We start from the raw sequence: 115,343 nt of genomic DNA on the forward strand, positions 1-115,343 counted from the left end.
GATGTAACTATCGTCCCAGTCGGCAGTATCACGACTGGTTAAAAATGCTGCAAATTCGCTGAAGCCATAAATCTTAATGGTCGATAATAGTTTTTTCGGCGATTTGTTTATCTCTTTCTCAATTTTCTCGATTTTTTTGCTGATTTGTGGAGATAAATGGGATTTATTTTTGTTACATAGTTCAACTGCTGAGGCGGCATAGCCATTTATTTTTTTGATAGCCGATAGCGCGCTAGTTATCTCTTTCTTTGTTTTTTCTAACGATTCAAGTTTATTATTTTCGCCTGTCAGTATGGCTTGAATAGCACCGTTAAGATGGTCTTGTCTCTCTTTCAACACGATATTTTCTGGAGAAATATGGGAAATATTGTCAATCTTTGCTGCTTGGCTTGATAAGTTAATGATGTCACAGTCTGTTAAATTTTGTGCCTGCTCTGCCAATGATTGGATAGCCAGTTTTAACTGGACAGGGGTTTCTACTGTCTCGCCAGCGTAGGTTGTTACCCATTCACCAATAGTGACCAAATCGGCACCAACGGCTTCCTCTTTTGTGCCTTTGGTATGGGTCTTGCCTGACGTGGAATAGCACAGATCAACCCCCGCCAGTAATATTCGGCTAGCACCCAGCTGTAACGCTAACTCAATGGCAGAGTTGGTGACGGTTGTTTGTTTGAGTTCGACGTTATCTTCCTCTTTCCAAGGATACCGATCACCGAGATAGATGAAATTTTCCGTCCACTGTGCCGAGATGTATGGTGTGGTGTGATATGCCGATGCCAATAAAAATTTATCTTGGTACTGCATCATATCTTTACTGACGTCAAAACTGACTTGCTGCGGGTCAACCGTGACGACAATTTCAGGAGAAATACCACAGGCGATGAGTTTGCCCGCTACTCTTGAAATCGTAATAATTATTAGCTTATCTCTATTATTTTTTATCCAATCTAAGCAGGTGTCGAGAGACGGGCCTCCCGCTGCGATCAGTATGGTGGCATCTTTGGCTTTTTGACGAAGCACTTTCGCAGGGATGTAATTTTCAGCAAGATTGAAAATCTGGTTTTTTATGAAAATCTTTTGATTATATTGTACCTGCTCGGCAATTTTTTTAGTGCTAACCAGTTTTTGAATTTTTAATTTTAAGTCTAAGTATTCTGGAATATGGTTGAGTTGTACTGCCTTTGACTCGTGAATAATAAAGTTGCCTTTACCAATACAGACACTGATGTTTGCTTGGTTTAAGAGTTCTGGCAATTTATCAAAGGTTGTGGTGTAAAAATAATTTTTATCTTTTGCAGGGATGTCGATATTAAGTAGGTGAGTGATATCTTCTAATTCAACAATGATGATGTGGCAGCCTTGCGGTTTCTCTAAGTTGAGCAGATAGTCAGCAAGCAATCCTGAATCTGAACCGATTACGATATGGAGTACATCCTTCATCTTAAAGAACTTTTTATAGGATTGGTCATATAGCGAAGTGGAGTTGATTTTTTCAAACGTGTTCAGGTTTATTGCTGGAAAGTAGACTTCGCCAAATTGACTTACCGTAAAAGTTTGCAGTACGTCGGATGAGATTGATTGCATAATGGGTCCTTGGGTAACGCGCAATGATTTTTTGATGCAAAAGCTAGGCCGCCAACTGATGGTTTTTGCGTGATTTTTACTCAATCACTCTCTTTGGAGGCTGTGCAAAGCAGGCTATCACATCAGCACGCAGTGGGTGAAACCGCGAGGTGAAGATAGTAATGCGATCTCCATGGTAAGTGAGTGTACCGTAATATGCTTGCAGGACGGGGTTAAATCTTGCTGGATCTTGGCATTAGGTGATGTTAGTGACGCGAATGATTACCAAAGCGCGTTGTTTTAAGCTAAAAGCGGCAGATCGCCTCGACAGCATGTTGGTTACTCATTCACGGAGCTATTCGCAATATCTTGATATAAATAGATTATACTTATCCCGATAATCTGTATTATACGCTATGCATAGCGCCTGATATCTGGGTGTCTGAAAATGAAAAGGAATTGATAATAAATGTTTAATAATCAAACAATTCTCATCACCGGTGGAACAGGTTCCTTCGGGCAGATGTACACCAAGACACTGTTAGAACGCTATCGTCCTGCTCGTTTAATTATCTATTCCCGAGACGAATTAAAACAATATGAGATGAGTCAAAAATTTAACGCCAGTTGTATGCGTTATTTTATTGGTGATGTGCGGGATCGCGAGCGTTTGATGCAGGCGATGAATGGCGTGGATTATGTCATTCATGCGGCGGCAATCAAGCAAGTGCCAGCGGCGGAATACAACCCAATGGAGTGTATTAAAACCAACATCCACGGTGCTGAAAACGTCATAGCCGCTGCCATTGCACATAACGTTAAAAAGGTGATCGCCCTTTCTACCGATAAAGCAGCTAACCCCATTAATCTATACGGCGCCACTAAGTTAGCCTCAGACAAATTGTTTGTTGCGGCTAATAATATTGTTGGTAGTGGCCGTACCCGCTTTGCTGCGGTGCGTTACGGTAACGTTATTGGCTCTCGCGGGTCGGTGGTGCCGTTTTTCAAACAGCTGTTAGCTGATGGAGCTGACTCGCTGCCAATCACCCATCAAGATATGACGCGCTTTTGGATTACTTTGCAGCAGGGCGTGGATTTTGTACTGAAGAACTTCGCTCGCATGCAGGGCGGTGAGATATTTGTACCGAAAATTCCATCGGTGCGGATCACCGATTTAGCCGCGGCATACGGACCGAATAAGCAACAACATATTGTAGGGATCCGCCCTGGGGAAAAATTGCACGAAATTATGTGTCCCGCGGATGACTCGCATCACACGCTCGAATTTGACGACCATTACGTCATTACTCCTAGCATTAAATTTTTCGGTCGCGAAAACGATTTTTGCCATAACTCGCTTAATGAAATTGGCACCTTGGTTAAACAAGGGTTTGAATATAATTCAGGCAGTAATCCCCACTTTTTAACCGTCGATGAGATTTTGGCGATGGAAGCGGAAGCATGATCCCTTATGGTAAGCAAGATATCAGTGCCGCTGATATTGCCGCTGTCGTTGAAGTATTGCAGTCTGATTTTCTGACCCAAGGCCCCAAAGTCCCAGCTTTTGAACAACTTATTTGCGAATATACGGGGGCGCATCACGCTGTTGCAGTCACTAATGCCACCGCAGCGCTACATATTGCGTGTTTAGCGTTAGGCGTTGGTGCGGGCGACTCTGTATGGACATCTCCCATCACGTTTTTAGCATCGGCTAACTGTGCGCTTTACTGTGGTGCTACCGTAGATTTTGTCGACGTTGAACCGCTCACCGGTAATATGAGCGTTCACTCATTGGCTGATAAACTGGCTGCGGCTGAACGAGCTGGTAAGCTCCCAAAAGTGATTATTCCGGTGCATCTCGCCGGACATAGCTGCGATATGCAGCAAATTGCCCAACTTGCCAGAAGCTATGGCGTAAAAATCATTGAAGATGCGTCGCATGGTATTGGCGGCAGTTACCATGAATGGAAACTTGGCAGTTGTCACTATTCTGATATTACCGTCTTCAGTTTTCACCCCGTTAAAATTATCACTACTGCCGAAGGTGGTATAGCAACAACAAACGATGCCGCGTTGGCAGAGAAAATGCGCTTGTTCAGATCTCATGGTGTGGTGAGAGATAAAAATGGACTGACTCGTCCAGATGAGGGCGATTGGTATTATGAGCAACAACTGTTAGGTTTCAATTATCGTATGACCGAGCTGCAAGCAGCTCTTGGTTGTTCACAAATGCAACGTTTAGATGAATTTGTTAGCTGTCGAAATCAGCTTGCAGAAAAATACCAAGCACAGTTGCTTAACCTGCCATTGACACTTGTTGAGCCTGCCGCAGGCAACTATAGCGCGCGACATCTATTTATTGTCCGTTTGCCCTTAGGATTACGTAAAACAGTATTTGATAAAATGCGTCAGTTTGATATTCAGGTCCATGTGCATTACTTTCCGATACACCTACAACCTTTTTATCAAGAACTAGGCTTTAAAATAGGTGATTATCCAGCCGCAGAGCAGTTTTATGAGGAGATTTTGACATTGCCGCTATTCCCCTCGTTAACTGATGATGATATCTGCTATATCTCTAGTTCACTTCGCAGCTTATTGTGACTTGATCGCTGTTAACCAATAGAAAAACTCTATTTTATTAGCCTTATAGTATTCATTTGCTTGTTTTATATGAAATTTTCATTGCGTTGCCTAACTTTATCCAGTTTATTTAACTTCAATGCTAATGCGTTGTAGTTCGTCAATGAATGGCTAATGATATATTTGCATCATAGCGATTCTATTCCAGCAGTTGCTTGACTTGGGCGCAAAAACGTTCAACACCATCAATCTTCTCGGAGAATTGCTTGGCGTTAACAAGTACTTGTTGTCGTGCTTCGTTATCCGTAAATAGTTGCTGTAGCGCCGGGACAATATCAACGGATTGTTTGCAGATAAAACAGCATTGCAGTTGCTGTAAACTCGCCAGTTCCTCTTCGCTAACTAGATGTTTAGGCGGAAGTAATAGCGTTACTGACTGGGCCGCTATCGCTTCAAAAAGTGACAAGCCGTAAGCACTAATAACGGTTGCTGATTGCGCTATCAACTGCGGTAAATCTGCTGGGTTTTGCCGTATTTGCCAATCGCTATTTTCGGGGAGCCGTGGTGAGTCAGCATAGGGACCTTGTACCCAAATACGCTTTATATCACTCGGAATATTGGCATCAATAACGTCCATTAGCCAATCACCATAACGCAACGCGTCACTACCACCAGTTAGCACTAAGAGTTGCTTCTGTTTAGCGGCAGTTTGTGGGGTGAAAAGGTAATTCTCTTTGCCGACGCTAACCTTTGGATGAGTGTGGTTGCTGAAAAACGACGGAATGAACAGCAGATCGATATAAGGGAGCAGAAAACTACATTTATCTAGCGCGATAAGCTTTTGCTGTTGTTGCTGGGCGCGACGACAGAAATCAATTAATAACGGCTGTGGAATAAAATCAGGATGTAAATCAATGATCCATAAATCCGTTTTTAGCTCTGTTACGGCGGTTAAGGCCGCTGTAACGTCATTGTGCCATACCGCTTGATTAGATCTTAACCAAGGGAGTTCTCTGGATTCACCAATGATATGCAGCTGCACGCCAATAGAAAGCTGCTCCATCAAGGCATTTGCTAGAAGAACACTTCGACGTAAATGACCAATGCCAATCGATGTACTGACTTGGCACAATACGACTGCTTTGCGATATTTCACATCGGGCAATTTCTGATGGACATGGAGATTAATTTGCCGCAGTTGCTGATCGTTGAGTAGTTGCTGTTGTACCCAGCCAAGACTGACAATGGTTGTTGTGTCGTGATGTTGATACCAGCGTCGGTAAACTTCGCTCATAAACTGATAATCTGCTTCGGTATCTACAGATATGCGTTGCTTAATCTGACTGAAATCAGCGCAATCATCAATTTCTAGCGCATCGAGTACTGGCGTTATCTTATTACCGTAACCTACGTGTTCACGCGCCATTTCAGTGGTGCTTACAGCTAATAATTTTTGCCAACCATGGCGACTATATACGGCAATTCCCTCATGCAAGCTTTGGCAGTCCGCTTTCAGGCGAATGGTATCTTTATTGGGGCTGTTACGCAGTTGCATTAACGCATGGTCAATAAATGCAGGTTCAATCAGCGGGCAGTCGCCGCAAATGTAGACAATATAATCAGGGTTATATTGCTGGACCACTGCATCAATACGGCCCATAAGATCATCAACATTCCCCTCATAGGGCAGCACACAGATGGCGTTGTTATGGGCCCAATCGACTAACGGCTGGTTGAATGCATCAGCGGTGGTTGCCAGTACCAGAGTATTTAGCTGCTGACATTGTTGTAGTCGCTGAAAAATATGCTGGATCATCGGTTTTCCAGCCAGAGATAAGAGGTGTTTACCCGGCAAACGGCTGGAATTTAGGCGAGCCCCAACAACGGCTAACACTCTCATAGTGAATCCTCTGTAAGAGTGCAGGGGGTTATATGAAATCTGAAGTTTGGTAGATAACCATCGGCTTTTAATGTTTCGTCAGCTTCAGCCAATGAAAACCATAAGCGATTGAGGTAGCTGTCATTAATGCTTTTGCTAGCAAGCATTGGCAGTGCCGCACATTCGGCCGGATCCCAGCGTAATGCCACCCCTGCATCTCCAACACCTATGCGAACTTCCCCTGTGGTGGCACCAAGTGCGCAGTTGGCCGACACGATGGATGATACTGGCGTTCCGTGATCAAAATCTGAGTTACAATCGAAGTGTTCGGCAGTCGTTCCCCCCAAATGTGTATCGTACCAGCAGCGGTTTTGAGTGTTCAGCAGGGTGATAAACCCAAGCCTAATAGAGGCTTCAGGCCGTAAGTGCTGATCAAACAAAAAACCGCAGGTGAGTGATTCACCATCGATTCGAAAATATTTGGTCATGTTGCCAATTTTTAAGGGGATAACGGTACTAATGATTAGCGCCGAACCATCTTGCCAAAGTTGGTACGCCACTTGTGTCAAATCGGTGATGCGATCTCTGTGCGTAAAGCGCTCAATGACGACATGATCAGTGTAGAAGTCTGCACCATAGCTAATATGGTCAAAGAAACCGTGCGATAACGTCCCGACAACTGGCACAAATTGCTGTGTAGCGAACGCTAGTGATTGAATAGCTAACCCTCTATTGGCGTTAAGCGTCAATGCTACTGATGCGGTTTTGATGAATAATCGCCGTCGCTCCGCATCATAACTAATCTGCCAATCAGAACATTGGCCGTTATACGTTTGCCATTGTGGCGAGGGCATTTCGTCTGCTGTGAGTGCCAGTTGTTGGTAGCGCGTGCTTGTCAAATGAGTGCGCAGATCGCTGGCCCACAGTCGGCATAAGGCGCGCCAATCATCATCAGTAGCGATCGCTTTTGCTCGTAATTCAGCGAAAGTTTTATAACAGAGGGTGTTAAGTAAAATGTCGTTTCTTCCACTTAATCCCCAGCGGGTAATATTGTATTTAGCTTGCTTTTTTACGGAGACCGGATGAGCGGCAGTCGCCAGTTTCAAAGGCTGACCTTGTTGCCACAAGACTAAGGTTTTACTCGGCAGTAACCATTGATGTCCATGGTTTGCCGCTTGTTGAAACAGTGCGGCAATCCGCTGCCACTCGCCTGCAATTTTCTCGGCTTCGGAACTATAACGTCCCGGCCGGTAATCAAATACCTCAGCATCACTGCCATAGACCGGAAATACTTCAATACCAGCGCGAGAGATTTTTTGTAGATAGTCGAGATAGTCTTGCAACACCAACTCGCCGTGAGCGTATCGTTGAAATTTTTGGAAGCCTATCGCATGGTTCCAAATCACCTTAATCTGGCGGCCTGAGGCTGTTGCCAGCGTCGCTGGGCGATTGAGTTCACTATGTTCCCAATTGTTATTGTGCGAAAAGGGGTTATCCCACTCGACAACCACCGCATCAAATCCTTCATCCAAATAGATATCGAGCAGACTCTCAGATACGGCTTGTTCATTGATGTAGGCAATCGAAGGCTGCATGCCAGTAAGTGCTTTATAGCCTTGCTGGCCTAAACGTAGATTTTGCTGGTTAACTTCAGCGGGCACCAAAGGGCCGATGATCTGACAGTCACCACTGGCAATCAACTCACAATCGCCATGTTGAATCCGTTCAGTAAATTCGCTCAGCCAAAGAGGATCAACCTTAGCTATCGCTTCCAAGGTATACACCGTCGCTTCAATTCCAATGGGGTAACCGGATTTTGCTAATGTTAATAACGGCCAGTAGCAAGCTTTGACGACTGCAGCATGGTCTTGCTCATCGATAGATGAAAACGCCAGATTGAGATGAAAGATGCTATAGAGTTTCATAAGTTAGACTTCGTAACTGATGTTCAACTGCGCCAATGCATTATTCGCAATCGCAATTGCATCTGCTTTAGTGTCAGCGCAGCTAATCACAAACCCCGCGCGCTGTGTATGATTTGCTAACGGCGCGATGTAATCTCCCGGCTGTATGAACAGCGATAGCATCTCAACACCTGCTAATGCTTGTGCTTGCTCTTGGTTTTCAATTGTATGAATTCGGCCCGGAGCGAGATCTAAATAACGAATTGCCACCCCCTTGTGATGTTTGGGAGTAACTTCTTGCACTGATAAATGTTCGCCGAGAGCGAGCTTTATGGCTTTTTCGATAAAGTTAACGCCGGTCGCTAGCGGAATTTGTGTGGTTGAGAAATACCCGCCAGACAATCGCCCTGCAATTTCTATGACCTTGGCTTGACCACCAGAAAATACCATATCGCCTTTAGCTACACCGCTATCAATGCCTAAAGCTTTAGCCGCTTGTTCCGCTACGTCGATGACTTTTTGTTTCACTTCAGCGGATTGGGCCGTCGGGCTGTCGCCACCATTTTCAATCATGAACGGTTTGGTTTTTTCGAGCCATTCGTAGTTTCTGTCGGCGAAACCAAGCGTGTAATAATGGCCGTTATCGGCGAGCGTTTCGGTACTGAATTGCGGACCAGGCAGGTATTCCTCCATCATTACTCGTCCTGTTGGTGATTCTTGCGCGGCAAGCTCCCAAGCAGATTCTAACGACGCTAAGTGATCGATGTACTGCACCCCGCGTGCACCACGGCTATCAACTGGCTTGATGACTAAGGGGAGGCCGATGTTTTCCGCGCATTGGTAGACATCTGCTTTCGCGGGTACAGCACAATACGCAGGGATCGGAATGTTTTGTGCCTTTAGTTGGTCTTTCATTGCCAGTTTGTCAGCCACCCAATGAGCAGACTCAAGCGTTAAACCGGGGAGGTGCAAGGCGTTGGCGACAATGGCAACGCTCATCGGCACGTCGGCACACATGGCGATGACGCCATCAATAGTGACGCCGGACGCTTTCAAGGTGATGGCTTGGTCAGCGATAGCCTTGCCATCATAGGTGCTGGCGACAATGCGGTGATCGGCCCACGCAAATCCCGGAGCTTGCGGATTGCCGTCGGCAATAATCAACCCTAAGCCCATATTCTTGGCGATTTTGATGCCTTCACATGCTTCAACGCCTGCGCCGATGATCAATATATTTTTCATCTAATGAGCCTTTGTATCGTCGACATGGTGCAGTCGCAATGTGTACACTTTTTTATCTCTAAGCCATTGCAATGCATCAAATATTTCTTTCTCTGAAGCATAAGAAGAAATTAATACCACATCTCCCGGTTGCCATTGAATTGAGTCCGGAGAAACACACTCCCAATCCCCTTGCTTTAACCCCCACTTTAGCTCTGAGGTATCAGTTAAGCCTGTTATTTTGACGTGCTGTAAAAGATTGGTATTTGCAACCAACTGGCAAGTATGAATTCCAGCACCCCAAAGATAAACACGTTTAGCTTGCTGTAATTCCAGCAGTACTACATCGAGCTTTTGTTGCCAATATTCAACTTCTTGTTGGCGATATATTTGGACTTTTTGAGCGTTTTTCTCATATTGATTAACAAACTGCTCGGTATGATACTGTGGTTTTGTACTGGCTAATACTCCGATGATGGGAGATAAATTACTGTTATAATGCTCGATAACTGAAACTGGATAATAGCCAGTATCCAATAGACTTTTTAGGAGATTTTCGCGGGTGTAATAATTTATATGTTCAAATGCGAAAAAGCCCGGGCATAAACTTTTAGGCGGGGCGAGTAATGGTACCTCAACATAGATAAATCCCTCCGATAACGGATTCTGAATATGCCGGCATTTGTTCAATATGGTTTGAGGCTCATAGAGGTGTTCTAGCACGTGAGTCAGAATTATTAATTCAAAAGTCTCTGTCGTTTTAAAATTTTCAGCACTGTCATTAATACATTCTACGTTATAAAGCCTTTTCGCTAGACTAACAGAAGCTTCTCCCGGTTCAACACCTAGAACACGCGTTACGCCCGCATGCTGAAACCTAGAAAGCGTATAGCCATCTGAGCTACCAATTTGTAACGCAGAAGAAGGTAGGGTACCAATCCCTCGTTTTATGAACTGAATTTGTTCATCCAAATCTCTAATTTTTGCCTCAGAAGGTTTTTCATGACGACCTGGATTGGTATAAACCGCCATCGAACTATAGAAATGCATCATTTCGTCAAACGTTACCGTAGGGCTCTGACAAACGGAGCCACATGTCGGGCATATTGAAAATCCTATAGTTGTTGGATTTAAACCAGGTAAGACCCAATTAGCTTGGTACAGTAGTTCTGTTTTGTTACCGCATAAGAAACAGTTTCTAATCATTATGTTCCCTTAACTTAGCCTAAATACATGCCACCGTTAGCATTGAGCGTTTGGCCGCTGAGATAACCGCAGTTATTCCCAGCCAGAAATAACGCTAAATCAGCAATATCATTACCTGTTCCTAAACGTTGCATGGGGATTGAGGCAACTTTGCGTTGGCCAGCCTCTGAATTAAGTTCTCTCGCGGTCATCTCTGTTTCTACAAGACCAATGGCAATGGTGTTACAGCAAATACCGTCTTTAGAGTAAATTTTAGCAATGGATTTACTCAGGTTGATGAGTCCCGCTTTAGCCGCCGCATAGTGTACTTGGTTAAAACCGCCCCATTGACCACCGACCGAGCTGATATTAATAATCCGCCCCCAACCTTGTTGCTGCATATGACCTATGCAGCCTTGAGTCAGCAAAAACGGCCCACGCAAATTGGTGTCCATCATCGTGGAGAAATCTTCTGCGCTAATTTGATCAAATGGCTTTTCCTGAGCGATGGCACCGTTATTAATGAGTATGTCTGGGCGTTGACCAAAGTGATGTTCAATGTTTGTTAGACACTCATCGATACTTTGTGGATTAGCTTGATCGAGCGCGAAACATGCAATCTCGCCACTTGTCAGTTGTTGCTGGAGTTCAAGCGCTTGCTGTCGGTTGTGGCAGTAGCTGAAGGCAACTTTAAAGCCCGCATTGGCAAACGCTGCCACTAACGCCGCACCAATGCCGCGGTTGCCTCCAGTTATCAGTACCAATTTAGTCATCACTTAGTTCCCGTGCTTGCCCCTGCATATCATAAAAAGGCCACATCTTATTAATGGCTTGGCCGCCCAGTAACATAGGAAGGACATCGTGACGCTCGTCTAATTCAAGATGCAATAACATCGGCCCGTTATGGTTAGCAAACTGCTGGGATATGTCGTCAAAATCGTCACCATTGCCACAATGCAATGCGTCGATACCGTAGCCTTTGGCGATAGTGACAAAATCCGGCGATTGCTTGTGTCCGCACGCCGTATCAGTATCCCAATTCATTAATTGAAATTGCGACACCAGTGCTAAACGATGGTTGTCCACTACGACAATCTTAATGTTCAAGTTCAGCTCGCGGATCATTGCTAGCTCTTGAATGTTCATCTGAAATGAACCATCCCCAACAAAACACAACACGCAACTATCCGGAGCGTGAATGGCCGCGCCAATGGCTGTTGGCAAGTCAAACCCCATGGCTCCGTGACCTGCTGATGTAAATAAACGGCGGTTAGGCAGTGCAAAACGGAAGTGACGGGCCACCCAGTGTTGATGAGCACCTACGCCTGTCGTTACGATAGTGTTTGCTGGAAATAAGTCACTGAGCCGCTCTACAACGGTGTTAGGGCGCAACCCATAAGCGTGGGGGTAGGGCCAAGGATATTGTTCACGCCAAGCTTCAATCTGTTGGTACCAAGAATCTAAATGGTTTTCCGATACCATTGGCGGTTGGGTTTGCCATAACGCTAAAAAGTTATCTAAATCACATAGCAAGACGGCATCATGACGAATTTTGCTGCAACTAAGCTCTCCTTCGTCAAAATCCACCCGGAAGATTTTAGCGTGAGGGCCAAATGTCTCCCTTAATGTACCGGTTTGACGAATATCGAGGCGACTACCGAGCACCAAGATAAGATCGGCATCAGCAATGGCATTGCCGCTAATCTGACTCCCTGTGTGCCCATGGTATCCAAGCGTGCCACTATCTGCGGAGTCAGCAACGCCGACACCGAGCAAGCTGTGGCTGATAGGTGCTCGCCATTGTTGACGAATACGAGCAAGTTGCTGCGAACGTGACGCCGTCGCCATGCCATTACCACATATGATCAGCGGTTTGGTGGCATGCTTTATCGCGGTGTTTAACTCATCCAAAAATTGATAACACGCATCGCTATCAGGTGATTGGACCGCTGCTTTGATGGGAGAAATTACTTGAGAGTAGGCGGACCTTTGTACGCTCATCGGTAGGTCAATTGACACTGGGCCTGGACGCCCCTCAACGGCTATGGCCCAAGCTTTTGGTAATGCGTCGACTAACTCTTCAACGGTATGTGGTTGAAATTGTGCTTTCGTTATTGACGCCATCAATGCCGGTGTATCAACTTCTTGAAAGCCATATTGGCGAACCGGTTTATCACCGCGTAAATCGCCTACGCCTACTTGTCCGGTAAATACCAGCATCGGCACGCTGTCATAATAGGCATCACAGACGGGAGTCAGCACATTAGTCACTCCGGGGCCAGAAGTGACAGCGACTAAACCGGGTAACCCACTGATTTTGGCTTGAGCAAACGCTGCATAACCCGCCCCTTGCTCATTTTTGGACGTATACACTTTAACCCCAAAGCGCCCACATGCATCTAACAGCGGAGCAATGGTGCCGCCCGGAAAATTATGCAAGCTGGTATGTCCCTGTTGAGCCAAGAATGCGATGACCGCATCCGCTGCAACGTTGATAGTAGGCTGTGTCATTGAGGTTACTCTCCAAAACTACTTCTAATTAATTTCATCGGTCTCAAGCCGTCGCTTGGATCGGCGCGCCAGTCGCGATCATCGGCTTCGCTAGGCACAAATTGTTTATTACCCGAGCCGTCGATGATGCTGCTACGTTTGGCCGCGGCAATAAGTGGTGCCATTTGTTGTGGCAACCAGCAGTGTCCAGCAGCATATTCTGCGCCGGTTTTATCTAAGTCGATATGAAATTCAATGCAATCCGCTTGCCAGTGATGTACCGCTCGGTTGATGACGGCGCTTGATACCGAATGATCGGACCAACCCACCTTAACGTTGTAACGTTCGCGGAACGTTCCCAGTACTGCCAAATTGCACTCGTTCTCTGGTGTTGGGTAGGCTGACACACAATGCAGTAGCGTAATATCGTTACATCCTGCATTTTTCAGTACCACCACGGCGTGGTCTATTTCATCGATTGTTGCCATGCCGGTAGAAATGACCACCGGCAGCCCAGTGGCAGCACAGGCAATCAGCAATTCATCCCACAACAATTCATATGATGCGATTTTAAAAAAATCGACGTAGGGCCTGAGTTCTTCTACGGCTTGTAGATAGAACGGTGTGCAGGAAAATTGGATTTGGTGCTGTTCGCAAGCTTGTTTCAGCTCTGGGAGAAAAGAAACTGGTAGTTCCCACGCCTTGCGTTTGCGGTGTGTTTCGCTGCGGTTGAGGATTTCTGGCGCAAACAGTTCGTCGATTTTAAATAGCTGAAACTTAACAGAATCACAGCCAATCTCGGCCGCTGCTTTAATAAATTCAACACAGCGTGCGAGATCACGATGATGGTTGCTGGAGACTTCTGCGATGAAATGGGTCTGACTCATTATGCTGACGCCTTAAATTTTGTTTACTTGTTTGTTATCGGCCGTGCCACTCAATTCCTGATAGTGGGTTGAGGTTTATGTCGTCGGCATCAATAAAGGCAGGATTTCATATTCTAGGGTATCGGCTAAGCCGAACCAGTTTCTCTGCTCTTGCGCGTTGAGTAACTGTGGCATGATTGCCATTAGTTGCGGAGCAATTTTAGGCTGTTGTAATGCCAGTGCTAGTTGGTCGATACATTTGGCAAACAACACCGACGCCGCGGCTTCTTGGCCTAAACGAAACGTGGTGGCGGTGTCAATAAATAACTCGTTAATCTCTGTCATCACAGTTCTCTGAACGGTGCACCATGGATCTTCGCTCCGGCACGGCTAGATTGGTAAAATTTTATCCCATCATGACGGGCAATGTAGGATTCTAGATTGAGTAAGTAAGCGCGTAAGTTCAGGGTGGTAGGTACTTTTTGCCCGGCGCCATTGATGAGCCAGTGTCCCGTGTTTTTAGCGGTCTTTTGGACATTGTTCGCCCACGTTTTTGTGTCTTTGTCATTTGACGCTGCGGCAAAATCCTGCCAAAAGGCGTGTGATTTATTGTCAACATAACAGAAGTCGGCACCGCATAAGGTTATCTCTGTCGCCCCCAACTCTACCGCTAAAGCCACCGCTGGATGTATGACACTGCCATTGGTGTATAACCGCGTCTTATCTGGATATATTTGAGCTAATTCATCATAAAAAGCGCTGCTGCCGAGAGCATTAAAGCGCTCTCCAATCCATTGGCGGATGATCGCTGGTTTGAGTCGCGGTAGATACGCTAAACAGATATCGTGGCTTTGCTGTACGGGGATATGGTATTCCGAGATCGCCCCATCAATAGACACCACAATATCTGGCTTGATCTTATGGTGAAGCAATCCCTTTAATGCGGTATCAACGGCAATAATTAACGGCCGTTCAATACATTGGCTGATTGCGGCTAATTTGTCATATTGCTGCTCAAGCGACGGGCCAGCAGCAATCACAATGGCTGTTTCACAAGTAAATTTTTGCTTGAGCTGGCTAACATCTGGGTCTTGCTGCATAAACGACTGGTTCTCAGCAAAACGTTGGCGTATCTCGGGAGCATCGCTACTGTGCTTGCTGTTGGCATAGTCCTTGTTGAGTTGATACATCAACAAATCACGCAATCTGGCGTTTTCATCAGCGGCCAACTCTAAATCGGCGGCAATCACCATATAAGGTTGGTATAACGCCTTTTGCGATGGCTGTAACTCAAGCATCACGCCGGGATGATTTAACCACGGCGTGTGATCAACATAGCTGAGCACTAATGCAAATATCGCCGGATTAAGAATGCAGATTTTCAGTTGCGTCAGGCGGCCTTCATCGAGTGCGACAAACGGTACATCGCCCATGCCAAAACCGTACAGTGTGGCCGACTTTGCTTGCGCTGGCAGCGTGCTCAAAAACAGCTGCGTTTCAGCCATGCGGTTGTGGCGGCTACTGAGCTGAATGCCATTCACGCTGATCGTTTGGTTGGCCCCAGTCACTAACACGGCATCAAGCTGGTCGATATCTTGCTGCAGCAAAATGGCCGCCGCCGATGGCCAGCGCGACTGAATAATGGCGAGGTTTGCTTGAAAAATATCTGTCATTCTTTGCGCCAGTCATCTTAAAACTGTTTGTAATATAACATCTTTTGCGCCGATATCTCGTCTGTTGTGCCATCTAGTTTAGATTGCGGGCGACGAGTCTGATTTTCCCCCAATTTATCGCGTTAGCTGTGGTGGTTGGGCGGTATCGAACGCATTTGCATGTCAGCCAACGCTATGTCACTCAACGAGAATTTTATATTGGGCTAAAGATCACATTATGCTGCGTCACATTTTTGACGCATGCCACTTGAGTTGGTTAATAATTGCCCGTATCTTTATCGGCTTTTGTAGCTTTATTAAGTGGCCCGCCGTTAGGTGCAGGCCTCACAATATGATCTGAAAGAGCGAGCTGTCATGCGTTTGAATCAACCTGTCACTCAAAGGGAGAGAGTGCTATCAGATAAGGACATCTTGCTAACCACTACCGATTTACACGGCAATCTCAAGTACGCCAACAAGGCGTTTTGTGACGTGAGTGAATTCTCTGAAACAGAGATTGCTGGTCAACCGCACAACATTGTGCGCCATCCCGATATGCCGCCCGTGGCATTCCGCATGTTGTGGCAACGCGTTAAAGCTGGACAACCATGGATGGGCATTGTCAAAAACCGCAGCAAAAATGGCGACCATTATTGGGTTAACGCCTACGTTACACCAGTGATGGAAAATGGCGAGGTACACGAATATCAGTCTGTACGCCATAGCGCCACGCGCGAACAGATTGAAAGCGCCAGCAACATTTACCAACAAGTGAATCAAGGCAAACAACCCGCAGAGATGCGTCAACCGTTACTCGGTTTTGGGCAGCCGTTGCAAGGGCTGGGGCTGATTAGCGTGTTGCTGACCATGGCTGCGGCTTTTTATTCCCCTTGGTTGGGCTTAGCGGTTGCCGCCGTCTGGTTGATGGCAAGCCAGCGGCTATTAACACCGTTTTATCAGCTAGTGCAGGGCACCCGTGACATTGTTAACGACCCATTGGCCCGTGCCGTCTACACTGGCCGTCAAGATGAACTAGGCCAACTGCGGTTAACCCTCAATTATCTCTCTGCCGAAACCGGCGGTGTGATCGGCCGCATGGCTGACTCCGGTAGCGCCATTAGCCACCAGAGTGGTGAACTACTCAGTGCGCTGCGTAACAACGCCGCTCGCGCTGAAAATCAACGGGCGCAGACTGGACAGGCGGGCGTGGCGATGTCGGAAATGACCGCCAGCTTCAACGAAGTGAATGGCAACTTACAGCGCGCCTTGCTTGAAATGCAATCCAGCATGCAAGCCACGCAGTTGGGCCATACCAGCTTGCACAAGGTGAAAACTGCCATTGACGCCTTGGATAAACGCATGGCCGAATTCTCCGATGTGGTCGATCACTTGCAGCAAGACAGCCAATCGATCAGCGAAGTATTAGAAGTGATCCGCAATATTGCCGACCAAACCAACTTGTTAGCACTTAACGCCGCCATTGAAGCGGCAAGGGCAGGGGAAGCGGGCCGAGGTTTTGCCGTGGTCGCCGATGAAGTGCGCAGTTTGTCGAGCCGCACCAGCGAATCCACGGTACGCATCGAACAGATTATTGAGAAGTTCCAGCGCACTACGCTGGCGGCAAGCCAAAACATGCAGGCCAGTGAAGCCGATGCAAAACATTCGCTTGCGCTAGCGGAAGAAGCCAACCAAGTGTTTGAATCATTGAAACACTCAACCCAGCGTTTGGGCGAAATGACCGAGGCCAACGCCGCAGCAGTGCAGCAACAGTTGATTGTGGCAGAAGAGATCAATCGCACTATTATCAGCGTCAGTGATTTGGCGACACAAAGCTCCGAGCAAACTCAGTTGGCAGAACAACGCAGTGAGCAAGTAAGCCGCTTGGCGGTGAAAAGCAATGTGCTGTCTGAGCAATTCTGGATCCAGAGCATTGTGCGCAAAATCTAACGCACTCAACCAGCATAAAAAGCGGCGAATATTTGCCGCTTTTTGCTTGCTGCACGCTCATGCTTAATCGTGAATTTTCACCTGAAGGCAGCCGCGCACAAACTGCGGATCGAAATGTTTAATCGCGCTGCCCACATAGCCCTGATCTAAGCCACTAATTTGCGCCATTTCGTTGTCGCTCAGGGTGAAATCCCAAATATCAAAGTTTTCATCAATGCGCTGTTGCTTGGTCGATTTAGGGATAACAGTCACCCCGCGTTGCACATTCCAACGCAGCATCACCTGCGCAATCGATTTGTTATGCGCCTGCGCGATGCCTTGCAGCATGGCATCATCAAATGGCTGATAACGGCCACCACCCAGCGGCGCCCATGCTTCTGGATGCACCTTGTAGTGCCGCATGGTTTCCAGTGCTTGTGGTTGCGCAAAATACGGGTGCAGCTCAACTTGGTTAACCATAGGTTTAATACGGACCGTTTCGCAGAAATTGGTCAGCACGTGTGCATAAAAGTTAGATACGCCAATCGCTTTCAGTGTGCCCGCTTCATAGGCGTCTTCCAGCGCACGCCACGCGCTAAAGTAGTCTTTCATTGCTTGGTGCAGCAGGTACAAATCGAAATAGGCTAAGCCGGATTTTTTCAATGACGCATCAATAGCGGCTTTGGCCGTATCGTAACTCGCCATATCTTGCACCCACAGTTTAGAGGTAATAAACAGCTCTTCACGGCTGCACAAACCTGCGGCAATCGCCTCACGCACCGCTTCGCCCACCGCATCTTCGTTACCATACACCGCTGCGGTATCGATCAGCCGATATCCAGTACGAATCGCGGCCAAAACGGCTTGTTTACACTGTTCTTTGTCCGTGACTTGAAAGACACCAAAACCAGCCATCGGCATTTTCACTTGATTACTGAGCACTGCATATTCCATGTGGAATACCTCCGCGAATAGATTGAAAAGTTAGTTTCCGTCGCAGCTAGCAGCGCGATCCTAAATTGGCGTCTAGGCGATAGCTGACGGTTAAGGCGAACTTGCAAGATGGTGTGCGTTGCTGTGAATCCCCTGCAACCATTGAACCTCAAGCTTACTAGACCAATAGGCTAACGTAATCGCGCGCCAACATTAATGCGGCGTAATTCAATGCATTCATGAATTCAACTCATAAAACGGTTCACCAAGGCCGAGACAAGTTGATTGCCAGTGGTAGATGTTGGTTGTTTGGCTGGGGCATGCGCAGCTAATACGCCAGTTCAGTATCTCATGCTGTGCCACTTGCTAATGAAGCAATGGAAATCCTCCCGCGCCGCAGTGGGAATGCTGACGCAGGGTAGAAGTATGTCTTTCACCCTTTGCTCACCAAGGTCGGCCACGTTACCGAACGCTCAGGCGAAAGAAGCTCTTGGCATCGCATTACCGAAAAGGCGGGCTTGCGCGGTGAGGGCAGAGGTGAGAGTGTCACTATTCACGACTTGCGCCGTACCATCGCCAGTTGGAGCGTGATGCGCGGTGGCAACATTCAGACGACTAGTAAGCTGCTTGGGCATAGCGATATCAGTATTGCAGCCAGCACCTATGCACATTTAGATATTGAGCAGGTCTGGCATGAGTTAGGCATCACTACTGCGCAGCTATTGGGGGTTATCCTAGGGTTGAAGTGCAAATGTTAGTAAAAGAAACTAAATCACTATCATTAAAGGAGTAGCTCAATTGGTGTCAGTGAATTTTATTTAAAACGTCGACTAAATCTTATTCACTTGTAATGATTCATCTGCTTCTAAAAGCAATTCAATATGGCTGTTTTTAGCTAAACTAATGAACATAGCAAAAGTATCTTCCCTATGCCGTAATTGTTCATCCTCATTTACATAAACTGGGTGTGAATTTCCTGAAAGACAAGAGGAGTTATCATTGAGTACTACTAACTACTAATAATAATCTAGGTTTTTTGCCTTTTGCTCTGTAAATTTACTCGATAATTAGCCAATGATCGCCAATATCAACGCGGTTTTTCCGAGTTTTTTGATTCGCTTGTGCAGCTGGGAGTTAACTTAAGTCTTGAAATTTTATTCATGCAATCATCCCGTTCATAGTGAAAAAGGCTAGCGGGAGATGGATTGGTATAAACAAACATTTGGAATGTATACTCATTGCTAATCGTCTGCCTTTCGAGATGCTGCTTAACGGCCTATCTTAGAGCAAGCGTTTATCGTAGTAAAAATAACTAACCTATTTAGAATGGATTTTTTAAATATTACAAATATTTAATGTTTAATATCATATGGTTAGCATGTGTGGTTGTTAGTTGGTAGGCGCATCAAATCTCTGAGTGACAGAAAAAAGAACGATATAGCTCTCTGAATTATATAGTTAGATTAGTCGTTGTAAGTAGTTATTTTTTGTTATTTAAATCAATTGGTTGTGTGCTATTTTGAGTTTTTTGATGATAAAGTTATGAGATGAAGAACAGAACTCAACGACATTTGAACGCTAGTTATATACAATACCGTGCAAATCTCCTCAGGGGTTAATTTAGGTTGATATAATGTTGGAAATTGAAGTAAAAGCATCATTTATTAATTACTTAAGAAAAAGGAATAATCGGTTTTCTGATGGAGTAATAGTTAATGAGTTTGTCTACGATAATTTCAATCGAAGAGCTGATTTACTTTATATTAAAGGCAATAGATTGTTTGCTTATGAGATTAAAAGTGAGGCTGATAGTCTGAGTCGGCTACCTGGGCAAATCGATAACTATTTAGGGCATTTTGATAAAGTAATTATGGTCGTAGCCACTAAGCATGTTGGCGCTGTTTTAGACATGACACCCTCGGTTGTTGAAGTTATTGAGATAAAGCCAGAAGGGAATTTTAAGATAATAAGACGTGGTAAAATTAGTAAAAATATTGAATCAAGAAAGTTGCTAAATCTACTAAAAGTTAAAGAGATTAGACAAGTTGCAAAAAAAATTGGAGTGTCAACTCATCAAAATACAAAGAAAACCTTGATAGATGAATTATCTTGTTTCAAAAGTAATAAGTTGAAGGGATATATTATACAAAGTATTTCACAAAGATTCACTTACTCTAGCTCCGCATTTAATTTGATTTGTGGTGGGCGAGATGTTGTTAAGGATGATCTAAATATTTTATCAAACAATAAAAAGGAAAATAAAGTTGATAATATTTTTTTAGATAAAAAAAATAATTGTGAAGATAAAAAAATGCTAGAAATGCAAAGATATTCAAAACATCCAATCTTTGGTAAAGTACCATCTATAGTGTTAGATATATTAAAAGAAAGAGATGATCAGTAATTAGTCTACCCAATCATCATCTGTATCTATGTCTTTAATTTCATCAGTATAATGAAGTTGTTGAAAAAGATGTATGTTTATTCTCGTCGCAGTAGCTTTCTGTGCATCCGTGATTCCAAAACCATCACCTAGAGCTGTTTTTTCAATTTGCTGTGTACCCCAAACCAAGAGATCTTTATCCCAATATTCTTTCTTTAATAATTTTTTTGCTAAGAGAGTATATAAATTATGTTTTTCTTCTTTTGTTGCTGTTTCGACATCATCGAAATCTTTTCTTATATGTCTCCATTCTTCTTTCCTAGGATAGTCTATTCTAGGTGGAGGCAACCTCGAGGCTCCAGATGCTTTTTTTAATGATACAGACGCATAATCAGAATATATAAAATCTATATCTATTGTGTAGTTATTGATTTTATTAAATATTATCCTTTCATAAATAGAGCTTTCACCCTCAGACATTCCTGTAAAACTACTAGGGAATGATGTTCCAGAAATAGAAAAATGGCAATTTTTTTTGGTTGAACACTTCTTAGTTAATTCATCAATGTAATTTGATAAATTGCCTGAGTTGTTAATATGCTTTAAACTTACTTGTTCTAAATCGAATATAATGAATAGTTCGTTTTTTAAATTATCACAGATCGTTTTTAGGATTGTGTTTATAACTGAAGGTGTAAAGCTATTGATTTTTATTCTTACCGCTATTTTTTTATCTGTTTTGCTAAAGTGGTCACATTGAAGAGCTAATTCTGAAAGTTCATCTAGTTGTAATGATGGTACAATGTTTGTGTTATTTAATGAGTATTCAACCCAATTTTCATATCCATTATTACAATCAGAAATCGCTATTAATTCGTTATACACTTCTCTAGGGTATTCGCCATTTACCAATAGTTTTTTAATTATTTTACTATTTCTTAGGAATTCATAATCTATATCTGCGATCCAAAGTCTGTCCTTAAATGATTTTGATATAGTTTTTATCGAGTTTTCTAGTTTGTTAGCGCCGAGCCAACCTTTTAGTGGGAAATACGGTAGTAGTAAGTCTTTATCTTTTTCAGAAAGCTCAGATATCGCCCTTATTTCAGAAGGTGATACTGATAGAATAGGTATATAGTATGGTTTTATTGCACTCAATTAATTCTTCTCCTTCGCTATTAAAGCTTCCCTAGTCTTATTTTTATTGCGGTTGTTGATACTTCAAATTCTTTCGACAATGCCTCATATAATTCTTCATTCTTTAAATCTCGGAATTCTTCTATTTTTGATTTTATTAAATCCCATGGCATTAATATCTCTGCTGCAAACTTATTCGCCTCAGCCTCTAGTCGATCAGATAATTTTGAACGATATAATGCGTCATCTACAATACCATCACCAATCATTTCTTTATGTAAAATAAAGTGACCAATTTCATGTGCAATTGTAAATCTTTGTCTTTCTTTAACATCATGCCTATTTACCTTAATAATATAAGTATTGTCCTCTTTTTTTATTTCTCCAGATATACCTGTCGGTAAAGTTGATATTTTTACCTTTACTCCAAGTTTTGATGCAATACTTCCAACTTTAACTGGGAGGATATTATGAAATTGTCTTATCAACATTCTAGCATTTTCAATATGTTCTTTCGACATGTTTATGTTAGACATTTTATTCCTCATTACCAGTTGAATATTCGATTCCGCGATAAGTGACTTTTGCTACAGCTTCTTCAATTATGTCATTAAATGAACCGTCTTCAATGAGTGAGATTAGTTCTTTTTTTGTGAGTTCTGGTAGTAGCTCTGGAATTGTTTTTTCTGTTTTAGCCTCAGCTATATTTTTTGTTTCATCTACAATTTTCTTATATCCATAGAACGAAAATATTGCAACAAAAACGCCTAATATAGTAACTATAGCGGCGACACAGGCAAGTAATATCCCAATCCACTCAACCCATGAAGGAGTATCGTGCCTGTTTCTTAGGTTCGATAGTTCATTTTGTAAAGTTAACTCGCTGTTTTTATATCTTTTTAATTCTTCCTGATAAACCTCATTGTTATCATGGAGTTTTTTTAACTCTTGGTTTTCTTTGAGAAGATAATCATTGTTTGATTTTAGCTCTATTAGCTTTTCTAAAATCACTTCTTCACTTATATTTATATGCTGAACTTCTTCTTTTTTACTACTTAGGGTTGTTGATATATTGGAATTTTGACTTATGAATTTTGTATCCAGTGCATATGAATTCACTGGATGAATAAAAGAAAATAATGTTATCGTTACGACTACCATTGAATGATTGATATAGTTTTTGTATTCCATTTTTATCTCAGGCATTCTTTATAACCTAGAGATTTTATGTGAAATACAGCCTCTTGTATATTACTTCTTGTACACTTCTTGACAGAACGCAAGTAAGAGCGGTCGGTGCTAACTGACCGCGATAGCGTCCATTCATGGGCGCGGGTGATAGCCAACGTTCCACTGCATACCTCAAAACTCACGCCGCGTTTGTTTATTCTGTCGTTTGATTCTATTTAGCACGCCATTGCCGTAGCGGTTGGTTTTGCATGACCAGCGTGCGCTAAGCATCTTACGTTAGGGGCTTTTGCATTAGGGGATGTCGCTAGCGGGCCTGAGGCGTAGTGGGCATGACTTGCTAGGGTAGGGCGGCACCGTGGGTGCTTGGAGAGATAACGGACTGAAACGCCGTAAGAAATAAAGCTGGTTGGTCTCCCCACAGGAGATAACCTGAAGTTTAACCCGCCTTAACCAAAATTAACTAATCTATATTTTTCATATAGATAGTTAAAATTGACTTGTCTGTATTTTAACCAAATTTATGCTAAATTAACCCCTAAGGCGGCACATAGGCGGCACAGGATTTGGGGTTAAGTTGTTATGATAACTGAAAATAGCTTCACAAAACGTTGTTTCGAACAGCTAAAAATCGACCAAAAACGTTATCGAATTGCTGATTTAGGCCATAGAGAATCAGTTAACGGTCTGATTTTAGAGGTTATGCCGTCAGGAAAAAAGGTTTTTCGTTTTCGCCGTAAACACTTAGGGAGAGACACATCAGTCACGATTGGCGAGTTTCCTAATGTGACCATTGAGAACGCGCGGCGTATGGCAAAGCAGATTGCTTACCAGTTCTCCCAAGGTGAAAACCCTAATGAAGCCAAACGCCTTGCCAAAGAGGAACTAGAGCGGCAAGCGGCGCTTGCCATGACCGTGCAGCAATTGTTTGACGCATGGGAAGCCGAATTTCAAATCAAGATTAAGATTGGCGAACGCCGCATTAAGTCGCTGCAAGATGCCCGCTCAACATGGGCAAACCATTTAAAAGTGCCAATAGGCCGCTTACAGGTTACGGCGATAGATGTTAGCTCGGCGGAAAACCTACTCAAAAAGGTGTTGGTAAAAAGCTCGGCAGCGGTGCGCAATAAATGTCTTACCTTGCTCAAGTCGATGTATGCAGGGCAAAGCCATAATCCGTTTACCCACATCAAAAAGCTCACTGAAACTAAACGTGAGCGCATACTCAATCAAGATGAAGTGCGGCGCTTACTTGCCGCCTTGGAAGATGAACCCGAAATTCACCGCGATATTGTGATGATGCTATTACTCACAGGGCAACGTAAAAGCTGTGTGCTGAGCATGGAATGGCGCGAGATTGATCACCAGCGTGGTATCTGGTTAATCCCTACATCGAAAATGAAAGCCAAAAAAGCGCATGCTGTGCCACTCACTAAAGAAGCGATGGAAATTCTCCAGCGGCGCAGCGGAAATGCTGAAGCAGGGCAGAAGTATGTCTTTCCCTCTTTGCTTACCAAAGTTGGTCACGTCACCGAACGCTCAGGCGAAAGAAGTTTTTGGCATCGCATCACTGAAAAGGCAGGTTTGCGCGGTGAGGGTAGAGGCGAGAGTGTCACTATTCACGACTTACGCCGTACCATCGCCAGTTGGAGCGTGATGCGCGGTGGCAACATTCAGACGACTAGTAAGCTGCTTGGGCATAGCGATATCAGTATCACGGCCAGTACCTATGCCCACTTGGATATTGAGCAGGTGCGGCATGAGCTAGGCATCACTACTGCGCAGCTATTGGAGACTGACCTTAGAGAGTCGAAAGTTGAACGATTGGTGAAGGAAATAGAACAGCTCTCTTCTATAGAAAAAAGAGAGCTATTCAGTAAATTAGATCTTACACATACAAACTAATTAATACTTACCTACTGTAGACATACTTATTAAGATAAGCCGAATTTGTCTTATTGTAAAAATTACATTTCTTCTTTAAGAATTATAGCATTTTGCTCTATTGCACTACTCAGTAGCGAGCTAGGCCCCCTTCGCAAATCGCCTAAAACTGTTACTATCTTTGTTGCTCTAGTTATTGCTACATACATACGATTATGCGCTGTGTAGTTATGGAACGTTTTGCTCGTATCACTAATAGAAGAATCTTCTCTTGGGAAACGGGCTTTATCTATACCTACTAGAATAACTGCATCAAATTCCAAGCCGCCAACATAGTCAGCCATTGCAATTATATAATCATTTTTATTTTTAGCTTTTTCAATTACCTCGATGTCACCACGGTCTAATAAACAAGTAACAGATTTGTTAGTTTGTTCAAATTCAGCTTTAGCCTCTTCAAATAGTAATCTGTCAAAATAAATTATAATAATTCTATGCTTCATGCATCCTAACTGATTATGAGCATTATTAGCCAAGGTGAATGCTTTTTGGTTGATTGATAATGAAGACTCATCATACAAAATGTACTCTGGAGTATAATCATTAAGTTCGGTCTGCATATCAGTAGCATGCGCTAGCGGATCAAAAAAGTTTGTAAATAATGAAGTTCCTGAACTAGTGACTGTAGAAGCTAGTTTCGTAATAGTAGAAGAACACCTAAATACAGCCGTTAAATCTGTGTTTTTTTCCTCTGATGCATGTTTGTCAATATTCATATATTCCAATACTGATTCATTTTTCCATGCAATGTCACCAATAGCTTGTGTAGCATCTAAAGCGAAGGATATTGGGGCTGACTCAGCCTTTTTGCTTAAAAAGTGAATAATGCTTAGTTCATTAAAATTTAACAGGTGAAGTTCGTCAATAGCAATGAAGTCGAACCCTTCAGAAGTTCTGCGTCTTTTCCAAAGGGGAGACTCAAGTTTTCCGATAGCAGATAAAGCTATATCATCAGGGTCAAATTGAGATAAATTATCAAGCTTTAATTGGTAGCTTTCGAATATTTTGAATATAAAATATCTGTCATTTTCATTTTTGGTAGGTATGCAATAGTAATCGATGTTATTTCTGACATATTTTTCCTTGTTCTGTCCACATCGTCCTTTTATTGCAACACCAAATTCATGAACAAGCAATTCAGCTAAAGTTAGTGAATCTTCATTGCTGAATAGATCATATATTTCTTGGGATAAAAGTTGCTTGTGAATTTTTATGTTTTTTTGAATTTCTTCTACGATTACTGATATGTGGAGCAACTGGGTCTGTTTTGCTTCATAACTATCTTCATCTAGTAGTTCTGTTTCACTAATGTCGTGCCCTAATAGCTCCATGCATACTTGCTGAATTGTTCTTACTTTAATTTGAGAGACTTGAACATCTTTAAATTGTTCAGATGAACGAGCTGTAACATTAATAAAGTATTCTACGGTATGCCTAATAGATGTACTAGGTACAATAAATAGTACTTTTATTTTGTTTTCACTTTCAAGTACAGCTCTTAATGTTTTAAGTACCAAGCAAATTGTCTTGCCTGTACCTGCTGGGCCATGCAACCTAGCGGGAAATCTCCAATCAGAATTTACGAAAGACAACTGTTTGTCTGACAAAACTTCATATGGGTTTTTTCTACCAAGAAGTGCTGTCGTATTCATTAATTCATCATTGTTTAAGGTCACAGCTCCATGTGCACTGTTATTACTGGATGTTTTTTTTAAGTTGTTTTTAAATATGTCAGTGCTAAATATATTTTGAAGCGACTTTTTTAGGTTGGAGATATCACACTCTTCTTTGTTCTTTGCTCCTGAGTTTTTACTAAACTTATATACTAGTAAGTGCTTTCCTTTATACTTCCTTTCTTTGTTAGTATTGTTTTTAAATGGTGAAAGTTCTATCGCAACCTTGTATGAACTACCATTTTTTGTATTAAAAGGGAATATTATGCCCTTTGTCGAGTCTAGAGGTATTATTTCGGATTTGCTATACGACATATTGTCCCAGTACTTGACGCAGAATCTCAATGTTTTTTGAATGCAAGTGATCTTCATGTTGTCATCTATAGCATCAAATGAGAGAGAACTATAATCAAGTGTTACAGTATTTCTTTCTGTTTTGTAATTATCTTCATCATGAATTATATATAGTCCTTTATTTTTTTTAACTATATTTACATGAAGGTCTCCAGGGATTTCTTCTGATAATGTCGCATTGGCAATGTTTAAAATGAAATAAGCATCGTCAAAATCCAAGCTTTGTAGGCTTCTGGACTGTATGATTGCTTTGGTCGCTTCGTAAGTTAAGCATATAAAATCAAATTTCATTTAACTTTTCCTTTAGAAATTCTATTGATTCTGGTTCGAGATCTTCAGTTCCAATTCGGCTGTAAAAATTTGAGAATTTTTGAAGCAAGTGCTCAATATATGGTGATTTTAGAATCGCTGTGTAAGTTATCTCTTTCCCTTGCATGCATAAATACTGTTTGTCCATATCACTTAGGTGGGTAATACCTTTTTTTAATCTTTTTGCTAGTTGGAATGGAATTGATGTCGGATTTACCAAGTCTACTACGTATGGTTCCAAAGCCTCATTCAGGTTTGTCTGCTCTAGAAAGTATATTGAGTTTTCGGTATTGTTTATTAACGTAGAGCTTAAGCTTTTTCTCGCATTTAATACAAAGTCTAAGGTGTAGTCACATTTTTTTTCTTTGAACATGAAGATTAACTTTTTTACTTCATCTGTGTTCTTTTTATTTGCATTTTTATTAACTAGCTCTAATATACTTTCTGTTGGATATATTGGTAGGATTTCATAAGAAATGTTTAATTTTCCTAATTCGATGTTTAATTTGTTTTTTAGTTTTTCTTCGATTCTTCTAAATACTAATTCTTCCCCTTGATTTTCTAACCAATTTTTTGCTTTATAGATAGGTAGGCAAAGTATATTTCTAGCCTTCTCATTTGCAATATCGCATCTTGCGGTTATAACAATTGCATTAGTGGGTGAACGGTCATTGTTGACTTTTAGTCCTTCGAAGATGCTTCCTTGTGTAAATTCACTAGTGCTTGGATGTGTAAGAAGCTCTCTCATATCAATCCTTGCTTATACAAATAGATCATAGTGATCCTCTCTAATCATTAATATTGTTAATGGTTACTTAGTTTTGGTAATTTTGTAAAACATAGCATAAAAGGTAAAGTGTGGGATTACTCTATGTTTTTGAATATGGTACGACAAAAATTATTTGTTTTGTAGAGAGTAATGGTGCATTTCCCCACTAATTCATATTGTTAATTCAGCTTGCTGCCCCTCATAGAATATTATTGGAAGTACACTTATTGACAGAACTCCAAGTTAGAGCGGTTGGTGCCGACCGACCGCGATAGCGTCCATTCATGGGCGCGGGTGATCACTTCAACTCCAAAGCTCACGATGCCCTTGATTCTAGTTAGTACTTCATCGCCGTAGCGGTTGGTTTTGCATTGCTGGAAATTGCCGGAAGTTTCGGGAGCAGCTTGCAGCATGTTTTCAGCATTGGTACAGCTCATTGCTGCATGTTTCTGGATTGATTGCTGGATTTCGGGAACGGGATTGCTGGATGGTTCCAGAGTCATTTCAGGGCTGATTTCCGCACTTATTGCTGGATTGCGGCAATCCATTGCGGGATTTGCCGGAATACATTCAGGATTTTGCTTGTTGATTTGTTGCTGTTGGTATAACGGGCGAATCGTTTGCTCATCACGCTTACAGAACACACCGCCCATGAGTTCAGTGTAACGCTGCCAATCGCTTTGGTCTGCTGCTTGGCGAATTTCTTCAATCCATTCTAGGCCATTTTCTGAAATCGCTTTTATACGGCGCAGCTCGCGCCACGGGGTTACACCCGCACCGCCGATTTGTTGAAACTGGCGGATTCCCCAACAAGATGCCCATGCACGAACGCGAATGGCAGACGTTTTTGCATCTTCTCCATAGCTGTCTTCATCTATGCCTTCACCATCAATATTCTTTGAGATGTATTTGGCAATATAACCCGTAGCAGAGCCTTTGCGTGGGTCGATGTGCTTTACTGTAAAGCGATGCTCTGCTGCGCCTTTTTCATCGCCGTCTTCTTCAAAACAATAGTGTTGAAAGATATCTATCAAGGTTTGTTGCTGTTCAGACTTTAGGAACAGCAATAAATGCCAGTGTGGTGTGCCTTCATGGTGTGGTTCGGCAACGCGAAAGCCGAAGGCAGCAATGGCTTGCCGTTTCATTTCGGCGCGGATTCTGGCAAATGTACTGCAAAGGTATTTCTGACCGTCTAGCGGCGTTGCACCTCCCCACGTTGGATTGGCCGCACCTGATTTTGAAAAAGCTCGATGATATTTGGACGGGCAAGTCATAGTAAGGAATAGGGCTGAGTATTGACGGCTTTCTGCATATTCTTCAAAGCCGCGCATTCTGACCATTAACTCAGCGTGGCGGATTTTGGGATTCGACACGTTCAGGCTAGAAAGTTCAGCAAGGCTTTTGCTAAAACCGTCTTCATTGGTGGCGATGGTTTCTTGCAGGAAGTTTTGCGTATGCCAACGCTGGTTGTCGTACAACGCTTTAGATATGTCGCTGATATAGATGCCGCGTTGCTTGTTAACCAAGTTTATATGGCGGGCGACACTTTCAATCTGGCGGCCATGTTGCACGGCAAGCTTCTGTTGCCACCAACGTTCATCCATTGCGCGATTAATAACACCACGCACCTTTAATGCCTCCATCTCGTTAAGGGTTCCAGTGGCTAACGCTTCCCGAACATCTTTATTGAGTGGCTTGGGCGCGATGTTATGTGCACTCAAAAAGTGAATGATTGAGTGATAAGCAGGTATCAGTTGCTTATTGGACTCAATAAATAGGGTTAAGCAATTACGGGCACGCCGCCTCGCAATTAAGCAGCGATCTCGGTCTTCTACGTTAACGGTGTAAAAACGCTTATCTTTGCCAAGAATCTCCGCTATCGCTTCGCGAGCATTAAGAATGCTCAGATTCGATGCTTGTCGGGTTGGCTGCTTTACATACTCTTCCATAATGCGTTTTTTAAACGCATCAGGTAGCCCGTTAAGTTGGTTGTTAACCCATTTATGATCATGTGGGTGGACTTCAGGCATGAGCTTGTTCCTCCAATTGTTCAGCGAGATGTCGCCCTTTGCTGTTTAGCGTGAGTGACGTCCAACGTAATCCCGTTATGAATAGATCTCGTTCTTGGGTGAGTCCTTCCCGCTTCAGGCGGTAAATAGTCCGCTTTGAAAAGTGACCGACAAAACCTGTTAATTCGGCTACTGTTCCGAGGTCAGGGCAAACTTCGGTACAAAGGTCGACCGAATTACCATTAGCTAACCAAAGCAGCAGGTCGATTTGTTCGGTGCTTAGTTTGGTATCAATTCGGTTAGTTCGGTTTTCCGTTTGGTTAACGGTTCGGTGTGTGATTCGGTTACTCATTCGGTTCGCCCTCCGTATCAATTACCGAATTCGGTTTCGCGTTCGGTCTGGATTCGGTATCGGTTGAACCTGTTAAGTAACGGCGCTGATCTCGTAACGATGGCTTGGACTCGTTAACGAGTACCGAACCCGTTAACGGGGACTGGTACTCTTCTTTTATGCATTCCCGTAACGATATTTCTTGGGTTAATCTTTCGACTCTTTGAATCAGCGATATTTCCACACTAATGATTAAGCTAATGACGCTCAGAAATATTACGTCTGGAAGATATTTAAAGAGTATGTTCATAAACCCTCCCGTCAATGAATGCGTCAATGTCGGTCTGGCGATACATCACGCGGCGACCAACTTTGACAAAGCGGAGAGGGTAGCGGCCAGTACAGCGCCACACTGACAGAGTGCCTTCAGTGACGCCGAGCATTTCAGCGACCTGTTGCGGGGTTAAAAGTGAATTGTTCATGGTAACTCCTGATTAATGTTTGTAATTCAGGAGCAAGCGTAAAAAGGAAAGGTTGGGATGTATGCGTTTCTAAGGGTTAAAACAATGTGTCTAACCCTTAGACACACATCCCAACTATATGTTAACTATGAATAAAATTTATAAATTTTTTTCATAGTGTCTAACTGTTGTTCAACGGCTAAATGGTCTTTTTCAGGGAGAGGCGGTAAGGTGATAGCGCCATATCCAAAGATATCTATCGGCGCATCATGGTCTGCATCCCATACTTCACCAGTGTCAGTATTTATGGCTGTATAGTCATCAGCAGTTAGGTCTATACCGTGAGCTTGGGCAAACTCTGCCCAAGCATGAATTTCAGTAACATCTGTTAGACGTTCGATAATATCTTCAATTGAACTGCGATTAGGACACTGCAACGCTTCTAGCTTGAGCCAACTGAGTGTGATACGCGGATTTTCGTCCTCTACTTCGGGATAAGTGCTGAATATGGTCTCAATAGCGTCTATTGCACTGAGTCGGTAGAGTGGTTGCTGATTGAGTGGTGACACATCCCCACTGTGGAGCATGGCGTCTGTCTCTGGTATCGCTAAATCTTCAGCGGCAGTATTTCTAATTAGCTCATCAAGCTGCGTTTTTATTTGAGCATAACGCTGATAGTTATCAGCCCATTTGTTTTGCTCTTCAGGAAGTGTCTTTCCACTTGCTTTCTGCTCATACCAGTATTTGCTTCCCCTGAAGTCAATGTACTTCTGTTGCTCATGGCAAAGCCATAGTAGAAGCAATAACTTGGATTCATTGTTCCCTTCATCTGCACATTGTCTTAATTGATCTAGTAGATTGTCTGACGATGCGTTTGCTTCGTCTTCGCTAAAACGCTCAATGGCGAGCCAATTAAGTTCTGTGGCCGATATTTTAGGTGCAGAGTTGGTCAGTTCCGCGCTAATAATACTTACAACTATTTCTGCAATATCGTTGTTAATACCCAATAGCTTTGCTCTGCTTAAGCAGTTGTTTATTGCTTTGTTTGGCGCATGAATCGCCTCGTCAATCGATGGTTTAAAATTCATCTCTGAGAGTGCAGCATACGATTTTTTATCTAGATAGGCTGCGACTAGCTCATACAACTGTGATTTGGATGGACATGTATCCAAAGTTGATTTGGCTTTTGAATGGATAGAGTAAATCAGTGGCTTCAGTGTTTTCATAATCAAGCTCCACGGATTGAGAGCATTATGCTAACAAGCATTACCACACGCGATTATGGCAGCTTTCTCAACCCGATTTAATTATGAAAAGTGTTGGTCAAACTGAATAAATATATGAGGTGTTTACCTTGTGCCTGTTTTCACTCGCGTGCAAGTGTGGCGGGCGCCTATCTGCACTATAGGTAAATTTGGGGAGTAATGGAATCTAATTCTTCTCTTTTTTCGATTCTTCTAGAAACCACCGATAAACAGTTTCATCACCTGAAATCGAGAACGGACAACCAATACTTTCAGCGTACTTTGTGATTTTTGAATAGTGATTTTTAGTCGCTTGTTTGGGATTCAAGTATGGCTTTTGGCGATATAGCCTTAGAGCAAATTCCTTTCTTTGCCTGTTTTTTTCATGGCGCTTACTGTTTCCTTTCATCGCAAATTTTGCCGCCACTTTTGCTGCACCAATCTGGTTGCTCAATTCATCAAGTAGAGTTTGATAACCTACATTTTGTTCAATGAGCTGCGACTGAATCACTAAGTTAAACAGCTGTTCAGCTGGTTTAGTTAGTCCAGCCATTTTGCAGGCAAGGGCTGATTGCAATCTGGATTGCGCTGTTTGGCTGTATTGAGGGAGCATGTTGATAGATTGGCTTTGAGCAATAATGGGAGCAAAGCCATTAGCTAATGAGTCAGCGTTAGAAAACTGCCGTATGAGTTCCATATCTTTGACCAGCGGTAAATCACGCAATGGGGCAAACAATCCAATGTAAGTTTGAATATTATTTTCATGCTGAACTTTCAAGCGTTCACGTATACCTTCAATCTTCGCCAGCTGACCGACAATATCACTATTGGTGTCGATTTCACGTGGGTCTGTTAGTCCTGCCGTGAACGGAATTTCTAGATCATGAAAGTAAGGCTTTCCATCGATGAACTCGAATGTTGATTTGGGTAATGGAAATTCGTTTAGAGCGACAATGGCGAGTACATATGCTTGCAACTCAATTGGGGTATTGGAAATGATTTGGCTGACTGCATCACTATCAACAAACTGCGCAAAGAGATCTTCCATTCTGACAGCACTTTCTGTGTTATCCATGATGAATGAAAACTATCGAATTTTTATTGAATAGTCCAATTTTTGCGCGGAACAGGCAAAAAAGGCTTTTTAGCGTAAGCTATTAAAAAAATTGAAAAATTTGTCTGTCGCGAGGCGGCACATAGGCGGCACAGAATTGTTATAAAAATGTTAATCTATTGATTTTTATAATAAAAAATGGCTAGTTGGTCTCCCCACAGGGACTCGAACCCCGATCGGTCGCTTAGGAGGCGACTGCTCTATCCTGTTGAGCTATAGGGAGACGCAACGATTATACTGTTTTTCGATTCCAATAAAAGTTTAATTGTCTAAGTGGTTAATTCTTAAGCGCAATATCGTTAATTTGGATGTTGGCACCTTCGTCTCTGGCGCTGAGTAGTGCGGTGGAGGTGTCATCGGTGATCTGGTCGATGACCACTTGCACATCGGTGGCGTTGGCGACGGTGCGGGTCTGGCCGACACGGTCAGGGAAGTTGTGTTGCAGTACCACTTTGAATTTGTCGCCGGTGCGCACGCCGCTTTTTCGGCCGAGGTTGAGGATCACGCGTTGGCCTTGTTTGGCAATCACTTGTGCCATGGTTGGCCGACAACCCAATGCGTCATCCATATCAAGCGTGGCGCGTTTGAGCACATCCACAATGGCGTTGCCGTAGATGGATTGCCAAAACTCGTCGCTATCTGGTTGTGCGCTGGCGGTGGCGTCAAAATCCCATTCGCTATTAAATTGGTAGTCTTGCTGCCAGATGGTTTCGCCGCTGATGCTGTGGATCAATGACAGTTTTAGGCGGAAGTCACGTTTTTGTTTATCCCACATGGAGCTGAAACCGGACGGAGCTTTGGACATTGCCATATCTTCCACTTCGGGCAGTAGCAGGTACAGGGTGTTGGTTTGCTGGTTAAGCCAACTGGCGCTGTCGCCACGGTGTTCGTTATTAAAAATCTGGCTTGGCACGCTGTTGCTGAGATCGAGCTTTGGGTACACCTTGTTCGAGTTGGCGTGTATGACATCTGCAAGCTTACGCGATAGCGCTTGCGGAAAAGCTTCCATTTGGCCGTATCTTAGCTGTTTGCGGTCAAAAACTATGGCTCGCGGCAGATAAAGCGGCGCTTTAAGGGCGTTGGCTAAACAACTATCGGCGGGGTTGTTGGCAAGATCGACGCGCACGGTGACTTCTAAGCGGTTGCCGCGTTGGCGTTCGCTCACCACTTCTAATTGGTTGTAGTTGGCATTGTTGCTGAGGGCGGCGGTTTGATCTAACACGCCGTTGGTCACGGTTTGCTGGGCGCTGATGCTGCCGCCGTTGGTCACTACTGCCACGCTTAACGCATGTTTGATGGCTTGTTGCCGCGCAGCGGTAATATTGCCGTCAACAATGGTGGCATCTCCCGAGACGGTGACCCACGCGGCTCGTACAGAGGGGATAGCCAGCAACATCAGCAAAGTGATTAAGCGCAACATAGTGTGAAGTTCCTGCAGTTTGTCGTGAGATAGCCAATTTTCAGGCGGATTTAGCGCCGTTTGCCAAAAGATTCAAGTTCTATGCCATCAATCGGCACAACTGTTGCTTAAGAATCGACACTGACTATTGAGCGTCAAGTTTCTATGCAAGATGCCGATAGCTAATGATAACTCTCAGCTTAGCCGTTCATTTGGGCGTAAGCCCGGTGACACATGGAGCAACAAGGTTATGTACAAAAAATGGTTTTGTTTGATGGCGCTGTTGTGTAGTAGCTGCCAATCAACCGCTGTGGTGGCTGAGCCTCCGCCTGAAAAGGCTAAGCTTTTCTTGGTGGCTCAACAGCTTACCGCTGACCTGACGCGTTTTAGTGTGGCTTATAAAGAGGAGCCATCAATTCTGGTGACTACGCCAGTTGATGCCGCTAAGTTGGCAAGCACTAATCCGTTAGCCATCCAGTTGCAGCAAGATTTAATGACCACGTTGCAGCAGCTTGGCTACCACGTGAAAGATATGAACGTGAGTGACACATTGCGAGCGGCGGAAGAGGGCACGTTTATTTTGACGCGTGACTGGCAAAAGATTGCCGCTGATGTGTCGGTGAGTCACGTGTTGGTATCGAGCATGGACTTAACCAAAAACGGTGTTGAGATTAACGCACGTATGATCGATTTGAGCGATAACCGCGTCGCATCGGCGGCCAATATTTTTGTGCCCGCAGTCGATTTGCCCGGGTATCTCACCGAGTCCACTAAGAGTGTTTCACGTAACGGCGTGTTATATCGGCAGTCCGAATCAGGCAAAGTGCAATTTATTGGAGCAGAGTGATGATCAGATTAATGATGGTGGTGCTGACTCTGGTGCTGGCTGGGTGTTCGAGCAAAGACAAATTCGTACAGTATGAAACGGTGGCGCCGGAGCAGTTTCCTACGTTAACGGCAACGGGGTACGCGCCGTTGGCAACGCAACCGGGTAAAACCCAAGCAGAGCGGGTGTTGATGGCAATGCAGGCGTCAAAGATTGCCGCTTACCGCGAGTTGGCCGAGCAAGTCTACGGTCAGCAACTGCAAGGCACTAGCAACGTGGCTGATTGGGCGATGAAGTCGGATACCATTAAGGCGTCGGTGTCTGGCGTGATCCGCGGTGCCAAAGTGGTGGCGAGTTATCCTGCCGGTGACCATTATGTGACTGAGTTGTCGCTCGACTTTGCAACCGTTTGGCAGTTGTACCAACAACAGAACCGACCACAACGCGTGCGTGAAGTGACTTATTTCTAATTGATAGGCAGGCAATCACGGCTTGCCAAGCACTTAAAGCAAAACGCCACATTGAAGTGGCGTTTTTAATGGGCGCTTGTTGCGGTAGTCAGACTAGGCTTTTAAGTCATTCCCTAACGTGGAAATGGTTGATGTTTTGCCTTTGCCATCGTAAGTCAGGCTGCTGGAGTTGCGGCTCATTTGCAGTGCTTGGGCTAAGCGATTGATACTGGCATTGCACAGTTCAATCAGTTTGCCGTTTTCCTGATTCTTAGTTTGGCATTCCGTCATCAAGGCTTTGGCATCGGCGACTAGGGCGGCCAATGGCTCGCGGCTAAAATCATCCTTGTTTGGATGTTGGGCTAGCTGCGCGTCGACCTCTTTGATGGCTTCTAACATTTTGGATTTATCCGCCGCTAGCGACAATAACTTGTCGGCATCGCGGCTGATTAATGCGTGTTTTTCTTGGTCGATCAAAAACAGCAGCCGCTCAAGATTGAGCGTCTGCTTGTTGAGATGTTGTTCCAAGTCTGACAGCTGCATTAAGCCTCCAGATCGAGATCATTCATATCCGCTTCAAATTGCGCGATATTGCCAGCCAGTTTTTCTGGGTCGACCTTGTAGCGTCCTTCAGCAATGGCTGCTTTGATTTCGGCTACTTTTTGCAGGTCAACATCCGGCAGAGATGAAATCTTACTTTGAAGACCTTGAAGCTGCTGTGCCTGACTTGAGACAACAACTGAATCTTGTTGATTACCAGCGACCGACGTTTGCGCTTTATCTGCTTGCGCTTGATTGGTTTTTGGCGAGTTGACAGTTGTCACTCTCGATTGGTTTTGCAGTTGTTTTATGTCCATAGCCGTCTGGGCTCCAGGGTTAAATCTAAGTTCTCAGGCTCTGTATCGGCAGATTAGTTTAATGCTTGAGCGATTTTTACATGTTTACGCGAACTTCGCCAACTTTAGTCACTAAAGCGTCGATTATCTTGTTAGATCTAGCATTTTTTACCCGAATTTGCTCGCCAAGGTTGCCATCGGCTTCGGCAATACCGACTGTTTTTATCTGAAAATTTTCAGAGCTGGCAACAATCGACACTTGGTCGCCTTTGCAAACAAAGCAGACGTTGGATGAAAAAATCGGGTAATCCTTCGTCACTCGGCGTTTCACTTTGGCACCAATCAGCGGCGCAATATCATCAAACTGCTGACCGTTCAGCGAGAATTGGTCGATGTAGCGGGTGGATAGATTGCTCTGGGTTAAGGTGGTGCCTTGGGCTAAGGTTTCGTTCGGTACGATCACTGGAAAACTGATGTTCACTCGTACTGACATGTAAATCTGCCACGGATAAGCTTGCTCGGCAACGTCACAGCTCACTTTGAGCGTATTGTTACGGCTGATCTCGCGGTCAGTCGCCATTTCCACCGTTAGCTCGCTGGCACAGTCAGGCAGCAGTAGGCGGCTGTCTAGCGACTGCGGTTCAATTTCCACCCGTGCCGCGGCGGGCACTTGGATTTTTTTTGACACCGTTTCTTTAGCTAACTTTTCGATTGCCGATATACTTGGTATTGCGGCCTGCGCTGAGGCTACCGAGTTGGCTGTCAGCAAGATAGAAAAACAAAAGTGTGCTAAATTTACTTTCATAATGAATAGGCTAGGTAGATTTACAGTTTTACACTTATACTTCAGGGCGTTCCGTAGCAGCTGATACATCATCAATGCCAAGGCGACAGAACTTTGACTGAAGTGTTGGTTTATCGGTGTGAAGCAATATATATGCCTTTCTGAGTTTCAGTTAGGTTTGGATGGTACAACCAATACAAGGCAGACATATGTCAGGCATTCTTGATTCAGTCAACAAACGTACCCAGCTTGTAGGCCAGAACCGCCTTGAGCTGTTGCTCTTTAAGTTGAATGGCAGACAACGGTTTGGCATTAACGTCTTCAAAGTAAAAGAAGTCTTACAGTGTCCGCCGCTGACTATGTTGCCGAAATTGAATCCCTATATTCGTGGCGTGGCACATATTCGTGGCACCACCATTTCGGTGATCGATTTAAGCGCTGCCACGGGCGGCCGTCCTATCGAAAACGTCAAAGACAGTTTTATCATCATCGCTGAGTATAACCGTAGCGTTCAAGGCTTCTTGGTGAAGTCGGTCGAACGCATCATTAATATGAACTGGTCTGCCATTATGCCGCCGCCTCAAGGCGCGGGCCGTTCCTCTTATTTAACAGCGGTCACTGAAATTGACGGTGAGTTGGTCGAAATTATCGACGTGGAAAAGATCCTCGATGAAATTTCACCGATGAAAACTGAAATCAGTAAAGAGATGGATGAGGCGCTGACCATCGACCGCGAACAAAACTATCACATTATGGTGGTGGATGATTCCGCCGTCGCGCGTAAACAGATTATTCGGGCGTTGGAATCTTTAAATTTGCAGATCGACACCGCTAAAGATGGCCGTGATGCGTTAAACAAATTAGAGAAGATATCGGCAGAAATGGAAAATGTGGCGACCGAAATCCCGCTGATTATTTCTGATATCGAAATGCCTGAAATGGACGGCTATACCTTAACTGCAGAAATTCGGGATAATCCTAAACTGAAGCATATTAAGATAGTGCTGCATACCTCTTTGAGTGGGGTGTTTAACCAAGCCATGGTGCAAAAAGTGGGGGCTAATGACTTTATTGCCAAGTTTAACCCCGATGAGCTAGCTGCGGCTGTTAATAAACACTTGAGTTTGAAATGATTGCTTAACATGGTTCATTGATATTTAAGGGGAAGCTTGTCTTGCTGATTTACCTGCGGTATAACGCAGCGCGATAATCTGTAGGACAATGCCTCATCAGTGGCGTGTTCATTAACGACGGGAAGCCAGGGTGACAGACAAGTCTCTAGCAGAAACCGAATATAACCAATTTAGACTGTTCCTCGAGCAGCACAGTGGTATTGTGCTTGGTGAAAACAAGCAATACCTTGTCAGAAGTCGGCTCGCGCCGTTAATGGGTAAATACGGATTACCCTCATTATCGGACGTGGTGAAACAGTCTATGCGTCCTACTGAGCGCCAATTGCGTGCAGAAGTGATTGACGCGATGACCACCAACGAAACCTTGTGGTTCCGTGACCGTTATCCGTTTGAGCTGATGGCTAATCAGCTATTACCGCAATTTGCCAAGCTGGGTCGCCCATTGAAAATTTGGTCGGCCGCCTGTTCGTCAGGGCAGGAACCTTATTCGCTGGCAATGACCGCGCTGGAATACCAACAACGTAAGCCGGGGGGGTTGCCGGGCGGCGTCTCTATTCAGGCAACTGATTTGTCGCCATCGATGTTGGAGCGTTGTAAAAACGCCGAGTATGACGGTTTGGCGTTAGCGCGCGGTTTATCGGAAGAACGTAAGCGTCAGTTTTTTGATGCGTTGCCCAACGGCAATATGCGTTTGAAAGAGAATGTGCGCCGTTTGGTGAGCTTTAGAGCGCATAACTTGCTGGAGAGTTATAGCTTACTCGGCCGCTTTGACATTATCTTTTGCCGCAACGTGCTGATCTATTTTGCCCCAGAGGCGAAGGCAAAAATCCTGCGGCAATTTGCTGCCGCTTTGAATCCGAAAGGCATCCTCTTTTTAGGCGCTTCTGAGTCTATTGCCGGCTTAACCGACGAGTTTGATATGATCCGCTGTAACCCCGGGATCTATTATCAGAAGAAGACTTAATGTTAAGTCGCTGAAAACAAATAGTTCTTTAAAATGCCAGTCTGTTTAACAGGCTGGCATTTTTGTTGCTGTGTTTTGCCACAGCGGCAATCGTCACACAATCTCACCGTGAAGTTAGCGCAACTGTTTTATGGCACGTTAATTGCTTTTATTTGCACATCAGGCAAATGAGGAAATTTTTATGGCGATCAGTTTTGATAATGCGTTGGGAGTTCACCAATACACGCTAGGAATACGCGCGCAACGTGCCGAAGTCCTCTCAAGCAATATTGCCAATGCTGATACGCCGCATTACAAAGCGCGCGACGTTGATTTTTCCTCAGCATTAGAAAGCGCCGTGACCCACCAAAAGGGCATGCGCATGATGGCGACATCAGAGAAACATTTTGATTTACAGGCGCTGACGCAGCAAAACGTGCAGTATCGCGTGCCTGATCAGCCAGACACTGGCGATGGTAATACGGTTGATATGCAGAAAGAGCAGCAGACATTTATGCAAAATACTCTTGAATATCAAATGTCTTTGGGATTTCTGGACAGTAAGTTTTCCGGAATGCGCAAAGCCATTAGAGGAGACTAGCGATGGGCCTTTATAACATTTTCAATATCGCCGGTTCCGGCATGTCAGCACAGTCTGTCCGGTTGAACACTACGGCGAGTAATATTGCCAACGCGGATTCAGTCTCCAGCAGCATTGACCAAACCTATAAGGCGCGTCACCCGATTTTTGAGGCGGAGCTGACCAAGGCGTCAAACGGTCAACGTCAGCCAGAAGGTTACTCAGTTAAGGTGCAAGGCGTGGTTGAGAGCGATAAACCGTTACTGAAAGAATATTCACCCGATCATCCATTAGCCGATGCTGACGGTTATATATACAAGCCAAACGTCAACGTTGTTGAAGAGATGGCGGATATGATTTCAGCTTCCCGTTCATATCAAATGAACGTACAGGTTGCTGATGCCACCAAGTCGATGCTGCAACAAACGCTGCGTCTTGGTAAGTAAGGAGAAATAAATCGTGGCTATTAATTCTGTCAATACAACGAATGAAACCGCGAGCGCTAGCAAAGCAGCGTCGTCGGCGAAAAATAACCAGAGTTTGACGCAGGAAGATTTCTTCTCTTTGCTGAGTGCGCAGTTGTCGATGCAAGATCCATCGAATCCGGTGGACAACGATCAAATGATCGCGCAGATGGCATCGTTCTCTACCGTTGATGGTATCGGTAAGTTGAACGACCAGATTGTTAACCTCAACACGGTGATGACTTCGAGCCAAGCGCTGCAAGCGTCAGGTTTGGTGGGGCAGAAAGTGCTGGTGCCAGCAGGCGCTGGGTATCTGTCGGCGGAAGATAATGCGATTAAAGGGGTGATCAGTACGCCTTCACCTGTACCGTCAATCAAGGTGTCGGTCACCGATGAAGCGGGCCAAGTGGTCAAAACCTTCACCGTTGATGGCAGTGCTGGCGGCAATGTCGATATGTCGTGGGATGGTACTGATAATAGCGGCAAGCCGATGGCATCTGGCATCTATAACATTAGCGCTAACGCCACCATTGATGGTGAAGCGCAAGATTTGGCAGTTAGTACCTACGGCCACGTCAGTAGCGTATCGTTAAATTCAAGCAGTGGCGCGGTACTGAACGTGCGTGGTATCGGTGGCGTTCGCTTAGCCGATGTACTGGCTGTCACTGAAGCTTAGTTTTTGCGCCGGTAGCAACCGGATAATATTCAAGAAGATTTAAGAGGTGGACTATGTCTTTTAACATTGCTCTTAGCGGGATCAATGCGGCGCAGAAGGATCTCAACGTTACGGCAAACAACATTGCCAACGTTAACACCACCGGCTTTAAAGAGTCGCGTGCTGAGTTTGCCGATGTGTATGCCAATTCACTGTTCTCTAACGCGAGAACTGCCGTCGGTGGCGGGGTCACGACGACTCAAGTGGCACAACAGTTCCACCAAGGTAACTTGCTGTCGACCAACAACGCGCTCGATTTGGCGATTAACGGTAACGGTTTTTTCGTGACATCTCCTGGCATTGGTGATTTGGATTTTTCTTATACCCGTGCTGGTGCCTTTAAACGGGATGACAACGGTTTCTTGGTCGATTCGATGGGCAACTATTTGCAGTCATTCCAAGTGGATAGCGATGGTAATGCGGCGTCAGTGAGTTTGAGTACCACCACGCCAGTACAGATCCCAGATACTGCGGGTAGCCCACAGGCCACCAGCCAAGTTGGTATCAGTATGAACCTGAATTCCGACTCGACCACGCTCGATCCAGCGGCATTTGATCCTACCGATAGCTCCACATTCAATAACTCGACGGCGGTAACGGTGTATGACTCACTCGGTGAATCACACACTTTGACCACCTATTTTGTTCGACCCACTGATGCGGCTTATACCGGACGCAGTAGTTGGGTGGCATATTACGCACTCGATGGTAAACAAGTGAACTTAGACTCTGGTGCGGGTAGCTATGATGTGGATGTAAACGGCGATGGTACCGCTGATGGCACGCCGCAGAGTGCGACTACAACCGGCGGTTGGACTGGGGCAGTGTTGTCTTTTGACGAATCGGGTAATTTTGTTGGTAGCGATCCGGTCAATATCACCACGCAACAGTTAGGCATTGCTGGCGCTGATGTGCTGAGCGCCTCGGCTGACGGTACTCAAACGCTGAATATCTCGTTCAATAATCCTACCCAGTATTCGGAAAGCTTTAGCACCACCGCATTGACGCAAAACGGTGTGACTGTTGGACGCCTAACCAATGTGGAAATCGGTGCCGATGGCTTGATTTCTGCGTCATACAGCAATGGTGCCACCGTGCCATTGGGTCAAGTGGCCTTGGTGCGCTTTGCTAACGAGCAAGGTTTAACGCAAGTCGGTAACACCTCTTGGAAAGCCAGTCTTGATTCAGGTGAACCGCTCGCGGGCGAAGCGAACAGTGGTATCTTCGGCCGCATTCGTTCATCAACCTTGGAACAATCTAACGTTGACTTGACCACTGAGTTGGTTGACTTGATTTCGGCACAACGTAACTTCCAAGCAAACTCGCGTACGTTGGAAGTGAACAGTACGCTGCAACAAACGATTCTACAGATCCGTTAATGATTAGCGCTGTTATTGCCGTTGACTGAGCGCCCATGGCGGCGTGTCGGTCACCAGCGTTTACCGATTAACAGCGTGATTGACAGCGGCAAGGCGGTTGCTACGGCAATCCCTTGCCGCTTTGCCTTTGTCCTTCAGATATACCTTTCTAACTACTTGTCTTGCTTGAATAAGTATTCGTGAATTTTGTGGCACGATGCTTGCTTTTACCTGCGTAAGCTCAATTTTTGACGGGGCATCGCAGTGGACAAATTTCTCTATATCTCCATGACTGGAGCTAAGCAAAACATGCATGCATTGGCGGTGCGGGCTAACAACCTCGCTAACGCCAACACCGATGGTTTTAAAGCAGATATGAACCAAGCCCGCTCTATGCAAGCCTTTGGTGAAGGTCTGCCGACGCGCGTGTTTGCGATGACAGAAAAACCCTCTTCTGATTTTAAAGCGGGACCACTGCAAACGACTGGCCGCGATATGGATATTGCCGTGAAAGGTGATGGCTGGATTGCGGTGCAAGCGGCCGATGGCTCGGAAGCCTACACCCGTTCTGGTGGTCTGAATTTTGACACTACCGGCATGTTACGCAATGGCCGCGGTGAGCCGGTATTGGGCAATAACGGTCCTATCGTGCTGCCGTTGCCGATTCAAAAAATTGATATTGGCTCTGACGGCGTGATCTCAGTACGGCCGCAAGGGGCTACGCCAGAGGTGATTGAGGAAGTGGCACGTATCAAGCTGGTTAACCCAGGTAATGAAAACATGATGCGTGGTGAAGATGGCTTATTTAGAACCATGAACGGTCAGCCTGCGCCAGCAGACCCCACTGTTGGGGTAGTCAATGGTGCGCTCGAAGGCAGTAACGTCAATGCCGTGAATGAAATGGTGGCGCTGATTGATTTGCAACGTCAGTTTGAGATGCAGGTCAAGATGATGAAAACCGCCGAAGACAATGACAAAGCTTCAGCTCAGCTGATGCGCGTTAGCTAGGAGTAATCGATATGCAACCCGCTTTATGGATCAGTAAGACAGGCCTTGATGCCCAACAGACCGATATTTCGGTGATCTCCAACAACGTTGCTAACGCCAGTACTGTCGGCTACAAAAAAGCCCGTGCCGTGTTTGAAGACCTGTTGTACCAAACCGTCAACCAAGCTGGTGGCGTGAGTGCGACCAACACCCGTTTGCCAAACGGGTTAGAGTTGGGGGCCGGTACCAAAGTGGTATCAACGCAAAAGATTTTTACCCAAGGCAACATGCTGACCACGGATAACTCGCTGGACATGATGATTGAAGGCCCCGGATTTTTTGAAATCCAGATGCCTGATGGCACAACCGCGTATACCCGTAACGGTCAGTTCACGCTGGATGATACTGGCCAGATAGTGACATCGGGCGAAGGCTACGTGCTGCAACCCGCCATCGTTATTCCTGACAATGCCACCAGCATCACGGTGTCATCAGAAGGCGAAGTCTCGGTTAAAACGCCAGGTAACGCAGAAAACCAAGTGCTGGGGCAGTTGACCATGTCGGATTTTATCAACCCATCCGGTCTCGACCCTATCGGCCAAAACCTCTATCTCGAAACTGGCGCGAGTGGTGCGCCTGTACAAGGTGTGGCGTCAATTGACGGTATGGGCAGCATTCGCCAAGGGGCTTTAGAAACTTCCAACGTTAACGTCACCGAGGAACTGGTGAATCTGATTGAAAGTCAGCGCGTGTATGAGATGAACTCGAAAGTTATCTCTGCCGTGGATCAGATGCTGGCTTACGTGAATCAGAATCTCTAATGAGGTGATGATATGAAAACACTGATTGTTGTTGTCGGTTTGGCTATGTTGGGTGGCTGTGCGTCGCCCAGTTCAGACAAGCCAATCCCTGATGATCCATTTTATGCGCCGGTTTATCCCGACGATACCAATATTAATCAACCGCCAACGGGGTCAATTTTTGCCTCGCGCAAGGCCAGTTCATTGTTTACTGATCTCAAGGCGCATCGAGTGGGTGACATTGTCACCATCGTGTTGACCGAATCGACCCAAGCGTCCAAAAGCGCCAATAACCAGATGGCGAAAGGGTCCAATTTGACTGTCAACCCGATGACGGTTGCAGGCTCGAACGTCACTTTGAACGGCAACCCGCTGAACTTAGGCTATTCCGACACTATGGATACCAACCGTAAAGCGGATACCGATCAGAGCAACAGCTTGTCCGGGCAGATTTCTGCCAACGTGATGCAGGTGTTGAACAATGGCAACTTGGTCATTCGCGGCGAGAAGTGGATCACCATCAACAACGGCGATGAGTTTATTCGTGTGACCGGCATTGTGCGGCCGCAAGACATCGCGACTGATAACACGGTGCAATCGCCACGGGTGGCTAACGCTCGTATTCAATACAGCGGTACCGGCACCTTTGCCGATTCCCAAAAAGTGGGTTGGCTCAGCAAATTCTTCTTCTCTGACTGGTGGCCTTTCTAAGGAGCAATAACATGAAATTGCTAAAAATTGTTCTATTGTCGCTGCTACTGGTTCCCTACGCTCATGCAGAACGCATCAAAGATATTGCCGATATCCAAGGCGTGCGTGATAACCAACTGATCGGTTACGGCTTAGTGGTCGGTTTGCCGGGGACTGGGGAAAAGACCCGTTATACCGAACAAACCTTCATGACCATGTTGAAAAACTTCGGCATTAACTTGCCGGATGGTATTCGACCCAAAATCAAAAACATTGCCGTTGTGGCGGTGCATGCGGATATGCCGGCTTTTATCAAGCCGGGGCAAACCATGGACGTGACGGTATCTAGCCTTGGTGAAGCAAAAAGTCTACGCGGCGGCAGCTTGCTACAAACCTTTTTGAAAGGGGTGGATGGCGAAGTTTATGCCGTAGCGCAGGGCAGTTTGGTGGTCAGCGGCTTTAGCGCCGATGGCATGGATGGCTCCAAGGTGGTGAATAACACGCCTACCGTCGGCCGTATTCCCAATGGCGCCATCATCGAACGGGAAGTGCAAAGCCCATTTGCGACGGGCGACTATTTAACCTTTAACTTGCATAACGCCGATTTCACTACCGCTAAGCGTACCGCTGAAGCGATTAACAATCTGCTTGGCCCCGGCATTGCCCGCGCGTTGGATGCCAGTTCGATTCAGGTGACTGCGCCGCGAGATGTATCACAACGGGTGGCTTACCTTTCTACCTTGGAAAATATCCAAGTCGAACAAGCCGATGAAGCAGCCAAAGTGATCGTCAACTCGCGCACCGGCACCATTGTTGTCGGCAAAGACGTGAAGCTACTGCCTGCGGCAATTACTCACGGTGGTTTGACGGTGACGATTGCTGAATCGCCGCAAGTTAGCCAACCGAACGCCTTTGCTGGTGGCAATACGGTAGTGACGCCCAACAGCAATGTTAACGTTACGCAATCTGACCGCCGCATGTTTATGTTTAACCCCGGTACTACGCTCGATGAGCTGGTTCGTGCGGTGAACATGGTGGGCGCCGCACCGTCAGATGTCTTGGCAATCCTAGAAGCATTAAAAGTGGCAGGGGCTTTGCATGGTCAGCTAATCGTGATCTGATTTTTTGGCGGTCTTACATGCAACGGCTAGCAGATACCTCACAATTTATGGACTTGGCAGGCCTTGATAGCCTGCGTTCCAAAGCCCAGAAAGACCAGAAAGCTGCGCTGAAAGAAGTCGCGCAGCAATTTGAAGGTATCTTCGTGCAAATGCTGATGAAAAGCATGCGTGAAGCCAATGCGGTATTTGAGGCCGATAGCCCGTTCAACAGTCAATACACTAAGTTTTACGAAAGCATGCACGACCAGCAGATGTCGGTAGACCTGTCGAGCAAAGGCATGCTGGGGCTGGCTGACTTGATGGTGCAGCAGTTGGCGCCCGAGGGAACCAACATGACGCCAGCGTCAGTGCTGCGTACCCATGAAACACCGAATGCGGCGGTTAAGTCAGAAGCGCCGGTCACTCCTACATTAGCGTCAATCAAGGTTGAGCAACCTAAGCCGACAGAGGTGGTTGCTGCACCTGCCCAAGTGACACAGTTTGTGATGCCTGAAAAGCAAACCAGTTATTTCCCTGAAGCCAACCAACTGGAATCAATTCTTAGCGGCAAAAAATCGCCTGTGGTTGCCGCTAAAGAGGATATGCAAAGCCCTGAAGGCTTCGTTAAAACCTTGTATCCCTATGCTAAGCAAGCTGCGGAACAACTGGGCACTACGCCAGAAATTCTGTTGGCGCAATCAGCGCTAGAGACTGGCTGGGGCCAGAAAATGACCAAGGGCAGTGATGGTCAGCCAAGTAACAACTTATTCAACATCAAGGCGGATGGTCGCTGGCAAGGCAACAAAGCCAACGTATCGACCTTGGAATATGAACAAGGCCATGCGGTTAAACGGCGTGAGAGCTTCCGTGTATATGACTCGCTCAAACAAAGTTTTGACGATTACGTGCAGCTGATTAGCAATAGCGACCGCTATCAACCCGCGCGGGCGGCAGCAGCTGATCCGGCGGCGTTCATTAAAGGGCTAGCCGATGCGGGCTACGCCACTGATCCAAATTACGCCAACAAGGTGTTGCGTGTTCTACAAACCATCAAAGAAGAATTCAACGTAGGCGGCAGCAGTGCGGCGCCAGCAGGGGAGCAATAATTCATGGCTATTGATTTACTCAACATTGCTCGCAGCGGCGTTGTCGCAGCGCAGGGGCAACTGGGCGTTACCAGTAATAACATCGCTAACGTTAATACCACCGGATATAGCCGTCAGGTGGCAACACAAGTTACTGATGACTCCTACGCCTTTGGTGGCAATTATTATGGCACTGGCACCTATGTCAATGACGTAAAACGTATTTATAACGAGTTTGCTGCACGCGAGTTGCGTATTTCGCAGACATCACTCAGCAACGCGGAAACCATGAATGGCAAGCTGAATGAGTTAGATGAGCTGTTCTCGCAAACTGGCGTATCGATTCCTCGGTCGCTGGATGACTTTTTTGAAAGTATGAACAGTTTGGCCGATCTGCCTAACGATAGCGGCATTCGTCAGAGCTTATTGACCTCAGCTAATCAACTGGTCAGCAGTTTCAATCAGATGCATAGCTATTTAGATAGCCACATGAATCAAGTGAATGATGAAATTGGCAGTGTGACTACGCGGATTAACGAGATCAGCCAAGAGATGGCTAACATCAACTTGGAACTGATGAAAACCCAAAATGCTGACCCGCAACTGCTAGATAAACAAGATTCGCTTATCGAAGAGCTGAGCCAATACGCTGAGGTCAACGTCGTCCCCAATGATAACGGCACGCGTAGCATCATGTTTGGTAGCAGCTTCATGTTGGTCTCTGGCGAAGTTGCCATGAAACTGGGAACAGCGAATGGCGACCCATATCCAACGGAAATCGACTTAACCTACACCTTAGGTAACAGCACGCTGAAAGTTGACCCGAGCAAAATCGGCGGCAGACTCGGCGCCTTGTTCGACTTCCGCGAGAATGTATTGCAGCCCGCATCACAACAACTCGGTTTAATGGCGCTGGGTGTTTCCGACACCTTCAACCAAGCGCAATCGCAAGGTTTTGATCTTAGCGGTGCATTAGGCTCACCGATTTTTACTGAGATCAATGACCCGAGCTATGCCGCATCTCGTGCCGCCGCGTCAAAAAATAACACCGGGACTGCGGTATTGAGTGTTGATCTCACCGACGTTGGTCAATTGACTGGCAACAGTTATGAGTTGCGATACACCGCCGCTGGTAACTACCAACTGCAAGATATGCAAACGGGTGATACCACCAACTTGACCCTGAATGGCAGCGTACTCGAAGGTGCTGATGGTTTTGCCATCAACATTGACGCTGGTGCGATGGTCGCCGGAGATCGTTTCGAAATTCGCCCAACAAACGGCGCCGCAGGCAAGATCAAGTCGTTGATTAGTGAACCGAGCCAGATCGCCGCGGCTGGCCCACGTATTGTGGCCGATGCCGCTAACAGTGGTAACACCAGTATTAGCCTACAGAATATTGATCGTACTGCGGCGGGGTTTCCAACCACGAGTAACCAGATCACCGTGGCCATTGATTCGAGCACTGCGACGCCAACGTATGAAGTATTTGACGCGGCAGGCAATAGTTTGGCAACTGGTAGCGCGACCGGTTCGCCACCGCAGATCACCACGAACGGTTTCACTTTCCAACTGGATAGCACCTCGGGCGCGACGGATCGTTTCACCTTTGATTTAAGTTTTTCATCCGGTGATGGCGCGAATGCCGTCAATATGGCTGCGCTTAGCAATAACAAGCTGATGAAAGACGGTAAATCGACCCTGACTGATGTTTATCAAAGCAACAAATTAAACATCGGCAGTCTGACCAAATCTTCGCAAGTGCGTATGGACTCCGCCCAGAGCATTTACGACCAAGCCTATAACCGTGTGCAATCTGAGTCGGGGGTCAACCTTGATGAAGAAGCCGCTAACTTGATGAAGTTCCAGCAGGCTTATCAAGCGTCAGCGCGCGTCATGTCGGCAGCTAACACTATCTTTGACACCTTGCTTAACGCAGTGCAATAAGGGGAATAATTCATGAGAATCTCCACCGCACAGATCTACCGCCAAAATACCGGCAGCATCACCCGTAACCAACAGCAATCACAAGAGATTATTGACAAACTTTCCAGTGGCAAGCGCGTCAATACTGGGGGTGATGACCCAGTGGCAGCCATTGGCATTGATAATCTCAATCAACAAAATGCGCTGATTAAGCAGTATCTGAAAAACATTGATTACACTAAAAACCGTTTGGCGGTCACTGAAAGCAAACTGGGTGACGCTGAGTCGATCACTATGTCAATGCGTGATCGACTGCTAGCGGCGGCAAACGGCACCTTGTCCACGGATGAGCGGCAAGGAATTGCCGATGAGCTAAAAGCTAGCCTCGAAGAGATGCAAAGTATTGCTAATTATCAGGATGAATCGGGTAATTATCTGTTTTCTGGTACTAATTTAGAAACCAGACCGTTTGATTTCAACAATTCGAGCGAGATTGTCTATCGCGGCAATAACAACGTTCGTCAGGCAATTGTCGCCGATGGCGTGCTGATGGACACCAGTGTGAGCGGTGATGTGGCTTTTATGGCGGCGCCGAATGCACTTGGCGATTATAGCGTCAATTATTCGTCGACTCAGACTGGCGATCTCACGATCGAAAATGCCGCCATTAGCGATCAAGCCAGCTATATCGAAGATACTTATAGTTTCAGTTTTACCGATAACGGCAGCGGTGGCGTGGACTTAACCGTCACCGATTCCTCTGGCGCTACCGTGCAAACCACCCCGAATTTTGATCCTTCAAACCCTATAACATTCAATGGGATAGAGGTTTCTTTCGATGGCACGCCCAAAGCTGGCGATAGTTTGACCATCGAACCTAACGCCACCAACAGTATTTTTGACACCGTACAAGAAGCCATTGCGCTGTTTGAAAACGGCGATGAAATCAATTCTGCGGCTGGTCGTTCAAAATTGGCACAGCTTTTGAATAACTTTGATAGTGGTGTCGATCAGATCCGCTTAGCTCGAGGCATAGCAGGTAACAACCTTAAAGCTGTCGAGAGTTACGCCAATAACCATTCCAATACCGAGTTAGTCAATAACTCCGCAGTATCAGTACTGGAAGATCTTGATTACGCCGCTGCTGTAACAGAGTTTGAGAAGCAACAACTTGCATTAAATGCCGCTTCCAATCTGTTTGGTCGAGTGAGCTCGGTTTCTTTGTTTGACTACCTGCGATGACAGGCCACAACGAAATTATGGCTTACAGGGAATAAGAGAAACTGTTTAACAAAGTTAGCCAAGCTCCGAGTCTTGGCGTAAGAACTAGGAAGAGGAACGTTACATGGCTATTACCGTTAATACTAATGTGACTTCATTAAAGTCACAAAAGAACCTGAACCAATCGAACAGTAACCTCGCTACGTCGATGGAACGTCTGTCTTCAGGTTTACGCATTAATAGTGCGAAAGATGATGCTGCCGGTCTGGCAATTTCTGACCGCCTCAATAGTCAAATTCGTGGCTTAGAAGTAGGTATGCGCAACGCCAACGACGCGATCTCTATTGCACAGATTGCCGAAGGCGCAATGCAAGAACAAACCAACATGCTGCAGCGTATGCGTGATCTGGCGATTCAATCAGAAAACGGCGCGAACAGCACGTCAGATCTACAATCCATCCAAGATGAGATTGACCAACTGGCATTAGAAATTACGGAGATCGGTAATAACACCGCTTTCGGTAACACTAAGCTGATGACCGGTGATTTTGAAGCTGGTAAGTTGTTCCAAGTGGGTCACCAAGCAGGCGAAGATATTACTATCTCGATTGCTACCAACAACGCCACTGAATTTTCAGTTAACGCGCTTGATGTGCGTACAGCGGCGACCAGAAGCACAGTACTGAGTAAAATTGACGGCGCCATTAACTCGATTGACAGTCAACGGGCGAAGTTGGGGGCGGTACAGAACCGTCTGGAATATAACATCAGCAACAGTGCTAATACTCAGGCTAACGTGTCTGATGCAAGAAGCCGTATTGTTGATGTGGATTTTGCCAAAGAAACCGCAACGATGACCAAGAACCAAGTGCTGCAACAATCCGGTGCTGCCATGTTATCACAGGCTAACCAGTTACCTCAGATTGCACTTAGCCTATTGCAGTAAAGCTGTTGTAGTCGTTCTATCTTCCTTCAAAGAAGCCTGCTTCACCCAGTGTGGAGTAGGTTTTTTTCTTTTAAAAACAGTCGAATAATTATTTTTTAAAAAAAATACAAAAAGCCGCTAAAGCTTAGAACCTCGGTGCCGTTAAAGATAGTGTAAGCAGAATGTCCGCCTGGCTTAAGTAAGACAGGCCTGTTTTCCTAAGTCAGGTATACGAGGAATTTAATTATGGCTATCACAGTAAACACCAACTTCACCTCAATGAAAGCGCAGAAGAACTTGGTGTCTTCTAACAGCAATTTAGCGACTTCAATGCAACGTTTGTCTTCTGGTCTGCGTATCAATAGTGCCAAAGATGATGCTGCTGGTCTGGCTATCTCTGACCGTCTGAATAGCCAGATTAATGGTCTAGATGTAGGTGTTCGTAACGCTAACGATGCAATCTCAATCGCACAAATCGCTGAAGGTGCGATGCAAGAGCAAACTAACATGTTGCAACGTATGCGTGACTTGACTGTTCAAGCGGGTAACGGCGCTAACAGCTCAGACGACCTCGATGCAATTCAAGCTGAAATCGACGAGTTATCTACTGAAATCACCAGTATTTCAGACAGCACTGCATTTGGTAACACCAACATTTTGGACGGCACCTTCACTGGTAAGAGCTTCCAAGTAGGTCACCAAGCTGATGAAACTATTACGCTGTCAATTGCGGGTACTGATGCGACTGACCTGAGCGTTAATAGCTTGAACATCTCTACTGGTCGTAGTGCTGCTTTGACTAAAATTGATGCTGCAATCAAAACCATCGACAGCCAACGTGCAGAGTTAGGTGCTAAACAAAACCGTTTGAGCTACAACGTAAGTAACAGCTTAAACATTCAAGCTAACGTGTCTGACGCTAAGAGCCGTATTGTGGATGTTGACTTTGCTAAAGAAACCTCCACTATGACCAAAAACCAAGTGCTGCAACAAACGGGTTCAGCAATGTTGGCGCAAGCTAACCAGATCCCTCAGATTGCGCTGTCACTGCTGTAATCACTTAGCTGATACAGTTAACGCACTGATAAAATTGGTAAAAGGGAGGTTCGGTTATCGAGTCTCCCTTTGTTGCTACCAAGGATTGTGTTAGTCAACAGTAATTTGACTTGTCAATTGGAGGTAAGATGATGGATATCAGTATTTCGTCATCCAACGCCGTAGTAGCAAAAGCGGACGTCGGCTCGTTAGCCAATAAAAATCAGGCTGATCAAGTCGTTAAGACGATATTGCAAGAAAAAGCTCTTTCCATTAACGGGGAAGATAAAGCGCCTACGCAAGGTGAGCAAAAAGACACTGTGAGTGTCGAGGAGTTGCAAGGCGTTGCTGAACAACTATCCTCAACCATGGAAATGATGAAGAAAGGCCTACAATTTCGTGTAGATGATGAATCTGGCACGAATATTGTTAGTGTTATGGACATCAGTTCTGGGGAAGTGATTCGACAGATCCCTTCCGACGAAGCGTTAGAATTAGCGAGTAAACTTTCAGAAGTTGCAGCTGGTTTGCTGATGAAAACAGAAGCATAGCTTAGTTAGATTTCGAGAGAGGTTGATATGGCTCTGACCGCAACAGGCATTGGTTCCGGCTTAGACATCACGACTATTGTGAAAACACTAGTTGATTCTGAGCGGACACCAAAGGAAACACGACTAGATTCTCAAGAGAATAAGCTAGACGCCAAAGTATCCGCTATTGGTTCACTGAAAAGTGCGTTAACGACTTTTCAAGACGCTGTAGCTAAACTCAGTGATCCTGAGGCGCTAAATATTCGCAAGGTCAGTCAGAGTTCAGAAGACTTTTTTACTGTCACAGCAGATAAAGACGCGCGCGCCGGTAGTTATAACGTTGTGGTTGAATCGTTAGCTTCGGCACAGAAGCTCGCCAGTGTTGCTGTCTCCGATGACAGCAGCGGTGTTGGTGAAGGAAGTCTGTCATTTGCTATCCAAGGTAAAAGCTTCTCGGTAGATGTTGGCGCGACCGATTCGCTTGAGGATATCGCCAACAGCATCAACAACGCCGATGATAACGTTGGTGTGACTGCGACCATTATCAATACTGATAACGGTAAGCGATTAGTTTTTGCCTCCGATAAAACCGGTACCGAAAATGCCATCACTGTTACTGCGTCTGATACGTCAGGGACGGGATTGAGCAGTACGTTTGGTTCGGGCCAACTGGAAACCATTCAAGCCGCTGCTGATTCAGTGATCAAAATTGATGGGCAGACGCTCACTTCATCCTCAAATAAGATAGAAGGCGCTATTTCTGGTGTCACGTTTGAACTGACAGATGCTGATGTCGGTAAGACAACTAAGTTGACTATTGCCCAAGATGATGACGCGGTTAAGGAGAATGTCCAAGGTTTTGTCGACGCCTACAACACCTTGATGACCAAGATGGACTCGTTGTCTAGTTATAATGTGAGTACCAATACATCGGCGGCATTGCAGGGCGATTCCATAATTCGTTCATTGCAATCACAGCTGCGTAGTATGGTGAGTTCTCGTGTTGATGACGGGCAAGGTGGTACGACAGCGTTGTACGATATTGGGATATCTGCTGACCGCCAAGGTCGTTTGACCGTTGACGAAAGTAAGTTGACCGAATCCCTATCATCAGGCATGAGTAAAGTTGGTACCTTGTTTGCTCAAAAAGATACTGGTATCGCAGCCCGCATGGATACGGTGATTGATGGTTATGTGAAGAGCAACGGTATGATTGCCAGCCGTCAAAACAGCTACACGCAGGAGAAAGATCGTATTGCGGATCAGCGTGAAGCGTTGGATCGCCGTATGGAACTGTTGCAAGCGCGTTTAACTAAACAGTACAACGCGATGGATTTGGTTGTATCTAATCTTAACTCGCAAGGAAACAGTGCCTTAAGTGCGCTTAACTCATTGCCTGGTGTGGTACGTAAGTCATAATCGATGGTACATATGGATAGAATCGAACGGGTTAATCAGGAACTAAAAGACACGCTGGATCAATTGCTGGTGATACCAATTGAAGATGAGCGCAGCGATCAATTAGTTCAACAGGTGCAGCAACTGGTGACCTCAAGGCAACAGCTGCTCGCGCAATTAATCCAAGTTGAAACCGATGCTAATATATTGCAAGCTCAAGTGGATATCGGACGTGAGCTAGAGGAAAAAGCCAAAGACGTTCGCGAGTATCGCAAAAATTTGATCGTGTCATCGAACAATAAACAACGCCAATTAAAAATATATAATTCTGTAGATGCTAACAGGTAGGTAGGAAATGAGAGGCTCATTACAGTCATATCGCAAGGTATCATTAGAAAGCGAGATTGCAGTAGCATCTCCGCATCGTCTTGTGCAATTGATGTTTAAAGGCGCGCTTGAGCGCGTTGCTCAAAGCCGTTACGCCATTGAACAAGGCAACATTTCCGCTAAAGGCGAATATATAGGTAAAGCTATCGGCATCATTAATGGCTTGCAAAATAGTCTGAATATGAAAGCTGGTGGCAACATCGCAGCAAATCTTAATCAACTGTATGACTTTATGATTATGCGTTTGTCTCACGCGAATTTGAATAATGACCCCGCCGCATTAGACGATGTCTCAGCTATCCTACGCGAAATTAAAGAAGCGTGGGATGCTATTCCAGCAGAACAGCACCACTTAACTTCAACTGAAGATAACTAATTGTTGCTGCACATAAAATAGCCAATTCTTACTAGTGTAATATTGTCGTTGCGTCATTGTTTTGACGCAACTGCAGGCAGCTCACAAACTTTTAGTCTAAAATCGGAAAGATAGGCTGATAAAGGTGACGATAGGCTTGCTTATATCTGGCTGATAATACAATATTCAGCATTGCAATTTTGAAACACCTACATTGATGTGGATGTTATTATCGCGGTGCTTTTTCAAAGCAACATTATCAAAGTTAACAATTACCCAGAGCTTAGCGGCCTACTGAATGATGCAGATAGATCAACGGATTATACTTGTCGGAACCCCATCAGAGAGCGCCAATCGCCTTAGTTGCGTGCTTGAGTTTATAGGCGAGCAGGTTGCAGTGATGACCGCTGATGCCGCCGAAAAACTGTCTCCGGAAGGGCGTTGTCGTGCATTAATTTTGTTAACAGACTCGTTATCTGAATTAGAGCGGCAACTGCTGATTTCACGTTTGCCTTGGCAGCCGATGTTAATCATGGGCGCTGCTAGCATCGACGCTTCTAACATTCTTGGTAACATAGAAGCACCGCTAAGCTATCATCAAGTCACCGAATTACTGCATTATTGCCAAGTTTTTGGTCAAGTAAAACGCCCACAAGTGCCCACCAGCGCCAACCAAACCAAGCTGTTTCGTAGCCTTGTCGGCCGTAGCGATGGCATTGCCAACGTACGCCACTTGATTGCTCAGGTCGCATCGTCTGACGCCACCGTGTTGGTGTTGGGGCCATCTGGTACGGGTAAAGAAGTGGTGGCGCGTAACATCCATTACATGTCTGAGCGCCGCGATGGGCCGTTTATTCCGGTAAACTGTGGCGCCATTCCACCAGAATTGCTGGAAAGTGAGCTGTTTGGTCACGAGAAAGGCTCGTTTACTGGGGCGATCAGCTCGCGGAAAGGGCGTTTTGAGTTGGCTGAAGGCGGCACGCTATTCCTCGATGAAATTGGTGACATGCCGTTGCAGATGCAAGTTAAGCTGCTGCGGGTCCTGCAAGAGCGCGTATTTGAACGCGTGGGTGGCAATAAGCCGATAGCGGCCAACGTGCGCGTGGTTGCTGCAACGCACCGCAATTTGGAACATATGATTGAGGAAGGCAACTTCCGTGAAGATCTGTTCTATCGTTTGAATGTGTTCCCAATCGAAATGCCGCCATTGTGTGACCGCAAAGAAGATATTCCGCTGTTGCTGCAAGAGTTGGTCAGCCGGGTATTTAACGAAGGAAAAGGCCGAGTACGCTTTACTCAGCGTGCGATTGACTCGTTAAAAGAGCATGTGTGGTCGGGCAACGTGCGCGAGCTGTCTAACTTAGTCGAACGGCTGACGATTCTCTATCCGGGCGGTTTGGTCGATGTTAACGATTTGCCGATGAAATATCGTTATATCGATGTACCGGAATACTCGGTTGATGTGAGTGAAGAGCTGCAAGAGCGCGATGCGTTAGCTTCTATCTTCAACGATGATGAGCCGGTAGAAATCCCTGAAACCCGTTTCCCAAGCGAACTGCCGCCGGAAGGGGTTAACCTCAAAGACTTACTGGCCGAGCTGGAAATCGACATGATCCGCCAAGCGCTCGATCAGCAAGATAACGTTGTCGCCCGTGCCGCAGAAATGCTGGGTATTCGCCGTACTACGCTAGTAGAAAAAATGCGTAAATACGGTATGACTAAAGATTAACGTTATATTCTACTGAAAAATAAAGTAATTTTTATGGCATAAAATCTGCATTCACTCGGTCAATAGCATTATTTTGACGGAGTGCATATGGCAACCCCTGCACTGGCAAAACTCGAAACCATCTCTCATCGTGGTCATCAATGGATCCAGATGAGTGAAGCGGCGAATATGTCCGATCGGATGGAGCATATTCTGCAAGCCATGCCTTCCGGTATTGTCATTCTTAACCAAGATGGCCGCGTGTCAGAAGCCAATCCCGTCGCTGAATCTCTATTAGGTCTGCCGCTGGTGGGCGAGCGTTGGTTAACCATCATCAACCGTTCGTTTGCGCCGCAAAAAGATGATGGACACGAAGTGTCATTGCGCAATGGTCGCCGCGTTAAGTTGCAAATCACCCCGCTCGGACAAGACAACGGCCAGCTTATTGTCATTACCGACCTGACCGAAACCCGTTTATTGCAGCAGAACTTGGCTCATCTGCAACGGCTTAGCGCCCTTGGCAAAATGGTTGCGAACCTCGCGCATCAAATCCGTACGCCGTTATCCGCTGCGCTGTTGTATGCCGCTAATCTTGGCAACCCTCGTTTGCAAGAAGAATCTCGTGGCCGGTTTCAACAAAAATTGGTGGACCGGCTCGGCGAGCTAGAGCGTCAAGTTAACGACATGTTGTTGATTGCTAAAGGTCGCCAAGAGCAGCAGGGCGAAGAGGTGCTGGTCAGTGAGATTTTGCATAATGTGTATGCTAACTGTGAACCGATTTGTGCCAAAAATAACGCCAGCTTAGCGCTCGTGGTTACCGATGATGCGGCGGTGCTGGCTAACCTGCACGGGCTATCATCTGCCATCAATAACTTAGTGCTCAATAGTCTTGAAGCGGGCGCTACACAAATTACCATGAGTACCGACCTAGCTGACAACCAGATCTGCTTGACCATTGCCGATAACGGCAAGGGCATGGACAAGGAGTTGCAGCAGAAGGTGTTGGAGCCGTTTTTTACCACTAAAGCGCGCGGCACTGGCCTCGGTCTGGCGGTGGTGCAGTCGGTGGTGAAAAGTCATGGCGGCGAGTTATCTATTCACTGTGTTCCCGGTAATGGTTGTGCCATCAGCCTGAATTTGCCGTTACTTCAACGCGGCGCCGCAGCGCTAGCAGGAGAAGCGTTATGAGCGATACCAAACTGTTACTGGTCGAAGATGATAACGACCTACGCGAAGCGTTGATCGATACTTTGTCCCTCGCCGATTACCAATGTGTTGATGTTGCCAGCGCCGAAGAAGCGATTGTGGCATTGAAAAAATGCAGCTTTGATATGGTGATCAGCGATGTGCAGATGGACGGCATTGGCGGCATGGGCTTGCTCGATTATTTGAAGCAAAACTTTCCCGAACTGCCGGTGTTGTTGATGACCGCTTATGCCACCATCGACAGTGCCGTAAGCGCCATCAAACTGGGAGCGGTCGATTACCTCGCCAAACCGTTCTCACCAGAAGTGCTACTTAACCAAGTGAGCCGATATTTGGCGCCGAAGCCCGTCTCTGGTGAGCCGATAGTCGCCGATGACAAGAGTATTGCCTTGCTCGAGTTAGCTAAGCGCGTGGCGCAGTCGGATGCGTCGGTGATGATCCTTGGCCCCAGCGGCTCAGGCAAAGAAGTGCTGGCACGTTATATTCATCAAAAAAGTCCGCGTATTGATCAGCCATTTATCGCTATCAACTGTGCCGCTATTCCCGAGAACATGTTGGAAGCGACGTTGTTTGGTTACGAAAAAGGCGCGTTTACGGGGGCTTACCAAGCCTGTCCCGGCAAGTTCGAACAAGCGCAAGGCGGCACATTGCTGCTGGATGAGATTTCAGAAATGGATCTCGGCCTACAAGCTAAGCTGTTGCGCGTATTGCAAGAGCGTGAAGTTGAACGTCTTGGTGGCCGTAAAACCATTAAGCTGGATGTGCGCGTGTTAGCCACGTCAAACCGTGATTTGAAAGAGTCGGTGGCGAAAGGCGAGTTCCGTGAAGATCTCTACTATCGTATTAACGTGTTCCCGTTAGCATGGCCATCACTGAATCAACGCCCCGCTGATATTGTGCCGTTAGCCAAGCATTTAGTGGCCAAACATGCGGCTGTGGGCCATATTAAACCTGTGCCTGAGTTGTCCGACAGCGCGATCCGCAAGTTGTTAAACCATCGCTGGCCCGGCAACGTACGAGAGTTAGATAACGTTATTCAACGGGCGCTAATTTTGCAGCGCAACAGCCAAATTGATGCCGCTGACATTATTCTCGATTTGTACGATGTCACCCAGCCGCTAGAAGAACGCCAACCTGAGCCAATGAATGAAGGGCTCGGGGATGAGCTTAAAGCGCAAGAACACCAGATTATTTTAGAAACGCTCAGCCAATGCCAAGGTTCACGCAAACTGGTGGCCGAAAAGCTGGGCATAAGCGCTCGTACGCTGCGTTATAAAATGGCACGCATGCGTGATATGGGCATCGATATTCCCGCTTAACCATTTACCAACTCTCTCCGCGGTGGCAGATTCTGTTGTTGTCACCGCGTTTTTTATTTTAAAAACATCTACATAAAAAATTGGCAACCTAATTGCATTGTTCTGGATAAGTCGAAGACCGCCGTCAAATTGCTGACGAAGGAGAACACCATGCAAATCGGAGCTAACTCATTACTGCAACAGATGCAGTCCCTGCAAGGGGAGCTTGCCCCCACAGGCGAAATTGCGCCATCAGTGCGCAATGTCAATAACACCTCCGGTGCCGATTTCTCCAATTTACTCGCCCAAGCGGTGGGGCATGTTAGCAATTTACAGACAACTGCTGGTGATTTAGCCACTCGATTAGACATGGGGGATACCAGTGTCACCCTTTCTGATACTGTTATCGCCCGCGAAAAAGCTGGGGTGGCCTTTGAAGCAACGGTACAGGTGCGCAACAAGTTAGTTGAAGCCTACAAAGAAATCATGAGCATGCCTATCTAGGCCTCAATCCTAATTCACTGAGCAGGTAACTATCGTGAGCACAGATTTAGTCGCAGATCCTAACGGTGGCGTTGTCACCGATGACGGCGTGCAGCAGGAAAACAAATCCGGCGTAATGTCGTCATTTGGCAATGCTGATACGCTGAAGCAGGTCACTATGATCCTCGCGCTAGCGATTCTGTTAGCCGTGGCTGTGTTTATTGTGATTTGGGCGCAAGAGCCTGAATACCGTCCCATTGGCAAGATGGACACCGAACAGATGGTGCAAGTGCTCGATGCACTTGATAAAAACCGTGTGCCATACAAAATTGATGTCGATGTTATCAAGGTGCCAGAAGACCAGTATCAGCAAGTTAAAATGCTGCTGAGCCGTGAAGGCATCGATAGCTCAGAAGATAAAAACGACTTCCTCAATAAAGATTCCGGTTTTGGCGTGAGTCAACGTTTAGAGCAGGCACGCTTGAAGCACAGCCAAGAATTGAACTTGGCTAAAGCGATTGAAGAGCTAAGCAGTGTTAGCCGCGCCAAAGTGATTTTGGCATTGCCAAAAGAGAACGTCTTTGCCCGCACCCAAGCGCAACCGAGCGCCACTGTGGTGGTGAGCACCCGTCGCGGAGGTTTAGGCCAAGGCGAAGTGGATGCGATTGTCGATATCGTGGCCTCTGCGGTGCACGGTATGGACCCGACCAAAGTGACCGTGACCGATGCCAGTGGCCGCTTGCTCAACTCAGGTAGCCAAAATGCCGTGTCAGCGCGCGCCCGTCGTGAATTAGAGATAGTGCAGCAGAAAGAGAGTGAATACCGTAATAAAATTGACTCAATTCTGATCCCAGTACTCGGCCCAGAAAACTTCACCTCACAAGTTGATGTGAACATGGATTTTACCGCGGTTGAGCAAACAGCCAAACGCTACAATCCTGATCTGCCTGCATTGCGCAGCGAAATGACGGTCGAGAATAAATCAAACAACGGCACCAATGGGGGGATTCCCGGCGCGTTAACCAACCAACCGCCGATGGAATCGAATATTCCCGAAGAGGCCGCTGGCGCTAATGCAAGCCAAGGCAACAGCAGCAGCCACAATGAAGCCACCCGTAACTTTGAGCTGGATACCACCATCAGTCACACCCGCCAGCAGGTGGGCGTGGTGCGCCGTATCAGTATTTCGGTGGCGGTGGACTACAAATCAGGCGAAGCAACGGAAGCGGGGCAAGTATCGCGTGTGCCACGTACCGCGGAAGAGATGGCGAATATTCGTCGCCTGTTAGAAGGGGCTATCGGTTTTAGCACGCAACGCGGTGATGTGATTGAAGTGGTCACCGTGCCATTCATGGATCACTTGGTGGATGAAGCACCAGAAATGCCGCTGTGGGAGCAGCCTTGGTTCTGGCGTGCCGCTAAACTGGCTATCGGTGCTATCTTGATACTGGTATTGTTCCTATTTATCGTGCGCCCAATCATGAAAAAACTGATTCTGGCAGATGATAAAGATATGCCAGACGACCCCGGCTTAGGGCATGAGTTGGCTGATATTGAAGACCAATTCGCCGCCGATACGTTGGGCATGTTGGGTAAACAAGATACCGAATATTCCTATGCAGAAGATGGTTCTATCTTGATCCCCGATCTGCATAAAGATGATGACATGATTAAAGCAATCCGCGCTCTGGTGGCTAATGAGCCTGAGCTTTCTGTTCAAGTAGTGAAAAACTGGTTACAAGAAGATGGCAAATGAGACAACTGAAAAAAGCGGTTTTAATGTCGACTCGTTGAGTGGCATTGAGAAAACCGCCATCTTATTGCTGAGTCTCAGCGAAGCTGATGCTGCGTCAATTCTTAAGCATCTTGAGCCAAAGCAAGTGCAGAAAGTGGGCATGATGATGGCCAGCATGGACGAGTTCGGTCAAGAACGCGTGCAGGCGGTACATAAGCTGTTTTTGGATAATATTCAAAAGTATTCATCCATCGGCTTTAACAGCCATGAATTTATTAAAAAGGCACTGACTGCGGCACTGGGTGAAGACAAAGCCGGTAACCTGATTGAGCAGATCGTCATGGGTTCAGGCGCTAAAGGTCTGGATTCGCTCAAATGGATGGACGCGCGCCAAGTCGCCAGTATTATCCAAAACGAACACCCGCAGATCCAAACCATTGTGTTGTCGTATCTCGAGCCAGATCAGGCGGCAGAAATTTTCTCGCAGTTCCCAGAAAATACCCGCGTGGACTTGATGATGCGTATCGCCAACCTCGAAGAAGTACAGCCCGCTGCATTGCAAGAGCTGAACGACATCATGGAGAAACAGTTCGCGGGTCAAGGTGGCGCCCAAGCCGCCAAGATGGGTGGCCTGAAAGCCGCCGCCAACATCATGAACTACCTCGATACCGGTATCGAAAGCCAGTTGATGGAAACCATGCGCGAATCCGACGAAGAGATGGCGCAACAGATCCAAGACTTGATGTTTGTGTTTGAAAACCTTATCGATGTCGACGACCGTGGCATTCAAGTGTTGCTGCGTGAAGTGCAGCAAGATGTGCTGCAAAAAGCACTCAAAGGTGCCGACGACAACCTGAAAGAGAAAATTCTTGGCAACATGTCTAAGCGTGCTGCGGAGCTGCTGCGCGACGACTTGGAAGCCATGGGCCCAATTCGTGTCAGCGAAGTGGAAGTGGCACAGAAAGAAATCCTCTCCATTGCTAGACGCTTGTCGGAAGCCGGTGAAATCATGCTGAGCGGCGGCGGTGGCGGAGAAGAATTCCTATAGGAATGACCAGTAATGGCTGAACATGATCAGGCGCAACAGCGCGACGATGAAGCGCACAATGAAGTCAACCCTTGGGATCTCCCCGATGTCGGCGCGTCCCTCGTCGTGCCTGATACCAACGTTTTTGGGCGTAAGTCAGCGCAATATCAACCGGTTGAACCACCTAAAAAAATCGTCCCGCCGACCTTAGCAGAGATAGAGCAGCTCCGTGCGGAAGCTGAGCAAGAAGGGCATGAGCAAGGCCATGCCGAAGGCCTACAGCAAGGCATGGAAGAGGGCCGTTTGCAAGGATTGCAACAAGGGCACGCTGAAGGTTTTGAACAAGGCAAACAGCAAGGCCTCGCCGAAGGTTTAGCGGCGGCGCAGGAAAAGCTGCAAGCGTTTGAACAGCTGTTAGCACAGTTTCAACTGCCCCTCGCCGTGCTTGATACACAAGTGGAACAAAGTCTGTTGCAGTTGGCGCAAAGTTTAGCCAAGCAAGCCATTCACCACGAATTAAATACCCATCCCGATATTATCCTGTCAGCCTTACGTGCAGGCATTGATGCGCTGCCGATGCGCGAGCAGCGGGTCAGTGTGCGCTTACATCCTGAGGATGTTGCGCTGGTGACCGAGTTATATGGCGCAGAGCAACTGGCTAAAAATCAATGGCAGCTTGAAAAAGACCCAGGCCTTAGCCGTGGCAGTTGCATTGTGAGCTGCGAACGTTCCCAAGTTGATATGCAACTGGAGCAGCGTATTGCTACCGTGTTTGCCGGTATCGAACAACGTCAACAGCAATTAACCTCAGAACAACATGAACTTGAGCAGCAACTGCCAACGTCGCAACCGACCGCAGCCACTGATGCGGTAGACGATACGACGGCGGAGGATAACGATGACGCAGCAACGGCAAACAGCGTTACTGAATAGCCTGAATACGCTGGCACAGCGTGTGCCGCCTTATCGTCCGGTGTCTAGCGGACAGTTGGTGCGCGTGGTGGGGTTGACGCTAGAGGCCAGTGGTTGCCGCGCGCCAATCGGCAGTTTATGTGAAATTGAAACCACCGAAGGCAGTTTAGATGCTGAAGTGGTGGGGTTTAATAATGACCTGCTTTATTTAATGCCTGTAGAAGAAATCCGTGGGGTGGTGCCCGGCGCCAAAGTCACCCCCAAAGGTAACCAAGCCGGGTTAAGTGTCGGCATGGAACTGCTAGGCCGCGTGATTGATGGCAACGGTTTGCCACTTGACGGCCTTGGACCACTGCATACCGAACAACGCACCACCACTCACGCACAACCGATTAATCCACTGGCGCGTCGCGCTATTTCAGAACACCTTGATGTCGGCGTACGTGCGATCAATGCCATGCTCACGGTTGGGAAAGGCCAACGTATGGGGCTGTTTGCCGGCTCAGGCGTAGGTAAGAGTGTGCTGCTCGGGATGATGACTCGCGGTACGACAGCTGATGTTATTGTGGTGGGCTTGGTCGGCGAACGTGGCCGTGAGGTGAAGGAGTTTATCGAGGAGATCCTCGGCGTTGAAGGCCGTAAGCGCTCAGTGGTCATCGCGGCCCCCGCCGATACCTCGCCATTGATGCGTTTGCGTGCCTGCGAAACTTCCACTCGCATTGCCGAGTATTTCCGCGATCAAGGCTTAAACGTGCTGCTGCTGATGGATAGTTTGACCCGTTATGCCCAAGCGCAACGTGAAATCGCCTTGGCAGTCGGTGAGCCGCCAGCAACCAAAGGTTATCCGCCATCGGTATTTGCGCGTTTGCCGCGTTTGGTGGAACGTGCTGGCAACGGTGGAGAAGGCCAAGGCTCAATCACCGCCTTTTATACTGTGTTGACCGAAGGCGACGACCAGCAAGATCCGATTGCCGATGCATCACGAGCGATCCTCGACGGTCACATTGTGTTGTCGCGCAGTTTGGCGGATTCAGGGCATTATCCCGCCATCGACATTGAGGCGTCCATCAGCCGTGTCGCACCGATGGTGATCTCTGCCGAGCACTTAGAAGCGACGCGGCGGGTCAAACAGATGTACGCCACTTACCAACAAAACCGCGACCTTATCTCGATTGGCGCGTATTCGCAGGGCAGTGATCCGCGCATCGATAACGCCATTCGGTTGCAACCGGCGATGAATGCGTTCTTGCGGCAACGGATGCATGAAGCGGTCAGCTTTGCTGATGCGCAACTGATGCTGGGGCAGCTCGCCGCCCAGTGTAAAGTTTAGGGGCTAATTTATGGCGACTGATCCGCTGTTCACCGTACTGAAATTGGCACAAGACGCCGAAGAACAAGCCGCGCTCAAACTGAAGGCGGCGCAGCTCGAATGTCAGCGCCGTCAATCACAACTACAATCGCTGAACAGCTATCGACTCGACTACATGCAACAGTTGAGTGCGCAGCAAGGCAAGCAGATCCGCGCCGACTACTACCAGCAGTTCCATCGTTTTATTCGCCAAGTTGATGATGCCATTCGGCAGCAAGCAGCGGTGGTGCAAGATGCTGATAAACAACGTCAATATCGGCAACAGTATTGGATGGAGACTCAGCAAAAACGCAAGGCGGTTGAATTGCTCCTCGAGAAAAAAGCCGCCGCACGAGCCGTCAAACAAGCCAAACAAGAGCAGAAAATGACTGACGAATTTGCGGCACAACAGTTCTATCGGCAACGGCTAAATTCATCATCATAAGCTAAACTGCATTAAGCTAAGTTTTTGGCCTAATTATTGCTTTCCTTGGGCATACGCCAATTATTCGCTTTGTACTGACGTTATGTATCGCGAGATACCCGCGCGGAGGATCTTATGCAGCAGTTAGCCAGCAGTGTTCTGCTTAACCATGATAACGCCAATACCCGAACCCGTTCTGAGCGTGGTTCTATACTCGATCCGAGCCAAGGCTCTGATTTGGGAAAGATTAATTCTTCATTTAAAGATCTCTACGGCCAAGTGCATCAACAGTTGAATCAGGCGAAGCAAGCCTATCATCGTGCTGAAACGCAGCAGGTGGCGAGTCAAAACGCCGCGCAAGCAGAATCGGCCCCACAGCCAGATACGGTTGACTCCACGCTGGCACAAATCGCCGCTGGCAAAAACTTGCCGTCCGATGCCGCCGAGGGGGACGCCACATTAGCGCAGCAGTTAGCCAGCCTGTCTGATGATGAACAGCAGCAGGTTAAACAACTGTTGGCACAGCTACTCAACAAGCTAAAAGGCGACAGCACCGAACAGCCAGACGCTACTGACACTAGCGAGCAGAGCATTGGCGATATGCTACAGGCATTGTTGAACAGTGCGACTGACAGCAGCGACACCGAACTCGACGACGACAGCATTGCTGGGCTGCAAGATGTGCTAAAGCGGTTAGCCGACGGTGATGAGGTGAGCGACGATGAGTTGCGTGATGCACTATCGATGGTGAGTGACTTAACCTCAGGCGAGGGCGACCAAACAGAGGCAATGCAACTATTGGCTGCCTTACTCGGACAAGTGCAGCAACAGCAATCAGCGAATAAAGCTGATGCAACGGTAGAGCCATCACTGAATATTGTGTCACTTGACGCTAAAAACGCTAACGCAGGGCAACAAACAGCTACCGACAAACTCAGCAGTCAAAGTGCTGCGCTAAATAACGCTGATGATAACGCGCTTAACGGCTCAAAGACCTTGGCTGATGCGGCAGACAAAGCAACATCAGTCGGCATGAGTCACGATAAGTCTGTGGCCGTGGTACGCGATATGGCTGCAGGTGACAACAACACATTGAAAGATATCAGCGCCTTGGGGGCGACATCAGCTAATGCCAATACTCAGCAGACATCGTCAGCAAACAATGTGCAGTTATCTTTGCGCTTGGCCAATGAGCAACAAGTACAGCAGCAAGAGTTAGTACAGCGTTTTGCACCAGTGATGCGGCAACAACTGCTGACCATGGTGAAAGACGGCATTCAACACGCAGAAATTCGCCTCGACCCACCAGAGCTAGGCTCAATGACCGTGAAGCTGCAAGTGCGCGGCGACCACACTCAAGTACAGTTTCATGTGACGCAAACCCAGGCGAAAGATCTGATCGAACAAGCCATGCCACGCTTGAAAGACTTGCTACAACAGCAGGGGATGAATCTGGCCGATAGCCAAGTCTCTTATGGCGGCGGTTCCCAGCAGCAAGCGCAAGGCGAAGCTCAAGCCGAAAATGGTGCTGGCTTTGCTGTTGGCGGCGACAATTCCGCTGAAACTTCCACCGAAATAACGCAACAACCACTAAATCGCTCAGATAGTTATGCTTCAGGTATAGATTATTACGCTTGAGTAGGTAACCTATGGCATAAGCGGACCCATATTGGCGAATAAAGGACAAGTCGATGGCTGAACAACCAGAGCTACAACTGGCCGAAAAAAGCGGCAAAAGTAAAAAGATGCTGTTTATTATCATTGCCGTTGTGGTGTTGCTGTTAGGCGGGGGCGCCGCGGCGTATTTTCTGTTGGGCGGCGAAGACACGCCTCCAGCAGCAACGGAAGAAGCGGCGAATGCGGCAGCGGATCCCGCCGCTGAGGCGTCTAATAGTGAAGCGTTTTATGTGGCGATGCCTCGGCCATTTCTATTCAACGTGGCGGGAACCGTTCGCTCGCGGTTGGTGGAGATTAAAGTACAACTGATGGTGCGCGGCGAAGTGAATGACACCGCGCTGAAAAAACATATTCCCTTAGTCGAAGACGCATTGTTGACCACCTTTAGTGCGGCGAGTGAAGAAAAACTCAGCACTCAAGCGGGCAAGGATGAGCTGCGTCAAACCGCGCTGCTGAATGTGCAAAACACCTTACAGCCGATTACGGGCAAAAAGATTGTCGAAAAAGTACTGTTTACTGGTTTTGTAATGCAGTAATGCTAATTGATTAAGCTAAGGCAGATAACGTGAGCGATATATTAAGCCAAGACGAAATTGACGCGCTGCTTCATGGTGTGGACGATGTCGATGAGGACGAGGTCGATAGTAATAGTTCGGATGCCACGTCCTATGACTTTTCGTCGCAGGATCGTATTGTCCGTGGCCGTATGCCAACGTTGGAAATCGTCAACGAACGCTTTGCCCGTCATTTACGCATTAGCATGTTTAACATGATGCGCCGCACCGCTGAAGTTTCCATCAACGGCGTGCAAATGCTGAAATTTGGTGAGTACGTACATACCTTGTTTGTACCCACTAGCTTGAATATGGTGCGTTTCAATCCGCTTAAAGGCACCGCGTTGATCACCATGGAAGCACGCCTGGTGTTTATTTTGGTGGACAACTTTTTTGGTGGCGATGGCCGTTTTCATGCCAAAATTGAAGGCCGGGAATTTACCCCGACAGAACGTCGTATTATCCAACTGCTGCTGAAAATTATCTTTGAAGATTATAAAGATGCTTGGGCGCCAGTGATGGATGTGGAGTTTGATTATCTCGACTCCGAGGTTAACCCCGCGATGGCGAACATCGTCAGCCCCACCGAAGTGGTGGTGGTCAACTCATTTCATATTGAAGTGGATGGCGGTGGGGGGGATTTCCATATTACTATGCCGTACTCGATGATTGAGCCGATCCGCGAACTGCTCGATGCCGGGGTGCAGAGTGACAAGCAAGACACTGATATGCGCTGGTCACAGGCATTACGTGACGAAATTATGGATGTCAAAGTGAGCGTCGATGCACGCTTGCTGGAAAAAGAACTGACCTTACGTGATGTGATGGAGATGAAAGCTGGCGATATTATTCCAGTAGAAATGCCAGAACATCTCGTGATGAAGATTGAAGATTTACCGTCGTACCGTTGTAAATTGGGCCGAGTGAAAGAAAATTTGGCGCTGCAAATTGCAGAGAAAATTCCCCGCCCAGAAACAGTGAAGAGCGAACTACAATTAGTTATGCGTAAGAATTTGTCCAAAGATATCACTGAAATATAAGGTTTTAGCAGCATGAGTAATGAAGATATGGATGATTGGGCAGCAGCGATGGCCGAGCAAGCCGAAGAAGAGGCGAAGGCGGTCGAGCTTGAAGAGCTCAAAGACAAAGGCACTCATAAACTTACTGATGACGAATCAGCCAAGCTGGACACCATTTTGGATATCCCGGTGACGATCTCCATGGAAGTCGGCCGTAGCTTTATTAGTATTCGTAACCTGCTGCAACTGAACCAAGGTTCAGTGGTAGAACTTGACCGCGTTGCCGGGGAACCGCTGGATGTGATGGTAAACGGCACACTGATCGCCCACGGTGAAGTGGTAGTGGTGAACGACAAATTTGGTATCCGTTTGACTGATGTGATCAGCCAGACTGAACGTATTAAAAAGCTTAAATAACTGATGTTGACTACAACTATTCTCAGTGCCGCCGCTGCGGCAACAACCACGCCAGTACGCAACGGCGTCGACTATAGCTCGATTGCTGGTATGTTTGGCGGCTTGCTGGTGGTGCTGATGATCATCATCGCGCTTGCTTATGGTCTCAAAAAGCTCAACTTAACCACCAATAGCAGCGGAGCCATCAAAGTACAGGCACAAACGGCGATGGGGCCGAAGGAGCGTTTGGTACTGGTCGCCGTGGGTGAACAGCAATACTTACTCGGCGTGACCGCTCAGCAAGTCTCCTTGATCGATAAGCTCGATACTCCGGTAACCATCGAAACCAGTTCGTTTTCGCAACGACTTAAGCAGGCGAGGGCCAACCAGCAATGAAATGGCTGCCACTGGCGATACTCAGTTTATTGATGTTCTCTGGCTCGGTGGCCGCGCAAGATGCGCTGTTCCCCGCAGTGACTGTCACCACCGGCGCTAATGGTGAAACCGAATACTCGGTGACTATGCAGATATTGCTGCTGATGACCGCGCTGAGCTTCTTGCCCGCCATGGTCATTATGTTGACGTCATTTACGCGTATCATCGTGGTACTGGCGATTTTGCGCCAAGCGATTGGCCTGCAACAAACGCCGTCAAACCAAGTGCTGATTGGTATCAGCTTGTTCATGACCTTCTTTATCATGCATCCGGTATTTGAAAATATTTACGATAATGCGGTGCAGCCCTACATGAATGAAACCATGACATTGCAGCAAGCCTACGAAACTGGGCAACAGCCGCTCAAAGCCTTCATGTTATCGCAGACGCGCAATACCGATCTCAACTCCTTTATTGAGATTGCTGGCTACACTGACATTAAAACCGCAGAAGACGCACCGATGACGGTAGTGATCCCCTCGTTTATCACCAGCGAGCTGAAAACAGCGTTCCAGATTGGTTTTATGCTGTTTATTCCGTTTTTGGTGATTGACCTTGTGGTTGCCAGTATTTTGATGGCAATGGGGATGATGATGCTATCGCCGATGATTGTGTCGCTGCCCTTTAAAATCATGCTGTTCGTGTTAGTTGACGGCTGGACCTTAGTGATGGGCACGCTTGCCAATAGTTTTGGAAACTAGGAGCACACTATGACACCAGAGGCCTTTGTCGATGTGTTGCGCGAAGCACTATCGATTATTGTCATCATCGTATCTGCGGCGGTGGTGCCCAGCTTGGTGGTCGGTCTGGTGGTGGCGGTGTTTCAAGCGGCAACATCCATCAACGAACAAACGCTGAGTTTTCTCCCTCGTCTGTTAACCACCTTACTGGCGCTGATGTTTCTCGGCCATTGGCTGGTACAAACCTTGATGGACTTCTTTATGGAGATGGTCCAGCGGATCCCGCAAGTGGTCGGCTAGTATGGAATTTCTGTTTGCTACGCTGCAACAGACCATCGCAGCCTACGCATGGCCAATGTTTCGTATTTCTAGCATGTTGATGGTGATGGCGATTTTTGGCGCCTCCACCACGCCAACGCGTGTACGTCTATTGATGGCACTGGCGATTACCGTGGCGGTCGCGCCGATGTTACCGCCCATGCCGCAAGAAGATTTATTGTCGTTGAAGTCCGCGATTATCAGTTTGCAGCAAGTGCTGATTGGTGTTGCCATCGGCTTTGTCTCGCTGATGTTGATGCAAATCTTTGTGTTGACTGGGCAAGTCATCGGTATGCAGACCAGCTTAGGTTTTGCGTCGATGGTTGATCCGTCATCGGGTCAACAAACACCGGTGGTGGGTAACTTTTTCTTGGTGCTGACGACGTTAATTTTCTTGAGCGTCAATGGACACTTGGTGATGCTCCGCATGCTGATCGCCAGCTTTGATAGTATTCCGGTGTCTACCTCTGGCATTGAGCTTGGTAGCATGCGCGCCATCGCGGAGTGGGGCAGTTACATGTTTGGCGCGGCGTTAACGATGTCGCTGTCATCAATTATCGCCTTGCTGGTGGTCAATTTGTCCTTTGGCGTGATGACGCGCGCCGCGCCGCAGTTGAATATTTTCGCTATCGGTTTTCCGGTCACCATGATTGGCGGCCTGATTATTTTATGGCTGACACTCGATCAGATCATGGGCCATTTTGGTGAGGTATGGCAGAGCGCCCAAGTGCTGATCTGCGATATTGCTGGGTTGCAATGTAATCTTGATGGGGTGCCATAATGGCCGAAAATGAAGATGGACAGGAGAAGAGCGAAGAAGCCACCTCGCGAAGGTTACAAGAAGCTCGTGATAAAGGGCAGGTGGCGCGCTCCCGCGACTTAGGCACCACCGCCGTGTTGCTCTCCGCCGCATTGGGACTGTTGATTGTTGGTCCGAGTTTGATACGCGGTCTGTCATCGATCATGACACGCTTATTCTCAATTGAACGTGACCAGCTGTTTGACAGCAACAGTTTATTTACTGTTTGGGGCGTGGTGATTGCTGATATCGGCTTACCCATTTTGGGCTTTATCGCCTTTCTCGCGCTGGTGTCATTCATTGGCAATATCGTCGTAGGCGGCATCAGTTTTAGTGCCCAGGCGATGATGCCCAAGGGCAGCAAAATGAGCCCGCTAACAGGCTTTAAGCGTATGTTTGGCTTGCAGGCATTAGTGGAACTCACCAAGGGGATTGCCAAGTTTTCGGTGGTTGCCTTGTCGGCGTATTTCTTATTATCGTTTTACTTTCCCGATATTCTCAATCTGTCGCAAGACCATCTGCCCGGTAACTTGATGCACGCCATGGATATTCTGTGGTGGATATTCATGTGGTTATGCTGCTCGACAATCATCATTGTGATTATTGATGTGCCATATCAAATATGGAATCACAACAAGCAGTTACGCATGACCAAGCAGGAAGTAAAAGACGAATACAAAGACACTGAAGGTAAACCTGAAGTGAAAAGCCGTATACGGCAACTGCAACATGAAATCTCACAGCGGCGCATGATGGCTGAAGTACCAAAAGCCGATGTTATCGTGGTCAACCCTGAGCATTTTGCCGTAGCAGTGAAATACGATGTTAACAAAGCCGCTGCGCCGTATGTGGTTGCGAAAGGTGCCGATGAATTGGCGTTTAAAATTCGAGAAATCGCCCGCGAGTACGATATTGCCATCGTGTCAGCGCCACTGTTAGCACGAGCAATTTATCACACCACCAAGCTAGAACAGCAGATCCCCGAAGGGCTGTTTACCGCAGTGGCGCAGGTGCTGGCTTATGTATTTCAATTGCGCCAATATCAAAAAGGCCGTGGCCGCAAACCAACGCCTATCCCGCTCAATCAGCCGATCCCTGACGAATACAAGAAATACTAACCTTGGCCTGAAGTTTGCTTTATGCCGTCTAAGTGTCAATTCTCAGGCTGACGTTAATGGATGTAAAAGCAACTCTCGGGCAGTGGCGCCAGTTCCGACCCACCAAAGTGAAAGGGATCGGAACTCCGCTATTAGTGCTAGCAACGCTGGCAATGATCGTCTTGCCAATGCCAGCCTTCCTGCTGGATATTCTGTTTTCATTCAATATTGCGTTAGCGCTAGTGGTGCTGCTCGTCGCTGTTTATACCAATCGTCCGCTGGACTTTGCCGCCTTTCCTACCGTGTTGTTGGTGGCTACGTTGTTGCGGCTGGCGTTGAACGTTGCCTCTACCCGCGTGGTGTTGTTGGAAGGTCATAACGGCGCCGACGCCGCCGGTAAAGTGATTGAAGCCTTTGGTTCGGTGGTGATTGGCGGTAACTACGCCGTGGGTCTGGTGGTGTTCATGATTCTGATCATCATCAACTTTGCTGTAGTCACCAAGGGTGCTGGCCGTATTTCTGAAGTTAGTGCTCGTTTTACCTTAGACGCGATGCCGGGCAAGCAGATGGCGATTGATGCCGACTTGAACGCCGGGATCATCAATCAAGAGCAAGCGCGTTTACGTCGCCAAGAAGTAACGTCCGAGGCGGATTTTTACGGCTCTATGGACGGTGCGTCCAAGTTCGTCAAAGGGGATGCCATCGCCGGGATCATGATTCTGGTGATCAACATCCTCGGTGGTTTCATGATCGGTATGGTGCAGCACGGGCTAGAGTTTTCCCAAGCGGTGGAGATCTATACCTTGCTGACCATTGGTGACGGTTTGGTGGCACAGATCCCCGGTTTGTTGCTGTCTATCGCTGCCGCCTTGATGGTGACCCGCCAAAATGAAAGCGGAGATATGGGCGAGCAGGTTGTACAACAGATGTTCGACAACCCCAAAGCGCTGATGATTGCCGCCGCAGTATTGTTCATCATGGGCATCGTGCCCGGTATGCCACATTTGGCATTTTTGAGCTTCGCACTGGCTGCCGCGGCTGGGGCATATTTTATCAATCGCCGTAATGAACAGAATAAGAAAAATGCCCTTGAACTGGCACAAAACGGTGCCGTTGAGAAAGCTAGCACCGAGCCAAAAGACTTGAGCTGGGACGATGTGCGCCCAGTCGATACCGTCGGGTTGGAAGTCGGTTATCGGTTAATTCCTTTGGTGGATAAAGGCCAAGGTGGTGAGTTGTTAAGCCGCATCAAAGGCGTGCGTAAAAAGCTGTCGCAAGAGCTGGGCTTTCTGGTGCCAGCGGTACATATTCGCGACAACTTAGATTTAGCGCCGTCGGCGTATCGCATCTCATTGATGGGCGTGGCATCGGGCGAGGCGGAAATCCGTCACGACTGCGAGTTAGCCATTAACCCTGGTCAAGTATTTGGCAAGCTCGATGGTGTTGAAACCAAGGATCCGGCCTTCGGTTTAGATGCAGTATGGATTGCGCCAGAGATGCGTGAACATGCACAAACACTAGGCTACACCGTGGTGGATGCCTCTACCGTCATTGCCACTCACTTGAGCCAACTGCTCACTAACAACGCCGCTAAACTGCTGGGTTATGAAGAGGTACAACAGCTGTTGGATATGCTGTCGAAACGCGCGCCGAAGCTGGTGGATGGTTTTGTGCCTGATATCATGAGCTTAGCCACCGTTGTGAAGGTGATGCAGAACCTGCTTAACGAAGGCGTGTCAGTACGCGATTTACGCACCATAGTCCAAACCTTGCTGGAGTATGGGCCGAAGAGTACCGACCCTGAAGTATTAACTGCCGCTGTGCGTATCGCCCTGAAACGGATGATCGTGCAAGAGATTGCAGGTCCAGAGGATGAAGTGCCTGTCATTACTTTGGCGCCAGAGTTGGAACAGATGTTGCATCAGTCAATGCAAGCGACAGGGGGCGATGGACCAAACATCGAACCAGGGCTAGCAGAGCGGATGCAAAGATCGTTGGTCGATGCGGCCCAAAAGCAAGAGATGGTGGGGCAACCCGCAATTTTGCTGACCTCCGGTATGTTACGTGCCACCCTGTCTCGTTTTGTTAAACATACGATTCCAAATTTGCGCGTGATTTCTTATCAGGAAGTGCCTGACGAGAAACAGATTCGAATTGTGGCGGCAGTTGGCCAGTAGGAGTAAGCAACAGTGAAAATTAAACGTTTTTTTGCCAAAGATATGCGTACTGCCTTGGCGCAAGTAAAAGACACTTTAGGTGCTGATGCCGTCATCATGTCCAACAAAAAAGTCACGGGTGGCATCGAGATTGTCGCCGCAGTGGATTATGACGAGCCACAAGCTGCTGCTCCTGCACAGCATACTAGCGCCGTGTTTCCAGAGCTGAGTGACGATAAAGTGTCCATCGGTCATGTGAAGACGCAATCTCGCCCGGTGACCGCCAGTGCGCCAGCCACCGATTCGCTACAAGCTTTGTTAGAGCGCCAACATGCGCGTCTGCACAAACAGATTAACGATCACAACACCCAGCAAAGCAGCGCGGTGGAAACGCCCGCGTGGGCCATGGGATTGGATAAACCGCAACCCGCCCCCGCTCACCCTGTTCATGAGCCGATTTCAGTTGGCGGCGGCGCCAGTAAACAGCATAATGCCCGCCAGCAACAAGAACTGGAAACGATGCGCGAAGAGCTGGCCTCTATTCGAAACTTATTGACGCATCAAGTTAATGTGTTGATGAAAGATCAGAAAAACCGCACCAACCCTGTCGGTGCGATGTTAGAGCGCAAGTTGTTGGAAGCAGAGTTCTCGCCAGCGGTTTCAGCAAAGCTGGCCGGGCTCAGTGAGCACTATGCGCCTGCGGATCTGGTAAGAGCATTGCCACAAGCGTTAGCCAACTTGCTCGATAACAAAGGTGACGATGTTGTGCGTCAAGGCGGCATCGTGGCATTAGTCGGCCCAACTGGCGTTGGTAAAACTACCACACTGGCGAAAATTGCTGCACGATTTGTCGCACATCATGGTCCCGACTCAGTTGTGTTAATTACCACCGACCATTATCGCATTGGAGCCTTTGAGCAATTAGCAACTTATGGCAAGATAATGGGGTGCCCAGTAAAACAAGCCAATGATCTTAAAGAGTTGGAGCAAATTGTTTACCAATACCGCAATCGTAAACTGGTGTTGATCGATACCGCTGGTATGGGGCAACGAGATATGAGATTGTGCGAACAACTTGATAGTCTTACTGCTAATTCCCGTTTACCCATTCGCAGTTACTTGGTGATGTCAGCCACTGGACAACGTCGCGTGTTGGAAGAAGCGGTCGCGCATTTTCAACGAATTCCACTCGCTGGCGCAATTTTGACTAAACTCGATGAATCCGTTTCTTTAGGTGCCGCATTGAGTGTATTGATCCAAAGTGGTTTATCATTGAGTTATGTCACAGATGGACAACGCGTACCAGAAGATATGCAAGTTGCTGATACACTGTCGCTGGCAAAACAAGCACTTGCTGTGTTAAATAAGCCTGCAACAGCAGAGTTCAACCCTAAAGCCAGGTCAGCCGAAATGACCTACGCATTTGAGTAATGTTATGACCCCGGACCAAGCGAGCGGTTTACGAAAAATGAATCAGGAATATAACGACAAAGTTAAAGTAATAGCCGTTACTGGTGGCAAAGGTGGGGTTGGTAAAACAAGCGTCTCCATCAACACGGCTGTTGCATTGGCAGAAAAGGGCAAGCGCGTCATCGTGCTGGATGCCGACCTCGGATTGGCAAACGTCGATGTTATGTTGGGTTTACGTGCCGAGCGTAACTTATCGCACGTGTTATCTGGTGAATCCGAGTTAGACGATATTATCGTACGTGGTCCGAAAGGTATTGGCATCATTCCTGCTACTTCGGGCACGCAAGCCATGGTCGAACTCAGCCAAGCGCAACATGCGGGACTCATTCGCGCCTTTAGTGAAATGAAAACCCAATTTGATGTGTTGATTGTTGACACTGCCGCCGGTATCTCCGACATGGTGTTGAGCTTTTCTCGTGCCGCACAAGATGTGGTGATCGTAGTATGTGACGAGCCAACCTCAATCACCGACGCCTACGCGCTGATAAAGATCCTCAGCCGTGAACATGGCGTGTTCCGTTTTAAAATTGTCGCCAATATGGTGCGCAGTCTCCGCGAAGGCATGGAGCTGTTTGCCAAGTTAAGCAAAGTGACAGATCGCTTTTTAGATGTGGCATTAGAGCTGGTAGCGACAATTCCTTTCGATGAAAACTTGCGAAAATCAGTACGTAAGCAAAAATTGATTGTGGAAGCGTTTCCTAAATCACCTGCAAGTATTGCTTACCACGGACTGGCTAACAAAGTGATCAGTTGGCCGATACCGCAGCAACCGGGTGGACATCTCGAATTCTTTGTCGAACGCTTGGTGAAAAAACCAGACTATCAAGAGGACGGCGCGAGTGAATAAAGTGGCTGCGTATGCTGGAGCAAATGATAAGACTCTTATCGTTGAGCAGTATGCGCCACTGGTCAAGCGCATAGCGCATCACATGCTGGCGAGGTTACCGGCCTCAGTGCAGTTGGATGACCTGATCCAAGCCGGCATGATTGGCTTGCTAGAAGCCGCAGCGAAATACGATGGTGGTAAAGGTGCCAAGTTTGAAACGTTCGCCGGCATCCGTATTCGCGGCTCCATGATTGACGAGATTCGGCGTGGCGATTGGGTGCCGCGCTCAGTTCACCGTAATCAACGTATGGTTTCTCAAGTCATTGATGAACTCGAACAGCAACTGGGACGCGATGCACGTGATGCCGAAATTGCTGAACGATTAAATATGTCGTTGGATGAATATCATCACATACTAACAGATGTCTCTGCTGGTAAAATTATTGGAATTGAAGATCTTGGCGTATCTCCTGACGTTGTGATTTCAGAAGATATGACCGAAAATGATACCTATGAGAGTTTGGCCAATAGTCAGTTTCAAGTTGCGCTGACTGAAGCAATAAAACAAATACCAGAAAGAGAAGCGCTTGTTCTATCGCTCTACTATGATGAAGCACTCAACTTAAAAGAAATCGGTGCGGTTTTGGAAGTGAGTGAGTCTAGGGTGAGCCAGATCCATAGCCAAGCAATGCTTAGACTAAAAGCCAAGCTCAAACATTGGGCCCAGATATAAAATTAATTGTGAGCCATAGATAATTGCTAGCTCAGCGGAGGAAACCTTGGACAAGAATATGAAGATTCTTATTGTTGATGACTTTTCAACGATGAGACGCATCATCAAGAACTTGCTACGAGACCTTGGGTTTAACAACACTCAAGAAGCAGATGACGGATCAACAGCATTGCCGATGTTACAAAAAGGCGATTTTGATTTTGTCGTTACCGACTGGAACATGCCGGGTATGCAAGGTATTGATCTGCTGAAAGCTATTCGTGCCGATGAGCACCTAAAAAACATTCCGGTGTTGATGGTAACAGCGGAAGCCAAACGCGAGCAGATTATCGCCGCCGCTCAAGCAGGCGTAAACGGCTATGTCGTCAAGCCTTTCACAGCAGCCACACTCAAAGAGAAGTTAGATAAGATCTTTGAACGTCTCGGTTGATTGGAGTGATGCTATGAAAGCAGAAACATCCAAGCTCATCACGCTTGAGCAAGCGCAACAACTGGTAGAACTATTACAGGCTGGTCAGCAAGAGCAGGCTGATGAAATGTTGCGCGAGTTGGCTCAGCCGATTCAAAAAGAACTCTTCGATGAAGTTGGCAAGTTAACGCGACAACTACATAACGCCTTAGTTGATTTTCAGCTGGATAATCGACTGGTGGAACTGGCCAACAATGATATTCCTGATGCGAAAGAGCGCCTGACCTACGTTATCGACATGACGGAGCAAGCAGCCAATAAGACCATGGATGCGGTAGAGGAATGTTTACCATTATCTGATGCGCTAAATAGCAACTTAGCCTTAGTCAAACCGACATGGGACAAGTTGATGCGGCGCGATATTTCGTTGCAGGATTTCAAAGGTCTATGCCACGACGTACAGCATTTTATGGGGCAGTGCGAAGCAGACTCAAATCGTCTACGTCAGTTGCTTAACGAGATCCTCATGGCGCAAGACTTCCAAGACCTCACTGGGCAGATGATTCGCCGTGTGATCGATTTGGTTAAAGAAGTCGAATTGAGTCTGGTCTCCATGCTGACAGTGTTTGGTGCTCAGGCAGAAGATGTCATTGATGCGCCAATTCGCGGCGGTGGTATCGAGGCTGAAGGGCCCGTTATTAATGCGGATACTCGTCAAGATGTTGTAACTGGTCAAGACGAAGTTGATGATTTGTTATCCAGCTTAGGATTCTGATAAGGAGTCATTTTAATGGCCTTTGATGTTGATGAAGAGATTCTGCAGGACTTTTTGATTGAAGCCGGTGAGATTCTTGAATTACTTCAGGAACAGCTGGTATCGCTGGAAAATAACCCTGAAGATACCGATTTACTCAATGCCATCTTTCGTGGCTTCCACACGGTAAAAGGTGGCGCTGGCTTTTTGGGGTTAGCGCCGATGGTGGATGTCTGTCATGAGGCAGAAAACACCTTTGACCTGTTGCGCACCCGCAAACGCGTTGTCAGTTCAGAACTGATGGATATTATTCTGCAAGCGGTCGATACCATCAATGTGATGTTCTCACAGACCCAAGCAGGGCAAGAGCAAGAACCTGCAGATGAAGCACTCCTCGCAAAATTAAAACTGCTCAGTTCTGGCGCGCCACTACCCTCAGAAGTCACTGGTGGCGAAGCATCGGTAGAAGAAACCTTGGTTGAGCCAGAAGTCGAAGCGGAAGCCGATGATACCGATGAGCTGTTTGACGAAATGCTTGATTCAGTTGCGGCCGAAGCGCCTGTCGCTGCTGAAGCCTCCGCGTCAACTGCTGGTGGCAGTATCGATGACATTGACGAAAGCGAATTTGAAGCCTTGCTTGATGCGTTGCACGGTCAAGGCAAGGGACCATCATCAGACGACGTGACTCCCGCCGCTAGCCCTGCAGCCGCAGCAACTTCGAGTGCTGCCAGTGGTTCCGATGATATTACTGACGACGAATTTGAGTCTCTGCTAGACGAATTGCACGGTAAAGGCAAATTCACCGGCGATGCGGCAGCCAAACCGATAGAAGAAGCGCCAGCATCTTCCGTTGATGCTGATGAAATCACCGACGACGAATTTGAAAAGTTGCTTGATGAGCTGCATGGTAAAGGTGGTGCGCCAGGCTTAAACGAAGCCGCGAGTGCTCCTGTCGCGAAAGCGCCGCCAGTTGCTAAGACAAGCGAACCCGCTAAAGCCGCCAGTGTAGCAAAACCAGCCACGCCAGCTGCCAAAGCTCCCGCAGCTAAACCCGCCGCACCTAAAGCAGCGCCTGAAGCGACGCCCGCAGTGCCAGCCGTTAAAGAAGCGGCAGCACCAGCGAAAGCCGCCACGGCAAGTAACAGCGTGCCACAAGGTGAAACGACCGTTCGTGTTGATACCGCTCGACTTGACCAGATCATGAACATGGTTGGTGAGCTAGTATTAGTGCGTAACCGCTTGGTGAGCTTAGGTATTTCCCGCGAAGATGAGGAGATGTCTAAGGCCTTGTCAAACCTTGATCTGGTGACGTCCGATCTGCAAGGTGCGGTGATGAAAACCCGCATGCAGCCAATCAAAAAAGTGTTTGGCCGTTTCCCTCGCGTGGTGCGCGATTTGGCTCGCAGTCTTAACAAAGAGATCGACCTGTTGATGGTTGGGGAAGAAACCGACCTCGATAAAAACTTGGTGGAAGCACTTGCAGATCCATTGGTGCACTTGGTGCGTAACTCGGTTGACCACGGCATTGAGATGCCGGACGTACGTGAACAAGCGGGTAAGCCACGCACCGGTACGATCACCTTATCAGCTAGCCAAGAAGGCGACCATATCCTGCTGAAAATCGAAGATGATGGCGCAGGGATGGATCCAGAGAAGCTCAAGCAAATCGCGATTAAGCGTGGTGTGCTTGATGAAGATACCGCCGCACGGATGTCTGATTCAGAAGCTTATAACCTGATTTTTGCGCCGGGTTTCTCAACCAAAACTGAAATTTCCGATATCTCTGGCCGCGGCGTCGGGATGGATGTGGTTAAAACCCGTATCACCCAACTGAACGGCACCGTACATATTGACTCGCTGAAAGGCCGTGGTACGCGATTAGAGATTAAAGTACCGCTGACATTGGCAATTATGCCAACTCTGATGGTGGAAGTGGCTAAGCAAGTATTTGCCCTGCCATTATCGAGCGTTAACGAGATTTTCCACCTTAATTTAACCAAGACCAATATTGTTGATGGACAACTGACCGTGATTGTTCGTGAGAAAGCGATACCGCTGTTCTATCTCGAACACTGGCTGAGCCGCCATGGTGCAAGCTTCCGCCACGGTGAGAAAAAGTTCGGCCATGTCGTCATTGTGCAGTTAGGCACGAAACACGTGGGCTTTGTTGTCGATGCCTTGATTGGTCAAGAGGAAGTGGTGATCAAGCCACTCGGGGCGCTGCTACATGGCACGCCAGGCATGGCAGGGGCAACGATTACATCCGATGGCGGCATTGCCTTGATTCTGGATGTTCCGGGCCTACTGAAGCACTATGCCCGCGCCAAGAGCTAAGCCACGGATAAAGGATTTTAATGGGTATTAAAGTATTAGTCGTAGACGACTCTAGCTTCTTCCGTCGTCGGGTAAGTGAAATCGTCAATCAAGATCCTAGTCTAGAAGTCGTAGGTATGGCTACTAACGGCGCGGAAGCCGTCAAAATGGTGGCGGAACTACGGCCGCAAGTGATCACCATGGATATTGAAATGCCGGTGATGGACGGTATTACTGCCGTCCGTAAAATTATGGAAACGCACCCGACGCCCATTTTGATGTTCTCATCGTTGACGCATGAAGGTGCCAAAGCGACGTTGGATGCCCTCGACGCTGGTGCGCTAGATTTTCTGCCGAAACGTTTTGAAGACATCGCCACCAATAAAGAAGATGCCATAGCATTGCTGCAACAGCGGGTTAAAGCGCTCGGGCATCGTCGTGTTTTTCGGCCGATTCGGCCAATGCAAACGCCAGCGTCTCGGCCTGATACGACAGCGACGACCCCAACGGCACGTTTGCAACGTAGTACGCCAACAACAGCGACACGAGATGAGCCGATTGCTGACCGCCGCAGTAGTGGCACGATGCCGCTCAAAGCCAGTGGTAAACGCTACAAAGCTTTGCTGATCGGTACTTCTACCGGTGGCCCAGTTGCATTGCAACGTATTTTAACCCAGTTTCCCGCTAACTATCCGCATCCGATTTTATTGATCCAACATATGCCCGCGGCGTTTACGCCAGCATTTGCAACACGCTTAAACGGCTTGTGTCAGATTGAGGTGAAAGAGGCTGCAACTGGCGATTTAATGCGTCCCGGTTGCGCATATCTGGCACCCGGTGGCATGCAGATGATGATTGAACGTAGTGGCACCAGCGGTCGTTTGAAAGTCGTCGCCGGTACGCCAGATATGAATTACAAACCATCGGTTGATATTACTTTTGCTTCGGCGTCTAAAGTCTTCGGTGGTGATGTCTTAGCCGTGGTTTTAACTGGCATGGGGGCTGATGGCCGTGAAGGTGCCAGAATGTTGAAAGCCGCTGGCGCCACCATTTGGGCACAAGATGAAGCTTCGTCGGTTGTATACGGTATGCCACAAGCGGTTGCCGCAGCGGGCATTTCTACTCAGTCGATAGCGTTGGATAACATGGCTGAGGCGATCGTTCGAGAATCTGGCCGTGGCTAGCGATAGCGGCAGTACCGGCTATCGGCTCACTATTTTTTTGTTGAGTATAGCGGTACTGCTGTTGGCCACATTGACGTGGCAGTATTTTGATAAAAGCCGTCAATTGGCTGCGCAAGTTGAACAGTTACAGGCATCGCAAGTGATGCTGATGGTGCCTGAGCAACATGCGGCAGCCATTGCGCGTTGGATGGAGCAACATCCGCAACAAACGGCGTCACTGTTAGAGGTCATTAAACCGGTTGCCGAAGGCAAGTTAACGCAACAACAAGCGTTAGCGCGGCAACAGGCGACCAGCAAGCAAGATGCCAAAGCATCGCAAGTGGGAATAGCGCCTCAACCGTTAACTCCAAAAATGCAAAATGTTACAGAAGCACCGGCTAAGCCCCAATCTGAACCTCAGGCTAGTCGCCAGCAAAATGGAATAAATGTGGTGCCGACGCAACATGGCGGCGTAATAATAACAACTCGAGACGTCACAAAAAATTAATCGCGGCAGTTGCCCTGATTAACAAGGACACAAGGGGCCTAGAATTGAAAGTCTGGACCATTGCAAATCAAAAAGGCGGCGTGGGTAAGACCACCACCGTAGCAAGCCTTGCCGGCGTACTAGCGGCCAAGGGGAAACGCGTGTTGATGATTGACACCGATCCTCATGCTTCCTTGGGCTATTACTTGGGGATCGACTCTGAAGAGATCCCCGGTTCACTTTACGATGTATTTCTAGCACATCAGCAGCTTTCCCGAGACTTGGTGAGACAGCATACCGTGCCAACAGCCGTGGAAGGTATTGATCTGTTACCTGCAACCATGGCGTTAGCCACGATTGACCGCTCGCTAGGGCATCAAGAGGGGATGGGATTAGTGCTGCGTAATCTACTGCAACTGGTGGCGGAAGATTACGATGTCGCCTTGGTTGACTGCCCCCCCGTACTCGGCGTGTTGATGGTTAACGCATTGGCCGCGAGTGATCATATTGTGGTGCCAGTGCAAACCGAATTTTTGGCGATCAAAGGCCTTGACCGCATGATAAAAACGATGGAGCTGATGGGCCGTTCGAAAAAAGTACGCTACAGCTTCTCCGTTGTGCCGACCATGTATGATCGCCGCACTAAAGCCTCATCGGCAGCGTTACAGCATTTAAGCCAAGTGTATGGCGATACTTTGTGGCCTGATGTTATTCCCGTTGATACAAAATTTAGAGATGCCAGTTTGGCCCATTTACCAGCTTCGCATTACGCGCCACAATCTCGTGGTGTTAAAGCTTATGAGCGCTTATTGGACTATTTGAATAACGGGGAGTTTGCCCATGTCAAAATCGGTTGATGAAACTGTTTTTGATTACTTTAGCGTATTGCTAGCCGAGCCATCGCCTCAGGTTGAGGAGGTTGCTGCGCCCGTACCAGAAACGGCAACACGTCGTGTTGAGGTGGTCGCGGATGTGGCCACCAAGCCCAAGGTGACTCCGCCCGTTGTGGCAGCTAAAGCGGTGACCGCAACTGTAGCGCCCAAGCCAATTGCTGCGGTTAGTCAGAGTAAAACCGTTGCACCTGCGGTAACACCCGCAGCAACGTTAGATAAGCAAGCTCTGGAACGCTTATTATCAAGCGTCGTGGCGGATAATAAAGAACACCGAGACGCCGCCAGTAATCCGCAGGTTAAAGCTGCCGACGTTAAAGAATCGATAGCCAAAGCAACACCCGTGGCGCCCGTCAGTCAGGCTCAGCCCAAGATTGTTACTAAAGCCGCTGAAAAAATTGCTGAAAAACCAACAGCTGCAATAATTAAAGAACCGACAATTGAAGCCGTTACAACAGTTGCCCCCGCAACGCAGACGGCAGCGGTACCGCCGGCCAATATCTTGACCTTGGCGGAGCAGTTGGATGAAGAGTTTCAGGTGCTGTTTTTCAAAGTCGCAGGGCTCACGTTAGCGGTGCCTTTGGTGAGTTTGGGCGGCATAGTGCAGATTGAGCACATCAACCACATCATTGGTCGACCAAAGTGGTTTAAAGGGGTGCAGACGTATCGCGAGTCACAACTGAACGTTGTTGACACTGCAGCGTGGGTTATGCCAGAAAAATATGACGAGAAACTGGCGCAATCCATAAATTATCAATATCTTGTAGTACTAGAGAACAGTAATTGGGGCTTGGCTTGCGAGACACTCCTCAATGCAGTGAAGATTAATAAATCCCAGGTAAACTGGCGCGCCAAAGCTGGTAAACGTCCATGGTTAGCTGGAGTAGTAAAAGAACAGATGTGTGGCATTTTGCATGTGCAAGCCTTAATGGAAATGCTGAATGCCGGCTTGGGTTGTCAAGATCCAATTAACTGAGGTAATTATGACTGAATCAAGAAACGTAGCTGCCGTAGCGGCAAAAGATGATGCCGTGCTCCAGTGGGTCACATTTCGGCTAGATAATGAAACCTACGGCATCAATGTGATGCAGGTGCAGGAAGTGCTTCGTCATACAGAAATTGCGCCGGTGCCTGGTGCGCCTCACTATGTGCTCGGCATTATCAACTTGCGCGGTAATGTTGTCACAGTTATTGATACCCGCTCACGCTTTGGTTTGCCATCGGCGGATGTTGATGACTCAACCCGTATCGTGATCATTGAAGCCGAAAAGCAAGTGATTGGTATTTTGGTTGATAGCGTGGCTGAAGTGGTGTATCTGCGCCGTTCAGAAATCGACAATGCGCCAAACGTTGGTACGGAAGAAAGCGCTAAATTCATCCAAGGCGTAAGCAACCGTGGCGAAGAACTGTTGATTTTGGTTGATCTCGATAAGCTGCTGTCTGACGAAGAGTGGGCAGAGTTGTCACAAATCTAATGCGTGCTTTGGGATAACTGGAAATGGAGTTGCCACCAATGTTAGGCGATGAGCTGTTAATTGCCCTCGGTGTATTCTTAATATTGTTACTGGTGGCGCTTTTCATCCTCCAACGTAAGCAGGGTCAGCACTACAAGAGTAAAATCGATGCGCTGACCTTGTTAGTCAAAGAAGCTGATAAACAGCGAGACACGTTAAAGCAGGAAATCCAAGAGTTGCGTAGCGGTACTATTGGGGTTGGCCGTCGCGTGATGGAGCTGGAGAAACGGATTGCCGCGCAAGATGTGAGGTTAGATGAATCGGTACAACAAGAACCCCAATCTCGCCTCTACAGCCGAGCGATCAAGATGGTGCAGTTAGGGGCTGGGGTCAATGAGCTGATGCAGGAATGTGAGCTGCCTAAAGCGGAAGCAGAACTGCTGTTACGACTTCATAGCCGCTAATATCGAGCTTTGTTTAAACGCGCTTTTTATACTTGCTGCACAATACGCTGGTGCAAATTATTCCATTGCTCGGGAAATTTGCCATCTAGCATATAAACAAAGGCGATCAGTTCCGCAATGAGCAGATATAACTCTTTAGGGATCTCTTCGCCAATCTCCAACATCTGCAAAAAATTGCTCAAATGCGGATCTTCATGAATATGTACGCCAGCCTCTTTGGCGACCGCGATAATTTCTTCTGCTAATAGCGCCTTACCCTGTGCGGTAATTTGCGGCGCTTTTTTTCCATCAAAATAAAGTGCCGTCGCTTGTTTAGCGGGTTTGGTTTGATTGTTCATGGTTACACCTTAATTTTGACCAGGACGTGATCGCCGGGTAATACCGTGGCGGGAATATTTGCCATGTAACTCTCTACCCGATCAACAGTAAAACCTACTTGAGTCAGCTTTTGTTGTAATACCGCTTCAAAGTTATTAATGCGGTTAAGCAATAGTTCGCTGTTACTGGTAAGTTCTAACCTTAACGATTTTCCCTGAATAAATGCGTTGACGAGCATTGCTCCGCTCGAAAGACTAAATTTCAACTTAAGCTTCCAGCCTTTGCTTAGCTGCGGATCTGCCGCGTCCTGCTGATATTCAAACTTACCCTCCAACTGCTCCGTATGGTTATCTAGCTGGTAGGGGAGAGCAAAGAAAAAGCCATTACCGCCCATCTCCGCCGAGGCGTTTTGGAATAATCTGATGGAATTTACCATGTGGCTAACACTGTCAAAGCTTTTACTACTTTCTAAGGCATCCAACAACTTGCCGCTACTATTACTGGCGGCTTGTAACGAACTTAAATAATTTCTTAGCCGCGCAGACATCTTGTTAGTGTCCACATTGGGAAGTTTGGCACCAAGCAGCAACTGAAACATAAATGCTACCGAGTCACTTTGGGTGAGTGGCGAACTGGTAAATGGCTGTGCCGGTTGGAAGCTCAGAGCCGATAGCAACTGCTGTTGCAGAATCTCAGGATCGGCTAACTCACTCATTAATAACGGGCTTAAAGCAGGCAGTACCCGCATTAGGGCGCTTGCTAAGTTATTTTTGGGCAGGGCGATAGCTTCCGAGGTAGCACTTACGCCCATTTTGTTGAGGTGCTTCTGTAAGATCTGCGCACCATCCACGGTGGTTGCTGGCTGAGATTTGTCCGCAGTATTAGTACCGCTGGTTGGCATATTCTCTGTAGCAAAAAGAGATTTAGCCAGTGGCGATGACGGTAGATTAGCCGAGGTTTTAGAGTCTGGATTCACCGTCTTAGTGAGTGCGTTAGCTGCATCCGCAGCAATTTTGCCATCAACGGCGGATTTCTCAGTGGTGGCAGCCTGCTGATTGGTGGCTGATAGTGGTGGCCACGGCAGCTTTTCTAAGCGACTGAGCCAACTCGCCGCAGTTTGTGATACGTCGTGTTGCGCGACCACCAAATAATTAGGTTGTGCCGCGTTAGTGCCAGCTGAAAGCAGATTGTCCACTTTAGCTGGCACTAGCGGCAGCAGCGGAATAGTAAATTCACTTTTGATTGGTTGTAATTGTAATGCCAGTGCACCGCCAGCACTGACAATCTTAACCGCGTACATGCCGTCGCTGAGTGCCACACTCGGTTTAAAAGCAACGTTAACACCCTCTGGAAATTGCAACTGACCATTGGTCAACCGGGCCACCGGCAACGGATAACCTTGGGGCCGTTGCGCCAACAACTGTAGTTGCGCTAAGCCGTTATCTCCCAATCGGCTGGGGGTGAGCAACTCAGCAGGCACTTGCTGCAACAACTTGGCGCCAAGGATCATGAGATTGGCTTGTAATTGGCTGTTGGCCGCTTGAGTCAGTAGTTGCAGTACCCGTTCGCCGGTATTGGCTTGTAGCGTGCTAGCGAGTTGGGATTGGTACTCAGTTTGAAAATTTTGTCCCTGAATAGCCAGCTTGATCGCGTCCTGCGTAACAGAAATGTCAACAGGCAACAACGCCGACGTAGATACCGCAGGCGGTGGCGTGTTAGATGGTGGCGTTGCTGCGGTGATTGTGCCGCTCACTGGCTTCATTGTTGCAAATTACCTTTTTAGTACGCATTTATTAATATTCTGCATTTGACCTACTGAGATTGAACAGTATCCTATATAAGCGATAGGACGGGAATGGATATAAAATCGTCTTCTAGTAGGAATACTATCGTCAAGTTGGGCAACTTTCTTAAGCAAAAACATCTGTAAATAGCATTAACTTTCAACGAGTATGATATGAATTATTGTCAGCTGTGTCTTTTGGGGACATTGTTAACCTGTAGTACCTCAATTTGGGCTGAACAGCCCGAAACGCCAGCCGTTGAAGATAGTGCGGTTAAAGTCACCTATCGAGATCCTCGTGACCCTTGGGAAGGCTTTAACCGGGCAATGTGGAACTTTAACTACAACTATTTGGACCGGTATGTCGCTCGGCCCGTGGCTCATGGTTATCGTGATTACGTGCCAGATCCTGTAAAAACTGGCTTAGATAATTTTTTACAAAACTTAGAAGAGCCTCAATCGTTAGTGAACAACACGCTACAGGGCAAGTGGTCTTGGGCGGCAAACGCTACTGGCCGATTTGTGGTGAACTCAACCGTCGGTGTATTGGGGTTGATTGATGTCGCCGACATGATGGGCATGCCACGTAAACAGGACGATTTTAACGAGGTGCTGGGTTATTACGGTGTGCCTAACGGACCGTACTTCATGGCACCGTTCATGGGCCCCTATGTGACACGGGAAATCACGACTGACTGGGTGGATGGTCTATACTTTCCTCTGTCAGAGCTAAGTTTTTGGCAAAACGCCCTGCGCTTGGGATTAAAAGGACTCAACGCGAGAGCTGCCGCGATAGATCAAGAACGCTTAGTAGACAATGCACTCGACCCGTACAGCTTTGTGAAGGACGCTTATATCCAGTATGTGGATTACAAAGTGTATGACGGTAAAGTACCATCGAAGAAGGACAACGATGATGAGTTGCTGGATGACTATATGCAGGAGCTTGAGGAGTAGCATCAACGTAGTACTAGAAATTGCTTCGCGAGCGTTTTAGTGTGACTGCGGTTGTTTGTTATCACTTCATCAGGCGCAATATTTGGTAGGGCGATGTATGGCGCTTGATGAATTAAAAATTCTACTTGTTGAAGATGATCCCGTCTTTCGCACTATTGTCGCCTCGTTCTTACGCGGACGAGGCGCGTTAGTCACAGAAGCTGGCGACGGTGAAGTCGCGTTGGCTGCTTTTTTTGCTGAGAGTTTCGATGTCGTGCTGTCTGACATCACCATGCCCAACATGGATGGTTTGGCATTACTTACCGAGTTAGCTAACGCGGGTTCTTATGTTCCAGCCATTGTGATGTCCGGCAATCAGCAGATGTCTAATGTCACCGACGCGCTTAAGCTTGGTGCGGCAGATTATCTAGTTAAGCCCATCTCAGATCTGTACCAGATCGAACACGCAATTTATGAAAGCTTACGCGGTACACACCTCAATAAAAATGATATCGCGCGTGATGTCGATGACTTATCGTATCTAGAACTCAATGAGCACCTGTCATTGCTTGAGCACAACGCCAATGCGGCCAAGAGTGTGCAGCAACAACTATTCCCTAATTCCTCTGTGAGCTACAAACAAGCCACATTTGAATACACCTTGTTTAGCGGACATGACGTGAGTCCCTACTTTATTGATTCTGAGCGACTGGCTAACGGTCACTTGAGCATGTATTTAGCCCACTTTTATCCTGAAGATCATCGTGCGGCTTTTGGCTCTGTGCTGTTACGCAGCTTTATGCACCAGAGTTCTCGTGAGCTACTCAAGAACAACGGCGGTCAGCTTGAGCCGTGCAAGATGTTGGAATACCTCAACCAGCGTTTGATGCAGGCCAACATGGGCATCTATGCCGATATTCTGCTGATTGTCTACGTTCCGGAAACCCGTATGGTGCATATTGCCCAAGCTGGTACTGGGTTACGCTGTTATATTCGACAACAAGATGACTTTACTCCAGTCATGCTCCCGCCCGCGATTCAATTGGGATTGGTAGAATGGGGAGCCTGTCAGGGACATACACGCCTGTTGCAGACAAATGAGCAACTTTGCGTGGTTTCCTCTAATCAATATCGGTCTTTGCTATCGGAAAATCAGTTTGCCGGGGTGGATTTCCAAGCTGAAGTTCCTGCTGGTGGCTACTTTCAACTCAGCGCTGACTGAGTTAGGTGTAAAAAACATGTTATCTAGGGAGGCTTTTTTTACTTACTTATCCAAAAGCTGAATTAGAAAAAGCGAAAGTGGTTATATCGCTAGTTCACAGCTAAAAATGAAGTAAATTTGATACTTTGCAGTAGTAACAAGCTATTGTTGTTCTTCCTAAAGAATAACGCACTACACAGTAAATCTAGACATCTGCGAAAATGTTGAACAGATACTGACCTCTAACGTGTTCAAACGTCAAAATCCCGCTGACTATGCTTTCACTCAATAAGACAACTTTGCTATGATGCCGTCCACTAGATAGGACGTCTATCCCAGAAACATTGAAGTGAGCGTGAAATGAAAGGTTGGTATCTTCTATATTGCAAGCCCAAAAGCGAGCTAAGAGCTCAGCTAAACTTGGGGCTGCAAGGATTAGAGACCTACCTGCCGATGGTGCAGGTAGAAAAGAAGGAAAAAGGCCTTTCCCAAGTCAAAAAGTCTCCGCTTTTTCCTAATTACCTGTTCGTAAAATTCAACCCCTACGAGTTCAGTGTCAGTAAGATTCATTCAACTCGTGGCGTTGCACGTCTCGTTGACTGTTCCGAACAGTTAACTCCCCTCAATGACATCCTGATTACTCGTTTGAAACATCAGGAATTGATAGCTCCCATCTTATCGTCTTCTAAGACCTTTATCTCAGGCGAAAAAGTCCGCGTATTATCGGGCCCTTTTAGTGAACTAGAAGGTGTATTTGTCGAGCATAACGGTCAAGAGCGCTGTAAAGTGCTGTTCAAGTTTTTAGGTAAATTACAGTCGCTAGAGTTCGCCACTGCGGACATTCAAGCTGCCATCGCATAGTGCTAGCGAACTGACTCGCCGTTTATTGATTTAATGATGTTGTATCTCGTTGAAAATATAATAATTCAACGATTAAAGTTAGTAGTTAGGGCATGTTGGAAGCCAAAATCCATGGGCGGTAGCGTGCCTGAAAGGCAGAGTCATGAACAATTTCATGACTCTAGTGGACGCCGAAGCCCTCTGGGCGCCTCGCGGATCGGTAGCGTGCCTGAAAGGGTGAGAAATCGCAGATTATGCTCTCGAACGTGAGGCATGGATGCCGAGCTGGCTTTGGTACAGGATGTATCAAGAGTCATGAACAATTTCATGACTCTAGTGGACGCCGAAGCCCTCTGGGCGCCACGGCGTAGGCGTGTGAAACGTGGAGCAGCACAATTGCTGCTCCCAGCCGTAGCGGAATGAGGTCTCTCGAAGTCCTGTGGGATTCGTTAGCGTGCTTGAAAGGGTGAAAAATCGCAGATTATGCTCTCGAACGCGAGGCATGGATGCCAAGCTGGCTTAGGTACAGAATGTATCAGGAGTCATGAACAATTTCATAACTCTAGCAGATGCAGAAAGCCTACGTGATTTCTTCGGAAATGTAGCATGGTCTAAAGCTATCCTTGGCGTTCCTTAGATGTGATAGTGCTCAGTAAGTACCTAAGTAATGCTTAACTAAATTAGTATTTAATTAATTTGCCATGTATTTGTTTATAAATGGCGTCTTCGCATCGTCTATCGCATATGCATAGCCGTGTAGTGCTCAGTAATAACTCACTTGGATTGGAGATTTTTGAGTGTCAGGTCTGATGAAAAAAATAATACTCGTATGGTTTGTGTGCCTTGGTTTTGCCACTGCACCAACATTTGCGGCAAGCGTGTCACCGCAAATGATCCAGCAATTTAAAAATCTACCGCAGTCTGAGCAACAGCGACTTGCTAAGCAGTACGGAATAGATCCTAGCCAATTTGGGCTGCAGCAGGGGCAAAGCAATCAAGGGCTAGATAATCCAGAGCTAGTATCGCCCAGAGATGATGATGAAGATGTTCAGAAATCGGATAGAAAAGATAAAAAAGATAAAAATGACTTTTTACAAAATGATGCCGGGAAGTTGAAGCGCTTTGGCTATGAGATGTTTGCTGGTGCGCCATCTACATTCGCACCGACATCAGACACGCCGGTGCCTGCAGATTATTTTGTCGGTCCGGGCGATACCATCAAAGTACAGCTTTTTGGCAAAGAAAGTAGCCAATATGATTTAACGATAGCACGTAATGGCGTGTTACAGTTTCCAGAGCTTGGTCCAATCAATACCGTCGGTTTAACATTTTCTACCCTGCGTGAGACGATCATCGAAAAAGTTAAACAGCAGATGATCGGTGTGCAGGCGAATGTAAGTATGGGAGAGCTGCGTTCTATCCGTATTTTCGTAGCGGGTGATGCCTATAAACCCGGTTCATATACAGTGTCTAGCTTAGCGACTATCACTCAAGCCTTGTTTGTTTCTGGTGGCGTGAGTGACATTGGCTCACTACGTGACATTCAATTGAAGCGACATGGTAAGGTGATCAGTCACTTTGATTTATATGACCTGTTACTTAATGGTGACTCTTCCAACGATTTGCCATTGCGTTCTGGCGATGTGGTATTTATCCCCGCGGTTGGACCTTCTATCAGTGTTAATGGCGAAGTGCAGCGCCCAGCAATTTATGAGTTAAAACCTAACGAGACTTTGGCTGATGTTGTTAAAATGGCCGCTGGTTTAAAGGCTGGTGCATATCCTAAAAGTAGCACAGTTGAGCGTTTCAACGTCAATGGGCTGAAGTCAGTCATTAGCGTCGATCTAACAGAAAACTCAGGTAAGCAATTTGTTGCTAAAGACGGCGATTATCTGCGAGTTAAAAACTCATCAAAAGATTACGATAATGCTATCACTCTCATCGGTGCAGTTGTGCGTCCTGGTGTTTATCAATATCAGGCTAAGCAAACTATTTCATCGTTACTCCCTAGTTTAGGAAGTGATTTACTACGAGATGCAGATCTTAATTATGGTTTAGTTATTCGTGATTTAGATGCTCTAGGGCATATAGAAGTACTACAGTTCTCTCCTGCGAACGCCATTAGCCACCCAAATACCATTGCAGATCTAACATTAGCCCCGAAAGATAAAGTTGTTATTTTTAATGCCAATAATAACGCTCGTAACCGTTTTGAGCTTAACCAATTGGTAAATAAACGTATTGAAGAAATCGAGCGTGTCACGGGATCCAGTGATAACGATAATCCTCTCGTCAGTCGTGATTTATTTACCTCTGGGTTCGCATCGTTGGATGATGATCGGCAGCAGGAAGACAGCGTAGCCGGCGTTGTTGTTAGTAATAATCAACGTCTGGAAAAGCAAAAAAAGCAGCAGGAGCAGCAAGCAAAAATGGTCTCTGCTGAAGTCGAGAAAATGCTAATGCAGCTTTTTGATGATAAGGAGCTTATCAAATTAAGTTACCAGCTAAATCGTGAAGAACTGCTGTATCCGATCATTAACAAACTGAAGCATCAAAGCCGGTCCGGTGAAGAAGCTAAAGTCGTAGCAATTAATGGCGAAGTCCGCTTTAAGGGGATTTATCCTTTAGCTGAAAACGCTAACGTTGCAGACCTTATTGCCGCAGCGGGTGGTTTGAGTGAGGGAGCTTACTTAAAACGCGCGGAACTTTCTCGCATTGAAACGACACAAGACGGCTCGAGTTTACGTCATCTGAGCATCAATTTAAGTCAATCTCTGTCAGACACTCGAACCGCTGAAAAGCTCGAACCTCGTGATGTACTTACCGTGATGAAAATCCCTGAATGGCAAGAAAACCAAACGGTGGAAGTTCGCGGCGAAGTTAAGTTCCCCGGCGTGTATAGCATCCGTCGCGGTGAAACATTAGAGGACGTGCTACAGCGTGCAGGTGGATTTACAGATAACGCTTATATTTCAGCATCAGTGTTTGTGCGTGACTCTTTGAAAAAACAAGAAGAGTTAGAAATCAAAAAATTTGCTGACCAGTTACGCCGCGAAATCGCCACTAAAGGGCTCTCTAGCGAAAACAGTACAATCAATTATGCCGATGCACAGCAAATGCTGTTAGATTTGCAAAATACTAAGGCTGTCGGGCGTTTAGTTATCGACTTGCCAGCGATTTCCTTAGGTATTGCAGAAGCAGATTTACAGCTAGAAAATAAAGATCTGCTGTATGTACCACCAAAGAAACAAACAATATCTGTTACCGGCGAAGTGCAGCATCCTTCAAGTCACCGTTTCAAAAAGGGTCTTTCTGTTGAGCAATACATTGAACTGGCAGGTAACCCTAAAAAACGCGCAGACGCTGACCGCATCTATGTCATTAAGGCGAACGGGGCCGTTGAGTTACCTGATAACTCATTCTGGTCAGGCAGCGATGAGCAATTAGCCCCTGGTGATACCATCGTTGTGCCACTCGATACAGAGTACAAAGATAATCTGACTCTTTGGTCGCAAATTACCGGCATTATTTATAATTCTGCGGTTGCACTAGCGGCGTTAGGAAACATTTGATCACATTAACGAGGTAGGAAATTCCTACCTCGTTTTCGACCAGTTCTGAGCTTTCTAACAGCTTTGGATAGATAAATTAGAAATTTAGCTATGAATAATAAAACCATCTCCCCGCTCGAAGAATATAAGGCAATACCCGCAGACAATAGCGATGAAATTGACCTGCGCGAACTTTTTTCTGTCATATGGTCAGGAAAATGGATTATCTTGGCGACGACAGTGTTATTTGCTGCAATATCGGCTGGTGTTGCGTTGTATCAGCCAAATATCTATCACTCGGAAGCAACGTTAGCACCCGCTGAGGAAGCGCAAGGCGGTGGGTTGTCCGGCCTTGCAAGCCAATTCGGAGGGCTTGCTAGCTTGGCTGGCGTAAGTCTTGGTGGCGGCAATAAAGCCGATAAGTCACAGTTAGCGTTAGAAGTGCTTAAATCCCGTCAGTTCATAAGTAAATTTATTGAAACGCACCACATTTTGCCGGACTTGATGGCAGATAAAAAATGGGATGCCTCAAGTAATAAAGTCATTTATGACCCAGCTATTTACGACGCTAGTACCACAACTTGGGTGCGTGAAGTTAAGCCTCCCTTGCAGTCCAAGCCGTCAATGCAAGAAGCATATAGCGTTTTTCAAAAACTAATAACGGTAACCAATGATACTAAGACCGGTATGGTGACTCTGGCTATCGAGCACAAATCGCCATACATCGCTAAACAATGGGTAGATTGGTTGGTTGAAGACATCAATAGTGAAATGAAAACCCGTGATGTAGAAGAGGCCACCAGAAGCACGGAATACCTGAACCACCAAATTCAACAGACCAATGTGGCAGATATTCGCACGGTACTGTTCAACTTGATTGAAGAGCAAACCAAAACCATCATGTTTGCTAATGTAAGGGATGAATACGTTTTTAAAACTATTGACCCAGCTGTAGTGCCTGAATTGAAAGCTAAACCAAAACGTGCATTGATTGTGGTACTGGGTATTGTACTTGGTGGCATTTTCTCAGTGTTTTTCATTTTAGTTAGACATTTCTTTAAAACTGAAAAATAGCCGTTATCGAGACCTTCGGAACAACGTTAATGACATCAAAAATAACTTTATTCCCATCTGCGATTAGCTTTGAAACAACGCGAGATATTACTGTACTTGAAAGTGCACTCAGCGCTGGCGTAGTCCTTGAACATAGCTGTAAAAATGGATCATGCGGTTTATGTGAGTCAAAACTACTTGCTGGCAGTGTGATTGATACTGAAGGGAAAGTGTATGAAGCTGAACAAAGCATTCTAACTTGCCAATGTAAAGCGAACAGCGATGAAGTAGCAATAGAGGCTGAATATTTCCCAGAGCTTGCCGAGCTGACAAAGAAAATTGTCCCTGCTAAAGTTTCAGTGGCTGAATACAACAGCGAGTTTCTGACCCTAAAATTTCGTCTTCCACCTACAGCAAATTTTCGCTACTTAGCAGGCCAATACATCAACTTGCATTACAACGGATTGGCACGAAGCTATTCCGTTGCCAACGCAGATAGTACCGAAGGCATTGAACTGCATATCAGAAAAGTGCCATCAGGCGCGATGAGTGAACAGTTATTCAATGGTGAAATTGCACCGAACACATTGATGCGCATAGAGGGGCCAATAGGCACTTTTTTTGTACGTGATGACCAACGGCCAATAATTTTTCTCGCTGGCGGTACAGGCTTTGCGCCTGTTAAAGCCATGGTGGAACAAATGCTTGCCACACAAAGCCAGCGCGAGATCCACATCTATTGGGGAATGAGGACGGGGGCTGATTTTTACAGTGCCTTGCCGCAGCAATGGGCGTCACAGCATGCACATATCAACTTTGTACCTGTAGTGTCTGAAAATGACGCATTGTGGCAAGGGCGCAGCGGCTTGGTGCATCAAGCAGTGCTTGACGACTTTCCAGACCTGTCTGCTTTCTGTGTTTATGCTTGTGGTTCGCCGCTAATGATTAATGCAGCTAAAGCAGACTTTGTTAATTATGGATTATCAGAGAAAAAGTTTTTCTCTGACGCTTTTACCGTATCAAAATAAAAAATGGTGACTAAATGAAAGCAGTAATTTTGGCTGGAGGCCTCGGTACTCGTATCAGTGAGGAAACCGTAGTTAAGCCAAAGCCTATGATCGAAATTGGTGGCAAGCCGATCCTTTGGCACATTCTTAAGATGTACTCAGCGCATGGGATCAATGATTTCATCATCTGCTGTGGTTACAAGGGCTATGTAATTAAAGAGTACTTCGCTAACTACTTCCTGCACATGTCGGACGTCACCTTCAATATGCGTGATAACCACATGGAAGTGCACCATCGTCGTGCTGAACCGTGGAATGTCACCTTGGTTGATACTGGCGAACATTCAATGACCGGTGGCCGCTTGAAGCGTGTGGCTGAACATCTGAAAGATGAAGAAGCATTTCTATTCACCTACGGCGATGGCGTGTCAGATGTGAATATCGGTGCCACTATCGATTTTCACCGCAAACATGGCAAGCTAGCAACGTTAACTGCCACCTTCCCACCTGGACGTTTCGGCGCATTAGACATGCAGAATGGCCAAGTTAGATCATTCAAAGAAAAGCCAAAGGGCGACGGTGCGATGATTAACGGCGGCTTTTTTGTATTAAGCCCAAAAGTGATTGATCTTATCGATAATGATGCGACCACTTGGGAGCAAAAGCCGCTGATGCAATTAGCAGAGCAAGGCCAGTTAATGGCCTATGAGCATGACGGTTTTTGGCAGCCAATGGATACGCTACGCGATAAACATTACCTTGAAGAGCTGTGGCAAGAAAATAAAGCGCCTTGGAAAATCTGGGAGTAATTGGCATTGGCAATCGATAAAGCATTTTGGCAGGGCAAACGCGTTTTTGTAACCGGACATACCGGATTCAAGGGCGGTTGGTTGTCACTGTGGTTAGCAGAGATGGGCGCAGTGGTACGCGGCTATTCACTGCCAGCACCTACGACTCCTAGCTTGTTCGAACAAGCTAGGGTGAACCAAGGCTTATTGTCTGAAGAAGGCGATATTCGTGATCACCTGCATTTGCGTCAAGCCATGGCGGATTTCAAGCCTGAAATCGTATTTCATATGGCGGCACAACCGTTGGTGCGCCTATCTTACGAAGACCCTGTAGAAACCTACTCCACCAACGTGATGGGTACGGTATATGTACTCGAAGCCATTCGTGCTGTCGGCGGTGTAAAAGCCGTGGTAAATATCACCAGTGACAAATGCTATGAGAATCGTGAATGGGTATGGGGTTATCGTGAGCACGAAGCTATGGGCGGTTATGACCCTTATTCGAACAGTAAAGGATGTGCAGAATTAGTTGCATCAGCTTACCGCAATTCCTTTTTTAACCCCAAAGACTATGCCAAACATGGTGTAGCGCTGGCATCAGTTCGAGCGGGTAACGTCATTGGTGGTGGTGACTGGGCAAAAGACCGACTAATTCCTGATATTCTGAAGTCATTCGAGCAATCTCAGCCAGTAGTGATCCGCAATCCGCACTCTATTCGCCCATGGCAGCATGTGTTGGAACCGCTTTCAGGTTACATTTTGATTGCCCAGCAATTGTACCTGCATGGTTGTGAATTTGCTGAAGGTTGGAATTTTGGGCCAAATGATAATGATGCAAAGCCAGTCGAATACATTGTTAATACAATGACACAGCTCTGGGGCGATGATGCCACATGGCAAATCGACGGCGCTGAACATCCGCATGAAGCACACTACTTAAAATTGGATTGCTCCAAAGCTAAAATGCGCCTTCAATGGCAGCCACAGTGGGACTTGGATACCACCTTGGCACGCATCGTTCGTTGGCATAAAGCGTGGCTGGCTAATGACGACATGCGCGAAGTAACTTTGCGTGAAATCCGCGACTATATGAGTGCAGCGGGAATTAACTAATTCGCTGGCATTATTCAATAACGCTGACTGAACTTGCCAGCAGCAATATTATTAAAAAATAACGATAGGAATTGAGACTGATGAGTACTCAAGAGTTACGAGAGCAAATTGCGGAACTGGTTGGAAAATATGCCGAGCAAGCATTAGCACCTAAAATGTTCGTTGCAGGTCAAAGCGTTGTACCGCCATCAGGCAAAGTCATTGGTGCCAAAGAACTGCAATTAATGGTTGAAGCATCGCTGGACGGTTGGTTAACCACTGGTCGTTTTAATGATGCATTTGAGAAAAAATTGGGCGAATACATTGGCGTGCCTCATGTGTTGACCACTACTTCCGGTTCCTCAGCAAACCTGCTCGCATTAACTGCGCTGACATCACACAAACTAGGTGACCGTGCATTAAAACCGGGCGATGAAGTGATAACTGTTGCGGCTGGCTTCCCAACTACCGTTAACCCGAGTATTCAAAATGGGCTGATTCCTGTGTTTGTTGACGTCGATATTCCGACTTACAACATCGACGCAGCCTTGATTGAAGCTGCTGTCACCGAAAAAACTAAAGCGATCATGGTGGCACATACCTTAGGTAACCCATTCAATCTTGCTGAAGTTCGCAAAATTGCTGATAAATACAACCTTTGGTTAGTGGAAGATTGCTGTGATGCTTTAGGCACCAAGTATGACGGCAAAATGGTCGGTACCTTTGGTGATATCGGTACCGTAAGTTTTTACCCTGCCCACCACATCACTATGGGGGAGGGCGGTGCGGTATTCACTAAGTCTAAAGAACTGAAAGTGATTATTGAGTCATTCCGCGATTGGGGACGTGATTGTTATTGCGCACCGGGTTGTGACAACACCTGTGGTAAGCGCTTTGGCCAGCAATTAGGCTCATTGCCAGCGGGTTACGATCACAAATACACCTACTCGCATTTAGGTTACAACCTGAAAATTACTGATATGCAAGCCGCCTGTGGTCTGGCACAGCTTGAACGCGTAGAAGAGTTTGTGGAACAACGTAAAGCGAACTTCGCTTATTTGAAAGCCGGTTTAAGCAGTTGTGCTGAGTTCTTAGAACTCCCAGAAGCCACTCCTAACTCAGAACCTTCTTGGTTTGGCTTCCCTATTACCTTGAAGGAAACTGCTGGTGTGAGCCGTGTTGAACTGGTTAAATTCCTCGATGAAGCCAAAATTGGTACACGCTTACTGTTCGCCGGTAACTTGACCCGTCAGCCTTACTTTGAAGGTCGTGAATACCGGGTCGTGGGTGAATTAACCAATACCGACCGTATCATGAACCAAACATTCTGGGTGGGTATTTATCCAGGATTATCCAAAGAACATTTAAATTACGTGATTGCGAAATTTGAAGAGTTTTTTGGTTTGAATTTTTAATCAAATAAAAAAGGGGGCGACTAGCCCCCAATTACAAATATGCGTATTTTAATTACAGGTATAAGCGGTTTCTTAGGCAGTCATTTAGCTAACGCATTAATATCGAAGCATGAGTTAGCAGGAACGGTACGTGCTGGGTCTAACTTAGAACGAGTAAACGATAAAGATAATTTAGAACTCATCAATATAGATTGTGTAGATTGGATTGAAAAAATTAGATTCTTTAATCCAGATATTGTCATTAATACGGCTGCTTTATACGGAAGAAAAAAAGAGTCTTTATCTGAATTAATAGAAGCAAATATAATTTTCCCGCAAAAGATCATTGAGTGCATTAGGACAGACTCTACTTTTATAAACTGTGGTACATCTTTACCTTCATCTGTCAGTTTTTATTCGTTGACGAAAAATCAATTTATCGAGTTAGCCAAAGAATACTGTAAAATTACTAATATTAAATTTGTGAATTTAAGACTCGAACATTTTTTTGGCGCAAATGATGATCCGACTAAATTCACATCGTATGTCATTAACCAATGTTTATCTGGACTTCCTTTAAATTTAACTGAAGGAATTCAGGAGCGTGATTTCATATATATAGATGATTTAATAATAGCATTTAAATGTATAGTTGATTCTTTAGAAGAACTTGATTATTTTGAATCTATTGATATAGGTTCTGGTAATACGGTGAAAGTAAAGGATTTTGTTAAATTAGTTGCGTCAATTACATCATCAAAATCAATAATAGAGTTTGGTGCGATTCCGATGCGAGAGAATGAACTGATGTTTAGTTGTGCCGAAATACAACGAATTAAGTCGCTGGGATGGAAGCCGAAATATGATTTGGTTAGTGCGATAAAAGATATGATTAATAAGGAATGAGAATGAAGCTGTTAATAACAGGTGGTTGTGGTTTTCTAGGAAGTAACTTAGCTTCTAATGCTATTAAATTAGGGGTGGATGTAATCGTATTCGACAACCTATCAAGGTTTGGCTCTACTAGTAATTTAACTTGGTTACAATCTATAGGTGATTTTACTTTTGTTCATGGAGATATTAGAAATAAAAACGATGTAAATCGTCTTATAGAAAAATATATGCCAGATAATGTGTTTCATTTAGCTGGACAAGTTGCAATGACGACTTCAATTGATAATCCGCAAATGGATTTTGAAGTTAACGTCGGAGGAACAGTAAATTTATTAGAGGCGATTCGTCATTATAATCCTGAATGTGGTATTATTTATTCTTCCACTAATAAAGTATATGGTGACCTAGAACAGTTTACCTATCGAGAAACTTCGACTCGTTACGAATGTATAGAAAAGCCAAATGGATTTGATGAATCAGTTCAGTTAAGTTTTCACTCGCCATACGGATGTTCAAAAGGAGCGGCAGACCAATATATGTTGGATTATCATCGTATATTCGGTTTGCATACAGTAGTGTTTAGACATTCATCAATGTATGGAGGTCGCCAATTTGCTACCTACGATCAAGGATGGGTTGGCTGGTTTTGTCAAAAGGCGGTTGAAGCAAAAGCTGGAAATAGGGAACCATTCACTATTTCTGGTAATGGAAAGCAAGTTCGAGATGTACTTCATGCTGAAGATATGATTTCTCTTTATTTCTGTGCGTTATCGAATATCGATACAATCGCTGGAAATGCATTCAATATCGGTGGGACATTCGCCAATAGTTTTTCATTATTAGAGTTGTTTGATTATTTAAATAGTATTGCATCTGTTAAATTGTCGTACACCAAAATTCCTGTTCGGGAAAGCGATCAGAAAGTTTTTGTTTCAGATATATCTAAAGTCCAGTCATTAATTGGTTGGCAACCAAAAGTGAGCTCCCATGATGGAGTCAGTAGAATGTTCGAATGGTGTTCTCAAAAACAATGAGCAGATCTAAGAACTTATTAAGAAGTATAAAACTTTCATTTGCAGCAAAAGTTATTTCGCTGATGGTGTCACTTATGGTGACACCAATTCTGTATAGAACACTTGGTTCCGAAACATATGGAATATGGGCGACAATTTTGCCAATATTTACATGGCTCTCATTTTTTGATCTTGGGATTGGTAATGGCCTCAGAAATGTTATTACAGAATGTGTTGCATCAAATGAATATTCAAAAGCAAGGAAATATATAGCTAACGCATTCATTGTTTGTACAATTGTCAGTTTTGCGGTAACTTCTCTTCTCGTAATAATATTCTCAGTTCTATATTTTTTTCCGAATTTAGTGGATTTAAATTTCGGTGAAGATGTGCAGTATGCTATTTTACTCGTAGTTATTGCTGCTATAATTTCATTTGTGTTGGGGTTGGTCAATAACCTTTATCATTCACTGCAACAGTCTCATTATGTGACGTATGGGCAGCTAATCAATAGTTGTTGCATATTCCTAATGTTAATCCCAGTTTATTTTGATTTTTTCCATAATGACATTCTTTTTACAGCTGCTGTTTATTCTGTATCTCTAATTTTGTCATTGTTTATATTGACATATCGATTTTTTAGAGAGCATAGATCGCTATTGCCTTCTTTATTAGATATCAACTTGAATCCAAAATATATGTTGCTTAAAGTAGGTTTAGCATTTCTAATCCTGCAGCTATCTTCATTAATTATATTTTCCTCAGACAAGTTGATAATAACAACATTCGTGGGCCCAGTGGAAACTTCAAGTTATGATATTGCATATAAATATTTCAGTGTTGTTATATTTATGCAATCAATATTGACTACGCCTACATGGGGAGCTATAGCGGACGCTATAGCTAAAAAAGATTCAACATGGATTTCTAAAGCAGTTAAAATTCAACTTTTCGGTTTTTCAGTAATTCTAATGGTTCTTTTAGGAATGTTGGTTTTTTCTGAGACTGCTTTTAAAGTATGGATTGGCTCGGATTTTGACATAACACGGAGTATTTTATTATGGATGGTAATTTTTATTGTAGTTATGTCATGGAATAATATTTTTTCTGCATTGTTAAGTGGAGCAGGGATATTGAAATTTCAGGTCTATCTGGCTTTGTTAGCAGTTTTAATCAATGTGCCGCTATCTATCTCTCTTTTGCTATATTATAAGCTTTCAGCTGAATCTGTTCTTATCTCAAGTTCAATTAGCTTATCTTTTTTTGCATTAATTTCCCCATTCGTTTTTAAAAATAAGATTCGTGAGGTTAAAGTAAGTGCTATTGACCATTGCAATTCCAACATACAATCGTCTTAAATTCCTATCTCAAACGATCGATGCGTTATTACCTCAGATATTAGCTCGTCCTAATGCTGAAATCGAATTGCTTATCTGTGATAATGCGTCGCAAGATGGAACCTGTGAATATTTAACGACACTGAGTAAAGCTTATTCATTTGTAAAAGTTCATAATGAGGATAGCAACTTAGGGATAGACGCTAATATTCATAACTGCTCCGTTTTCGCAAGTGGAGAGTATGTGTTTACATTGTCTGATGACGACATTCCTGAAAACGATACAATAAGTGAAATAATTGATAATATTAAAAATATTAAATTAGCCGGTGATAAACCTACATTCATGTTTCTTAATGGTTATGTTTTTTCGGGTGAATATAATTCTTCTTTACCAAAAAATGATAGGATTTTCTTAGAAAATAGTAAGGATATTACGTTTAAAGATCGAAATGAGTTTGTTAGCCATATTGGTGTATGGGCAACATTTGTTTCATCCTTTGTATATAATCGAGAGTGTTGGCTTAGAGCTGCAGAAGATAAAAGATTTATTGGGACAGATATTTATTTAGCTTATGTTTTATATTCTATGCTTAGATATTGCGACAAAATGATTATAATATCAAACCCAGTAATAGCAATTAGAGCGCAGTATACTGGTAATTATAGGATATTAAAGGCGTTTTGCGTTGAATGGAATAATTTGCTTAATAACGTTGCTACAACCGAATGGGGTTATTCTAAGCTTGGGAATAGAAAAATTTTTTCGAAAACTTTTTTTAGCAATTTGATTAATAAAGTTATTGATATAAAAAGATCAAGTTATATGATTCCACGTGATGATAGAGTCGCAGTTATGTTATCTTTGCATAATTTTCCTGTTGAACGCTTGGTAATGCGCACCTTGTTCTTTCTTAATTATCATGGTGTTATTATCTTTAATAAAATAATTACTATATTAGGTATTAGGACAAATAACTTTCTGTTGGGAGGTAAAAATGACTAAGGTTGTTGCATTTTATCTACCTCAATTTCATCAAATTCCTGAGAATGATAAGTGGTGGGGTGAGGGGTTCACTGAGTGGACAAATGTTAAGAAGGCTAAACCACTTTTTAACGGTCATAACCAGCCAAGAATACCATTAAATAATAATTATTATGATTTGTCATCTGCCAAAACTTTGGAATGGCAGGCATCGTTGATGAATAATTATGGTATCGATGGTATGTGTTTCTATCACTACTGGTTCGGTGGTAAAACTCTTCTCGAGAAGCCTTTGGAAAACTTATTGGAGAATCCCTCAATAAATATGCCATTTTGCTTAGCTTGGGCTAATGAGCCTTGGACCAGAGCTTGGGATGGCGGTGATAAAGAAGTTATTATGGAACAGCACTATGGAAGTCAATCGGATTGGGAGGCCCACTTTGATTACCTTTATAATGCATTCAAAGATATACGATACTTAACGTATGAAGGGAAGCCAATTTTTATTATTTATCGCGCTCAGAGCATTCCTGATCTGGAAAAAATGCTTATTTTTTGGCAAGAGCTTGCAAAAAATAAAGGTTTGTCTGGCATACATTTTGTCCGAATGAATACAGGATTCTCTAACGAGCAATGCGGCTTAAGTGGTATTACTGCCCAACTGGATTTCGAGCCGATGTACTCACTCACGCATTCTCTTAAGTTAGTTAGCCGGATCAGACGTTTTCTCAGAAAAAGGTTTCGTATTTTCCTTAATTTATTTTTGGAAAGAAAGTTGCCAATTGACGTGGTTGATTACCAAGCAATATGGGACCAGATTTTAGCTCGAGATATTACCGGAAATACTTATCCAGGCGCGTTTGTTGGTTGGGACAATACTCCAAGAAAAGGTAGTAGAGGATTAATTGTCAAGGGAAGTTCAGCTGGTAATTTTAGGAAAAACTTCACCATTCAGTACAATCGTTGTGTAGAGAGTAATGCAGAGTTTATTTTTATAAATGCTTGGAATGAGTGGGCCGAAGGGACTTATTTGGAACCTGATATTGAAAATCAGTATGAATATTTGGAGGTTATTCGTAATGTTAAAGCTGATAATGATATTAACTGATTAATATCTCGGAGTTTTCTTGAAAAAAATATTGTTAGTTATGCCCAAATTTTTTGACTACGAGATGCGTTTTGCTGAAAGCTTGTCGAAAATGGGGGACGTCGTATCTGTAGTCTATGACGAAAATAAGTTCTTTTTGCCTAGAATTCACATTAGGGTTTTTCTTTTAATTATTAGGTTTATTTTATCTTGTGTTGATTGTTATTGGCTTTGGAAAAAATATTATAGACTCGCAAGCGTTTTCAGCTTGAGATATGCATCTAGTAGCGGATTTGAAAAGTATATCTTGGAACATATTCCTGTAAAACAAGTAGATTTGGTGGTTGTAGTTAAAGGTTTCGGTTTTAGTTCGGGACTGGTACAAGAAATAAAGGAAAAATGCAAGCCTGAACGTATGGTTCTTTATCAATGGGATATCATTGATCGATTCCCGCAAGTTATTGAAATATATAGTCTCTTCGACAGGGTTTTTACTTTTGAACGTAATGATCTTGAAAAGTGGCGAGGGTCTTTATACCTTCCTACTCCAGTAGATATGACTAGAATTATATCAATTTCTAAAGAGTTAATTAATAAAGAAAGCCCTAAAATTGATTTTTGTTATGTTGGTTCATTTACTTTTTACAGATTTTTTAAGCTGAAGGCGCTGAAGCGCAATTTGAAGAAATCTCATTGTAAGTTTACTTTTATTTTAGTTACAAAGAGTAAGTTGTTGTCTCGGATTTTTCCAGATGTTTCAAATGAAGTTATAACTGAAACGGAGCGAGTAAAACTCTACCTTAATTCAAAGTATGTCGTTGAACTTGGACACCCCGGACAGACGGGGTTAACCCAAAGATGCTTAGAAAGTTTTGTGTGTCAGAGACCTGTATATTATGTCGGCGATTATAATAAGCTGAGTTTGGATGCTCATTTCTCTAAATTTATTTTTGGACGTGGACAAGTTGCTTTTTCAATGGAGATAAATGATGGATCTATAAGCGAGGTTTTTAAAGGTGAAAACAATCGCTTTCTAGATTGTTATTCATATGATTACTGGGCTGATAGGGTAACTAATAGTTGATGAATAAGCTAAATGTTAAAATCTCCAGAAGTATTATCTTCGAACCGCTATTTGTTTTTTCGGGTATTTGGTTATTTGTTCTAGTTTTGTATGGTCTTCAATACTCTAGTTTGCTGATTTTTGAATTTATAGATGTTGCAATGTACGTTTTGTTTATTATAGGGAGTTTTTTTGTTGGGTGGCTAGCGATATTTATATATGAGGGGCGATTTCACAGTCGTGTTGTTGGTTTAAATATTGAACGTTATGATCTGAAAATTAATTTGAGTGATAATTTTCTATTGAGATTAAAACTTAAGATAAGGTGTTTTTTCGGAATTTGGCTTTTGATAACTCTAATTGAAATTGTTTATTGTTCCGGTGTCCCAATTGTTTGGTTGATTTTAAAGAACGGTAAAACTTACTTTGATTTTGGTTTGCCTAGTGTTCATGGTTTCTTAAACTCCCTGCTACTGACACTGTCTTTAGTCTCATATTTTGTTTATGTGTATACAGGGGAAAGAAAATATTTATTAGTTCCAGTGTTCACATGTTTATGGAGTGTGATTGTTATTTCCCGTAATCTACTAATAGTAAATATTTTTCAGCTGATATTAATTCATTTTTCATTTCGCAAGATGAATTTAAAGAAAATTTTTCCTGTGGTCGTATTGTTTTTATTTCTAATTTTTATTTTCGGTGTCGTAGGCGATGCGCGTAGTGGTCGTGATGCTTTTTTAGCATTAGCTATGGCTACGGATAATTATCCAACTTGGTTGCCCTCCGGTTTTTTGTGGGTATACATGTACCTTACGACTCCAGTCAACAACCTAGTAAATGCATTTGTCAATAGTGTTCCAAATTATGACTGGTCTTTAAGAGAATCTACGTCGATGCTTTTACCATCAGTAATTAGAGGGATGATATATAGTGATAACTATGCGAATTTTACACAGAACTTAGTTTCGGAAGCGTTCAATGTTAGTTCGGCATTTATAAACCCATATAAGGATATTGGAGCCTTTGGTGTGTTTTTTTTAGCATCTATAGCTGGTTTTTTTTCAAGGGTTTTCTACAAGAATAGAACACCGTTTGCTTTTTTTGGATTCGCCATATTAAGTCAGTGTAATATATTAAGTGTTTTTTATAATCATTATATGTATTTACCAGTAGTATTTCAGTTGGTTTTAGTGAGATTTGTTTTTTTAGGTAATTTTAAGTGACTTGTTTAACCTAGGGGGAGATATTTTTTGTGTTATTTTAATTCTAGTAAAGTCGTTTTCGATAATCTAAGTGAAGCTAAACCTAGTTTGTCAATTTTGGTGAGAATGAAAAACGAAGCTAGGCTACTACCTTTTTTTCTAGCCTCATTATCCAGACAGAATTTTTTCGGTTGTTATGAGGTTATATTCCTAGATAGTGGAAGTTTTGACGATTCAATTGAAATTGTAAAAAAATGGGGTGGAAATGTTAAGATTTTATCAATTAATGCGACAGAGTTTAGTTTTTCTAAAACTTGCAACTATCTTGTAAATCAAGCTAGAAGTGATTTATGTTTATTTTTTTCTGCTCATGTAGAGTTACTTTCTTCTGATTTTTTAAATGAAGTGCTTCTTGAATTCAATGCAGGGAATCGTATAGGTTTTTTTAGACAAGTAGTAAATCATAATGCTGGATACTCTTTATATGAATCAATTTTTCTGAATAAAACGTTTCCTAAGCGGAAAGTAAATAATCAATTATGTTTTAGTAACGCCGGCTCATTTTCAGCTAAAGAAATATTAGAGGAGTACCCATTTCCAAATGTTGAGGCTAGCGAGGATAATGCTTGGGCAAAACTTGTGTTGAATAAGGGATTCGAGATATGTTACTTTCCAGATTTGGAGATCGCTCATTCTCATAATGAATCTTTCGAGCAGATAACGCGTCGAGTTAGAATCAATAAACTTGCTAGATTTGGCGCTAGGAAATGTTATTTAAAAGCGTTTTTTAAGTTTATAAAAATATTCTTAGTTTTGTTTCTTTCATCATTTGATAGAGTTTTGGCTTATCGATATGCACTCGCTCACAGTAAGGGGTATTTGTGAACGGTATAAAGAATGTTGGAGTTGTTATTCCTACCTATAACGCTGGTGAAAATTTTAATCTATTACTTGAATCTTTGTATAAACAAGATGACATAGATATTAAGTTGCTAGTTATCGACTCTCAATCTGACGATGGCACGGTTGGTAAAACTGCAAATTATCCTGATATTGAAGTGCTGGGAATAAGTAAATCTGATTTTAATCATGGTGGAACTAGAAATATTGGCTTAAATTTTTTTAAAGAACGTGGTTTCGATATAGTTGTTTTTTTGACGCAAGATGTTATTTTGCAAGGAAATAAATCATTATTTAATTTAGTTAATGCTTTAAATGACCATAGTGTATGCGCCGTTAGTGGCCGTCAGGTTCCACATATAGACGCTAATCCTTTAGCATCTCATGCAAGGATATTTAATTACCCTGAATTTAGTTGTTGCAACACTTATTTGGATCATACCGCAAAAGGCTTGAAAGTTGCTTTTATATCTAATTCATATGCAGCTTATCGGATTGATGTGTTAACTCGTTTGGGCGGCTTTCCCTCAAATACTATCTTAGCTGAAGATATGTTTGTCGCAGCGAAAGCTCTTCTAGCTAACTACAAAGTAGCATATCAGGCTGATGCAGTAGTTCAACATTCTCATAATTATTCTCCAATTCAAGAGTTTAAACGCTATTTTGATATAGGCGTTTTTCATGCATGTGAGCCATGGATCCAAGAAAAACTAGGTGGTGCACATGGAGAAGGGGCAAAATTTGTTAAGTCTGAGTTGGCGTATCTTTGGAGGCATTCGCCGAGCTGGATTCCTTATGCATTTGTTACGACATTTTGTAAATTTTTAGGCTATAAGTTCGGGTTGAATTATAAACACATCCCAACTGCATTGAGGCCGAAGTTTGGAATGTATAAAAGCTATTGGAATCAGCAGTAATTACTATTGTCGCCCCCAGCCCATCAATATTCTGTGGCGAGGGAAGGCGTTAGCAGCCTTACCAACTCGTGATGCGTTATTGCCCGCGTTAATGGTGCTTGCTGCGGCAAAAGACTGTCATTTGTCCTCATTAGTTGCTGCATTGCTTCCGCGTTACACCAGTTCCGACCGGATTAAAGATTTTGCGCGTGAACGAAGTCTAGCGTTGATTGCTAAAGGCGAAGCTCAGCCAAACGCGTTTTTACGCACTTTGGGGTTGGCAAATGTCGATGTGAGTTCGGTCAACACGACGGATGGTTTACGGTTGACGTTATCTGACGGCCGAGTGATTCATTTACGGCCCTCTGGCAATGCACCGGAACTACGTTGTTACGCAGAGGCCGCAACCGAATCGGATGCCAATGCGCTAGTTTCTGGTGTGCTTAACGCTGTTGTCAGTGCACCTTGGTGATATAACCAACTCGCTTTTTCGCGAAGGTGTAATTTGTCACAGAAAGGTTGTTTTAGCGTTGTTTGGGTGTGCTATTTGTAGTGAATTACCGCTATAATCCGCAGGTTTATTGGATGGGCTAAGACGGTTCAAGCTCATTATTTTGTATTATGGATATTTGATATGGATATGCCTCAAATTGACACCGCCGCCAGTGCGACAACTCGGATCTTTTCCCCGATGATTAATAAAGCTAGCCTGCTATTTTCTGATGTCATTGCTTTTGTGCTTGCCTACGGCGTTACCTGTTTGTTACTCGGTAGCAATGGGTTTGAATCTCCGGAAATCTTCAGTACCTTTGATAGCCACAATGGTGTAGCTCGCGTTTGGGCCTATGCACTGATCGTGCTCTCGGGGGTGACTTGGTCGTGGACGAAGTTACGACACTATACCTACCGTAAGCCATTCTGGAGTGAGCTAAAAGAATGCCTTCAGCTACTTTTGGCTATGGCGGTTGCAGATTTGGCGCTAATAGCTTTGTCTAAGTGGGACTTTTCACGGGGTGAGTGGTTGTTGTTATGGACCCTATGTTTTGTGCTCGTACCGACCCTGCGTTACTTCACCAAAGTCGGCTTACGGAAACTCGGTTTCTGGCAGTTCCCGAGTTTTATCGTTGGCAGTGGCCGCAACGCCGCCGATGCCTACCGGGCAATTCAAAGTGAAGCCTTGATGGGGTTTGATATTCAAGGGTTTATTTGTGCAACTAACAGTTGTAAGTCAGCGCCAATTGAAGGCATTCCGTTGTTGAATCTCGACATGGAAACGGTATTGCTTAAGTATCGAAAATCTAAGTTGTTTTTAGCTTTTGAATACGAGCAAACAGAGTTGCGTGATAACTGGCTGCGTTACCTTTCAGCAAAAGGTATGCGCAACGTCTCAGTGATTCCTACCCTGCGAGGAGTACCTTTGTATGGTACTGATATGTCGCACTTTTTTAGCCATGAGTTGATCATGCTGCGCGTTCAAAATAATCTCGCACGTATATCTTCTCGCATGCTGAAACGCGTCTTTGACATTGTCGTATCAGGTTTGTTACTTCTCATTTTGTCTCCGCTGCTAGGTTATATTGCTTGGAAGGCTTCTCGTGATGGCGGCTCACCGACTTATGGTCATGAACGTGTTGGGCAGCATGGTAAGAAGTTTAAATGTCTTAAATTCCGTTCGATGGTCTCCAACTCAAAAGAAGTGTTAGAAGAGTTGCTGGCAAATGACCCAGAAGCCCGGGCGGAATGGTTTAAAGATTTCAAACTTAAAAACGATCCACGAATTACACCTATCGGGCATTTTTTGCGTAAGACCAGTTTGGATGAATTGCCGCAGCTATGGAACGTATTCAAAGGTGAAATGAGCTTAGTGGGGCCACGCCCAGTGGTTGATGCTGAACTTGAACGCTACGGCGATGATGCTGAGTACTACCTCATGGCCAAACCTGGCATGAGCGGTTTATGGCAAGTGAGTGGTCGCAACGATGTGGATTACGCCACGCGGGTATACCTTGATGGTTGGTATGTTAAAAACTGGTCACTGTGGTATGACATTGCCATTTTATTTAAGACAGTAGGTGTAGTTTTGCATCGAGATGGTGCTTACTAGATTTGGTGAAAGGTTTCAAAGGGGCTATCGAATTGAGGTGGCCTTTGTTTTTTAAGGAAATGTATGACAGTAAAGTTGATGTTGACCGGTGCTAACGGCCAAGTTGGTACCAGCTTGCAGCAACGTGCCGTAAGCTTAGGTTGGCAAGTGCTAGCAGTTGATCGTAGTGAGTTGGATATCACTGATCGTGATGCGGTTTTACAAGTTGCAGCGAGATTTCAACCGGATGTGATTATCAATGCGGCAGCACACACTGCCGTAGACAAGGCGGAGAGCGAGGTTGCAGCTTCTTATGCGATTAATCGCGATGGCCCGCAATTCCTCGCTGAAGCCGCGAGCCGTGGTAATGCCGTGTTGCTGCATATTTCTACCGATTATGTGTTTGCCGGTGACAAAGATGGGGTCTATCTAGAAACCGATGCCGTGGCACCGCAAGGGGTGTATGGTGCGTCGAAACTGGCAGGCGAGCAGGCCGTTGCTACGCATTGTAGCAAGCATCTAATTTTACGAACTGCGTGGGTATTTGGTGAGCAAGGCAATAACTTTGTTAAAACCATGCTGCGTGTTGGCGCTATGCGCGATAGCTTAAATGTGGTGGCCGATCAGTTTGGTGGCCCGACATACGCTGGTGATATTGCAGATGCATTGTTAGCTATGGCGCAGCGCGCACTGCAGTCCGATTTCGCGGCTTGGGGCGTGTATCATTTTTCGGGGGCGCCTCATGTTAGCTGGCATGGTTTTGCCGAAGCGATTTTCGCCAAAGCGGGCGAGTTACAACTGTTAGCGCAATTGCCGACAGTTAACCCGATCACTACCAAGGACTATCCAACTCCAGCAAAACGCCCGGCTAACTCACGCTTAGATTGCCAGAAAATCCAACACGTATTTGGTATTCAACCTAGTAATTGGCAACATGCACTAGCAAATTTGCAGCAATATTTACCGCAATAACCCATCTGACCCATCGAGACAGAGAAGAATATGAAAGGCATTATTTTAGCGGGCGGCAGTGGCACCCGTTTACATCCAGCGACGATTGGCGTTAACAAGCAGTTGTTACCTGTTTATGACAAACCGATGATCTACTACCCACTGACCACCTTGATGTTGGCCGGTATTCGTGAAGTGTTGATTATCAGCACACCCAATGATCAAGACACCTATCACCGCATTTTAGGTGATGGTAGCCAATGGGGTATCCGTATCGAGTATGCGGTACAACCGAGCCCAGATGGATTAGCACAAGCGTTTATTATTGGCGAAAAGTTCATTGGTGACGATTCGGTGTGTTTAGTACTTGGCGATAATATTTTTTATGGTCATGGATTCAGTAAAACACTGCAAGCCGCTGCGGCACAGCCTGATGGTGCAACAGTGTTTGGCTATTATGTGCAAGATCCTGAGCGCTATGGCGTGGTGGATTTTGATAAGAACGGTAATGCGATTTCTATTGAAGAAAAACCGCTTGAGCCTAAGTCCAATTATGCGGTGACCGGACTGTACTTCTACGATAACGAAGTGGTTGAAATAGCCAAACAGGTTAAACCATCTCATCGTGGCGAGTTGGAAATTACCGACATCAACAATATTTATCTGCAACGCGGAAAACTGCGGGTCGAGCGGATGAGCCGCGGTTCTGCTTGGTTAGACACTGGCACCCATGACTCATTATTAGATGCGGCAATTTTTATTCGCGTGTTAGAAAAACGTCAAGGACAAAAGGTGGCCTCGCCAGAAGAGACTGCCTACCGCATGGGCTTTATTAATGCTGACCAGTTAGCTGAGTTAGCCAAGCCGTTGATTAAAAGCGGTTATGGCGCTTATCTAATGCAAGTTCTAAAAGAGACTATTTGAGAGTTATCTAATGAAAGTTGTCGATACAGCAATTGCTGAAGTAAAGATTATCGAGCCACAAGTGTTTGGTGATGAACGTGGTTTCTTTATGGAAACTTGGCGAGAAACTTGGTTTAACGAACAAGTGTGCGAACGTCGTTTTATTCAAGATAACCATTCAAAGTCGCGTCAGGGAATTTTACGCGGCTTACATTACCAAACTGAAAATACTCAAGGTAAGTTGGTTCGCGTCGTCAGCGGTGAGGTGTTTGATGTTGCCGTTGATATGCGCAAGTCTTCTCCTACCTTTGGTCAATGGGTTGGGGTGTTATTGTCAGCCGAGAACAAACGTCAGTTGTGGGTGCCAGAAGGGTTTGCCCATGGTTTCTATGTGACCACTGAAACCGCCGAGTTTGTTTATCGTTGTACTGATTATTACAACCCCAATGCTGAGCATTCCGTACGTTGGGATGATCCTGACCTCGCAATTGCGTGGCCATTGGTCGATGGTCAACAACCATCATTGTCAGCCAAAGATGCTGATGCAAAATGGTTGAAAGATGCCGTCACTTTTTAATTTAAGCAATTAGGACTATTCCGATGAAAAGATTACTTGTCACCGGTGCTGCTGGTTTTATCGGCGCGAATTTTGTGCATTACTGGTTGTCGCAGCACGCGGAAGACCGTGTGGTGGTGTTGGATGCGTTAACTTACGCTGGCAACCTTGAGACTCTGTTGCCATTGATGGATAAGCCAAACTTTCGGTTTGTTAAAGGCAACATCGGTAATACTGAATTGGTTGAGCTACTGTTACGTGAAGAACAAATTGATACCTTGGTACACTTTGCCGCTGAATCTCACGTTGACCGCTCGATCACCGGTCCCGACGCTTTTATCGAAACCAACATTATCGGTACGCACAGCTTGCTGAAAGCGGCACGTAGTGTTTGGCTTGCTGATCCTGCCAATCCTTTGCCGCACCGTTTCCATCACGTATCGACAGATGAAGTCTACGGGACGTTGGGACCCAATGATCCTGCGTTTACCGAGCTGACTCAGTATGCGCCTAATTCGCCTTATTCTGCGTCTAAAGCCGCTTCTGATCATTTGGTACGTGCTTACCATCACACCTATGGCTTGAACGTAACGACCAGTAATTGTTCAAACAATTATGGTTATTATCACTTCCCTGAGAAGCTTATCCCGCTGTGTTTGACTAACATCCTCGAAGGTAAGCCTTTGCCAATTTATGGCGATGGCAAACAGATCCGTGATTGGTTATTTGTGGAAGATCACTGCCGTGGTATCGAGTTAGTGCTGCAAAAGGGCGTCACTGGCGAGACCTATAATATCGGCGGTGTTAACGAATGGCAGAACATCGATATCGTTAATTTGCTTTGCGAATTGATGGATGGCGAATTTGCGGCTGATGCATCGTTGGCTGAGCGTTATCCTCAATCTCCTTGCGCGCAAGGTAAACCGGCGAATTCTTTGATCACTTATGTGAAGGATCGTGCTGGGCATGATCGCCGCTATGCGATTGATTGTACTAAGATTGAGCGCGAACTCGGTTTTAAACCCGCTGAAACCTTCGAAACTGGCGTGCGGAAAACCGTAAGTTGGTATTTGAACAATCAGGCATGGATCGACAATGTCAAAAGCGGTGCTTATCAAACTTGGATTGACCAGCAATACGCCAAGCGCAAGTAGAGCTGATACACGTTGTTGAAGTTTAAAAAGCCAGAGCCAATTGCTCTGGCTTTTTTCTATGTAGTTCTGAAATACTTCGCGATAAAGCGGACGTCTTGATCGCAATACCGACTAATCTAACTCGCCACTGATTACACATTTAGGTGCTGTAGAGCGGGTTGAAAGTGACTGCTAACGTATCATTCCATTAAATCCGCTAGTCGTTTCAGCAGTGCTTTTCGGCCGTTATTGGCGTCGATGAAGCGTTGAAAACGATGCTGGAATGCTAATGTGTTGTTGTTGAGTTGGTAGGCTTTGGCAAGTTGGTGCAGATCATCTGCAACTTGGTCGTAGGCACTAGCACATCACCTGCCTTGCCTAAATCACGCTCTGACAGTTGTAAAAAACAATCATTAAAGATAAACAGCCTCTCGGTGGTTGCTGCATCGCGAGTGGCTGAATTACGTCATGCGGATAGGCTGGTTTTAAGGATATTAAGGCAGAGGACGAGGTTGATGCTGCCGTATGTTTCGATTAATGCAATTTTCGCTACGAGTTAACAGGCTCGTTGGGCTAGCGCATTTTAGGGGGGGCAGAGGGAAGGTGGCGGCAATACTTGTCTAATCGAGAGTATTTAAAAAACGATCTGTGTTTAGCGCCGCAGTCGGTGTGATATTGGCTTGTTCGTGAGTTATTGATTGAAAAGGCTGCCCCGTGTCAAAACAAGGCAGCCGCGCGATGCTTAGCTGGAACGGTTAAGCAATAAAGTCTTCAATCTTTTGCTGTAAGCCTTTCGCATCTAGGCCTAGCTCTGCGATGATTTCTGCTGGTGCGCCGTGTTTGACAAACTCATCTGGTAAGCCAATTTGCAGTACTGGTTTGCAAATTTTGTGTTTGGCTAGCACTTCCAGCACGCCGCTACCTGCACCGCCCATAATCACGTTCTCTTCCACCGTGACTAACACATCATGGCTTTGCGCCAATTCTAGCAATAGAGCTTCATCCAAGGGTTTGACAAAGCGCATATCGGCTACGGTGGCGTCTAGCGACTCGGCGACTTCCAATGCGGCAGCCAGTGTCGTACCAAAGTTGATGATG

General features: G+C 45.8%; 110 protein-coding genes and 1 tRNA gene (2 of these 111 only partly in view). 82 read left to right on the forward strand and 29 right to left on the reverse strand.

Going from position 1 to position 115,343, the window contains the following annotated elements:
- A protein-coding gene (locus L9G74_RS08195) for a motility associated factor glycosyltransferase family protein (protein WP_238895810.1) crosses the window boundary here: on the reverse strand, positions 1 to 1,584 show its 5' portion. 855 nt of this gene lie to the left of the window's left edge; 1,584 of the gene's 2,439 nt are visible here — the first part of the coding sequence; its start codon is at positions 1,582 to 1,584; its stop codon lies off the left edge, out of view.
- Between the two features lie 448 nt (positions 1,585 to 2,032).
- Here L9G74_RS08195 and pseB point away from each other — a divergent pair, with 448 nt between their 5' ends.
- Together pseB and pseC are read left to right on the forward strand one after the other, a co-directional pair.
- Positions 2,033 to 3,028 carry a UDP-N-acetylglucosamine 4,6-dehydratase (inverting) gene (gene pseB / locus L9G74_RS08200; protein WP_238895811.1) on the forward strand — a complete coding sequence of 332 codons (996 nt, stop codon included), beginning with the start codon at positions 2,033 to 2,035 and terminating at the stop codon, positions 3,026 to 3,028.
- Entirely contained in the window at positions 3,025 to 4,167 is a 1,143-nt protein-coding gene (gene pseC / locus L9G74_RS08205; RefSeq protein ID WP_238895812.1) for a UDP-4-amino-4,6-dideoxy-N-acetyl-beta-L-altrosamine transaminase, read from the forward strand. Before pseB ends, pseC begins: the two co-directional genes overlap by 4 nt.
- Before the next feature lie 178 nt (positions 4,168 to 4,345).
- Here pseC and L9G74_RS08210 read toward each other — a convergent pair whose 3' ends face one another.
- From L9G74_RS08210 to L9G74_RS08250, 9 genes are all read right to left on the reverse strand, one after another.
- Positions 4,346 to 6,046: a cytidylyltransferase domain-containing protein gene (locus L9G74_RS08210; RefSeq protein ID WP_238895813.1), complete on the reverse strand. Its 1,701-nt coding sequence runs from the start codon at positions 6,044 to 6,046 to the stop codon at positions 4,346 to 4,348.
- Positions 6,043 to 7,950, reverse strand: a complete 1,908-nt coding sequence (locus L9G74_RS08215) for a polysaccharide deacetylase family protein (protein WP_238895814.1) — start codon at positions 7,948 to 7,950, stop codon at positions 6,043 to 6,045. The genes L9G74_RS08210 and L9G74_RS08215 overlap by 4 nt, the downstream gene beginning before the upstream one ends.
- Before the next feature lie 3 nt (positions 7,951 to 7,953).
- Complete coding sequence (locus L9G74_RS08220; protein ID WP_238895815.1) at positions 7,954 to 9,171, reverse strand: ATP-grasp domain-containing protein; 1,218 nt, start codon at positions 9,169 to 9,171, stop codon at positions 7,954 to 7,956.
- Positions 9,172 to 10,203, reverse strand: coding sequence for a class I SAM-dependent methyltransferase (locus tag L9G74_RS08225; protein WP_238895816.1), 1,032 nt, complete (start codon positions 10,201 to 10,203; stop codon positions 9,172 to 9,174).
- 167 nt (positions 10,204 to 10,370) lie between these two features.
- On the reverse strand, positions 10,371 to 11,108 hold the full coding sequence (locus L9G74_RS08230; protein ID WP_238895817.1) for an SDR family oxidoreductase: 738 nt from the start codon (positions 11,106 to 11,108) through the stop codon (positions 10,371 to 10,373).
- Complete coding sequence (locus L9G74_RS08235) at positions 11,101 to 12,846, reverse strand: thiamine pyrophosphate-binding protein (protein WP_238895818.1); 1,746 nt, start codon at positions 12,844 to 12,846, stop codon at positions 11,101 to 11,103. The genes L9G74_RS08230 and L9G74_RS08235 overlap by 8 nt, the downstream gene beginning before the upstream one ends.
- A 5-nt stretch (positions 12,847 to 12,851) precedes the next feature.
- Positions 12,852 to 13,712 (reverse strand): N-acetylneuraminate synthase family protein, encoded by an 861-nt coding sequence (locus L9G74_RS08240; RefSeq protein WP_238895819.1) that lies wholly within the window; start codon positions 13,710 to 13,712, stop codon positions 12,852 to 12,854.
- Positions 13,713 to 13,787: 75 nt separating this feature from the next.
- Positions 13,788 to 14,036 carry a hypothetical protein gene (locus L9G74_RS08245; protein ID WP_238895820.1) on the reverse strand — a complete coding sequence of 83 codons (249 nt, stop codon included), beginning with the start codon at positions 14,034 to 14,036 and terminating at the stop codon, positions 13,788 to 13,790.
- Positions 14,036 to 15,364: a motility associated factor glycosyltransferase family protein gene (locus tag L9G74_RS08250; RefSeq protein WP_238895821.1), complete on the reverse strand. Its 1,329-nt coding sequence runs from the start codon at positions 15,362 to 15,364 to the stop codon at positions 14,036 to 14,038. Before L9G74_RS08250 ends, L9G74_RS08245 begins: the two co-directional genes overlap by 1 nt.
- A 354-nt stretch (positions 15,365 to 15,718) precedes the next feature.
- Between L9G74_RS08250 and L9G74_RS08255 the strand changes: the two genes are divergently transcribed.
- Positions 15,719 to 17,290, forward strand: coding sequence for a methyl-accepting chemotaxis protein (locus L9G74_RS08255; RefSeq protein ID WP_238895822.1), 1,572 nt, complete (start codon positions 15,719 to 15,721; stop codon positions 17,288 to 17,290).
- Positions 17,291 to 17,353: 63 nt separating this feature from the next.
- On the opposite strand, the gene L9G74_RS08260 is transcribed toward L9G74_RS08255, so the two are convergent.
- A complete protein-coding gene (locus tag L9G74_RS08260; RefSeq protein ID WP_238895823.1) occupies positions 17,354 to 18,223 on the reverse strand; it encodes an aldo/keto reductase in 870 nt (289 codons plus the stop codon).
- Positions 18,224 to 18,642: 419 nt separating this feature from the next.
- Between L9G74_RS08260 and L9G74_RS08265 the strand changes: the two genes are divergently transcribed.
- Positions 18,643 to 18,960 carry a tyrosine-type recombinase/integrase gene (locus L9G74_RS08265; RefSeq protein ID WP_238895824.1) on the forward strand — a complete coding sequence of 106 codons (318 nt, stop codon included), beginning with the start codon at positions 18,643 to 18,645 and terminating at the stop codon, positions 18,958 to 18,960.
- Positions 18,961 to 19,835: 875 nt separating this feature from the next.
- Positions 19,836 to 20,606 carry a sce7726 family protein gene (locus L9G74_RS08270; protein ID WP_238895825.1) on the forward strand — a complete coding sequence of 257 codons (771 nt, stop codon included), beginning with the start codon at positions 19,836 to 19,838 and terminating at the stop codon, positions 20,604 to 20,606.
- On the opposite strand, the gene L9G74_RS08275 is transcribed toward L9G74_RS08270, so the two are convergent.
- From L9G74_RS08275 to L9G74_RS08285, 3 genes are read right to left on the reverse strand one after another with little or no spacing between them, the layout of a single operon-like run.
- Positions 20,607 to 21,743 (reverse strand): beta family protein, encoded by a 1,137-nt coding sequence (locus L9G74_RS08275; protein WP_238895826.1) that lies wholly within the window; start codon positions 21,741 to 21,743, stop codon positions 20,607 to 20,609.
- A gap of 20 nt (positions 21,744 to 21,763) precedes the next feature.
- Positions 21,764 to 22,258 (reverse strand): ImmA/IrrE family metallo-endopeptidase, encoded by a 495-nt coding sequence (locus L9G74_RS08280; protein WP_238895827.1) that lies wholly within the window; start codon positions 22,256 to 22,258, stop codon positions 21,764 to 21,766.
- Position 22,259: 1 nt separating this feature from the next.
- Positions 22,260 to 22,928 (reverse strand): hypothetical protein, encoded by a 669-nt coding sequence (locus L9G74_RS08285; RefSeq protein ID WP_238895828.1) that lies wholly within the window; start codon positions 22,926 to 22,928, stop codon positions 22,260 to 22,262.
- Positions 22,929 to 23,492: 564 nt separating this feature from the next.
- Here L9G74_RS08285 and L9G74_RS08290 point away from each other — a divergent pair.
- Positions 23,493 to 24,815: a tyrosine-type recombinase/integrase gene (locus L9G74_RS08290; RefSeq protein WP_238895829.1), complete on the forward strand. Its 1,323-nt coding sequence runs from the start codon at positions 23,493 to 23,495 to the stop codon at positions 24,813 to 24,815.
- Positions 24,816 to 24,877: 62 nt separating this feature from the next.
- On the opposite strand, the gene L9G74_RS08295 is transcribed toward L9G74_RS08290, so the two are convergent.
- From L9G74_RS08295 to L9G74_RS08335, 9 genes are all read right to left on the reverse strand, one after another.
- Positions 24,878 to 27,172: a UvrD-helicase domain-containing protein gene (locus tag L9G74_RS08295; protein WP_238895830.1), complete on the reverse strand. Its 2,295-nt coding sequence runs from the start codon at positions 27,170 to 27,172 to the stop codon at positions 24,878 to 24,880.
- Positions 27,162 to 27,938 carry a hypothetical protein gene (locus L9G74_RS08300; protein ID WP_238895831.1) on the reverse strand — a complete coding sequence of 259 codons (777 nt, stop codon included), beginning with the start codon at positions 27,936 to 27,938 and terminating at the stop codon, positions 27,162 to 27,164. Before L9G74_RS08300 ends, L9G74_RS08295 begins: the two co-directional genes overlap by 11 nt.
- Positions 27,939 to 28,183: 245 nt before the next feature.
- Positions 28,184 to 29,989: a replication endonuclease gene (locus L9G74_RS08305; protein WP_238895832.1), complete on the reverse strand. Its 1,806-nt coding sequence runs from the start codon at positions 29,987 to 29,989 to the stop codon at positions 28,184 to 28,186.
- Complete coding sequence (locus tag L9G74_RS08310) at positions 29,982 to 30,320, reverse strand: hypothetical protein (RefSeq protein WP_238895833.1); 339 nt, start codon at positions 30,318 to 30,320, stop codon at positions 29,982 to 29,984. Before L9G74_RS08310 ends, L9G74_RS08305 begins: the two co-directional genes overlap by 8 nt.
- A 272-nt stretch (positions 30,321 to 30,592) precedes the next feature.
- Positions 30,593 to 30,781 carry a helix-turn-helix domain-containing protein gene (locus tag L9G74_RS08315; protein ID WP_213682349.1) on the reverse strand — a complete coding sequence of 63 codons (189 nt, stop codon included), beginning with the start codon at positions 30,779 to 30,781 and terminating at the stop codon, positions 30,593 to 30,595.
- A 125-nt stretch (positions 30,782 to 30,906) separates the two neighbouring features.
- Positions 30,907 to 31,986, reverse strand: coding sequence for a hypothetical protein (locus tag L9G74_RS08320; RefSeq protein WP_238895834.1), 1,080 nt, complete (start codon positions 31,984 to 31,986; stop codon positions 30,907 to 30,909).
- A 205-nt stretch (positions 31,987 to 32,191) separates the two neighbouring features.
- Complete coding sequence (locus L9G74_RS08325; protein WP_238895835.1) at positions 32,192 to 33,052, reverse strand: hypothetical protein; 861 nt, start codon at positions 33,050 to 33,052, stop codon at positions 32,192 to 32,194.
- Positions 33,053 to 33,265: 213 nt separating this feature from the next.
- Positions 33,266 to 33,341: transfer RNA gene (locus L9G74_RS08330), tRNA-Arg, on the reverse strand.
- Between the two features lie 54 nt (positions 33,342 to 33,395).
- Positions 33,396 to 34,538, reverse strand: a complete 1,143-nt coding sequence (locus L9G74_RS08335) for a flagellar assembly protein T N-terminal domain-containing protein (protein WP_238895836.1) — start codon at positions 34,536 to 34,538, stop codon at positions 33,396 to 33,398.
- 229 nt (positions 34,539 to 34,767) lie between these two features.
- Between L9G74_RS08335 and L9G74_RS08340 the strand changes: the two genes are divergently transcribed.
- Entirely contained in the window at positions 34,768 to 35,364 is a 597-nt protein-coding gene (locus L9G74_RS08340) for a FlgO family outer membrane protein (RefSeq protein WP_238895837.1), read from the forward strand.
- Positions 35,364 to 35,813 carry an LPP20 family lipoprotein gene (locus tag L9G74_RS08345; protein WP_238895838.1) on the forward strand — a complete coding sequence of 150 codons (450 nt, stop codon included), beginning with the start codon at positions 35,364 to 35,366 and terminating at the stop codon, positions 35,811 to 35,813. Before L9G74_RS08340 ends, L9G74_RS08345 begins: the two co-directional genes overlap by 1 nt.
- Positions 35,814 to 35,906: 93 nt before the next feature.
- Here L9G74_RS08345 and L9G74_RS08350 read toward each other — a convergent pair whose 3' ends face one another.
- The 3 genes from L9G74_RS08350 to flgA form a co-directional block, all read right to left on the reverse strand.
- Entirely contained in the window at positions 35,907 to 36,335 is a 429-nt protein-coding gene (locus L9G74_RS08350; RefSeq protein ID WP_238895839.1) for a flagella synthesis protein FlgN, read from the reverse strand.
- Complete coding sequence (gene flgM, locus L9G74_RS08355; RefSeq protein ID WP_238895840.1) at positions 36,335 to 36,649, reverse strand: flagellar biosynthesis anti-sigma factor FlgM; 315 nt, start codon at positions 36,647 to 36,649, stop codon at positions 36,335 to 36,337. The genes L9G74_RS08350 and flgM overlap by 1 nt, the downstream gene beginning before the upstream one ends.
- A 76-nt stretch (positions 36,650 to 36,725) precedes the next feature.
- Entirely contained in the window at positions 36,726 to 37,433 is a 708-nt protein-coding gene (flgA, locus tag L9G74_RS08360) for a flagellar basal body P-ring formation chaperone FlgA (RefSeq protein WP_238895841.1), read from the reverse strand.
- A gap of 188 nt (positions 37,434 to 37,621) precedes the next feature.
- On the opposite strand from flgA, the gene L9G74_RS08365 reads away from it, so the two are divergent.
- The 50 genes from L9G74_RS08365 to L9G74_RS08610 all read left to right on the forward strand — a co-directional run bounded on the left by L9G74_RS08365 (position 37,622) and on the right by L9G74_RS08610 (position 85,279).
- Positions 37,622 to 38,545: a chemotaxis protein CheV gene (locus tag L9G74_RS08365; protein WP_238895842.1), complete on the forward strand. Its 924-nt coding sequence runs from the start codon at positions 37,622 to 37,624 to the stop codon at positions 38,543 to 38,545.
- A 130-nt stretch (positions 38,546 to 38,675) separates the two neighbouring features.
- The gene (locus tag L9G74_RS08370) at positions 38,676 to 39,509 is read left to right on the forward strand and encodes a CheR family methyltransferase (protein WP_238895843.1); all 834 of its coding nucleotides are present in this window, start codon (positions 38,676 to 38,678) and stop codon (positions 39,507 to 39,509) included.
- Between the two features lie 181 nt (positions 39,510 to 39,690).
- Positions 39,691 to 40,089: a flagellar basal body rod protein FlgB gene (gene flgB, locus L9G74_RS08375; protein WP_238895844.1), complete on the forward strand. Its 399-nt coding sequence runs from the start codon at positions 39,691 to 39,693 to the stop codon at positions 40,087 to 40,089.
- A gap of 2 nt (positions 40,090 to 40,091) precedes the next feature.
- A complete protein-coding gene (gene flgC, locus L9G74_RS08380; RefSeq protein WP_238895845.1) occupies positions 40,092 to 40,514 on the forward strand; it encodes a flagellar basal body rod protein FlgC in 423 nt (140 codons plus the stop codon).
- A gap of 13 nt (positions 40,515 to 40,527) precedes the next feature.
- Complete coding sequence (locus tag L9G74_RS08385) at positions 40,528 to 41,208, forward strand: flagellar hook assembly protein FlgD (RefSeq protein WP_438944555.1); 681 nt, start codon at positions 40,528 to 40,530, stop codon at positions 41,206 to 41,208.
- A gap of 53 nt (positions 41,209 to 41,261) precedes the next feature.
- On the forward strand, positions 41,262 to 42,626 hold the full coding sequence (flgE, locus tag L9G74_RS08390) for a flagellar hook protein FlgE (RefSeq protein WP_238895846.1): 1,365 nt from the start codon (positions 41,262 to 41,264) through the stop codon (positions 42,624 to 42,626).
- 243 nt (positions 42,627 to 42,869) lie between these two features.
- Positions 42,870 to 43,613, forward strand: a complete 744-nt coding sequence (flgF, locus tag L9G74_RS08395) for a flagellar basal-body rod protein FlgF (protein WP_238895847.1) — start codon at positions 42,870 to 42,872, stop codon at positions 43,611 to 43,613.
- 11 nt (positions 43,614 to 43,624) lie between these two features.
- Positions 43,625 to 44,413 (forward strand): flagellar basal-body rod protein FlgG, encoded by a 789-nt coding sequence (gene flgG / locus L9G74_RS08400; protein WP_238895848.1) that lies wholly within the window; start codon positions 43,625 to 43,627, stop codon positions 44,411 to 44,413.
- Between the two features lie 12 nt (positions 44,414 to 44,425).
- Positions 44,426 to 45,103: a flagellar basal body L-ring protein FlgH gene (gene flgH, locus L9G74_RS08405; RefSeq protein WP_238895849.1), complete on the forward strand. Its 678-nt coding sequence runs from the start codon at positions 44,426 to 44,428 to the stop codon at positions 45,101 to 45,103.
- Positions 45,104 to 45,114: 11 nt separating this feature from the next.
- Positions 45,115 to 46,203, forward strand: a complete 1,089-nt coding sequence (locus L9G74_RS08410) for a flagellar basal body P-ring protein FlgI (RefSeq protein ID WP_238895850.1) — start codon at positions 45,115 to 45,117, stop codon at positions 46,201 to 46,203.
- Between the two features lie 17 nt (positions 46,204 to 46,220).
- A complete protein-coding gene (gene flgJ / locus L9G74_RS08415; protein ID WP_238895851.1) occupies positions 46,221 to 47,288 on the forward strand; it encodes a flagellar assembly peptidoglycan hydrolase FlgJ in 1,068 nt (355 codons plus the stop codon).
- Between the two features lie 3 nt (positions 47,289 to 47,291).
- On the forward strand, positions 47,292 to 49,214 hold the full coding sequence (gene flgK, locus L9G74_RS08420) for a flagellar hook-associated protein FlgK (RefSeq protein ID WP_238895852.1): 1,923 nt from the start codon (positions 47,292 to 47,294) through the stop codon (positions 49,212 to 49,214).
- Between the two features lie 12 nt (positions 49,215 to 49,226).
- Positions 49,227 to 50,435, forward strand: a complete 1,209-nt coding sequence (flgL, locus tag L9G74_RS08425) for a flagellar hook-associated protein FlgL (RefSeq protein ID WP_238895853.1) — start codon at positions 49,227 to 49,229, stop codon at positions 50,433 to 50,435.
- A 103-nt stretch (positions 50,436 to 50,538) separates the two neighbouring features.
- Positions 50,539 to 51,360, forward strand: a complete 822-nt coding sequence (locus tag L9G74_RS08430; RefSeq protein WP_238895854.1) for a flagellin N-terminal helical domain-containing protein — start codon at positions 50,539 to 50,541, stop codon at positions 51,358 to 51,360.
- 225 nt (positions 51,361 to 51,585) lie between these two features.
- A complete protein-coding gene (locus tag L9G74_RS08435) occupies positions 51,586 to 52,395 on the forward strand; it encodes a flagellin N-terminal helical domain-containing protein (protein ID WP_238895855.1) in 810 nt (269 codons plus the stop codon).
- A 128-nt stretch (positions 52,396 to 52,523) separates the two neighbouring features.
- Positions 52,524 to 52,925, forward strand: a complete 402-nt coding sequence (locus tag L9G74_RS08440) for a flagellar protein FlaG (RefSeq protein WP_238895856.1) — start codon at positions 52,524 to 52,526, stop codon at positions 52,923 to 52,925.
- Between the two features lie 27 nt (positions 52,926 to 52,952).
- Positions 52,953 to 54,323, forward strand: coding sequence for a flagellar filament capping protein FliD (fliD, locus tag L9G74_RS08445; RefSeq protein ID WP_238895857.1), 1,371 nt, complete (start codon positions 52,953 to 52,955; stop codon positions 54,321 to 54,323).
- A 12-nt stretch (positions 54,324 to 54,335) separates the two neighbouring features.
- Entirely contained in the window at positions 54,336 to 54,650 is a 315-nt protein-coding gene (locus tag L9G74_RS08450; protein ID WP_238895858.1) for a hypothetical protein, read from the forward strand.
- 7 nt (positions 54,651 to 54,657) lie between these two features.
- Positions 54,658 to 55,065, forward strand: coding sequence for a flagellar export chaperone FliS (gene fliS / locus L9G74_RS08455; RefSeq protein WP_238895859.1), 408 nt, complete (start codon positions 54,658 to 54,660; stop codon positions 55,063 to 55,065).
- A gap of 277 nt (positions 55,066 to 55,342) precedes the next feature.
- Positions 55,343 to 56,773, forward strand: a complete 1,431-nt coding sequence (locus L9G74_RS08460; RefSeq protein WP_238895860.1) for a sigma-54 dependent transcriptional regulator — start codon at positions 55,343 to 55,345, stop codon at positions 56,771 to 56,773.
- Positions 56,774 to 56,860: 87 nt separating this feature from the next.
- On the forward strand, positions 56,861 to 57,940 hold the full coding sequence (locus L9G74_RS08465; RefSeq protein WP_238895861.1) for a sensor histidine kinase: 1,080 nt from the start codon (positions 56,861 to 56,863) through the stop codon (positions 57,938 to 57,940).
- Entirely contained in the window at positions 57,937 to 59,277 is a 1,341-nt protein-coding gene (locus L9G74_RS08470) for a sigma-54-dependent transcriptional regulator (protein WP_238895862.1), read from the forward strand. The genes L9G74_RS08465 and L9G74_RS08470 overlap by 4 nt, the downstream gene beginning before the upstream one ends.
- Before the next feature lie 150 nt (positions 59,278 to 59,427).
- On the forward strand, positions 59,428 to 59,760 hold the full coding sequence (gene fliE / locus L9G74_RS08475; RefSeq protein WP_238895863.1) for a flagellar hook-basal body complex protein FliE: 333 nt from the start codon (positions 59,428 to 59,430) through the stop codon (positions 59,758 to 59,760).
- 34 nt (positions 59,761 to 59,794) lie between these two features.
- Positions 59,795 to 61,495 carry a flagellar basal-body MS-ring/collar protein FliF gene (fliF, locus tag L9G74_RS08480; RefSeq protein ID WP_238895864.1) on the forward strand — a complete coding sequence of 567 codons (1,701 nt, stop codon included), beginning with the start codon at positions 59,795 to 59,797 and terminating at the stop codon, positions 61,493 to 61,495.
- Positions 61,485 to 62,522 carry a flagellar motor switch protein FliG gene (gene fliG / locus L9G74_RS08485; protein ID WP_238895865.1) on the forward strand — a complete coding sequence of 346 codons (1,038 nt, stop codon included), beginning with the start codon at positions 61,485 to 61,487 and terminating at the stop codon, positions 62,520 to 62,522. The genes fliF and fliG overlap by 11 nt, the downstream gene beginning before the upstream one ends.
- Positions 62,523 to 62,534: 12 nt before the next feature.
- On the forward strand, positions 62,535 to 63,434 hold the full coding sequence (fliH, locus tag L9G74_RS08490; RefSeq protein ID WP_238895866.1) for a flagellar assembly protein FliH: 900 nt from the start codon (positions 62,535 to 62,537) through the stop codon (positions 63,432 to 63,434).
- Entirely contained in the window at positions 63,400 to 64,743 is a 1,344-nt protein-coding gene (gene fliI, locus L9G74_RS08495; RefSeq protein WP_238895867.1) for a flagellar protein export ATPase FliI, read from the forward strand. Before fliH ends, fliI begins: the two co-directional genes overlap by 35 nt.
- A 10-nt stretch (positions 64,744 to 64,753) precedes the next feature.
- Entirely contained in the window at positions 64,754 to 65,206 is a 453-nt protein-coding gene (fliJ, locus tag L9G74_RS08500; protein WP_238895868.1) for a flagellar export protein FliJ, read from the forward strand.
- A 114-nt stretch (positions 65,207 to 65,320) separates the two neighbouring features.
- The gene (locus L9G74_RS08505) at positions 65,321 to 66,823 is read left to right on the forward strand and encodes a flagellar hook-length control protein FliK (RefSeq protein ID WP_238895869.1); all 1,503 of its coding nucleotides are present in this window, start codon (positions 65,321 to 65,323) and stop codon (positions 66,821 to 66,823) included.
- A 53-nt stretch (positions 66,824 to 66,876) separates the two neighbouring features.
- Complete coding sequence (fliL, locus tag L9G74_RS08510) at positions 66,877 to 67,398, forward strand: flagellar basal body-associated protein FliL (protein WP_238895870.1); 522 nt, start codon at positions 66,877 to 66,879, stop codon at positions 67,396 to 67,398.
- A gap of 29 nt (positions 67,399 to 67,427) precedes the next feature.
- Positions 67,428 to 68,456 (forward strand): flagellar motor switch protein FliM, encoded by a 1,029-nt coding sequence (fliM, locus tag L9G74_RS08515; RefSeq protein ID WP_238895871.1) that lies wholly within the window; start codon positions 67,428 to 67,430, stop codon positions 68,454 to 68,456.
- A gap of 12 nt (positions 68,457 to 68,468) precedes the next feature.
- Entirely contained in the window at positions 68,469 to 68,852 is a 384-nt protein-coding gene (fliN, locus tag L9G74_RS08520) for a flagellar motor switch protein FliN (RefSeq protein WP_238895872.1), read from the forward strand.
- Positions 68,853 to 68,855: 3 nt separating this feature from the next.
- The gene (gene fliO / locus L9G74_RS08525) at positions 68,856 to 69,227 is read left to right on the forward strand and encodes a flagellar biosynthetic protein FliO (RefSeq protein WP_238895873.1); all 372 of its coding nucleotides are present in this window, start codon (positions 68,856 to 68,858) and stop codon (positions 69,225 to 69,227) included.
- Between the two features lie 32 nt (positions 69,228 to 69,259).
- A complete protein-coding gene (gene fliP, locus L9G74_RS08530; protein WP_238895964.1) occupies positions 69,260 to 69,967 on the forward strand; it encodes a flagellar type III secretion system pore protein FliP in 708 nt (235 codons plus the stop codon).
- 9 nt (positions 69,968 to 69,976) lie between these two features.
- Positions 69,977 to 70,246, forward strand: coding sequence for a flagellar biosynthesis protein FliQ (gene fliQ, locus L9G74_RS08535; RefSeq protein ID WP_238895874.1), 270 nt, complete (start codon positions 69,977 to 69,979; stop codon positions 70,244 to 70,246).
- A 1-nt stretch (position 70,247) separates the two neighbouring features.
- Positions 70,248 to 71,045, forward strand: a complete 798-nt coding sequence (fliR, locus tag L9G74_RS08540) for a flagellar biosynthetic protein FliR (RefSeq protein WP_238895875.1) — start codon at positions 70,248 to 70,250, stop codon at positions 71,043 to 71,045.
- Positions 71,045 to 72,181 (forward strand): flagellar biosynthesis protein FlhB, encoded by a 1,137-nt coding sequence (gene flhB, locus L9G74_RS08545; protein ID WP_238895876.1) that lies wholly within the window; start codon positions 71,045 to 71,047, stop codon positions 72,179 to 72,181. The genes fliR and flhB overlap by 1 nt, the downstream gene beginning before the upstream one ends.
- Positions 72,182 to 72,237: 56 nt before the next feature.
- Positions 72,238 to 74,337 carry a flagellar biosynthesis protein FlhA gene (gene flhA, locus L9G74_RS08550; protein ID WP_238895877.1) on the forward strand — a complete coding sequence of 700 codons (2,100 nt, stop codon included), beginning with the start codon at positions 72,238 to 72,240 and terminating at the stop codon, positions 74,335 to 74,337.
- A gap of 12 nt (positions 74,338 to 74,349) precedes the next feature.
- Entirely contained in the window at positions 74,350 to 75,747 is a 1,398-nt protein-coding gene (flhF, locus tag L9G74_RS08555; RefSeq protein WP_238895878.1) for a flagellar biosynthesis GTPase FlhF, read from the forward strand.
- A 4-nt stretch (positions 75,748 to 75,751) separates the two neighbouring features.
- Entirely contained in the window at positions 75,752 to 76,633 is an 882-nt protein-coding gene (locus tag L9G74_RS08560) for a MinD/ParA family protein (protein WP_238895879.1), read from the forward strand.
- Entirely contained in the window at positions 76,626 to 77,345 is a 720-nt protein-coding gene (locus tag L9G74_RS08565; RefSeq protein WP_238895880.1) for an RNA polymerase sigma factor FliA, read from the forward strand. The genes L9G74_RS08560 and L9G74_RS08565 overlap by 8 nt, the downstream gene beginning before the upstream one ends.
- 46 nt (positions 77,346 to 77,391) lie before the next feature.
- Positions 77,392 to 77,775, forward strand: a complete 384-nt coding sequence (cheY, locus tag L9G74_RS08570) for a chemotaxis response regulator CheY (protein WP_238895881.1) — start codon at positions 77,392 to 77,394, stop codon at positions 77,773 to 77,775.
- A 13-nt stretch (positions 77,776 to 77,788) separates the two neighbouring features.
- Complete coding sequence (locus L9G74_RS08575) at positions 77,789 to 78,529, forward strand: protein phosphatase CheZ (RefSeq protein WP_238895882.1); 741 nt, start codon at positions 77,789 to 77,791, stop codon at positions 78,527 to 78,529.
- Between the two features lie 15 nt (positions 78,530 to 78,544).
- Positions 78,545 to 80,842 carry a chemotaxis protein CheA gene (locus L9G74_RS08580; protein WP_238895883.1) on the forward strand — a complete coding sequence of 766 codons (2,298 nt, stop codon included), beginning with the start codon at positions 78,545 to 78,547 and terminating at the stop codon, positions 80,840 to 80,842.
- A gap of 20 nt (positions 80,843 to 80,862) precedes the next feature.
- The gene (locus L9G74_RS08585; protein ID WP_238895884.1) at positions 80,863 to 82,005 is read left to right on the forward strand and encodes a protein-glutamate methylesterase/protein-glutamine glutaminase; all 1,143 of its coding nucleotides are present in this window, start codon (positions 80,863 to 80,865) and stop codon (positions 82,003 to 82,005) included.
- The gene (locus L9G74_RS08590) at positions 81,998 to 82,492 is read left to right on the forward strand and encodes a hypothetical protein (protein WP_238895885.1); all 495 of its coding nucleotides are present in this window, start codon (positions 81,998 to 82,000) and stop codon (positions 82,490 to 82,492) included. The genes L9G74_RS08585 and L9G74_RS08590 overlap by 8 nt, the downstream gene beginning before the upstream one ends.
- Before the next feature lie 44 nt (positions 82,493 to 82,536).
- The gene (locus tag L9G74_RS08595) at positions 82,537 to 83,328 is read left to right on the forward strand and encodes a ParA family protein (protein ID WP_238895886.1); all 792 of its coding nucleotides are present in this window, start codon (positions 82,537 to 82,539) and stop codon (positions 83,326 to 83,328) included.
- On the forward strand, positions 83,312 to 84,337 hold the full coding sequence (locus tag L9G74_RS08600; RefSeq protein WP_238895887.1) for a chemotaxis protein CheW: 1,026 nt from the start codon (positions 83,312 to 83,314) through the stop codon (positions 84,335 to 84,337). The genes L9G74_RS08595 and L9G74_RS08600 overlap by 17 nt, the downstream gene beginning before the upstream one ends.
- Positions 84,338 to 84,344: 7 nt before the next feature.
- The gene (locus L9G74_RS08605; protein ID WP_238895888.1) at positions 84,345 to 84,836 is read left to right on the forward strand and encodes a chemotaxis protein CheW; all 492 of its coding nucleotides are present in this window, start codon (positions 84,345 to 84,347) and stop codon (positions 84,834 to 84,836) included.
- 38 nt (positions 84,837 to 84,874) lie between these two features.
- Positions 84,875 to 85,279 (forward strand): DUF2802 domain-containing protein, encoded by a 405-nt coding sequence (locus L9G74_RS08610; protein WP_238895965.1) that lies wholly within the window; start codon positions 84,875 to 84,877, stop codon positions 85,277 to 85,279.
- A gap of 26 nt (positions 85,280 to 85,305) precedes the next feature.
- Here L9G74_RS08610 and L9G74_RS08615 read toward each other — a convergent pair whose 3' ends face one another.
- Together L9G74_RS08615 and L9G74_RS08620 are read right to left on the reverse strand one after the other, a co-directional pair.
- Positions 85,306 to 85,617, reverse strand: a complete 312-nt coding sequence (locus tag L9G74_RS08615) for an EscU/YscU/HrcU family type III secretion system export apparatus switch protein (RefSeq protein ID WP_238895889.1) — start codon at positions 85,615 to 85,617, stop codon at positions 85,306 to 85,308.
- 2 nt (positions 85,618 to 85,619) lie between these two features.
- Positions 85,620 to 87,359: a hypothetical protein gene (locus tag L9G74_RS08620; protein ID WP_238895890.1), complete on the reverse strand. Its 1,740-nt coding sequence runs from the start codon at positions 87,357 to 87,359 to the stop codon at positions 85,620 to 85,622.
- 195 nt (positions 87,360 to 87,554) lie between these two features.
- Between L9G74_RS08620 and L9G74_RS08625 the strand changes: the two genes are divergently transcribed.
- The 24 genes from L9G74_RS08625 (at position 87,555) to rfbB (ending at position 114,266) form a co-directional block, all read left to right on the forward strand.
- Positions 87,555 to 88,337 carry an MlaA family lipoprotein gene (locus L9G74_RS08625; RefSeq protein ID WP_238895891.1) on the forward strand — a complete coding sequence of 261 codons (783 nt, stop codon included), beginning with the start codon at positions 87,555 to 87,557 and terminating at the stop codon, positions 88,335 to 88,337.
- A 97-nt stretch (positions 88,338 to 88,434) separates the two neighbouring features.
- On the forward strand, positions 88,435 to 89,538 hold the full coding sequence (locus tag L9G74_RS08630; protein ID WP_238895892.1) for a response regulator: 1,104 nt from the start codon (positions 88,435 to 88,437) through the stop codon (positions 89,536 to 89,538).
- A 339-nt stretch (positions 89,539 to 89,877) separates the two neighbouring features.
- Positions 89,878 to 90,378 carry a transcription/translation regulatory transformer protein RfaH gene (gene rfaH / locus L9G74_RS08635; RefSeq protein WP_238895893.1) on the forward strand — a complete coding sequence of 167 codons (501 nt, stop codon included), beginning with the start codon at positions 89,878 to 89,880 and terminating at the stop codon, positions 90,376 to 90,378.
- A gap of 788 nt (positions 90,379 to 91,166) precedes the next feature.
- On the forward strand, positions 91,167 to 93,929 hold the full coding sequence (locus tag L9G74_RS08640) for an SLBB domain-containing protein (RefSeq protein WP_275297329.1): 2,763 nt from the start codon (positions 91,167 to 91,169) through the stop codon (positions 93,927 to 93,929).
- Positions 93,930 to 94,019: 90 nt separating this feature from the next.
- Complete coding sequence (locus L9G74_RS08645) at positions 94,020 to 94,982, forward strand: Wzz/FepE/Etk N-terminal domain-containing protein (protein ID WP_238895895.1); 963 nt, start codon at positions 94,020 to 94,022, stop codon at positions 94,980 to 94,982.
- A 29-nt stretch (positions 94,983 to 95,011) separates the two neighbouring features.
- Entirely contained in the window at positions 95,012 to 95,989 is a 978-nt protein-coding gene (locus tag L9G74_RS08650) for an FAD-binding oxidoreductase (protein WP_238895896.1), read from the forward strand.
- 14 nt (positions 95,990 to 96,003) lie between these two features.
- Entirely contained in the window at positions 96,004 to 96,777 is a 774-nt protein-coding gene (gene rfbF, locus L9G74_RS08655) for a glucose-1-phosphate cytidylyltransferase (RefSeq protein WP_238895897.1), read from the forward strand.
- A gap of 6 nt (positions 96,778 to 96,783) precedes the next feature.
- On the forward strand, positions 96,784 to 97,869 hold the full coding sequence (gene rfbG / locus L9G74_RS08660) for a CDP-glucose 4,6-dehydratase (RefSeq protein ID WP_238895898.1): 1,086 nt from the start codon (positions 96,784 to 96,786) through the stop codon (positions 97,867 to 97,869).
- 80 nt (positions 97,870 to 97,949) lie between these two features.
- Positions 97,950 to 99,263: a lipopolysaccharide biosynthesis protein RfbH gene (gene rfbH, locus L9G74_RS08665; protein ID WP_238895899.1), complete on the forward strand. Its 1,314-nt coding sequence runs from the start codon at positions 97,950 to 97,952 to the stop codon at positions 99,261 to 99,263.
- Positions 99,264 to 99,302: 39 nt separating this feature from the next.
- On the forward strand, positions 99,303 to 100,148 hold the full coding sequence (locus L9G74_RS08670) for an NAD-dependent epimerase/dehydratase family protein (RefSeq protein ID WP_238895900.1): 846 nt from the start codon (positions 99,303 to 99,305) through the stop codon (positions 100,146 to 100,148).
- A 2-nt stretch (positions 100,149 to 100,150) separates the two neighbouring features.
- Positions 100,151 to 101,170 (forward strand): NAD-dependent epimerase/dehydratase family protein, encoded by a 1,020-nt coding sequence (locus L9G74_RS08675; RefSeq protein ID WP_238895901.1) that lies wholly within the window; start codon positions 100,151 to 100,153, stop codon positions 101,168 to 101,170.
- A complete protein-coding gene (locus tag L9G74_RS08680) occupies positions 101,167 to 102,507 on the forward strand; it encodes an oligosaccharide flippase family protein (protein WP_238895902.1) in 1,341 nt (446 codons plus the stop codon). Before L9G74_RS08675 ends, L9G74_RS08680 begins: the two co-directional genes overlap by 4 nt.
- Positions 102,473 to 103,492 (forward strand): glycosyltransferase family 2 protein, encoded by a 1,020-nt coding sequence (locus tag L9G74_RS08685; protein ID WP_238895903.1) that lies wholly within the window; start codon positions 102,473 to 102,475, stop codon positions 103,490 to 103,492. Before L9G74_RS08680 ends, L9G74_RS08685 begins: the two co-directional genes overlap by 35 nt.
- Positions 103,485 to 104,579 carry a glycosyltransferase WbsX family protein gene (locus L9G74_RS08690; protein ID WP_238895904.1) on the forward strand — a complete coding sequence of 365 codons (1,095 nt, stop codon included), beginning with the start codon at positions 103,485 to 103,487 and terminating at the stop codon, positions 104,577 to 104,579. Before L9G74_RS08685 ends, L9G74_RS08690 begins: the two co-directional genes overlap by 8 nt.
- A gap of 19 nt (positions 104,580 to 104,598) precedes the next feature.
- Entirely contained in the window at positions 104,599 to 105,642 is a 1,044-nt protein-coding gene (locus L9G74_RS08695; protein WP_238895905.1) for a WaaS/CpsH family glycosyltransferase, read from the forward strand.
- Entirely contained in the window at positions 105,642 to 106,844 is a 1,203-nt protein-coding gene (locus tag L9G74_RS08700) for an O-antigen polymerase (protein WP_238895906.1), read from the forward strand. Before L9G74_RS08695 ends, L9G74_RS08700 begins: the two co-directional genes overlap by 1 nt.
- A gap of 99 nt (positions 106,845 to 106,943) precedes the next feature.
- On the forward strand, positions 106,944 to 107,708 hold the full coding sequence (locus L9G74_RS08705; protein ID WP_326521509.1) for a glycosyltransferase family 2 protein: 765 nt from the start codon (positions 106,944 to 106,946) through the stop codon (positions 107,706 to 107,708).
- Positions 107,705 to 108,640, forward strand: a complete 936-nt coding sequence (locus L9G74_RS08710) for a glycosyltransferase family 2 protein (RefSeq protein WP_238895908.1) — start codon at positions 107,705 to 107,707, stop codon at positions 108,638 to 108,640. The genes L9G74_RS08705 and L9G74_RS08710 overlap by 4 nt, the downstream gene beginning before the upstream one ends.
- 121 nt (positions 108,641 to 108,761) lie before the next feature.
- Positions 108,762 to 109,091, forward strand: coding sequence for a phosphohexomutase domain-containing protein (locus L9G74_RS08715; RefSeq protein ID WP_238895909.1), 330 nt, complete (start codon positions 108,762 to 108,764; stop codon positions 109,089 to 109,091).
- 162 nt (positions 109,092 to 109,253) lie between these two features.
- A complete protein-coding gene (wbaP, locus tag L9G74_RS08720) occupies positions 109,254 to 110,723 on the forward strand; it encodes an undecaprenyl-phosphate galactose phosphotransferase WbaP (RefSeq protein WP_238895910.1) in 1,470 nt (489 codons plus the stop codon).
- A 63-nt stretch (positions 110,724 to 110,786) separates the two neighbouring features.
- Positions 110,787 to 111,674, forward strand: coding sequence for a dTDP-4-dehydrorhamnose reductase (gene rfbD, locus L9G74_RS08725; RefSeq protein ID WP_238895911.1), 888 nt, complete (start codon positions 110,787 to 110,789; stop codon positions 111,672 to 111,674).
- Between the two features lie 30 nt (positions 111,675 to 111,704).
- Entirely contained in the window at positions 111,705 to 112,577 is an 873-nt protein-coding gene (gene rfbA / locus L9G74_RS08730; protein WP_238895912.1) for a glucose-1-phosphate thymidylyltransferase RfbA, read from the forward strand.
- 10 nt (positions 112,578 to 112,587) lie between these two features.
- On the forward strand, positions 112,588 to 113,133 hold the full coding sequence (gene rfbC / locus L9G74_RS08735) for a dTDP-4-dehydrorhamnose 3,5-epimerase (protein WP_238895913.1): 546 nt from the start codon (positions 112,588 to 112,590) through the stop codon (positions 113,131 to 113,133).
- 23 nt (positions 113,134 to 113,156) lie between these two features.
- Positions 113,157 to 114,266 carry a dTDP-glucose 4,6-dehydratase gene (gene rfbB, locus L9G74_RS08740; protein ID WP_238895914.1) on the forward strand — a complete coding sequence of 370 codons (1,110 nt, stop codon included), beginning with the start codon at positions 113,157 to 113,159 and terminating at the stop codon, positions 114,264 to 114,266.
- Between the two features lie 734 nt (positions 114,267 to 115,000).
- Here rfbB and dxs read toward each other — a convergent pair.
- A protein-coding gene (gene dxs, locus L9G74_RS08745; RefSeq protein ID WP_238895915.1) for a 1-deoxy-D-xylulose-5-phosphate synthase crosses the window boundary here: on the reverse strand, positions 115,001 to 115,343 show its 3' portion. 1,523 nt of this gene lie beyond the right edge of the window; the window shows 343 of its 1,866 coding nt (coding positions 1,524-1,866); its start codon lies beyond the right edge, outside the window; it ends in the stop codon at positions 115,001 to 115,003.

It is taken from the genome of Shewanella electrica, assembly GCF_022321485.1.
GTDB lineage: Bacteria > Pseudomonadota > Gammaproteobacteria > Enterobacterales > Shewanellaceae > Shewanella > Shewanella electrica.

Coding starts and splice junctions, on each gene's coding strand:
- fliP (WP_238895964.1), top strand. CDS start 69,260: ATGTTCTCTGGCTCGGTGGCCGCGCAAGATGCGCTGTTCCCCGCAGTG.
- L9G74_RS08235 (WP_238895818.1), bottom strand. CDS start 12,846: ATGACACAGCCTACTATCAACGTTGCAGCGGATGCGGTCATCGCATTC.
- L9G74_RS08680 (WP_238895902.1), top strand. CDS start 101,167: ATGAGCAGATCTAAGAACTTATTAAGAAGTATAAAACTTTCATTTGCA.
- fliL (WP_238895870.1), top strand. CDS start 66,877: ATGGCTGAACAACCAGAGCTACAACTGGCCGAAAAAAGCGGCAAAAGT.
- L9G74_RS08280 (WP_238895827.1), bottom strand. CDS start 22,258: ATGTCTAACATAAACATGTCGAAAGAACATATTGAAAATGCTAGAATG.
- flgG (WP_238895848.1), top strand. CDS start 43,625: ATGCAACCCGCTTTATGGATCAGTAAGACAGGCCTTGATGCCCAACAG.
- L9G74_RS08580 (WP_238895883.1), top strand. CDS start 78,545: ATGGCCTTTGATGTTGATGAAGAGATTCTGCAGGACTTTTTGATTGAA.
- flgA (WP_238895841.1), bottom strand. CDS start 37,433: ATGAAAGTAAATTTAGCACACTTTTGTTTTTCTATCTTGCTGACAGCC.
- L9G74_RS08260 (WP_238895823.1), bottom strand. CDS start 18,223: ATGGAATATGCAGTGCTCAGTAATCAAGTGAAAATGCCGATGGCTGGT.
- rfbB (WP_238895914.1), top strand. CDS start 113,157: ATGAAAAGATTACTTGTCACCGGTGCTGCTGGTTTTATCGGCGCGAAT.
- L9G74_RS08575 (WP_238895882.1), top strand. CDS start 77,789: ATGAAAGCAGAAACATCCAAGCTCATCACGCTTGAGCAAGCGCAACAA.
- fliI (WP_238895867.1), top strand. CDS start 63,400: ATGACGCAGCAACGGCAAACAGCGTTACTGAATAGCCTGAATACGCTG.
- L9G74_RS08600 (WP_238895887.1), top strand. CDS start 83,312: ATGTCAAAATCGGTTGATGAAACTGTTTTTGATTACTTTAGCGTATTG.
- L9G74_RS08295 (WP_238895830.1), bottom strand. CDS start 27,172: ATGAAATTTGATTTTATATGCTTAACTTACGAAGCGACCAAAGCAATC.
- flgL (WP_238895853.1), top strand. CDS start 49,227: ATGAGAATCTCCACCGCACAGATCTACCGCCAAAATACCGGCAGCATC.
- rfbF (WP_238895897.1), top strand. CDS start 96,004: ATGAAAGCAGTAATTTTGGCTGGAGGCCTCGGTACTCGTATCAGTGAG.
- L9G74_RS08350 (WP_238895839.1), bottom strand. CDS start 36,335: ATGCAGCTGTCAGACTTGGAACAACATCTCAACAAGCAGACGCTCAAT.
- L9G74_RS08320 (WP_238895834.1), bottom strand. CDS start 31,986: ATGAAAACACTGAAGCCACTGATTTACTCTATCCATTCAAAAGCCAAA.
- flgK (WP_238895852.1), top strand. CDS start 47,292: ATGGCTATTGATTTACTCAACATTGCTCGCAGCGGCGTTGTCGCAGCG.
- pseB (WP_238895811.1), top strand. CDS start 2,033: ATGTTTAATAATCAAACAATTCTCATCACCGGTGGAACAGGTTCCTTC.
- L9G74_RS08220 (WP_238895815.1), bottom strand. CDS start 9,171: ATGAAAAATATATTGATCATCGGCGCAGGCGTTGAAGCATGTGAAGGC.
- L9G74_RS08440 (WP_238895856.1), top strand. CDS start 52,524: ATGATGGATATCAGTATTTCGTCATCCAACGCCGTAGTAGCAAAAGCG.
- L9G74_RS08645 (WP_238895895.1), top strand. CDS start 94,020: ATGAATAATAAAACCATCTCCCCGCTCGAAGAATATAAGGCAATACCC.
- L9G74_RS08430 (WP_238895854.1), top strand. CDS start 50,539: ATGGCTATTACCGTTAATACTAATGTGACTTCATTAAAGTCACAAAAG.
- L9G74_RS08505 (WP_238895869.1), top strand. CDS start 65,321: ATGCAGCAGTTAGCCAGCAGTGTTCTGCTTAACCATGATAACGCCAAT.
- rfbH (WP_238895899.1), top strand. CDS start 97,950: ATGAGTACTCAAGAGTTACGAGAGCAAATTGCGGAACTGGTTGGAAAA.
- flgB (WP_238895844.1), top strand. CDS start 39,691: ATGGCGATCAGTTTTGATAATGCGTTGGGAGTTCACCAATACACGCTA.
- L9G74_RS08560 (WP_238895879.1), top strand. CDS start 75,752: ATGACCCCGGACCAAGCGAGCGGTTTACGAAAAATGAATCAGGAATAT.
- L9G74_RS08315 (WP_213682349.1), bottom strand. CDS start 30,781: ATGAACAATTCACTTTTAACCCCGCAACAGGTCGCTGAAATGCTCGGC.
- L9G74_RS08300 (WP_238895831.1), bottom strand. CDS start 27,938: ATGAGAGAGCTTCTTACACATCCAAGCACTAGTGAATTTACACAAGGA.
- L9G74_RS08290 (WP_238895829.1), top strand. CDS start 23,493: ATGATAACTGAAAATAGCTTCACAAAACGTTGTTTCGAACAGCTAAAA.
- L9G74_RS08345 (WP_238895838.1), top strand. CDS start 35,364: ATGATCAGATTAATGATGGTGGTGCTGACTCTGGTGCTGGCTGGGTGT.
- L9G74_RS08700 (WP_238895906.1), top strand. CDS start 105,642: ATGAATAAGCTAAATGTTAAAATCTCCAGAAGTATTATCTTCGAACCG.
- rfbC (WP_238895913.1), top strand. CDS start 112,588: ATGAAAGTTGTCGATACAGCAATTGCTGAAGTAAAGATTATCGAGCCA.
- L9G74_RS08585 (WP_238895884.1), top strand. CDS start 80,863: ATGGGTATTAAAGTATTAGTCGTAGACGACTCTAGCTTCTTCCGTCGT.
- L9G74_RS08640 (WP_275297329.1), top strand. CDS start 91,167: ATGAAAAAAATAATACTCGTATGGTTTGTGTGCCTTGGTTTTGCCACT.
- fliE (WP_238895863.1), top strand. CDS start 59,428: ATGCAAATCGGAGCTAACTCATTACTGCAACAGATGCAGTCCCTGCAA.
- L9G74_RS08305 (WP_238895832.1), bottom strand. CDS start 29,989: ATGCCTGAAGTCCACCCACATGATCATAAATGGGTTAACAACCAACTT.
- L9G74_RS08215 (WP_238895814.1), bottom strand. CDS start 7,950: ATGAAACTCTATAGCATCTTTCATCTCAATCTGGCGTTTTCATCTATC.
- fliQ (WP_238895874.1), top strand. CDS start 69,977: ATGACACCAGAGGCCTTTGTCGATGTGTTGCGCGAAGCACTATCGATT.
- L9G74_RS08690 (WP_238895904.1), top strand. CDS start 103,485: ATGACTAAGGTTGTTGCATTTTATCTACCTCAATTTCATCAAATTCCT.
- L9G74_RS08285 (WP_238895828.1), bottom strand. CDS start 22,928: ATGCCTGAGATAAAAATGGAATACAAAAACTATATCAATCATTCAATG.
- flgJ (WP_238895851.1), top strand. CDS start 46,221: ATGCAACGGCTAGCAGATACCTCACAATTTATGGACTTGGCAGGCCTT.
- fliJ (WP_238895868.1), top strand. CDS start 64,754: ATGGCGACTGATCCGCTGTTCACCGTACTGAAATTGGCACAAGACGCC.
- L9G74_RS08270 (WP_238895825.1), top strand. CDS start 19,836: ATGTTGGAAATTGAAGTAAAAGCATCATTTATTAATTACTTAAGAAAA.
- L9G74_RS08630 (WP_238895892.1), top strand. CDS start 88,435: ATGGCGCTTGATGAATTAAAAATTCTACTTGTTGAAGATGATCCCGTC.
- rfaH (WP_238895893.1), top strand. CDS start 89,878: ATGAAAGGTTGGTATCTTCTATATTGCAAGCCCAAAAGCGAGCTAAGA.
- L9G74_RS08460 (WP_238895860.1), top strand. CDS start 55,343: ATGATGCAGATAGATCAACGGATTATACTTGTCGGAACCCCATCAGAG.
- flhB (WP_238895876.1), top strand. CDS start 71,045: ATGGCCGAAAATGAAGATGGACAGGAGAAGAGCGAAGAAGCCACCTCG.
- L9G74_RS08675 (WP_238895901.1), top strand. CDS start 100,151: ATGAAGCTGTTAATAACAGGTGGTTGTGGTTTTCTAGGAAGTAACTTA.
- L9G74_RS08465 (WP_238895861.1), top strand. CDS start 56,861: ATGGCAACCCCTGCACTGGCAAAACTCGAAACCATCTCTCATCGTGGT.
- fliS (WP_238895859.1), top strand. CDS start 54,658: ATGAGAGGCTCATTACAGTCATATCGCAAGGTATCATTAGAAAGCGAG.
- L9G74_RS08650 (WP_238895896.1), top strand. CDS start 95,012: ATGACATCAAAAATAACTTTATTCCCATCTGCGATTAGCTTTGAAACA.
- L9G74_RS08230 (WP_238895817.1), bottom strand. CDS start 11,108: ATGACTAAATTGGTACTGATAACTGGAGGCAACCGCGGCATTGGTGCG.
- pseC (WP_238895812.1), top strand. CDS start 3,025: ATGATCCCTTATGGTAAGCAAGATATCAGTGCCGCTGATATTGCCGCT.
- fliN (WP_238895872.1), top strand. CDS start 68,469: ATGAGTAATGAAGATATGGATGATTGGGCAGCAGCGATGGCCGAGCAA.
- rfbD (WP_238895911.1), top strand. CDS start 110,787: ATGACAGTAAAGTTGATGTTGACCGGTGCTAACGGCCAAGTTGGTACC.
- L9G74_RS08410 (WP_238895850.1), top strand. CDS start 45,115: ATGAAATTGCTAAAAATTGTTCTATTGTCGCTGCTACTGGTTCCCTAC.
- L9G74_RS08365 (WP_238895842.1), top strand. CDS start 37,622: ATGTCAGGCATTCTTGATTCAGTCAACAAACGTACCCAGCTTGTAGGC.
- L9G74_RS08605 (WP_238895888.1), top strand. CDS start 84,345: ATGACTGAATCAAGAAACGTAGCTGCCGTAGCGGCAAAAGATGATGCC.
- flgE (WP_238895846.1), top strand. CDS start 41,262: ATGTCTTTTAACATTGCTCTTAGCGGGATCAATGCGGCGCAGAAGGAT.
- L9G74_RS08325 (WP_238895835.1), bottom strand. CDS start 33,052: ATGGAAGATCTCTTTGCGCAGTTTGTTGATAGTGATGCAGTCAGCCAA.
- L9G74_RS08450 (WP_238895858.1), top strand. CDS start 54,336: ATGGATAGAATCGAACGGGTTAATCAGGAACTAAAAGACACGCTGGAT.
- L9G74_RS08245 (WP_238895820.1), bottom strand. CDS start 14,036: ATGACAGAGATTAACGAGTTATTTATTGACACCGCCACCACGTTTCGT.
- L9G74_RS08340 (WP_238895837.1), top strand. CDS start 34,768: ATGTACAAAAAATGGTTTTGTTTGATGGCGCTGTTGTGTAGTAGCTGC.
- wbaP (WP_238895910.1), top strand. CDS start 109,254: ATGGATATGCCTCAAATTGACACCGCCGCCAGTGCGACAACTCGGATC.
- flgM (WP_238895840.1), bottom strand. CDS start 36,649: ATGGACATAAAACAACTGCAAAACCAATCGAGAGTGACAACTGTCAAC.
- L9G74_RS08250 (WP_238895821.1), bottom strand. CDS start 15,364: ATGACAGATATTTTTCAAGCAAACCTCGCCATTATTCAGTCGCGCTGG.
- L9G74_RS08435 (WP_238895855.1), top strand. CDS start 51,586: ATGGCTATCACAGTAAACACCAACTTCACCTCAATGAAAGCGCAGAAG.
- L9G74_RS08470 (WP_238895862.1), top strand. CDS start 57,937: ATGAGCGATACCAAACTGTTACTGGTCGAAGATGATAACGACCTACGC.
- flgC (WP_238895845.1), top strand. CDS start 40,092: ATGGGCCTTTATAACATTTTCAATATCGCCGGTTCCGGCATGTCAGCA.
- L9G74_RS08610 (WP_238895965.1), top strand. CDS start 84,875: ATGTTAGGCGATGAGCTGTTAATTGCCCTCGGTGTATTCTTAATATTG.
- L9G74_RS08335 (WP_238895836.1), bottom strand. CDS start 34,538: ATGTTGCGCTTAATCACTTTGCTGATGTTGCTGGCTATCCCCTCTGTA.
- fliR (WP_238895875.1), top strand. CDS start 70,248: ATGGAATTTCTGTTTGCTACGCTGCAACAGACCATCGCAGCCTACGCA.
- L9G74_RS08255 (WP_238895822.1), top strand. CDS start 15,719: ATGCGTTTGAATCAACCTGTCACTCAAAGGGAGAGAGTGCTATCAGAT.
- fliD (WP_238895857.1), top strand. CDS start 52,953: ATGGCTCTGACCGCAACAGGCATTGGTTCCGGCTTAGACATCACGACT.
- rfbA (WP_238895912.1), top strand. CDS start 111,705: ATGAAAGGCATTATTTTAGCGGGCGGCAGTGGCACCCGTTTACATCCA.
- fliG (WP_238895865.1), top strand. CDS start 61,485: ATGGCAAATGAGACAACTGAAAAAAGCGGTTTTAATGTCGACTCGTTG.
- L9G74_RS08615 (WP_238895889.1), bottom strand. CDS start 85,617: ATGAACAATCAAACCAAACCCGCTAAACAAGCGACGGCACTTTATTTT.
- L9G74_RS08620 (WP_238895890.1), bottom strand. CDS start 87,359: ATGAAGCCAGTGAGCGGCACAATCACCGCAGCAACGCCACCATCTAAC.
- fliH (WP_238895866.1), top strand. CDS start 62,535: ATGGCTGAACATGATCAGGCGCAACAGCGCGACGATGAAGCGCACAAT.
- L9G74_RS08240 (WP_238895819.1), bottom strand. CDS start 13,712: ATGAGTCAGACCCATTTCATCGCAGAAGTCTCCAGCAACCATCATCGT.
- L9G74_RS08310 (WP_238895833.1), bottom strand. CDS start 30,320: ATGAGTAACCGAATCACACACCGAACCGTTAACCAAACGGAAAACCGA.
- flgH (WP_238895849.1), top strand. CDS start 44,426: ATGAAAACACTGATTGTTGTTGTCGGTTTGGCTATGTTGGGTGGCTGT.
- flhA (WP_238895877.1), top strand. CDS start 72,238: ATGGATGTAAAAGCAACTCTCGGGCAGTGGCGCCAGTTCCGACCCACC.
- L9G74_RS08210 (WP_238895813.1), bottom strand. CDS start 6,046: ATGAGAGTGTTAGCCGTTGTTGGGGCTCGCCTAAATTCCAGCCGTTTG.
- L9G74_RS08625 (WP_238895891.1), top strand. CDS start 87,555: ATGAATTATTGTCAGCTGTGTCTTTTGGGGACATTGTTAACCTGTAGT.
- L9G74_RS08225 (WP_238895816.1), bottom strand. CDS start 10,203: ATGATGCATTTCTATAGTTCGATGGCGGTTTATACCAATCCAGGTCGT.
- fliO (WP_238895873.1), top strand. CDS start 68,856: ATGTTGACTACAACTATTCTCAGTGCCGCCGCTGCGGCAACAACCACG.
- L9G74_RS08670 (WP_238895900.1), top strand. CDS start 99,303: ATGCGTATTTTAATTACAGGTATAAGCGGTTTCTTAGGCAGTCATTTA.